Origin of the sequence: Nitratireductor sp. PBL-C9, from assembly GCF_050877045.1 — a bacterium.
GTDB lineage: Bacteria > Pseudomonadota > Alphaproteobacteria > Rhizobiales > Rhizobiaceae > Nitratireductor > Nitratireductor aquimarinus.
This window is the reverse complement of the sequence record NZ_JBPAXW010000007.1, coordinates 169,121-282,501: the sequence shown is the minus strand read 5'-3', so window position 1 is coordinate 282,501 and position 113,381 is coordinate 169,121. Positions and strand designations below refer to the sequence as shown.

General features: G+C 62.0%; 107 protein-coding genes and 1 tRNA gene (2 of these 108 running past the window's edge). 53 read left to right on the top strand and 55 right to left on the bottom strand.

Annotated features, from left to right (window positions below; translation table 11 throughout):
* Positions 1–740: the 3' portion of a methyltransferase domain-containing protein gene (locus ACRTG1_RS16430; RefSeq protein WP_432516591.1), read on the top strand. 55 nt of this gene lie to the left of the window's left edge; the window shows 740 of its 795 coding nt (coding positions 56–795); its start codon lies beyond the left edge, outside the window; the stop codon is at positions 738–740.
* Positions 741–760: 20 nt separating this feature from the next.
* On the opposite strand, the gene ACRTG1_RS16425 is transcribed toward ACRTG1_RS16430, so the two are convergent.
* The 5 genes from ACRTG1_RS16425 to ACRTG1_RS16405 all read right to left on the bottom strand — a co-directional run bounded on the left by ACRTG1_RS16425 (position 761) and on the right by ACRTG1_RS16405 (position 7,219).
* Positions 761–1,645 (bottom strand): DMT family transporter, encoded by an 885-nt coding sequence (locus tag ACRTG1_RS16425; protein ID WP_206549079.1) that lies wholly within the window; start codon positions 1,643–1,645, stop codon positions 761–763.
* A complete protein-coding gene (locus ACRTG1_RS16420; RefSeq protein ID WP_432516590.1) occupies positions 1,642–3,198 on the bottom strand; it encodes a VOC family protein in 1,557 nt (518 codons plus the stop codon). Before ACRTG1_RS16420 ends, ACRTG1_RS16425 begins: the two co-directional genes overlap by 4 nt.
* A gap of 168 nt (positions 3,199–3,366) precedes the next feature.
* Positions 3,367–5,127 carry a pilus assembly protein TadG-related protein gene (locus tag ACRTG1_RS16415; RefSeq protein ID WP_206554526.1) on the bottom strand — a complete coding sequence of 587 codons (1,761 nt, stop codon included), beginning with the start codon at positions 5,125–5,127 and terminating at the stop codon, positions 3,367–3,369.
* Position 5,128: 1 nt separating this feature from the next.
* The gene (locus ACRTG1_RS16410; protein ID WP_206545496.1) at positions 5,129–5,557 is read right to left on the bottom strand and encodes a TadE/TadG family type IV pilus assembly protein; all 429 of its coding nucleotides are present in this window, start codon (positions 5,555–5,557) and stop codon (positions 5,129–5,131) included.
* Between the two features lie 453 nt (positions 5,558–6,010).
* Positions 6,011–7,219 (bottom strand): winged helix-turn-helix domain-containing protein, encoded by a 1,209-nt coding sequence (locus tag ACRTG1_RS16405; protein WP_432516589.1) that lies wholly within the window; start codon positions 7,217–7,219, stop codon positions 6,011–6,013.
* A gap of 384 nt (positions 7,220–7,603) precedes the next feature.
* On the opposite strand from ACRTG1_RS16405, the gene ACRTG1_RS16400 reads away from it, so the two are divergent.
* The 21 genes from ACRTG1_RS16400 to ACRTG1_RS16300 all read left to right on the top strand — a co-directional run bounded on the left by ACRTG1_RS16400 (position 7,604) and on the right by ACRTG1_RS16300 (position 29,871).
* On the top strand, positions 7,604–7,969 hold the full coding sequence (locus ACRTG1_RS16400) for an NADH-quinone oxidoreductase subunit A (protein WP_113154949.1): 366 nt from the start codon (positions 7,604–7,606) through the stop codon (positions 7,967–7,969).
* A complete protein-coding gene (locus tag ACRTG1_RS16395; RefSeq protein ID WP_113154950.1) occupies positions 7,960–8,535 on the top strand; it encodes a NuoB/complex I 20 kDa subunit family protein in 576 nt (191 codons plus the stop codon). Before ACRTG1_RS16400 ends, ACRTG1_RS16395 begins: the two co-directional genes overlap by 10 nt.
* A gap of 8 nt (positions 8,536–8,543) precedes the next feature.
* Positions 8,544–9,146: an NADH-quinone oxidoreductase subunit C gene (locus ACRTG1_RS16390; RefSeq protein WP_206545493.1), complete on the top strand. Its 603-nt coding sequence runs from the start codon at positions 8,544–8,546 to the stop codon at positions 9,144–9,146.
* 17 nt (positions 9,147–9,163) lie between these two features.
* Positions 9,164–10,354, top strand: a complete 1,191-nt coding sequence (locus tag ACRTG1_RS16385) for an NADH-quinone oxidoreductase subunit D (protein ID WP_113154952.1) — start codon at positions 9,164–9,166, stop codon at positions 10,352–10,354.
* Complete coding sequence (locus ACRTG1_RS16380; RefSeq protein ID WP_206545492.1) at positions 10,355–11,452, top strand: NADH-quinone oxidoreductase subunit E; 1,098 nt, start codon at positions 10,355–10,357, stop codon at positions 11,450–11,452. It begins immediately after the preceding gene.
* Between the two features lie 11 nt (positions 11,453–11,463).
* Positions 11,464–12,768, top strand: a complete 1,305-nt coding sequence (gene nuoF / locus ACRTG1_RS16375; RefSeq protein ID WP_113156261.1) for an NADH-quinone oxidoreductase subunit NuoF — start codon at positions 11,464–11,466, stop codon at positions 12,766–12,768.
* A gap of 49 nt (positions 12,769–12,817) precedes the next feature.
* On the top strand, positions 12,818–14,899 hold the full coding sequence (gene nuoG, locus ACRTG1_RS16370; protein ID WP_432516588.1) for an NADH-quinone oxidoreductase subunit NuoG: 2,082 nt from the start codon (positions 12,818–12,820) through the stop codon (positions 14,897–14,899).
* A gap of 6 nt (positions 14,900–14,905) precedes the next feature.
* Positions 14,906–15,949 carry an NADH-quinone oxidoreductase subunit NuoH gene (gene nuoH / locus ACRTG1_RS16365; RefSeq protein WP_432516587.1) on the top strand — a complete coding sequence of 348 codons (1,044 nt, stop codon included), beginning with the start codon at positions 14,906–14,908 and terminating at the stop codon, positions 15,947–15,949.
* Positions 15,950–15,992: 43 nt separating this feature from the next.
* Complete coding sequence (nuoI, locus tag ACRTG1_RS16360; RefSeq protein WP_113154956.1) at positions 15,993–16,484, top strand: NADH-quinone oxidoreductase subunit NuoI; 492 nt, start codon at positions 15,993–15,995, stop codon at positions 16,482–16,484.
* A 223-nt stretch (positions 16,485–16,707) separates the two neighbouring features.
* The gene (locus tag ACRTG1_RS16355; RefSeq protein WP_113154957.1) at positions 16,708–17,328 is read left to right on the top strand and encodes an NADH-quinone oxidoreductase subunit J; all 621 of its coding nucleotides are present in this window, start codon (positions 16,708–16,710) and stop codon (positions 17,326–17,328) included.
* A gap of 5 nt (positions 17,329–17,333) precedes the next feature.
* Entirely contained in the window at positions 17,334–17,642 is a 309-nt protein-coding gene (gene nuoK / locus ACRTG1_RS16350) for an NADH-quinone oxidoreductase subunit NuoK (RefSeq protein ID WP_025030250.1), read from the top strand.
* Between the two features lie 10 nt (positions 17,643–17,652).
* Positions 17,653–19,638 (top strand): NADH-quinone oxidoreductase subunit L, encoded by a 1,986-nt coding sequence (nuoL, locus tag ACRTG1_RS16345; RefSeq protein ID WP_206554529.1) that lies wholly within the window; start codon positions 17,653–17,655, stop codon positions 19,636–19,638.
* A 3-nt stretch (positions 19,639–19,641) separates the two neighbouring features.
* Positions 19,642–21,156: an NADH-quinone oxidoreductase subunit M gene (locus ACRTG1_RS16340; protein WP_432516586.1), complete on the top strand. Its 1,515-nt coding sequence runs from the start codon at positions 19,642–19,644 to the stop codon at positions 21,154–21,156.
* A gap of 15 nt (positions 21,157–21,171) precedes the next feature.
* Entirely contained in the window at positions 21,172–22,608 is a 1,437-nt protein-coding gene (nuoN, locus tag ACRTG1_RS16335; RefSeq protein ID WP_113154960.1) for an NADH-quinone oxidoreductase subunit NuoN, read from the top strand.
* 3 nt (positions 22,609–22,611) lie between these two features.
* The gene (locus ACRTG1_RS16330) at positions 22,612–23,436 is read left to right on the top strand and encodes a biotin--[acetyl-CoA-carboxylase] ligase (protein WP_113154961.1); all 825 of its coding nucleotides are present in this window, start codon (positions 22,612–22,614) and stop codon (positions 23,434–23,436) included.
* A 13-nt stretch (positions 23,437–23,449) separates the two neighbouring features.
* Entirely contained in the window at positions 23,450–25,153 is a 1,704-nt protein-coding gene (locus tag ACRTG1_RS16325) for a ribonuclease J (RefSeq protein ID WP_317560901.1), read from the top strand.
* A 59-nt stretch (positions 25,154–25,212) separates the two neighbouring features.
* Positions 25,213–25,617 carry a methylmalonyl-CoA epimerase gene (gene mce, locus ACRTG1_RS16320; RefSeq protein WP_113154963.1) on the top strand — a complete coding sequence of 135 codons (405 nt, stop codon included), beginning with the start codon at positions 25,213–25,215 and terminating at the stop codon, positions 25,615–25,617.
* Between the two features lie 9 nt (positions 25,618–25,626).
* Entirely contained in the window at positions 25,627–25,896 is a 270-nt protein-coding gene (locus ACRTG1_RS16315; protein WP_206545485.1) for a DUF1467 family protein, read from the top strand.
* A gap of 569 nt (positions 25,897–26,465) precedes the next feature.
* Positions 26,466–27,800, top strand: coding sequence for a proline--tRNA ligase (gene proS, locus ACRTG1_RS16310; RefSeq protein WP_206545484.1), 1,335 nt, complete (start codon positions 26,466–26,468; stop codon positions 27,798–27,800).
* A gap of 71 nt (positions 27,801–27,871) precedes the next feature.
* On the top strand, positions 27,872–29,185 hold the full coding sequence (locus ACRTG1_RS16305) for a lipoprotein-releasing ABC transporter permease subunit (protein WP_206549089.1): 1,314 nt from the start codon (positions 27,872–27,874) through the stop codon (positions 29,183–29,185).
* Positions 29,185–29,871, top strand: coding sequence for an ABC transporter ATP-binding protein (locus ACRTG1_RS16300; RefSeq protein ID WP_113154967.1), 687 nt, complete (start codon positions 29,185–29,187; stop codon positions 29,869–29,871). The genes ACRTG1_RS16305 and ACRTG1_RS16300 overlap by 1 nt, the downstream gene beginning before the upstream one ends.
* 653 nt (positions 29,872–30,524) lie before the next feature.
* On the opposite strand, the gene ggt is transcribed toward ACRTG1_RS16300, so the two are convergent.
* The gene (gene ggt / locus ACRTG1_RS16295; RefSeq protein WP_432516585.1) at positions 30,525–32,318 is read right to left on the bottom strand and encodes a gamma-glutamyltransferase; all 1,794 of its coding nucleotides are present in this window, start codon (positions 32,316–32,318) and stop codon (positions 30,525–30,527) included.
* A gap of 226 nt (positions 32,319–32,544) precedes the next feature.
* A complete protein-coding gene (gene lipB / locus ACRTG1_RS16290) occupies positions 32,545–33,267 on the bottom strand; it encodes a lipoyl(octanoyl) transferase LipB (RefSeq protein ID WP_113154969.1) in 723 nt (240 codons plus the stop codon).
* Between the two features lie 185 nt (positions 33,268–33,452).
* Here lipB and ACRTG1_RS16285 point away from each other — a divergent pair.
* A tRNA-Leu gene (locus ACRTG1_RS16285) sits at positions 33,453–33,537 on the top strand.
* A 370-nt stretch (positions 33,538–33,907) separates the two neighbouring features.
* On the opposite strand, the gene ACRTG1_RS16280 is transcribed toward ACRTG1_RS16285, so the two are convergent.
* The 3 genes from ACRTG1_RS16280 to wecB form a co-directional block, all read right to left on the bottom strand.
* The gene (locus ACRTG1_RS16280) at positions 33,908–37,810 is read right to left on the bottom strand and encodes an autotransporter domain-containing protein (protein ID WP_432516584.1); all 3,903 of its coding nucleotides are present in this window, start codon (positions 37,808–37,810) and stop codon (positions 33,908–33,910) included.
* A gap of 766 nt (positions 37,811–38,576) precedes the next feature.
* Positions 38,577–38,972 carry a hypothetical protein gene (locus ACRTG1_RS16275; protein ID WP_432516583.1) on the bottom strand — a complete coding sequence of 132 codons (396 nt, stop codon included), beginning with the start codon at positions 38,970–38,972 and terminating at the stop codon, positions 38,577–38,579.
* 409 nt (positions 38,973–39,381) lie between these two features.
* On the bottom strand, positions 39,382–40,437 hold the full coding sequence (wecB, locus tag ACRTG1_RS16270) for a non-hydrolyzing UDP-N-acetylglucosamine 2-epimerase (RefSeq protein WP_432516582.1): 1,056 nt from the start codon (positions 40,435–40,437) through the stop codon (positions 39,382–39,384).
* Between the two features lie 120 nt (positions 40,438–40,557).
* Between wecB and ACRTG1_RS16265 the strand changes: the two genes are divergently transcribed.
* On the top strand, positions 40,558–42,039 hold the full coding sequence (locus tag ACRTG1_RS16265) for a glycosyltransferase (protein ID WP_432516581.1): 1,482 nt from the start codon (positions 40,558–40,560) through the stop codon (positions 42,037–42,039).
* A gap of 6 nt (positions 42,040–42,045) precedes the next feature.
* On the opposite strand, the gene ACRTG1_RS16260 is transcribed toward ACRTG1_RS16265, so the two are convergent.
* The 10 genes from ACRTG1_RS16260 to ACRTG1_RS16215 form a co-directional block, all read right to left on the bottom strand.
* A complete protein-coding gene (locus tag ACRTG1_RS16260; protein WP_432516580.1) occupies positions 42,046–42,930 on the bottom strand; it encodes a methyltransferase domain-containing protein in 885 nt (294 codons plus the stop codon).
* A 93-nt stretch (positions 42,931–43,023) separates the two neighbouring features.
* The gene (locus ACRTG1_RS16255) at positions 43,024–44,469 is read right to left on the bottom strand and encodes a hypothetical protein (RefSeq protein ID WP_432516579.1); all 1,446 of its coding nucleotides are present in this window, start codon (positions 44,467–44,469) and stop codon (positions 43,024–43,026) included.
* A 295-nt stretch (positions 44,470–44,764) separates the two neighbouring features.
* Positions 44,765–45,010 (bottom strand): DUF982 domain-containing protein, encoded by a 246-nt coding sequence (locus ACRTG1_RS16250; protein WP_113154976.1) that lies wholly within the window; start codon positions 45,008–45,010, stop codon positions 44,765–44,767.
* Between the two features lie 154 nt (positions 45,011–45,164).
* Positions 45,165–45,755 carry a hypothetical protein gene (locus tag ACRTG1_RS16245; RefSeq protein ID WP_113154977.1) on the bottom strand — a complete coding sequence of 197 codons (591 nt, stop codon included), beginning with the start codon at positions 45,753–45,755 and terminating at the stop codon, positions 45,165–45,167.
* Between the two features lie 227 nt (positions 45,756–45,982).
* Positions 45,983–46,990 (bottom strand): mechanosensitive ion channel family protein, encoded by a 1,008-nt coding sequence (locus ACRTG1_RS16240; RefSeq protein WP_113154978.1) that lies wholly within the window; start codon positions 46,988–46,990, stop codon positions 45,983–45,985.
* Positions 46,991–47,242: 252 nt separating this feature from the next.
* Entirely contained in the window at positions 47,243–48,382 is a 1,140-nt protein-coding gene (locus tag ACRTG1_RS16235) for a hypothetical protein (protein ID WP_432516578.1), read from the bottom strand.
* Positions 48,383–48,620: 238 nt separating this feature from the next.
* Positions 48,621–48,800, bottom strand: coding sequence for a hypothetical protein (locus ACRTG1_RS16230; RefSeq protein ID WP_206547706.1), 180 nt, complete (start codon positions 48,798–48,800; stop codon positions 48,621–48,623).
* Between the two features lie 140 nt (positions 48,801–48,940).
* The gene (locus ACRTG1_RS16225; protein WP_113156265.1) at positions 48,941–49,186 is read right to left on the bottom strand and encodes a GlsB/YeaQ/YmgE family stress response membrane protein; all 246 of its coding nucleotides are present in this window, start codon (positions 49,184–49,186) and stop codon (positions 48,941–48,943) included.
* 117 nt (positions 49,187–49,303) lie between these two features.
* Entirely contained in the window at positions 49,304–50,068 is a 765-nt protein-coding gene (locus ACRTG1_RS16220; protein WP_432516577.1) for a maleate cis-trans isomerase family protein, read from the bottom strand.
* Between the two features lie 174 nt (positions 50,069–50,242).
* Positions 50,243–50,503: a hypothetical protein gene (locus ACRTG1_RS16215; RefSeq protein WP_432516576.1), complete on the bottom strand. Its 261-nt coding sequence runs from the start codon at positions 50,501–50,503 to the stop codon at positions 50,243–50,245.
* A gap of 303 nt (positions 50,504–50,806) precedes the next feature.
* Here ACRTG1_RS16215 and ACRTG1_RS16210 point away from each other — a divergent pair, with 303 nt between their 5' ends.
* Positions 50,807–52,252 carry an alanine/glycine:cation symporter family protein gene (locus ACRTG1_RS16210; protein WP_432516575.1) on the top strand — a complete coding sequence of 482 codons (1,446 nt, stop codon included), beginning with the start codon at positions 50,807–50,809 and terminating at the stop codon, positions 52,250–52,252.
* Positions 52,253–52,365: 113 nt separating this feature from the next.
* On the opposite strand, the gene ACRTG1_RS16205 is transcribed toward ACRTG1_RS16210, so the two are convergent.
* Positions 52,366–52,614, bottom strand: a complete 249-nt coding sequence (locus ACRTG1_RS16205) for a hypothetical protein (protein ID WP_113154983.1) — start codon at positions 52,612–52,614, stop codon at positions 52,366–52,368.
* 336 nt (positions 52,615–52,950) lie between these two features.
* Here ACRTG1_RS16205 and ACRTG1_RS16200 point away from each other — a divergent pair, with 336 nt between their 5' ends.
* The 3 genes from ACRTG1_RS16200 to proX all read left to right on the top strand — a co-directional run bounded on the left by ACRTG1_RS16200 (position 52,951) and on the right by proX (position 56,245).
* Positions 52,951–54,204, top strand: a complete 1,254-nt coding sequence (locus ACRTG1_RS16200) for a quaternary amine ABC transporter ATP-binding protein (protein ID WP_317561155.1) — start codon at positions 52,951–52,953, stop codon at positions 54,202–54,204.
* On the top strand, positions 54,201–55,133 hold the full coding sequence (locus ACRTG1_RS16195) for an ABC transporter permease (RefSeq protein WP_113154985.1): 933 nt from the start codon (positions 54,201–54,203) through the stop codon (positions 55,131–55,133). Before ACRTG1_RS16200 ends, ACRTG1_RS16195 begins: the two co-directional genes overlap by 4 nt.
* Positions 55,134–55,234: 101 nt before the next feature.
* Positions 55,235–56,245 (top strand): glycine betaine/L-proline ABC transporter substrate-binding protein ProX, encoded by a 1,011-nt coding sequence (proX, locus tag ACRTG1_RS16190; RefSeq protein ID WP_206552718.1) that lies wholly within the window; start codon positions 55,235–55,237, stop codon positions 56,243–56,245.
* A 105-nt stretch (positions 56,246–56,350) separates the two neighbouring features.
* Here proX and ACRTG1_RS16185 read toward each other — a convergent pair whose 3' ends face one another.
* Positions 56,351–56,647, bottom strand: coding sequence for a hypothetical protein (locus ACRTG1_RS16185; protein ID WP_432516574.1), 297 nt, complete (start codon positions 56,645–56,647; stop codon positions 56,351–56,353).
* Positions 56,648–56,689: 42 nt separating this feature from the next.
* Entirely contained in the window at positions 56,690–57,142 is a 453-nt protein-coding gene (locus ACRTG1_RS16180) for a TspO/MBR family protein (RefSeq protein WP_432516573.1), read from the bottom strand.
* A 333-nt stretch (positions 57,143–57,475) separates the two neighbouring features.
* Between ACRTG1_RS16180 and mgtE the strand changes: the two genes are divergently transcribed.
* Positions 57,476–58,891, top strand: a complete 1,416-nt coding sequence (mgtE, locus tag ACRTG1_RS16175; RefSeq protein WP_113154989.1) for a magnesium transporter — start codon at positions 57,476–57,478, stop codon at positions 58,889–58,891.
* A gap of 48 nt (positions 58,892–58,939) precedes the next feature.
* Here mgtE and ACRTG1_RS16170 read toward each other — a convergent pair whose 3' ends face one another.
* Positions 58,940–60,124, bottom strand: coding sequence for an MFS transporter (locus ACRTG1_RS16170; RefSeq protein ID WP_206547734.1), 1,185 nt, complete (start codon positions 60,122–60,124; stop codon positions 58,940–58,942).
* A gap of 549 nt (positions 60,125–60,673) precedes the next feature.
* On the opposite strand from ACRTG1_RS16170, the gene ACRTG1_RS16165 reads away from it, so the two are divergent.
* Entirely contained in the window at positions 60,674–61,060 is a 387-nt protein-coding gene (locus tag ACRTG1_RS16165) for a MerR family transcriptional regulator (protein ID WP_113154990.1), read from the top strand.
* Positions 61,061–61,073: 13 nt separating this feature from the next.
* Here the strand turns inward: ACRTG1_RS16165 and ACRTG1_RS16160 are convergent, their stop codons facing one another.
* Together ACRTG1_RS16160 and ACRTG1_RS16155 are read right to left on the bottom strand one after the other, a co-directional pair.
* Positions 61,074–61,550, bottom strand: a complete 477-nt coding sequence (locus ACRTG1_RS16160) for a methyltransferase family protein (protein WP_206545471.1) — start codon at positions 61,548–61,550, stop codon at positions 61,074–61,076.
* Positions 61,537–62,535: a heparan-alpha-glucosaminide N-acetyltransferase gene (locus ACRTG1_RS16155; protein ID WP_206552715.1), complete on the bottom strand. Its 999-nt coding sequence runs from the start codon at positions 62,533–62,535 to the stop codon at positions 61,537–61,539. The genes ACRTG1_RS16160 and ACRTG1_RS16155 overlap by 14 nt, the downstream gene beginning before the upstream one ends.
* An 88-nt stretch (positions 62,536–62,623) precedes the next feature.
* Here ACRTG1_RS16155 and ACRTG1_RS16150 point away from each other — a divergent pair, with 88 nt between their 5' ends.
* From ACRTG1_RS16150 to ACRTG1_RS16140, 3 genes are all read left to right on the top strand, one after another.
* Positions 62,624–63,454 (top strand): aldo/keto reductase, encoded by an 831-nt coding sequence (locus tag ACRTG1_RS16150; RefSeq protein ID WP_432516572.1) that lies wholly within the window; start codon positions 62,624–62,626, stop codon positions 63,452–63,454.
* 190 nt (positions 63,455–63,644) lie between these two features.
* On the top strand, positions 63,645–64,652 hold the full coding sequence (locus ACRTG1_RS16145) for a GGDEF domain-containing protein (protein WP_315900285.1): 1,008 nt from the start codon (positions 63,645–63,647) through the stop codon (positions 64,650–64,652).
* 162 nt (positions 64,653–64,814) lie between these two features.
* On the top strand, positions 64,815–65,474 hold the full coding sequence (locus tag ACRTG1_RS16140; protein ID WP_113154995.1) for an OmpA family protein: 660 nt from the start codon (positions 64,815–64,817) through the stop codon (positions 65,472–65,474).
* Between the two features lie 86 nt (positions 65,475–65,560).
* Here ACRTG1_RS16140 and ACRTG1_RS16135 read toward each other — a convergent pair whose 3' ends face one another.
* Together ACRTG1_RS16135 and ACRTG1_RS16130 are read right to left on the bottom strand one after the other, a co-directional pair.
* On the bottom strand, positions 65,561–66,478 hold the full coding sequence (locus ACRTG1_RS16135; protein ID WP_113154996.1) for a pseudouridine-5'-phosphate glycosidase: 918 nt from the start codon (positions 66,476–66,478) through the stop codon (positions 65,561–65,563).
* A 13-nt stretch (positions 66,479–66,491) separates the two neighbouring features.
* Positions 66,492–67,442 (bottom strand): carbohydrate kinase family protein, encoded by a 951-nt coding sequence (locus ACRTG1_RS16130; protein WP_432516571.1) that lies wholly within the window; start codon positions 67,440–67,442, stop codon positions 66,492–66,494.
* A 235-nt stretch (positions 67,443–67,677) separates the two neighbouring features.
* Between ACRTG1_RS16130 and recA the strand changes: the two genes are divergently transcribed.
* Together recA and alaS are read left to right on the top strand one after the other, a co-directional pair.
* Entirely contained in the window at positions 67,678–68,757 is a 1,080-nt protein-coding gene (recA, locus tag ACRTG1_RS16125; RefSeq protein ID WP_113154997.1) for a recombinase RecA, read from the top strand.
* 206 nt (positions 68,758–68,963) lie between these two features.
* Positions 68,964–71,624 carry an alanine--tRNA ligase gene (gene alaS / locus ACRTG1_RS16120; RefSeq protein WP_113154998.1) on the top strand — a complete coding sequence of 887 codons (2,661 nt, stop codon included), beginning with the start codon at positions 68,964–68,966 and terminating at the stop codon, positions 71,622–71,624.
* A 77-nt stretch (positions 71,625–71,701) separates the two neighbouring features.
* Here the strand turns inward: alaS and ACRTG1_RS16115 are convergent, their stop codons facing one another.
* From ACRTG1_RS16115 to ACRTG1_RS16105, 3 genes are all read right to left on the bottom strand, one after another.
* On the bottom strand, positions 71,702–72,328 hold the full coding sequence (locus ACRTG1_RS16115) for a DedA family protein (RefSeq protein WP_297559228.1): 627 nt from the start codon (positions 72,326–72,328) through the stop codon (positions 71,702–71,704).
* Positions 72,325–72,681 (bottom strand): hypothetical protein, encoded by a 357-nt coding sequence (locus ACRTG1_RS16110; RefSeq protein ID WP_432516570.1) that lies wholly within the window; start codon positions 72,679–72,681, stop codon positions 72,325–72,327. Before ACRTG1_RS16110 ends, ACRTG1_RS16115 begins: the two co-directional genes overlap by 4 nt.
* Positions 72,682–73,101: 420 nt before the next feature.
* Positions 73,102–74,313: an NADP-dependent isocitrate dehydrogenase gene (locus ACRTG1_RS16105; RefSeq protein ID WP_206545464.1), complete on the bottom strand. Its 1,212-nt coding sequence runs from the start codon at positions 74,311–74,313 to the stop codon at positions 73,102–73,104.
* Positions 74,314–74,572: 259 nt separating this feature from the next.
* Here ACRTG1_RS16105 and ACRTG1_RS16100 point away from each other — a divergent pair, with 259 nt between their 5' ends.
* The 5 genes from ACRTG1_RS16100 to ACRTG1_RS16080 all read left to right on the top strand — a co-directional run bounded on the left by ACRTG1_RS16100 (position 74,573) and on the right by ACRTG1_RS16080 (position 80,869).
* Complete coding sequence (locus ACRTG1_RS16100) at positions 74,573–76,702, top strand: DUF294 nucleotidyltransferase-like domain-containing protein (RefSeq protein WP_432516569.1); 2,130 nt, start codon at positions 74,573–74,575, stop codon at positions 76,700–76,702.
* 47 nt (positions 76,703–76,749) lie between these two features.
* Positions 76,750–77,535 carry an RNA methyltransferase gene (locus tag ACRTG1_RS16095; RefSeq protein ID WP_206552708.1) on the top strand — a complete coding sequence of 262 codons (786 nt, stop codon included), beginning with the start codon at positions 76,750–76,752 and terminating at the stop codon, positions 77,533–77,535.
* A 39-nt stretch (positions 77,536–77,574) separates the two neighbouring features.
* Positions 77,575–78,390, top strand: a complete 816-nt coding sequence (gene murI / locus ACRTG1_RS16090) for a glutamate racemase (protein WP_113155006.1) — start codon at positions 77,575–77,577, stop codon at positions 78,388–78,390.
* Positions 78,391–78,669: 279 nt separating this feature from the next.
* Positions 78,670–79,287 carry a 30S ribosomal protein S4 gene (gene rpsD / locus ACRTG1_RS16085; protein WP_113155007.1) on the top strand — a complete coding sequence of 206 codons (618 nt, stop codon included), beginning with the start codon at positions 78,670–78,672 and terminating at the stop codon, positions 79,285–79,287.
* 91 nt (positions 79,288–79,378) lie between these two features.
* A complete protein-coding gene (locus ACRTG1_RS16080) occupies positions 79,379–80,869 on the top strand; it encodes a glycosyltransferase family 39 protein (protein ID WP_283800426.1) in 1,491 nt (496 codons plus the stop codon).
* Positions 80,870–80,941: 72 nt separating this feature from the next.
* Here ACRTG1_RS16080 and ACRTG1_RS16075 read toward each other — a convergent pair whose 3' ends face one another.
* Genes ACRTG1_RS16075 through ACRTG1_RS16065 form a run of 3 tightly spaced genes read right to left on the bottom strand, consistent with a single transcriptional unit; the run spans position 80,942 to position 83,140 of the window.
* Complete coding sequence (locus ACRTG1_RS16075) at positions 80,942–81,343, bottom strand: GtrA family protein (protein WP_206552706.1); 402 nt, start codon at positions 81,341–81,343, stop codon at positions 80,942–80,944.
* On the bottom strand, positions 81,340–82,152 hold the full coding sequence (locus tag ACRTG1_RS16070; RefSeq protein ID WP_432516568.1) for a ChbG/HpnK family deacetylase: 813 nt from the start codon (positions 82,150–82,152) through the stop codon (positions 81,340–81,342). The genes ACRTG1_RS16075 and ACRTG1_RS16070 overlap by 4 nt, the downstream gene beginning before the upstream one ends.
* Positions 82,145–83,140 carry a glycosyltransferase family 2 protein gene (locus ACRTG1_RS16065; protein WP_206545459.1) on the bottom strand — a complete coding sequence of 332 codons (996 nt, stop codon included), beginning with the start codon at positions 83,138–83,140 and terminating at the stop codon, positions 82,145–82,147. Before ACRTG1_RS16065 ends, ACRTG1_RS16070 begins: the two co-directional genes overlap by 8 nt.
* Positions 83,141–83,330: 190 nt before the next feature.
* On the opposite strand from ACRTG1_RS16065, the gene ttcA reads away from it, so the two are divergent.
* Entirely contained in the window at positions 83,331–84,161 is an 831-nt protein-coding gene (gene ttcA / locus ACRTG1_RS16060; RefSeq protein WP_222473946.1) for a tRNA 2-thiocytidine(32) synthetase TtcA, read from the top strand.
* Here the strand turns inward: ttcA and ACRTG1_RS16055 are convergent.
* From ACRTG1_RS16055 to ACRTG1_RS16035, 5 genes are all read right to left on the bottom strand, one after another.
* Positions 84,145–85,389: a multidrug effflux MFS transporter gene (locus tag ACRTG1_RS16055; protein ID WP_113155011.1), complete on the bottom strand. Its 1,245-nt coding sequence runs from the start codon at positions 85,387–85,389 to the stop codon at positions 84,145–84,147. The genes ttcA and ACRTG1_RS16055 overlap by 17 nt on opposite strands.
* 347 nt (positions 85,390–85,736) lie before the next feature.
* Complete coding sequence (gene grxD / locus ACRTG1_RS16050; protein WP_113156272.1) at positions 85,737–86,072, bottom strand: Grx4 family monothiol glutaredoxin; 336 nt, start codon at positions 86,070–86,072, stop codon at positions 85,737–85,739.
* Positions 86,073–86,182: 110 nt separating this feature from the next.
* Positions 86,183–86,416, bottom strand: coding sequence for a BolA family protein (locus ACRTG1_RS16045; protein ID WP_113155012.1), 234 nt, complete (start codon positions 86,414–86,416; stop codon positions 86,183–86,185).
* 142 nt (positions 86,417–86,558) lie between these two features.
* Positions 86,559–88,754 carry a phosphoribosylformylglycinamidine synthase subunit PurL gene (gene purL / locus ACRTG1_RS16040; protein ID WP_297560927.1) on the bottom strand — a complete coding sequence of 732 codons (2,196 nt, stop codon included), beginning with the start codon at positions 88,752–88,754 and terminating at the stop codon, positions 86,559–86,561.
* Between the two features lie 96 nt (positions 88,755–88,850).
* Positions 88,851–90,263 (bottom strand): PLP-dependent aminotransferase family protein, encoded by a 1,413-nt coding sequence (locus tag ACRTG1_RS16035; protein WP_420506592.1) that lies wholly within the window; start codon positions 90,261–90,263, stop codon positions 88,851–88,853.
* Between the two features lie 84 nt (positions 90,264–90,347).
* On the opposite strand from ACRTG1_RS16035, the gene ACRTG1_RS16030 reads away from it, so the two are divergent.
* Entirely contained in the window at positions 90,348–90,575 is a 228-nt protein-coding gene (locus tag ACRTG1_RS16030; RefSeq protein WP_432516567.1) for a DUF1127 domain-containing protein, read from the top strand.
* 99 nt (positions 90,576–90,674) lie between these two features.
* Here ACRTG1_RS16030 and ACRTG1_RS16025 read toward each other — a convergent pair whose 3' ends face one another.
* From ACRTG1_RS16025 to purC, 6 genes are all read right to left on the bottom strand, one after another.
* Positions 90,675–91,316 (bottom strand): Pr6Pr family membrane protein, encoded by a 642-nt coding sequence (locus ACRTG1_RS16025; protein ID WP_432516566.1) that lies wholly within the window; start codon positions 91,314–91,316, stop codon positions 90,675–90,677.
* Between the two features lie 183 nt (positions 91,317–91,499).
* The gene (locus tag ACRTG1_RS16020) at positions 91,500–91,940 is read right to left on the bottom strand and encodes a hypothetical protein (protein ID WP_206545452.1); all 441 of its coding nucleotides are present in this window, start codon (positions 91,938–91,940) and stop codon (positions 91,500–91,502) included.
* A complete protein-coding gene (purQ, locus tag ACRTG1_RS16015; protein WP_113155018.1) occupies positions 91,940–92,608 on the bottom strand; it encodes a phosphoribosylformylglycinamidine synthase subunit PurQ in 669 nt (222 codons plus the stop codon). Before purQ ends, ACRTG1_RS16020 begins: the two co-directional genes overlap by 1 nt.
* Positions 92,605–92,880 (bottom strand): hypothetical protein, encoded by a 276-nt coding sequence (locus ACRTG1_RS16010; RefSeq protein WP_206547686.1) that lies wholly within the window; start codon positions 92,878–92,880, stop codon positions 92,605–92,607. Before ACRTG1_RS16010 ends, purQ begins: the two co-directional genes overlap by 4 nt.
* A 20-nt stretch (positions 92,881–92,900) precedes the next feature.
* The gene (gene purS, locus ACRTG1_RS16005) at positions 92,901–93,143 is read right to left on the bottom strand and encodes a phosphoribosylformylglycinamidine synthase subunit PurS (protein WP_206545450.1); all 243 of its coding nucleotides are present in this window, start codon (positions 93,141–93,143) and stop codon (positions 92,901–92,903) included.
* 29 nt (positions 93,144–93,172) lie between these two features.
* Positions 93,173–93,961 (bottom strand): phosphoribosylaminoimidazolesuccinocarboxamide synthase, encoded by a 789-nt coding sequence (purC, locus tag ACRTG1_RS16000; protein ID WP_113155021.1) that lies wholly within the window; start codon positions 93,959–93,961, stop codon positions 93,173–93,175.
* 270 nt (positions 93,962–94,231) lie between these two features.
* On the opposite strand from purC, the gene ACRTG1_RS15995 reads away from it, so the two are divergent.
* Together ACRTG1_RS15995 and ACRTG1_RS15990 are read left to right on the top strand one after the other, a co-directional pair.
* Positions 94,232–94,555, top strand: coding sequence for a DUF1476 domain-containing protein (locus ACRTG1_RS15995; RefSeq protein WP_113155022.1), 324 nt, complete (start codon positions 94,232–94,234; stop codon positions 94,553–94,555).
* 14 nt (positions 94,556–94,569) lie between these two features.
* The gene (locus ACRTG1_RS15990; protein WP_113155023.1) at positions 94,570–95,343 is read left to right on the top strand and encodes an HpcH/HpaI aldolase family protein; all 774 of its coding nucleotides are present in this window, start codon (positions 94,570–94,572) and stop codon (positions 95,341–95,343) included.
* Between the two features lie 117 nt (positions 95,344–95,460).
* Here ACRTG1_RS15990 and ACRTG1_RS15985 read toward each other — a convergent pair whose 3' ends face one another.
* Positions 95,461–96,009, bottom strand: a complete 549-nt coding sequence (locus ACRTG1_RS15985; protein ID WP_113155024.1) for an RBBP9/YdeN family alpha/beta hydrolase — start codon at positions 96,007–96,009, stop codon at positions 95,461–95,463.
* Between the two features lie 222 nt (positions 96,010–96,231).
* Between ACRTG1_RS15985 and ACRTG1_RS15980 the strand changes: the two genes are divergently transcribed.
* Positions 96,232–97,041, top strand: coding sequence for a VOC family protein (locus ACRTG1_RS15980; RefSeq protein WP_297560907.1), 810 nt, complete (start codon positions 96,232–96,234; stop codon positions 97,039–97,041).
* 216 nt (positions 97,042–97,257) lie between these two features.
* Here the strand turns inward: ACRTG1_RS15980 and purB are convergent, their stop codons facing one another.
* The 5 genes from purB to ACRTG1_RS15955 form a co-directional block, all read right to left on the bottom strand.
* Positions 97,258–98,565 (bottom strand): adenylosuccinate lyase, encoded by a 1,308-nt coding sequence (gene purB / locus ACRTG1_RS15975; protein ID WP_113156273.1) that lies wholly within the window; start codon positions 98,563–98,565, stop codon positions 97,258–97,260.
* Between the two features lie 61 nt (positions 98,566–98,626).
* Complete coding sequence (locus tag ACRTG1_RS15970; RefSeq protein WP_432516565.1) at positions 98,627–99,124, bottom strand: hypothetical protein; 498 nt, start codon at positions 99,122–99,124, stop codon at positions 98,627–98,629.
* A gap of 38 nt (positions 99,125–99,162) precedes the next feature.
* Positions 99,163–99,888, bottom strand: coding sequence for a DUF2259 domain-containing protein (locus tag ACRTG1_RS15965; protein WP_432516564.1), 726 nt, complete (start codon positions 99,886–99,888; stop codon positions 99,163–99,165).
* Between the two features lie 24 nt (positions 99,889–99,912).
* Positions 99,913–100,932 carry a P1 family peptidase gene (locus ACRTG1_RS15960; RefSeq protein WP_432516643.1) on the bottom strand — a complete coding sequence of 340 codons (1,020 nt, stop codon included), beginning with the start codon at positions 100,930–100,932 and terminating at the stop codon, positions 99,913–99,915.
* The gene (locus tag ACRTG1_RS15955; RefSeq protein ID WP_432516563.1) at positions 100,932–101,999 is read right to left on the bottom strand and encodes a branched-chain amino acid ABC transporter substrate-binding protein; all 1,068 of its coding nucleotides are present in this window, start codon (positions 101,997–101,999) and stop codon (positions 100,932–100,934) included. The genes ACRTG1_RS15960 and ACRTG1_RS15955 overlap by 1 nt, the downstream gene beginning before the upstream one ends.
* 238 nt (positions 102,000–102,237) lie before the next feature.
* On the opposite strand from ACRTG1_RS15955, the gene ACRTG1_RS15950 reads away from it, so the two are divergent.
* The 7 genes from ACRTG1_RS15950 to ACRTG1_RS15920 all read left to right on the top strand — a co-directional run bounded on the left by ACRTG1_RS15950 (position 102,238) and on the right by ACRTG1_RS15920 (position 108,508).
* A complete protein-coding gene (locus tag ACRTG1_RS15950; RefSeq protein ID WP_206545444.1) occupies positions 102,238–102,732 on the top strand; it encodes a flavin reductase in 495 nt (164 codons plus the stop codon).
* Between the two features lie 62 nt (positions 102,733–102,794).
* Positions 102,795–103,709: an AAA family ATPase gene (locus tag ACRTG1_RS15945; RefSeq protein WP_113156275.1), complete on the top strand. Its 915-nt coding sequence runs from the start codon at positions 102,795–102,797 to the stop codon at positions 103,707–103,709.
* Between the two features lies 1 nt (position 103,710).
* On the top strand, positions 103,711–104,976 hold the full coding sequence (locus ACRTG1_RS15940; RefSeq protein ID WP_432516562.1) for a vWA domain-containing protein: 1,266 nt from the start codon (positions 103,711–103,713) through the stop codon (positions 104,974–104,976).
* The gene (locus tag ACRTG1_RS15935; protein WP_113155031.1) at positions 104,969–105,307 is read left to right on the top strand and encodes an XdhC family protein; all 339 of its coding nucleotides are present in this window, start codon (positions 104,969–104,971) and stop codon (positions 105,305–105,307) included. The genes ACRTG1_RS15940 and ACRTG1_RS15935 overlap by 8 nt, the downstream gene beginning before the upstream one ends.
* On the top strand, positions 105,307–106,011 hold the full coding sequence (locus ACRTG1_RS15930; RefSeq protein WP_206545441.1) for an XdhC family protein: 705 nt from the start codon (positions 105,307–105,309) through the stop codon (positions 106,009–106,011). The genes ACRTG1_RS15935 and ACRTG1_RS15930 overlap by 1 nt, the downstream gene beginning before the upstream one ends.
* On the top strand, positions 106,008–107,615 hold the full coding sequence (locus tag ACRTG1_RS15925; protein WP_432516561.1) for an NTP transferase domain-containing protein: 1,608 nt from the start codon (positions 106,008–106,010) through the stop codon (positions 107,613–107,615). The genes ACRTG1_RS15930 and ACRTG1_RS15925 overlap by 4 nt, the downstream gene beginning before the upstream one ends.
* A gap of 50 nt (positions 107,616–107,665) precedes the next feature.
* On the top strand, positions 107,666–108,508 hold the full coding sequence (locus ACRTG1_RS15920; protein ID WP_432516641.1) for an alpha/beta hydrolase: 843 nt from the start codon (positions 107,666–107,668) through the stop codon (positions 108,506–108,508).
* 16 nt (positions 108,509–108,524) lie between these two features.
* On the opposite strand, the gene ACRTG1_RS15915 is transcribed toward ACRTG1_RS15920, so the two are convergent.
* Positions 108,525–109,553, bottom strand: coding sequence for a DUF1176 domain-containing protein (locus ACRTG1_RS15915; protein ID WP_206545514.1), 1,029 nt, complete (start codon positions 109,551–109,553; stop codon positions 108,525–108,527).
* Between the two features lie 280 nt (positions 109,554–109,833).
* Here ACRTG1_RS15915 and ACRTG1_RS15910 point away from each other — a divergent pair, with 280 nt between their 5' ends.
* A complete protein-coding gene (locus tag ACRTG1_RS15910) occupies positions 109,834–110,334 on the top strand; it encodes a hypothetical protein (protein WP_206545438.1) in 501 nt (166 codons plus the stop codon).
* On the opposite strand, the gene ACRTG1_RS15905 is transcribed toward ACRTG1_RS15910, so the two are convergent.
* The 3 genes from ACRTG1_RS15905 to bmt form a co-directional block, all read right to left on the bottom strand.
* Positions 110,300–111,709, bottom strand: a complete 1,410-nt coding sequence (locus ACRTG1_RS15905) for an MATE family efflux transporter (RefSeq protein ID WP_206545437.1) — start codon at positions 111,707–111,709, stop codon at positions 110,300–110,302. The two genes, ACRTG1_RS15910 and ACRTG1_RS15905, sit on opposite strands and share 35 nt — an antisense overlap.
* Positions 111,710–111,914: 205 nt before the next feature.
* Entirely contained in the window at positions 111,915–112,685 is a 771-nt protein-coding gene (locus ACRTG1_RS15900; protein WP_206552687.1) for a polysaccharide pyruvyl transferase family protein, read from the bottom strand.
* A gap of 119 nt (positions 112,686–112,804) precedes the next feature.
* On the bottom strand, positions 112,805–113,381 hold the 3' portion of the coding sequence (bmt, locus tag ACRTG1_RS15895) for a betaine--homocysteine S-methyltransferase (protein ID WP_206545435.1). 461 nt of this gene lie beyond the right edge of the window; 577 of the gene's 1,038 nt are visible here — the last part of the coding sequence; its start codon lies off the right edge, out of view; it ends in the stop codon at positions 112,805–112,807.

Genomic DNA, 113,381 nt, shown 5'->3' with positions numbered 1-113,381 from the left:
TGCCGGCTCTGTTTGCCCAATGGGGGCCGATTGTCGCCGGAGAGTCAGGCATTCAGGGCGGAGACCGCGTTCTTGATGTCGCCTGCGGCACGGGCGCGCTGACGCTGGCTGCCGCGTCCCGCACGGGGCCTTCCGGTGCGGTGGTCGGGCTCGACGCCAATCCCGAAATGCTGGCGGTGGCCCGCAGCAAGAAGACGGCGATCGTCTGGGTGGAAGGCCGTGCCGAGGCGCTGCCATTCTCGGATGCCGACTTCGATGCGGTGGTGAGCCAGTTCGGTCTCATGTTCTTCGATGACAGGGTAGCGGCCCTGCGTGAAATGCGGCGTGTCCTCCGGCCCGGCGGGCGCATGGCTGTCGCCGTTTGCGATGCGCTGGCGCATTCGCCCGCTTACGACACATTCGCCGGCTTGCTCGACCGTCTGTTCGGAAAGGCGACGGGAGACGCTTTCCGCACACCATTCGCACTCGGAGACGCTTGCGCGCTCGAAACCCTGTGTCACGAGGCGGGTCTGCGTGACGCGTCCGTGGTTCGCCACAACGCACAGGCCCGGTTCAAATCCATCGGCGCGCTCGTTTCAACGGAACGCGCCTGTGTTTGGACGCTTGGCGGTCTGCTCGATGACCAGCAGTTCGAACGGCTTCTTGAAGAGAGCGAGGCAGCGCTCGCACCCTTCAGGCAGGCGGATGGTTCTGTGGTGTTCGACATGCCGGCGCTCATCCTGCGCGCCACGGCGACTTGATGGAGGCCCCGCCGGCGCGCCTATTTGCGCGCCATACGGGTTTCGCGAAGAACGATATAGACGCCGCTGGCAATGATGATGGCCGCGCCCACATAGGTCCAGCCGTCGGGCAGTTCGCCCCAGACCAGCCAGCCCAGCAGGCTTGCCCAAAGAAGCGCGGTGTAATCGAAGGGCGCGACGATGGCGGCAGGGGCGAGGCGGAACGCATGGCCGATCAGCGTTATGCCGATGGAGCCGAACACCGCCATGCCGAGGAAAAGCGGCAGGTGATCAAGCGCAAGCGGCTGCCAGTCCATCGCCACCACGGGCGTGGCGTAGATGAGCGGAAACAGCGCCACATAGAACATCATCGTCCAGACATTCTCCTCGCGTCCGACCCAGCGCGCGCTGATCATGAACAGCGCGTAGCAGAAGGCCGTGCCGACGATAAACAGCGAGGCTGGCTGGAAGGCTTCCGCCCCCGGTCGCACAATCACCAGAACACCGGCAAAGCCGACGCACACGGCCAGCCAGCGCCGCCAGCCCACATGCTCACGCAGAAGCGGCACCGAGAGCGCGGTGATGAAGATCGGGGCGGCAAAGACCAGCGATGTGGCTTCGGCCAGCGGCAGCGTGGCGAGGCCGCGAAAGAAAGCGTAGCTTCCAAGCACCATCACGAAGCCACGGGCCGCGTGGACGGCCAGATGCCGCGTGCGGATCGCCGGCAGGCCCTGCGTGGCGATGATGAAGGCGGCGATCATTGGCACGGCCAGAATGTTGCGCCAGAACACGATGTGCAGCGGGCCATAATGCGCGGTAAGCCATTTCGCCATGGCGTCGTTGAACACAAGGCAAAGCACGCCAAGGCAAATGGTGGCAATGGCCGGTCCGGGGCTGTTTCGGGCGTCTGCGGTCTCAACGGTCATGGGGTATGGGTCTCCAGCCAGGACTGCACCACCGGGTCGTCTGCCTCGGTCAGGAAGTGGCCTGCCGCCACCGTTTCCACGGTCACCGTCGCGCCGGCGGTGCTGAGCGTGTCGCACAGGGCCTGCGGCTGCCGGGTCAGGCGGTCTTCCGCACCGACGACCATCAACACCTCAACGCCCGTAAGATCGGCCTCTGGTGATTCCTCCAGCACATCCATCGGACGGATGAGCACCGCTTTGCGCACCCAGCCCGGGTGAAGCCGCATGAAGGCGGCCAGAAAATTCGCTCCGTTGGAATAGCCCATATGCACCGTGTTGGAGGCTTTGACCCCATAGGCGGCGGCAGCGCCTTCGCAGAAGGCTTCAAAGGCTTCCGCCTCGGAGCGAATGTCGGCCTGATCGAAGCGCATCTGCGGCAGGCGGCGGAACCAGCGCGCTGCACCTTCCTCGGTGGCCCGCCCGCGCACCCCCAGAAGCGTGGCGTGCGGCGCCGTGCGTGCGGCAAGCGGCATCAGGCTGGTCTCCGTGCCGCCGGACCCATGCAGAAGCACGATGTGCCCGCCATCAGCCGTTTCTGGCGTGTGGAAACGGTGCACGAATGGAAGCTCACGATAGATCACGCGCGGTTCGCCGGGCATCGCGAATTGCGGGAGCACCACGCGGAAGGCATCTTCATCCCCGGCCGGGGCCTGCGGAATGAAAAGCGTGCTTCCCAGCGTCTCCTGCGGCTCATCCACGCCCATTCCCGGCGCATCGGTTGCCATCTCGACGAGAACGCCGCCGGGCTCGCGGGCATAAAGCGAGGTGAAATATTTGCGATCATGGATCGTGGTGGGGGTCGCATTGCTGCGCCTGAGGCTCGCCCCGGTCGCTTCCAGCGCCTGTTCGGAAGTTGCGCGAAGGGCGATGTGGTCGACCGTGCCGGCGCCCGGCGCGCTTGACCAGAAACCCTGCACATTGCGCAGATCAAGCGCGTCGCCCGTGTCGGAGACAAGGCGTTCGATGGCACCGTCGCTCATTCCGGGGCGATAGCCGAAATGCGTGGTGAAGAAGGCGCGCGTCAGATCCTGCTCCTCGGTGAAGAGCGTCGCGCTGCGCAGATTGCCGACTGCATGTTCCGGCGGAATGCCGTCAGCCGCCCAGGGGGCTGCATGGCGCAGTCCGGCAACGCCCACGAGTTTGACGATGATCCCGTCTGGATCCTTCAGCCGCAGCACGGGTTCGCCCAGCTCGTTGCGCGGTCCCTCCGGCCTGAGGCCGGCGGCGAGCGCGCGCGTCAGCCAGAAGCCGATGCTCTTCGGTTGAATGGCGAGTGCGAACTCACCGATCTGGCCATAGCCTGCGCGGCCCGGCGCACCGTCTTCCCAGACAAGAAAGGTAACGAGCGAGCCCGGCGTGCCGGCCGCGTCGCCATAGAACAGGTGCAACTGCTCGGCATCCTCGAAACCCGCCGTCTGCTTGACCAGCCGCAGCCCCAGAAAACCGGCATAGAAATCCACATTGGCCTGCACCTTGCGGGTTATCAGCGTGATGTGATGGATGCCGCTGCTCATGGTCTGTTCTTTCCGCAATACTGCACTCGATTGTCTGGAAGGTGGCACCGGCGCCCGTCGGCGTCCAGATGGCATTGGTGCGGCACTTCCGCAAGCCAGCGTGAAGCTCAATAAAAAAAGCCCCGCAACGCTGGTTGCGGGGCAGTTTTGGACGGTCTGCTTGGGTAATTACTGAACTAGGACCGGCCGTTCGCAGCTGACACCGGTGACCCGAACATCGGCTTCGCCGATCTTCACGCCGGCAAGCGCCAGCACATTGTAGAGAAGTTCGTCGATGGGGGCTGTCAGGCCCGCCAGAAGCGTTTTCACGGTTCCCTGCACCAGAGGGCCGTTCAGGAGCGTGCCGCCCAGCAGCGAGCCACCCAGAACCTTCGCCTCCAGCTGAAGGTTTTCGAGCAGCGAGCCGGTCACCGAACCCAGAAGGTTGCGCGTGGACACACTCTTCACACGCGCCTGATGAATGTCGGAATCGGAAAACCGAAGCCGCGACGGGCGCAGGTTCTGTCCCTCGATATGGGCCATGCCTTCGAGCGAGATGGAGAGCAGCCCGTCGACATCGATCATCTTGGCCGGGGTCACGCGCGCTTCCTCCGAGAATGTCGACAGAACGCTGTCGTCCACCTCGCCAAGCGCCACTTCCAGAACGCCCGGCATGGCGTCGATGGTGACGCTGCCGCTGTTGGGTGAGGAGGGGCTGCACTGAATGTCGGCAAGCCGTGCCTCGGCATGGGCGACTTCCACATAGAGCGGCACGCGAAGCCTGGTGCGCAGGACGATCAGGTTGATGTCGAGTTCAAACGAGACCTTCAGCCGGGTCTGCGCCGTTCTTACGGCGGTTCCGATCGGGCCGAGCGCGTGGCTTGGCGTGCCGACCGGCGGTTCGCCGATCGCCAGGCTGACGGAAAGATTCGTCAGTGGCGGCAGGCTGAGCCCCGTGTCGACGGCAATCTGGTTTTCGCCATTGGCGAGTGCCGCTGCCGCCGTGATGATCTCCAGAACGCCGATCTTCATGTCCCAAGGCGCGTCTGTCGCCAGTGTCAGGGCATTCTTGGCGTCGAGATTGAGGATGCGGTCCAGCCGGATCGTTTCGGCGTTTTTGGATGTGGCTGTCTCAAGCGTCTTGAGCACGGTCTGCACCGTGGGCGGAACGCCGCTTGTCAGCCGGATCGTGGACAGAAGCTGCGGCAGCGTCAGATCCGTTGCCAGGATCTCGTCATAGGTGAGGGCGGTCAGGTCCAGCCTTGTCGCCAGTGTCTGCATGAAGGCGAGCACATCGACATCCGCGTCGAGCAGCGCCTCATAGTCCATCGCCTTGAGTGAGATCGTTGTGCCCAGAAGGCCGCCAAGAAGGCTGTTGAGAATGCCGCCGTTCAGGCTCGCGAGGCGGGAGCCGACCGAAAAGCCGGCCAGTTTCTCCGACGAGGCCGTTCCAACGGCGAAGAGCTCGGGCGCATCGGTGAAGAGAGACCCGAAATAGATGTTGCCTTCCTTCCGGATCGTCACCTTGGCGGCGTCCGGCGAGGTCTCCATCTCCACAAAGCGCAGATTTGCGGCGATTGACGGGTCGGGATAGTAGCGACCACGTACAAGCCTGGCGACGCCGCGCTTTTGCTGGTCGATATACTCTTCTTCCGTCAGATATCGCTCATCAAGCAGGAGGCCGTCTTCGGTCTCGACTGCAATGTTGTGGTTGTTGAGCGCGAAGAACTTCGCCACCGCTTCTTCCGCGTTGACGATGTCTGCCGCCGCCACGATGGAGGCAAGGTCCGCCGCCTTTTGCAGCTTGCGGTCCTGAAGCGTGAGATTACCATAATCCACTGCAAGCGCCAGGCAGCCGATCATGATCGGCAGGAAGAGCGCGAACAGCGTCGCGACATTGGCCCTGGTGTCTCTCACAAAGCGGCGGGCGAGGGGAAGCAGCGCCCGCATCTCAGAGGCCTCCGAGCCGGATGGTCGAGAAACCGACAATCTCCTTGTCCGGCATCGCATATGAATAGAGCGACCAGATCGGCAGATCGCTGGCGTCGTATTTGACGGTTACCGTAAACTGGTTTGGATTACCGGCATCGTCAGCGACATCGATGTTGAACTTCTCGGCATTGATGAACGGGTGGTCCATCATCGACTGCTCAATGAAGTCGCGTGCGATTGTCTGCCGCTCGGTCTGGGAAAGACCGGCAACCGCCGCTCGCGCCGCGTCGGCGCTCACCTGTTGCACGGAGTGCGATGCGCTCAGATAGATCCCATAGGCGATCATCGAGAAGACCGTCAGGAAAAACACAGGTGCGATGATTGCGAATTCGAGAGCTGCCGTGCCGTCCGATCGGTCCAGAAATTTTCTGATAATTCTTTTTGTCATTCCAATACTCCCAAGCCCGGCATCAGGATTCAGGAGCAAAATTAAACAAAGAATAAAGCGAGCTATAAACTTGTAGTATAGGTCTATGCAATCTGGGGTTTAATTTGAAATTGAAAGCAACCCCAGATAAATATATTTCAACAATCTACAGGACAACTCAAGGTTATGCAAGTAATGATTGCGGGAGAATGCTCTGCGCCTCGATGCCCGGTTTTGCCCGGTTTTGCGCGGGTTTGTGCAGGGCGCATGTATCCGTCGGCTTCATCCAAAGATTGAAAAAAGACACCAATTTCCGGATTTGAACAAATGTCGCGTAAAGAGCGGCTTTTTGCTTTTCTCGCGTATAAAGCGTTGTGAAAAGGGCCAAAAAAAGAGCGTGGATTTGACAGTAAGATAGCCGGAGGTTGCATTTTCTGTTTCCTGAAACCGTTCCGGCTAAGCAAATTCCGTGGCTCAGGCCGCCTTTTTGTACGCGATGAGAGCAGAGGCAAGATCACCTCGCTCCATGATGGAAACGCTCTCCAGTTCCAGCCAGTTGGCGAACCGCCTTAGTTCACAAGACAAGACCTCCGCCGTTTCTGCCGGCGCATGCGGTTCGGCATGGGCCGCCTGGACCAGAAGCGTGCGTCTGGCGCGGTCGGCCTTCAGGTCGACGCGGGCGACGATACGGTCGCCCATGAGAAACGGCAGCACGTAATATCCATGCACGCGCTTGTGGGCCGGTGTGTAGATCTCGATGCGGTAGCGGAAGCCGAAGATGCGTTCGGCGCGGTCGCGCTCCCAGACCACGGGATCGAAGGGCGAGAGCAGGGCGGGCCTGTCGATGCGACGCGGGAGCTTTGCGTCCCGGTGCAGATAGGCCGTGTTGCGCCAGCCCGTAATCTCGACCGGCAGCAGCGCGCCGGCCTCCACCAGTTCTGCAACGCGGGCCTGCGAGTCGGCCGGCTTCAGGCGAAAATAGTCGCGCAGGTCCGGTTCGGTGGCGACACCCAGTGCACGTGCGGCAATCTCCACCAGCGCGCGCTGCGCATCGTCTTCGCGTGGTGTGGGCGTGTCGAGCACGCTCTGCGGCAGCACGCGCCCGGGCAGATCGTAGAGCCTCTCGAAGCTCGGGCGGCGTGAATGCGTGGTGATGCGACCGCACCAGAACAGCCATTCCAGCGCCTTCTTGGTCTTGCTCCAGCCCCACCAGCCGCCATCGCCCCGGTCGCCGCCAAAAGCCGAGGCGGCAATCGGGCCTTCGTCTGCGACGCGCTCATATACATGCTCAATGAAGGCGTGTTCTTCACGGGCGAAACGCACGAGCCCCTTGTAGACACCCTGGCCGCGCGCCGCCCGCTCCATGCGCCAGCGCATCAGGGGCTGTGTCTCCACAGGGAGGAGGGAAGCTTCATGCGCCCAGTATTCAAAGAGCATGCGCGGCTTTCTGGACTGGGCGCGCTCCAGAAGTTCGACGGGGTAGGGGCCGAGTCGCGCATAAAGCGGCATCAGATGGGCGCGCGCGACGACATTCACCGAGTCGATCTGCAGAAGGCCGGTTCGTGCAAGCGTGCGCCTTAGATGCTGCCTCTCCACACCGTTTGCCGGCGCAGCAGTGGAAAACCCCTGGGCTCCGAGGGCAATTCGCCGCACCTCGGCGGGCGTGAGTCGCTGCTTTCTCATGGGCTTTGCCGAATTCGCGTGTCCAATATACACAAGACGTAGCGTTTCGTTTCCGGCCGCGCCACCCGACAGGCTTCGCAGCCGCAACCTCTCCTGACAGGACGATGACAGGGCGGAGGTAACTCTTTACACACCGATTTTATGCGTTAAGTCCGCTCATGAAACGCGGCGAAACCGTGTGGGGCAGGCGAAAAACGGCGGAAATGCTTTAGACAATGCCGCATTCTCGCCAATGTTTGACTTGCTTCGCCAAGCGCCCTGCGCTAACCCTCGCCGCGTTGCAACATGAGCCTAGCCTTGCTGCCTCGGCTAGCGGCGCACAAACCCCGGTTACGGGCCTTTGATACGCAGCCTCGCCCGCGGCGGGCAACGGAAAGTCGGACCATGAATGAGCTTCTGAGTTCATACCTACCTATCGTTATTTTCATCGGCGTCGCCCTCGTCGTCGCAATTGCGCTTGTGGTTGCCCCGTTTCTGGTGGCCTACCGCAACCCGGATCCGGAGAAGCTGTCGGCCTATGAGTGCGGCTTCAACGCATTCGACGACGCGCGCATGAAATTCGACGTGCGCTTCTATCTGGTGGCGATTCTGTTCATCATCTTCGATCTGGAAGTCGCGTTCCTCTTCCCGTGGGCGGTGGCGTTCGGCGAAATCGGCTGGCTTGGCTTCTGGTCTATGATGGTGTTCCTCGGTGTTCTGACCATCGGCTTCATCTACGAATGGAAGAAGGGAGCGCTGGAATGGGATTGAACAACGGCACGCTCGTGGCGCCCCAGCCCAAGGGGCTGATCGACCCCCGCACCGGTAATCCGGTCGGCGCGGACGATCCGTTTTACACGGGCCTCAACAACGAGCTTTCCGACAAGGGCTTCATCGTCACGTCGTCGGAAGCGCTGATCACCTGGGCGCGCACCGGCTCGCTCATGTGGATGACCTTCGGTCTGGCCTGCTGCGCCGTCGAGATGATGCACATCTCCATGCCGCGCTACGATGCAGAGCGTTTCGGCATCGCGCCGCGCGCTTCACCGCGCCAGTCCGACGTGATGATCGTCGCCGGCACGCTGACCAACAAGATGGCGCCTGCGCTCCGCAAGGTCTACGACCAGATGCCGGAGCCGCGTTACGTCATCTCCATGGGCTCGTGCGCCAATGGCGGCGGCTACTATCACTATTCCTATTCGGTGGTGCGCGGCTGCGATCGCGTCGTGCCTGTCGATATCTATGTGCCCGGCTGCCCGCCCACCGCGGAAGCGCTGCTTTACGGCATTCTTCTTCTCCAGAAGAAGATCCGTCGCACCGGCACGATCGAACGTTAGAGGCGAGCATGAGCGAAGCGCTGAAGGACCTGGCGGCATACGTCACGGAAAAGCTCGACGCCCAGATTCAGGATGCGGTCGTCGCCTATGGCGAGCTGACCTTCCTGGTCGAGCCGGGTGACATCGTCGATGTGCTCAACTTTCTGAAGAACGACGTGCAGTGCCAGTTCTTCGCCTTCATCGACATTGCAGGCGCGGATTATCCGGCGCGCGAGAAGCGGTTCGAGGTGGTCTACCACCTCCTGTCGCCGCGCCAGAACCAGCGCGTTCGCGTCAAGGTGTCGACGGATGAAGACACGCCGGTGCCGTCGGTCGTGGAAGTGTTTCCCGCCGCTGACTGGTATGAGCGTGAAACCTACGACATGTACGGCGTGCTGTTTACCGGCCATCCGGACCTGCGCCGCCTTCTGACCGATTACGGTTTCGAAGGACATCCGCTCCGCAAGGACTTCCCGCTGACCGGCTTTGTCGAGGTCCGCTATGATGACGAGCTGAAGCGCGTCGTCTACGAGCCCGTCAATCTGAGGCAGGAATTCCGCAATTTCGATTTCCTCTCGCCGTGGGAAGGGACGGATTACGTCCTGCCCGGTGATGAGAAGGCGAAAGACTAGAGGTTGGGCAGCGCCAGATGACTGAGCACTCCGTCCGCAATTTCAACATCAACTTCGGCCCGCAGCATCCGGCGGCCCACGGCGTTCTGCGTCTGGTGCTGGAACTCGACGGCGAGGTGGTGGAACGAGTCGATCCGCATATCGGTCTGCTGCACCGCGGCACCGAAAAGCTGATGGAGCACAAGACCTATCTGCAGGCAGTGCCCTATCTGGACCGTCTCGATTACGTCGCGCCGATGAACCAGGAGCATGCCTATGCCCTGGCGATCGAGCGTCTGCTCGACATTCAGGTGCCGATCCGCGGACAGCTTATCCGCGTTCTCTATTCCGAGATCGGCCGTATTCTGAACCACCTCCTGAACGTCACCACGCAGGCGATGGACGTGGGCGCGCTCACCCCGCCGCTGTGGGGCTTCGAGGAACGCGAAAAGCTGATGGTGTTCTATGAGCGGGCCTGTGGCGCGCGCATGCACGCAGCCTATTTCCGTCCCGGCGGCGTTCATCAGGACATTCCCGACCAGCTGGTCGAGGACATCGGCAAGTGGATCGATCCGTTCCACAAGACGCTGGACGATCTCGACAGCCTTCTGACCGGCAACCGCATCTTCAAGCAGCGTAACGTCGACATCGGCGTCGTGACGCTGGAAGAAGCATGGGCCTGGGGCTTCTCGGGCGTCATGGTGCGTGGTTCGGGCGCTGCATGGGATCTGCGCAAGAGCCAGCCCTATGAGTGCTATCCGGAGATGGAATTCGACATTCCGATCGGCAAGAACGGCGACTGCTACGACCGCTATCTCATCCGTATGGAAGAGATGCGCCAGTCGGCGAAGATCATGCGCCAGTGCGTTGATCGTCTTCTTGGCAAGGAGCGTGTCGGCCCGGTTTCCAACACCGACGGCAAGGTCGTCCCGCCCAAGCGTGGCGAGATGAAGCGGTCGATGGAAGCGCTGATCCATCACTTCAAGCTCTACACCGAAGGCTACCACGTCCCCGCGGGCGAGGTTTACGCGGCTGTGGAAGCGCCCAAGGGCGAGTTCGGCGTCTATCTGGTCTCCGACGGCTCCAACAAGCCCTATCGCTGCAAGCTGCGCGCACCGGGCTTTGCTCATCTCCAGGCCATGGATTTCCTGTGCCGCGGCCATCTTCTGGCCGACGTCGCCGCCGTTCTTGGCTCCCTCGACATCGTGTTTGGTGAGGTAGACAGATAAATGTCAGTCCGCCGTCTCGCAGACGAAGCCGTCCAGCCCGAAAGCTTCGCATTCTCCTCGGCCATGAGCGGGGAGGTGAAGCGCTGGCTGGGCAAATACCCGCAGGACCGCAAGCAGTCGGCGGTGATCCCGCTGCTCATGCTGGCGCAGGAGCAGGAAGGCTGGGTCACGCGCGCAGCCATCGAGCATGTGGCAGAAATGCTGGACATGCCGCTGATCCGTGTTCTGGAAGTGGCGACCTTCTACACCCAGTTCCAGCTCGCGCCGGTCGGCACGCGCGCCCACATTCAGGTCTGCGGCACCACGCCGTGCATGCTGCGTGGTTCGGGCGAGCTCATCGAGCTGTGCAAGAAGAAGATCAACCCCGAGCCGTTCCACCTCAATGAGGAAGGCACGCTGTCGTGGGAAGAAGTCGAGTGCCAGGGCGCATGCGTCAATGCACCGATGGTCATGATCTTCAAGGACACCTATGAGGATCTGACGCCGCAGCGTCTCGAAGAGATCATCGATGCATTCGAGGCAGGCAAGGGCGACACGATCGAACCGGGTCCGCAGATCGACCGCATCTTCTCCGGTGCGGCTGGCGGTCTGACCGCGCTGACCGACGAGAAGGCCGTCACCGGCAAGGCGAAGGCTTCCTCTTCCAGGGCAGCCGCCACCGGGACGAAGGTTCCGCCGTCTCAGGCAGCCAAGCCCGACACGTCTGCAACCGTGACCGATCCGGCCATCAAATCGCCGTCGCCGGTCAAGGCCGACAATGGTGCGACCTCTGCAACCGCCAAGAGCGCGCCGCAGAAGGCCGCGAAGCCGAGCCTTGAAGACAAGAACCGCCCCGAAGGCATTGAGCGTCCGGCTGAAACGGACGATCTGAAGCTGATTTCCGGCGTCGGTCCGAAGATCGAAGGCATTCTGCACGAGATCGGCATTTTCACCTTTGCGCAGGTCGCAAAGTGGAAGAAGGCCGAGCGCGAGTGGGTTGACGGATATCTGAGTTTCCATGGCCGCATTGAGCGCGACGACTGGGTCAAGCAGGCCAAGGCGCTCGCCAAGGGCGGCGAAGCCGAATACATCAAGGTCTTCGGCAAGAAGCCGAGGTGAGGGACGAAGCCATGCTCGCTGACAAGGACCGCATCTTTACCAATATCTACGGCCAGTTCGACCGTTCGCTGAAGGGCGCGCAGTCGCGCGGCCTCTGGGACAACACGAAGGGACTGGTCGACAAGGGCCGCGACTGGATCATCAACGAGATGAAGGCTTCGGGCCTGCGCGGGCGCGGTGGCGCCGGCTTCCCGACCGGTCTCAAATGGTCGTTCATGCCGAAAGAGCCGGGCGACCGTCCGCATTACCTCGTCGTCAATGCCGACGAGTCGGAGCCGGGCACCTGTAAAGACCGCGACATCATGCGCCACGATCCGCACACGCTGATCGAGGGCTGCCTGATCGCCGGCTTCGCCATGGGCGCGCACACCGCATACATCTATGTGCGTGGCGAATTCGTGCGTGAGCGCGAGGCGCTCGAGCGCGCCATCGCCGAGTGCTACGACGCGGGCCTTCTGGGCAAGAACAACAAGTGCGGCTGGGACATGGACGTCTTCGTTCATCACGGCGCCGGCGCTTATATCTGCGGTGAGGAAACCGCGCTGCTCGAAAGCCTTGAAGGCAAGAAGGGCCAGCCGCGTCTCAAGCCGCCATTCCCGGCCAATGTCGGTCTCTATGGCTGCCCGACGACCGTGAACAACGTCGAATCCATCGCCGTTGCGCCGACCATTCTGCGCCGCGGCGCGTCCTGGTTCTCCTCCTTCGGGCGCGAGAACAACAAGGGCACGAAGCTCTTCTGCATCTCCGGCCATGTGAACACGCCGTGCACGGTGGAAGAAGAGATGTCGATCCCGTTCCGCGAGCTGATCGAACGCCATTGCGGCGGCATTCGCGGCGGCTGGGACAATCTCCTCGCAGTCATTCCGGGCGGTTCTTCGGTGCCGCTGGTGCCGGCGCACGAGATCATCGACACGCCGATGGACTTCGACAGCCTGCGCGAGCTGAAGTCAGGTCTGGGCACCGCCGCCGTGATCGTCATGGACAAGTCCACTGACATCGTGAAGGCGATTGCGCGGCTCTCCTACTTCTACAAGCACGAGAGCTGCGGCCAGTGCACGCCGTGCCGTGAAGGCACCGGCTGGATGTGGCGCGTGATGGAGCGTCTGGTCGTTGGCCAGGCCCAGAAACACGAAATCGACATGCTGCTCGACGTGACGAAGCAGGTGGAAGGACACACGATCTGCGCCCTTGGCGATGCGGCTGCATGGCCGATCCAGGGTCTCGTGCGTCATTTCCGCCCGGAAATCGAGCGGCGTATCGACGAATTCACCCGCAATGGTCATCAGGTGCAGCCGGCACTGGTGGCAGCGGAATAAGAGTGAAGATTTTGCTCCGGAAGGGGCGAGAGGCAAGCGGACAGCGACCATGGCAAAATTGAAAGTCGACGGCACGGAGATCGAGGTTCCCGATCACTACACGCTGCTGCAGGCCGCCGAAGAGGCGGGCGCGGAGGTGCCGCGTTTCTGTTTTCATGAGCGTCTGTCGATCGCCGGCAACTGCCGTATGTGTCTGGTGGAAGTGAAGGGCGGACCGCCCAAGCCGGCGGCATCCTGCGCCATGGGCGTGCGCGATCTGCGTCCCGGCCCGAATGGCGAGCCGCCGGAAGTGTTCACCAACACGCCGATGGTCAAGAAGGCCCGCGAAGGCGTGATGGAGTTCCTGCTCATCAACCATCCGCTCGATTGCCCGATCTGTGACCAGGGCGGCGAGTGCGATCTGCAGGACCAGGCGATGGCCTTCGGCGTGGATTCTTCGCGCTACAAGGAAAACAAGCGCGCCGTCGAAGACAAATATATCGGACCGCTCGTGAAGACGATCATGACGCGCTGCATTCACTGCACGCGCTGCGTTCGCTTCACCACCGAAGTGGCCGGCATTTCCGAGCTTGGCCTGATCGGCCGCGGCGAGGATGCCGAGATCACCACCTATCTCGAGCACGCGATGACGTCCGAGCTGCAGGGCAACGTGATCGACCTTTGCCCGGTCGGCGCGCTGACCTCCAAGCCCTACGCCTTCCAGGCGCGTCCGTGGGAGCTGAACAAGACCCAGTCCATCGACGTGATGGATGCGGTCGGCTCGGCCATCCGCGTCGACACGCGTGGCCGTGAAGTCATGCGCGTCATGCCGCGCATCAATGAGGCGGTGAACGAGGAGTGGATCTCCGACAAGTCGCGCTTCATCTGGGACGGCCTGCGCACGCAGCGCCTCGACCGCCCCTATGTGCGCAAGGACAACCGTCTGCAGCCGGCCTCCTGGGGCGAGGCGTTCGACGCCATCGCCAGGGCCGTTTCCGCAACGACGTCCGACAGGATCGGCGCGATTGCCGGCGATCTGGCAGCCGTAGAGGAAATGTACGCGCTCAAGGCGCTGATGCAGTCGCTCGGTTCCCCGAACTACGATTGCCGTCAGGATGGCGCTGCACTCGATCCGGCGCTTGGCCGTGCAGGCTATGTGTTCAACCCGACCATCGAAGGCATCGAGGATGCCGACGCGCTTCTGATCGTCGGCGCCAATCCGCGCTTCGAGGCTTCGGTTCTCAATGCCCGCATCCGCAAGCGCTGGCGCATGGGCGATTTCCCGGTCGGCGTGATCGGCGAGATGGGCGACCTGCGTTACGATTACGACATGCTCGGCACTGGAGCGGACACGCTGCAGGAACTGGTGGACGGCAAGGGCAAGTTCGCTTCCGTTCTGAAGAAGGCAAAGCGGCCGATGATCGTGGTCGGGCAGGGGGCTCTGGCCCGCACCGACGGCACAGCCATTCTCGGTCTCGCAGCCAAGCTCGCCGGTTCCGTCAATGCCGTGTCCGACGCGTGGAACGGTTTTGCCGTTCTGCACACGGCGGCAGCCCGCGTCGGCGGTCTCGACCTCGGCTTCGTGCCGGGGCAGGGCGGCAAGGACGCGAATGGCATGATGGGCGCGCTGGACGTGCTCTTCCTGCTCGGCGCAGACGAAATCGACATGAACGCCATCGGCGACGCCTTCACCGTTTACATCGGCACCCATGGTGACGCCGGCGCACACCGCGCCGATGTCATCCTGCCGGCAGCCACCTATACGGAGAAGTCCGGCACCTATGTGAACACCGAGGGCCGGGTGCAGATGGGCAACCGCGCCGGTTTCGCACCGGGCGAGGCAAAGGAAGACTGGGCCATTCTTCGGGCGTTGTCCGATGTGCTTGGCCACAGGCTTCCGTTCGACTCGCTGGCTGCCCTGCGCGCCGCGCTTTATGCCGAATTCCCGCATTTCGCAGCCATCGACACGGTCGCTCCGGCCGATCCGGCTGCTATCGAGAAGCTCGCCAGGCTTGGCGGGCGTCTCACCAAGGCTCCCTTCACCTCGCCGGTGAAGGACTTCTATCTGACCAATCCGATTGCCCGCGCGTCGGCCGTCATGGCCGAATGTTCGGCGCTGGCGCGTGGCGAACTGAAACAGGCGGCCGAGTAGAGACGAATGGATACCTTCTTTTCAACCTACGTCCTTCCGGGGCTTCTGATCCTTCTGCAGTCGGTGGCGATGATCGTCATCCTGCTGGTTTTCGTCGCCTATATCCTCTACGCCGACCGTAAGATCTGGGCGGCCGTTCAGCGTCGTCGCGGTCCGAACGTGGTCGGTCCGTGGGGCCTGTTCCAGGCGTTCGCCGACCTCTTCAAGTTCGTCTTCAAGGAGCCGGTCATTCCATCCGGCGCCAACAAGGGCGTCTTCCTGCTCGCGCCGATGGTGGCTTCCGTGCTCGCCATCTCGGCCTGGGCGGTGATCCCGGTCGCGGAAGGCTGGGCCATTGCCGACGTCAACATCGGCATTCTCTATGTCTTCGCCATCGCCTCGCTCGAGGTTTACGGCGTGATCATGGGCGGCTGGGCCTCGAACTCGAAATATCCGTTCCTCGGCGCGCTGCGCTCGGCGGCTCAGATGGTCTCCTACGAAGTCTCCATCGGCTTCGTGATGGTCACGGTTCTGCTCACGGTCGGCTCGCTCAACCTGACGGACATCGTCCTGTCGCAGGGCACCGGTCTTGGCACCATGGTCGGCCTGCCGAACTCGTTCCTCGACTGGAACTGGCTCGTGCTGTTCCCGATGTTCATCGTGTTCTTCATCTCCGCTCTTGCCGAGACGAACCGTCCGCCCTTCGATCTGGTCGAAGCGGAATCGGAGCTCGTGGCCGGTCACATGATCGAGTACTCCTCGACGCCGTTCCTGCTCTTCTTCCTTGGCGAGTATGTGGCCATCGTCCTGATGTGCGCGCTCACCACCATCCTGTTCCTGGGTGGCTGGCTGCCGCCGTTCGACTTCGCTCCCTTCACCTGGGTGCCGGGCGTCATCTGGTTCATCCTCAAGGTCTGCCTCGTGTTCTTCATGTTCTCGCTGGTGAAGGCCTTTGTCCCGCGCTACCGCTACGACCAGCTCATGCGTCTTGGCTGGAAAGTGTTCCTGCCGCTGTCGCTGTTCATGGTTGTCGCAACCGCGGCCTTCCTGAAATTCACGGGGATGGCATGATCATGGCCATCACCCATTCTGAAACGCGTTTCGGAGAAAAACGATGACTGCGCTTGCTCAGGCCGCGAAATCGCTGCTTCTCAAAGAGTTCGTCGGGGCTGTCATCCTGTCCATGCGCCAGTTCTTCGCGCCCAAATACACGTTGAACTACCCGCATGAAAAAGGTCCGGTGAGCCCGCGCTTCCGCGGCGAACATGCGCTGCGCCGCTATCCCAATGGCGAAGAGCGCTGCATCGCGTGCAAGCTGTGCGAGGCTATCTGCCCGGCTCAGGCCATCACCATCGAGGCCGGCCCGCGCCGCAATGACGGCACCCGCCGTACGGTGCGCTATGACATCGACATGGTGAAGTGCATCTATTGCGGCTTCTGTCAGGAGGCCTGCCCGGTCGACGCCATCGTCGAGGGGCCGAACTTCGAATTCGCGACGGAAACGCGCGAAGAGCTTTACTACGACAAGGACAAGCTGCTCGCCAATGGCGACCGGTGGGAGCGAGAGCTGGCGCGCAACATCGCGCTGGACGCACCATACCGGTGACGGTTTGACCCGTGGACGGGGGCAGGGCGCCCGTCTACAGCTGCCCCGCTCGAGGCGATCCGCATTCGGATCGGGGCATCGAGACTAATTCGCAGGCGGCAGCCGGCTTCACGCAAGCCGGCTTGCAGTCTAGGAACACGCTAATTTGACGCTCGGCCTGGCCGGGCGGATCGCAGAAGCCGGGCGTTATGCTTCGGCAGGCTAGCTAGGTACCGAGGGAACCATGCTGACAGGACTTGAGGCGATTTTCTTTTATCTGTTCGCCTTCCTAACCGTGGCGGCGGCCTTTATGGTCATTTCCGCGCGCAATCCCGTGCATTCGGTGCTCTATCTGATCGTCGCGTTCTTCAACTCGGCCGGTCTCTTCCTTCTTACGGGCGCTGAGTTTCTGGCCTTCATCATGCTGGTCGTCTATGTCGGCGCGGTTGCCGTGCTGTTCCTGTTCGTCGTCATGATGCTGGATGTGGACTTCGCGGAGCTGAAGCGCGGTGCGCTGCAATATGCTCCGGTCGGCGCGCTGGTGGGCATCATCCTGGCTGCGGAGCTGATCGTCGTTCTCGGCGGTTATGCATTCGCGCCGGAGATCGCAGGCGAGGTCGCCCAGCCGACGCCGCCGATCGATGTGCGCCACAACACGGCAGCGCTCGGCGATATCCTCTACACGGATTACATCCACTACTTCCAGATCGCCGGCATGGTGCTGCTGGTCGCCATGATCGGCGCCATCGTGCTCACGCTGCGCCACAAGGAAAACGTCAAGCGGCAGGACATCACTGCCCAGGTGGCGCGCACCCCTGAGACGGCGATCGAGATCAAGAAAGTCGAAACGGGCGAGGGAATCTGATCATGCTGGAAATCGGCATTGCACACTATCTGACCGTCTCGGCGATCCTGTTCACGCTCGGCGTGTTCGGCATCTTCCTCAACCGGAAGAACGTCATCATCATCCTGATGTCGGTCGAGCTCATCCTGCTTGCGGTCAACCTGAACTTCGTCGCCTTCTCCTCGGTTCTTGGAGATCTGGTCGGCCAGGTTTTCGCGCTTTTCGTTCTCACCGTCGCGGCGGCGGAAGCCGCGATCGGCCTTGCCATTCTCGTCGTCTTCTTCCGCAACCGCGGCACCATTGCCGTCGAAGACATCAACATGATGAAGGGCTGAGCATACGGCCATGTATCAAGCGATCGTATTTCTCCCGCTTATCGGCTTTCTGATCGCCGGGCTGTTCGGCCGCTCCATCGGCGCGAAGGCTTCCGAGCTGATCACAAGCGGCCTGATGGTAATCACCGCGCTTCTGTCCTGGGTGGCCTTCTTCTCGGTGGCTCTGGGCAGCGGCGAGGCGTTCACCGTTCCGCTTCTTTCCTTCATCACCTCGGGCAATCTGGATGTGTCCTGGGCGATCCGCGTGGACACGCTCACCGCCGTCATGCTCATCGTGGTCAACACGGTGTCGGCGCTGGTGCACATCTACTCGATCGGCTACATGCATCACGACCCGCATCGGCCGCGCTTCTTCGCCTATCTGTCGCTGTTCACCTTCGCCATGCTCATGCTGGTGACCTCCGACAATCTGGTGCAGATGTTCTTCGGCTGGGAAGGCGTTGGTCTTGCCTCGTATCTGCTGATCGGTTTCTGGTTCAAGAAGCCCTCGGCCAATGCCGCCGCCATGAAGGCCTTCGTCGTCAACCGCGTTGGTGACTTCGGCTTCCTGCTCGGCATCTTCGGCATCTACATGCTGTTCGGCTCGGTCAATTTCAGCACCATCTTCGCCAACGCCGCGACCTATCTGCCGGCTGAAGGCGCAGAAGCGGGCGAACCTGTCCTGACCTTCCTCGGCTACGCGCTCGACAAGGGCGGGGCGCTGACGGCCGTGTGTCTTCTTCTGTTCATGGGCGCCATGGGCAAGTCGGCGCAGGTGCCGCTGCACACCTGGCTGCCGGACGCCATGGAAGGCCCGACGCCGGTTTCCGCACTCATTCACGCCGCCACCATGGTCACCGCCGGTGTCTTCATGGTTGCGCGCCTGTCGCCGGTCTTCGAACTGTCGCACACCGCGCTCACCGTGGTCACCTTCGTCGGCGCGTTCACGGCCTTCTTCGCCGCGACCGTCGGTCTGGTGCAGAACGACATCAAGCGCGTGATCGCCTATTCTACCTGTTCGCAGCTCGGCTACATGTTCGTGGCGCTGGGCACGGGCTTCTACAGCGCGGCCATCTTCCACCTGTTCACGCACGCCTTCTTCAAGGCTCTGCTGTTCCTTGGTTCCGGTTCGGTCATCCACGCCGTTTCCGACGAGCAGGACATGCGCAAGATGGGCGGTCTTCGCAAGCTGATCCCGCAGACCTACTGGATGATGATCATCGGCACGATCGCGCTGACCGGCGTGGGCATCCCGATGACGGTCATCGGCACGGCAGGCTTCTTCTCCAAGGACGCCATCATCGAAGGTGCGTTCGCGGGCCAGAACTACTTCGCCATGTTCGCCTTCGTCATGCTCACCATCGCAGCCGTGTTCACCAGCTTCTATTCCTGGCGTCTGATCTTCATGACCTTCCATGGCAAGCCGCGGGCTTCCGCCGATGTCATGAGCCATGTTCATGAATCGCCGCTGGTCATGCTGGTGCCGCTGTTCATCCTCGCCGTTGGCGCACTGTTCGCAGGCGTTGCCTTCAAGGGCTTCTTCATCGGCGATGCCTATGACCAGTTCTGGAAGGGCGCCCTGTTCACGCTGCCGGGCAACCATATGCTGGAAGAGTTCCACCATGTTCCGGTCTGGGTGAAGCTTGCTCCTTTCGTCGCCATGCTTCTTGGCCTCTACGTCGCCTGGGTCTACTACATCCGTTCGCCCGAGCGTCCGAAGCGGCTCGCCAAGCAGTTCAGCGGTCTCTACGCATTCCTGCTGAACAAGTGGTACTTCGACGAGCTCTATGACTTCCTGTTCGTTCGCCCGGCGATGCGCCTTGGCCGCTTCCTCTGGAAGAAGGGCGACGGCGCCGTCATCGACGGCCTCGGCCCGGACGGAATTTCGGCCCGGGTGGTCGATGTGACCAACCGGATCGTCAAGCTGCAGAGCGGCTATCTCTATCACTACGCCTTCGCCATGCTCATCGGCGTTGCGGCCCTCGTTACCTGGATGATGCTCGGAGGCACGTTCTAAGCCATGACCGACTGGCCAATTCTTTCCACGGTCACCTTCCTGCCGCTGGTGGGTGCGCTTTTGATCCTCCTTATCCGGGAGGATGGCGCAGGTGCGCGCCGGAACATTCGCAATGTTGCGCTTTTGACGACGGTCTTCACCTTCGTCCTGTCGCTCTTCATCTGGGCTGGCTTCGATCCGTCGACGCCCAGCTTCCAGATGGTCGAGAAGCGCGAGTGGATCGGTTCCGGCATTGCCTATCACATGGGTGTCGACGGCATCTCGATGCTGTTCGTCATCCTCACGACCTTCCTCATGCCGCTGTGTATCCTGGCGAGCTGGAATTCGGTCGAGCACCGCGTCAAGGAATACATGATCGCGTTCCTGATCCTGGAAACGCTCATGATCGGCGTTTTCTGCGCCCTCGACATCGTGCTCTTCTACGTCTTCTTCGAGGCGGGCCTCATTCCGATGTTCATCATCATCGGCGTGTGGGGCGGCAAGCGTCGCGTTTATGCCAGCTTCAAATTCTTCCTCTACACGCTTCTGGGATCGGTTCTGATGCTGATCGCCATGATGGCGATTTACTGGGAAGCCGGCACGACCGACATTCCGACGCTGCTCACGCACGTCTTCCCGTCGGGGATGCAATATTGGCTATGGTTCGCCTTCTTCGCATCCTTCGCGGTGAAGATGCCGATGTGGCCGGTCCACACCTGGTTGCCCGACGCGCACGTTGAAGCGCCGACGGCGGGCTCGGTCATTCTGGCGGGCATTCTCCTGAAAATGGGCGGCTACGGCTTCCTGCGTTTCTCGCTGCCCATGTTCCCGGTCGCCTCCATCGATCTTGCGCCTCTGGTGTTCGCGCTGTCCGTCATCGCCATCGTCTACACGTCGCTGGTGGCGCTGATGCAGGAGGACATCAAGAAGCTGATCGCCTACTCGTCGGTCGCCCATATGGGCTTCGTCACCATGGGTATCTTCGCCATGAACGAGCAGGGCGTGCAGGGTGCGATCTTCCAGATGCTCTCGCATGGTCTGGTCTCGGGCGCGCTCTTCCTGTGTGTCGGCGTCATTTATGACCGCATGCACACCCGCGAGATCGCGGCCTATGGCGGCCTCGTGAACAACATGCCCAAATACGCCACGGTATTCATGATCTTCACCATGGCCAATGTGGGCCTGCCGGGCACCAGCGGGTTTGTCGGCGAGTTCCTGACGCTTCTGTCGGTGTTCAAGGTCAACACCTGGGTGGCTTTCTTCGCCACGACCGGCGTGATCCTGTCGGCAGCCTATGCACTGTGGCTCTATCGCCGCGTGGTCTTCGGCTCGCTCACCAAGGAAAGCCTGAAGGGCATGCTCGACCTCTCCGCGCGTGAGAAGCTCATCCTCTACCCGCTTGTGGTTCTGGTGATCTTCTTCGGTGTCTACCCGGCACCGCTCCTCGATGCGACGGCGGTTTCGGTCGAAGCGCTTGTGAATAATGTCTCCCTGTCGGCCGACATGGCACGGGAAGCGGCAGCAGCTGCCGCGCAGTAAACGGAACGAAAGCGAATGACGCCTGATCTGACGATAAGCCTGATCCTTGCAACGCCGGAGCTGATTCTGGCGGTGGGCGCTATGGCGCTCCTGATGGTCGGTGTCTTTTCCGGCCCCCGTGCCAACTCCACCGTGACCGGTCTTGCGGTCGCGCTTCTGGTCGCCGTGATCGCGCTGATGGTCGTGTTCCCGGCCGATGGCCGCGCCTTTGGCGGGGCCTTCGTGAGCGATGGCTTTGCCCGCTTCATGAAGATCCTGACGCTGGTCGGCTCGGTCGTGACGCTGGTCATGTCGGTCGGTTTCGCCAAGGCCGAGAAGTTCGACAAGTTCGAGTTCCCGGTTCTCATCATGCTGGCCACGCTCGGCATGATGCTGATGATCTCGGCCAATGACATGATTGCGCTCTACATGGGCCTCGAGCTTCAGTCGCTCGCACTCTATGTGGTCGCCGCCATCAACCGCGACAGTGCCCGTTCCACCGAGGCCGGCCTCAAGTACTTCGTGCTTGGCGCGCTTTCCTCGGGCATGATGCTGTACGGTATCTCGCTGGTCTACGGCTTCACCGGCAACACCGGCTTTGACGTCATCGCGGCAACGCTGACGGGTGCGGAGCGCGAGCTTGGCCTCGTCTTCGGTCTGGTGTTCGTGCTTGCCGGTCTCGCCTTCAAAATTTCGGCCGTGCCGTTCCACATGTGGACGCCGGACGTCTATGAAGGTGCGCCGACGCCGGTCACCGCCTTCTTCGCGGCTGCGCCCAAGATGGCCGCCATGGCGCTTCTGGTGCGCGTCACCATGAGCGCGTTCGAGCCGATTGCCAGCGACTGGCAGCAGATCATCATCTTCGTGTCGATCGCTTCCATGGTTCTGGGCGCGTTCGCCGCCATCGGTCAGCGCAACATCAAGCGTCTGATGGCCTATTCGTCCATCGGTCACGTCGGTTACGCGCTGGTCGGCCTTGCCGCCAATTCGGAAGCAGGCGTCGCCGGTGTTGCGATCTACATGCTGATCTATCTGGCCATGACGCTCGGCACCTTTGCCGTCATCCTGGCGATGCGCCGCAACGACGCCAATGTCGAGCAGATCGACGATCTGGCAGGTCTGTCGACCACCAATCCGATGATGGCGACGGTCATGACCATCCTCATGTTCTCGCTGGCCGGCATTCCGCCGCTCGCGGGCTTCTGGGGCAAGTGGTTCGTGTTCCTTCCCGCCATTCAGGCCGGGCTCTATCCGCTCGCCGTGATCGGTCTCGTCGCTTCCGTGGTCAGCGCGTTCTACTATCTGCGCGTCATCAAGATCATGTGGTTCGACGAGAGCTCGGGTGCGTTCCAGCCGATGGCAGGCGAGCTGCGCTTCGTCATGCTCCTGTCGGGCGCATTCGTCCTGCTCTATGCCGTGATCGCTGGCCCCGTCGGCCGCATTGCCGAGGCTGCCGCAAAGACCTTCTTCTAGGTCATGGCCTTTCGTCTGGCGCCTTCGGCTGCAGCAGCCGGCTATCGGCTGGAGGCCCATGAGAGCGTCAGCTCCACCAATGCGCTGGCGCTCGAACATGCGCGCGCCGGCGATGGAGGCGACCTCTGGGTCGTCTCATCCCGTCAGGAGAGCGGGCGAGGGCGTCGCGGCCGCGAATGGTCCACACCGCCCGGCAATCTTGCAGCAACGCTCCTGACGGTCGGCCATTTCGAGCCGGCCACCGCCGCCACGCTTGGTTTCGTGGCAGGCCTTGCACTTTCAGACGCACTTTTCGCTGTCGTTCCCGAACAGCGCATTGCGGTCGCTGCCGATGGCGGCGATCTTCCGGGCGGGCGCTTTGCGCTCAAATGGCCAAACGATGTTCTGGCCGAAGGGGCGAAGCTCTCGGGCATCCTGCTCGAATCGTCCATCCTCCCGGATGGGCGCTTCGCCATCGCCGTGGGCATTGGCGTCAACGTCGTCGCCCACCCGGAAAACACACCCTATCCGGCGACCTCGCTCAAAGCGCTTGGTTTCAAAGGGGATGCGGGCGATCTCTTCCTTGCGCTTTCCGACGCCTGGGTCGATAACGTTCGTCTTTGGAATGCCGGGCGCGGGCTTGAAGCCATTCGCAAGCGCTGGCTCACCCGGGCCGCCGGGCTTGGCGCGCAGGTGTCCATCCGTGTCGATGGACGTGTGGCGCGCGGTACATTCGAAACCATCGACGAAGCCTGTCGCTTCGTCATCCGCGAGGCGGACGGTTCATTATTGAGAATTGCAGCGGGCGACGTGCATTTCGGCGCGGTCGCCTCGGCACAGGCAGATTAACAGAAAGGGACCCATGGCGCGTTCCAGCAAGAAAGAGACGACCGTGAGCGAAGATCTGAAGAAGGCCGAACTGGTCTTCTGTCCGCTCGGCGGCGTCGGCGAGATCGGCATGAATTTCGGCCTTTACGGCTTCGGCCCGGCCGCCAAGCGCGAATGGATCATTGTCGATTGCGGCGTGACCTTCCCGGGGCCGGAGCTTCCGGGCGTCGATCTCGTTCTCCCCGATATCAGCTTCATCGAAGGCGAGATCGACCGTCTGCGCGGCATGATCATCACCCATGCCCATGAAGACCATTACGGCGCGATCCTTGATCTGTGGCCGCGCCTGAAGACCGATGTGTGGATGACGCCGTTCGCCGCGGGCCTTCTGGAGGCCAAGCGCCAGTCGGAATCCTGGGCGCCCGACGTGCCGGTGAAGATTTTCAAGGCCGGTGAAAAGTTCGAGGTCGGACCGTTCGCCATCGAGGCGATTGCGGTCGCGCACTCCATTCCCGAGCCGGTTTCGCTGGTGATCACCACGCCGCTTGGCACGCTCGTTCACACGGGCGACTGGAAGATCGATCCCGCACCCGCCATCGGCCCCAAGACGGACGAGGCGCGCTTCCGGGCCGTCGGCGACGAAGGCGTTCTGGCGCTGATGTGCGATTCCACCAACGCCATGCGTGAGGGCGAATCCCCCACCGAGCAGGCGGTGGGCGAGGGGCTGAAGGAAGTGATCGAAGCGGCTGCCGGTCGTGTCGTCGTCACCACCTTCTCCTCGAATGTGGGGCGCATCCGCTCCATCGCCGAGGCCGCGCGCGACGCCGGTCGCCAGCTTCTGGTGCTTGGCCGCTCCATGAAGCGGGTCATCGATGTGGCAACCGATCTGGGGTATCTCGACGGCCTGCCGGAATATCTGGACGAGGATGAGTTCCAGCACGTGCCGCGCGACAAGGTCGTGGTCCTGTGCACCGGCAGCCAGGGCGAAAACCGCGCAGCACTCGCCAAGCTCGCCCGGGACGAGATGCGCAATGTCGCGCTCGCAGCCGGCGATACGGTCGTTTATTCCTCGCGCCTCATTCCCGGCAACGAAAAAGCGGTTCTGGAAACCAAGAACCGTCTCATCGAGATGGGCATCAAGATCATCGAGGATGATGACGCGCTGGTGCATGTTTCCGGCCATCCGCGCCGCAGCGAACTGAAGCGCATGTATTCGTGGGTCCGCCCGCAGATCCTCGTGCCGGTTCACGGCGAAGCCGCGCATCTCGTGGCGCAGGGCTCGCTCGGCTCCATGGAGGGCATCCCCGAGGTCGCTCAGGTGCGCAATGGCGACATCGTGCGGCTTGCGCCCGGACCCGCCGAGATCATCGGCGAAGCCCGGCATGGCCGCTTCTTCAAGGATGGCCGCCTTCTCGGTGACGAGGAGGAGATGGGCATTCGTGATCGCCGCAAGCTCTCCTATGCGGGCCATGTGGCCATCAACATCGTGCTCGATGACCGGCTCAATCTGGATGGCGATCCGGACATTGTCGCCATCGGCGTGGCCGAGCGTGACGCCAGGGGCGAAACGCTTGAGGACATCATGCTGGACGCCGCCATTGGCGCCGTGCGCAGCATTCCGCGCAACCGCCGCAAGGATCTCGACATGGTGTCGGAATCCGCGCGCCGCGCGGTACGCAACGCCGCAAACGCCGCATGGGGCAAAAAGCCCATGGTGACGGTGTTCGTCACGCAGTAACTTAAGGGACAAGGGGCAGGGCGACTGCCCCTTTTGCCCGGATGGAAAGAACGAAGCCGATGCTCGGAAAGCTCAATCACGTCGCAATCGCCGTGCCCGATCTTGCCAGGGCAACCGCGCTTTACCGTGATACGCTTGGCGCAAGGGTGTCCGCCCCGCAGGCATTGCCCGGGCACGGCGTCACCGTGGTTTTCGTCGAGCTGGACAACACCAAGGTCGAGCTTCTGGAGCCTCTGGGCGCAGATTCCCCGATTGCCGCTTTCCTGGCCAGAAACCCGGATGGCGGCATGCATCACCTCTGCTATGAGGTGGAAGATATCATCGTCGCGCGCGATCGCCTGAAGGCGGATGGCGCGCGCATTCTCGGCGACGGCGAACCGAAGATCGGCGCCCATGGCAAGCCGGTGCTTTTCCTGCACCCGAAGGATTTCGCCGGCACGCTCGTCGAGCTCGAACAGGTTTGAGGTTTTCAGATGGGCTGGGTTTCTCTTCTCGCCGTATTCTTCATCGTCTGGTGGACGGTGCTCTTCATCGCGCTGCCATTCGGCTTGCGCACGCAGGATGAGGATGGCGAGGTCACGCTCGGCACCACGGCCAGCGCCCCGCGCGGGCCGCACATGCTGCGCGCCCTGATCCGCACCACCATCATCGCGATTGTCATCTGCGGCGTGCTGGTCTTCATCACGCGCGGGCTTGGCTATTCGTTCGACGATATTCCGCGCCTCGTCCCCACCTTCGACTGATCGCGTACAGGTCCGGTCGTTTCTCTGCCAGACCAGCACGCTCTTCCGGTTTGCCCGGAGGAGGGGTTCCGCACGGCCTGATGCGCCATCATTGCCGCGCCTGAAACGCTGCCGAGAACGGTAGGGCACGCGTATCGATTTTTCGGGAACATGTCGGGAAACGGGCCTTTACGCCGCGTAAGGCCAAAAAAAAAGCAAGGCCAAAGGCCTTGCAAACTCAACGCGTCCGATCCTTTTGCCGTATCATCGTCGGCGGCTGCGTGTAACCGCGCCTGGACCGCATCCTCCCAAGACTTTGACCGCGTAATGAGGTTGAATTTGCGCTTCAACCTCTTGTTATGGGAGCGCACCATAGAGCAAGTTGAGACGAAATGTCACGAGGAAAATTGCGTTTGAAATGCATTGTTATCATTTCGCTGTCTTGAACATGTGAGCCTGCGACCCCAACGCGTGAGCGGTTGTGTCGGCGGCTTTTCAATTCATTATGAAATCGTTAAGACAGCGGCCTTGAGCCACTTCTCTCTTTGATTCCGAACAGGCTCCCCAGAGCCGCCTGAATGGATGCGTTTATGCGACTGTCGCGCTACTTCCTGCCTATCTTGAAAGAAACCCCTCGCGAGGCCGAGATCGTCTCGCACCGTCTGATGCTGCGTGCCGGCATGATCCGCCAGCAGGGTGCTGGCAGCTTTTCCTGGTTGCCGCTGGGCAAGCGCGTCCTCGACAAGGTGAACCAGATCATCCGTGAGGAGCAGAACCGCGCCGGTGCGCAGGAAATCCTCATGCCGACCATCCAGTCGGCCGATCTGTGGATGGAAAGCGGTCGCTACGACGATTACGGCAAGGAGATGCTGCGCATCACCGACCGGCATGAGCGCAAGATGCTCTATGGCCCCACCAATGAAGAGATGGTGACGGACATTTTCCGGTCCTATGTGAAGTCCTACAAGGATCTGCCCCTCAACCTCTACCACATCCAGTGGAAGTTCCGCGACGAGGTGCGTCCGCGCTTCGGCGTCATGCGCTCGCGCGAGTTCCTGATGAAGGACGCCTATTCCTTCGATCTGGATTACGAGGGGGCGAGGGCCGCCTATAACCGCATGTTCGTTGCCTATCTGCGCACCTTCGGGCGCATGGGCCTGCAGGCGATTCCGATGCGCGCCGACACCGGCCCCATCGGCGGTGATCTGAGCCACGAATTCATCATTCTCGCTTCCACCGGCGAGAGCGAGGTGTTCTGCCGCAAGGAGTTCCTTGAGCTTCAGGTGCCCGGCGCGGACGTCGACTTCGCAAACGATGCCGAAATCGCCGACATCGTCACCACCTGGACGACGCCTTATGCAGCCACCGACGAGATGCATGACGAGGCCGCCTGGGACGCGATTGCCGAGGACGAGAAAGTTTCTGCCCGTGGTATCGAGGTTGGCCATATTTTCCACTTCGGGACCAAGTATTCCGAGCCCATGAACGCGACCGTCACCGGTCCGGATGGCAAGGAGCACTGCGTTTCCATGGGGTCCTACGGCATTGGCCCGAGCCGCCTTCTTGCGGCGATCATCGAGGCGAGCCACGACGAGAACGGCATCATCTGGCCGGAGAGCGTCGCGCCGTTCGATGTCGGCCTGATCAACATGAAGGCGGGCGACGAGGCCTGCGACCGCGTCTGCGAGGAGCTCTATGAAAAGCTCCAGGCGGCTGGCAAGGACGTGCTCTACGACGATACCGACCAGCGCGCCGGCGGCAAGTTCGCCACCGCCGATCTGATCGGTCTGCCCTGGCAGGTGATCGTCGGACCGCGCGGCGTCGCCAGTGGCGAGGTGGAAATCAAGAACCGCGCCACCGGCGAGCGTGAATCGCTCACGCTTGAGGCCGTGGTGAACCGCCTGAGCCAGCAGGGCGCTGCATGACGCAGCAGCGCAATTCCGGTCCGGGCGTGCAGCCGCGCGCCCGCCAGCGTAAATGCCTTTGAGGTCAAGACATGAGTGAAGCCGCCACCAGCGAGGCAGCCGCACAGAGCGCGCCGGCAAAGCCGAAGGGGGCAGGACCGTTCTCCCGCTTCGAGCGCATGATTGCCTGGCGCTATCTGCGTTCGCGCCGCAAGGAGACCGTGATTTCGGTGATCGCGTCCATCTCCTTTGTCGGCATCATGCTGGGGGTGGCCACGCTGATCGTGGTCATGGCCGTCATGAACGGCTTCCGCGCCGAACTCCTGACCCGCATTCTGGGCGTCAACGGTCATCTGATCGTGCAGCCCGTCGACATGCCCATGACGGATTATGAGGCTGTCGCAAAGCGCATCGAGGGCGTGGAGGGCGTTCAGATCGCCCTGCCCATGGTGCAGGGGCAGGTGCTCGTTTCAGGCCGCAGCGGCGCTGGAACCGGCGCCGTGGTGCGCGGTGTGCGCGCAGACGACCTGTCGCGGCTTGATCTGGTGTCGAGCAATATCAAGGACGGCTCTCTGGTGGGCTTCGCCACGGGCGAAGGGCTCGCCATGGGCTCGCGCATGGCGGAAAATCTGGGCCTGACGGTGGGTGATTCCGTCACCCTTGTCGCGCCCGAGGGCGATGTCACACCCTTTGGCACGACCCCGCGCGTCAAGACCTATCCGATTGCCGCCACCTTCGAGGTGGGCATGTCGGAATATGACGCCTCGATCATCTATATGCCGCTGCAGGAAGCGCAGCTCTATTTCAACGCCGAGGGGCTGGTGCAGTCCATCGAGCTGTTCGTCGACGATCCCGACGCGGTTGCGACCATGCGCCCGCAGGTGGAGGAGGCCGCCCAGCGGCCCGTTCTCCTGTCCGACTGGCGGCAGCGCAACAGCACCTTCTTCTCCGCGCTCGAGGTGGAGCGCAACGTCATGTTCATGATCCTGACCATGATCGTTCTCGTCGCGGCGCTGAACATCATTTCCGGCCTCGTCATGCTGGTGAAGGACAAGGGGCACGACATTGCCATCCTGCGCACCATGGGCGCGACCAGTGGTTCCGTCATGCGCATCTTCCTGATGACGGGCGCAGCCATCGGCGTGGCCGGCACTGCTGCGGGTGTGGTTCTGGGCGTCGTCATCTGCTGGAACGTGGAATCGATCCGCCAGTTCTTCTCCTGGCTCTCCGGCACTACGATCTTCGATCCGGAACTCTATTTCCTGAGCCAGTTGCCGGCAAAGATGGAAGCCGGCGAGACGGTTTCCGTCATCGTCATGGCGCTCGCCCTGTCTTTCGTGGCAACGCTCTTCCCGGCCTGGCGCGCCTCGCGGCTCGATCCGGTCGAAGCACTGAGGTATGACTGATGGCCGCGCCTATTCTCGAACTCAAGGGCATTGAGCGCAGTTACAGCGAGGGTGAGGGCCGTCTCACCATTCTCAAGGATGCGGGCTTTACCCTGCGGCCGGGCGAGATGGTGGCGCTTGTCGCTCCCTCCGGCGCCGGCAAGTCCACGCTTCTTCATCTGGCGGGCCTTCTGGAAGCGCCGGATGCGGGCGAGGTGATTGTCGCCGGCCAGGCCTGCGGCCGTCTTTCCGACGATGCGCGCACCGCCATCCGCCGCAACGAGATCGGCTTTGTCTACCAGTTTCATCATCTCCTGCCGGAATTCACCGCTGAGGAGAATGTGATGATCCCGCAGATGGTGGCGGGCATGGACCCGGCCGAGGCCAAAACGCGCGCCAGCCAGTTGCTCGACTATCTGCGCGTCGGCCATCGCGGCAGCCACCGTCCGGCCGAGCTTTCGGGCGGCGAGCAGCAGCGCGTCGCCATTGCGCGCGCCGTCGCCAATGCGCCGCGCGTGCTTCTGGCGGATGAGCCGACCGGCAATCTGGATCCCAAGACGGCTGGCTATGTGTTCGATGCGCTTGAGGCGCTTGTGCGCCAGTCGGGACTGGCCGCGCTGATTGCCACCCACAATCACGAACTCGCCGCCCGCATGGACCGTGTGGTCACGCTGGAGGGCGGCAAGGTCACCGCCTGGAAGCGCTAGAGCAATTCCAGGAAAAGTGGGAACCGGTTTTCCGTCCGGAATTGCGTAAAACAATGAGTTGGGGGGATTTTCGCGATTCACGAAAAGCGGAAATGCTCCAGACGATCGATCTGAATATGGATGCGCCGCGATCTGACGGCGTTTCCCGAAATGACGAACAGGCTACAAACCGCGCTGCCCGTGCAGTGCGGTTTTCTTTTGCCCTTGAAGCGCCCAGGACCGCCCCTAAACGCCGCGCCTTCTCGCGGGCGCACCAGGTGCTACCCGGCTAAGCGATTAACGCCACGTCAACCTTAACGCCCGGGCGCTCCGTGTGAGCTGTTCTGCACGCTTGACGATGGAACATAAATAGAACATAAAGGGATTATAAAGTGATCAGGAGAGATAAATGACCGATCTTTTTCAGGATGTCGTCTCGCTCGTTGCAGTCAGCTCCTTCATCATGATGGCCGCCGTCTTCATCGGCGCGATCTGATATCCCTTTGCGGATGCGCGCTGAGCGCACCGCCGTGTTCGCCGATTCCTGCCATCGTGGCAGTTGCGTTCGGCCCAAATGAAAAGAGGCGGGAAGGCCCGCCTCTCTGATAGGCTTCCCGTCAGAAAATGCCTCATGGCTTCCCGGCGGTGACGCGCCTTTCCCGGAACTTCCGGGCTCAATCCCCCATCGCAACGCCTTCGCGGCGCGGGTCGGCTCCGCCTTCCAGCCCCTGTGGCGTGATGGTGATGCCGTGCAGGCCCGAGTTCAGGTCGCCGATGGATGTCTTGAAGCCAAGCGCATCGAGGTCAGCCTTGAATTCCTCGGCTGGCGTTCCCGCTTCGAGCGTATAGGTGCCGAACCGGTTCGTCAGATGCGGCAGGTCGATCGCCTGTTGCATGTTCATCTTCCAGTCCACCAGCGCGATGATCGTGTTGGTCACATAGGGAATGATGTTGCTGCCGCCGGGCGAGCCCAGCGCATAAAGCGGCTTGCCGTCCTGAAGCACGATGGTCGGCGACATGGACGAGCGCGGCCGCTTGCCGGGCTGCACACGGTTGGCCACGGCCTCGCCATCGGCTTCCGGTCTGAACGAGAAATCGGTGAGCTGGTTGTTGAGAATGAAGCCGGCCGCCATCTGGCGCGAACCGAAGGCGCTCTCTACCGAGGTCGTCATGGAGGCGATATTGCCATCCTTGTCGACGATCACGAAATGCGAGGTCGAGGGCTGTTCGAAGCTCATCCCGTCAATGCGCAGCTCCGCCTTGTCCCATGGCGGGTCGCCGGCCTTCACGTCATCTGCGCCAAGCGCCGTCGGGCGGCGAAGCAGCGCGGCGCGGTCTTTTAGATAATTCGGATCGAGCAGGCCCTTCGGCATCTTCACGAAGTCGCTGTCCGCCATGTAGCGGCCGCGGTCGGCGAAGGCGAGGCGCGTTGCATCGCCGATGATGCGCCAGGTCTCCGGATCGTCCGGGCCGAGCGTTTCCAGATCGAACTCCGACACCATGCCGAGTATCTGCCCGACGGTCAGCGCGCCGGAGGAGGGCGGTCCCATGCCGCAGACGTCGAGCCCGCGATAGGGCGCGCACACGGCCTCGCGCTCCTTCACCTCATAGGCGGCCAGATCCTCGAGCGAGAGCAGGCCGGGATTGCCGTCATGCGCCTTCACCGCAGCGATGATCTTTTCGGCGATTTTGCCCTTGTAGAAGCCGTCCGCGCCCTCCTTGCCGATGGTCTTCAGCGTCTCCGCATAGTCCGGGTTCTTGAGAACCGAGCCGACAGCCAGCGCATTGCCGTCCTTGTCATAGAAATAAGCGCGGGCAGTCGCCTGCGTGTCGAGCCGGCCCTTGTCACCCTCGATCAGCGTGTGAAGCCTTGGCGAGACGGTGAAACCCTCTGAAGCAAGCCGGATTGCCGGCTGGAGCAGCGCATCCCATTCGAGCTTGCCCGCGCGGGTGTGGATGGTTTCCATCAGGCGCACCACGCCCGGCGCTCCAACCGAGCGTCCACCCACCACGGCGTCAAAGAAGGGAAGCGGCTCGCCCTTGTCGTCCAGAAAGAGCTCCGGGGTTGCGGCCGCAGGCGCGGTTTCGCGCCCGTCAAAGGTCGTCACCTTTCCGCTGGCCGCATCGTACCAGACCAGAAACGCACCGCCGCCAATGCCGGAGGATTGCGGTTCCACGAGGCCGAGCACGGTCTGCACCGCCACCAGCGCGTCAGCGGCAGTGCCGCCTTTGCGCAGCGCGTCGAGACCCGCCTGCGCGGCCAGTGGATTGGCCGCCGCGACCATCTGTTCCTTCGCGTGAACGGTTTTCTTTTCGCTAAGCCCGCTGGCTATCTCAGGGGCCTGGGCATCGGCCGCCTGTTTGGTTGTCTGCTGGGCCATCGCACTGCCTGCGGCAAGTCCGGCGGTGAGCCCGGCGGTGAGCGATGACAAAAGGGCAACGGCCCCGAAGGCATGTGATAATCGCATCTTGGCGCTCCTCCATGAGAGCGCCATGGGCCCGGCCAGCCGGAGCCCTGAGTGAAAACGCTCTCGATCCCTCAACGGCCGTTTGCGCGGGCGCACAAGCCCGGCAGACGAACCAGTTGCTTTGACCGGTGAACGCTAGAGCATTTTTCCGTGCGGTGGAAATGGCCCAGATAGCAAAACACGCAGACCAAACGCATCCCGACCAAGGCGCGCGCGCTGCAAGTGCTCAGTCGGTGGATTTCTCGGCCGGACCGAACACGTCCTCGAAAGCGGCTTTCAACGCCAGGTCCACATCGTCCATGGTCACCGGCAGGCCGAGGTCGACCAGGCTGGTGACGCCATAGCCGCTGATGCCGCAGGGCACGATGCCGCCGAAATGCGCCAGTTCCGGCTCAACGTTGATCGAGATGCCGTGAAAGCTCACCCAGCGCCTCAGGCGGATGCCTATGGCGGCGATCTTGTCTTCTGCGGGCAGGCCGCCGGGCAGGGGCGGCTTGTCGGGGCGCGCGACCCACACGCCAACCCGGTCCTCGCGCCGCTCGCCGGTCACGTTGAAGCGCGTCAGCGCGCCGATGATCCAGGCTTCCAGCGCGGCGATGAAGGCGCGGATGTCTTCGCGGCGCGTCTTCAGATCAAGCATCACATAGACCACACGCTGGCCGGGGCCATGATAGGTGTATTCGCCGCCGCGCCCGGTCTTGTAGACGGGGAAGCGATGGGCCTCGAGCAGGTCTTCGCTGTTGGCACTGGTGCCGGCGGTGTAGAGCGGCGGGTGCTCGACCAGCCAGACAAGCTCTCTGGCCTTGCCGTCACGAATCAGCCCGGCGCGCTCTTCCATGAAGGAAACGGCGGTTTCGTAGTCGGTGAGACCCGGTTCGATTCGCCATTCCACCGGCGGGGCATCCTCGCGCGGCAGGAATACGGTGTCGATCTGGCCGCGTTCGCTCATTTTCTCATCCCATCAGGTACTGAAATCACCCGTTTCATATGGCGATAATGGGCGCTCGGGTCCAGTCTCGGCTTGAAGATGTGCATGAGCATCTTTTTTTGCGTCTTTTTCGAGAAGTCGCTTGTCTCCCGAAAACCGATTTGCTACATGCCCGTTGCCGGTGACGAACCGGCCTCCAGCTACGTGCGGTCGTGGCGGAATTGGTAGACGCGCAGCGTTGAGGTCGCTGTGGGGCAACCCGTGGAAGTTCGAGTCTTCTCGACCGCACCAAGCTCTCTTCCGAGAAAGCTGTTCCTCCCGGTCATCTTCGGAATGTATCGCGCACAAAGCCGCGCTCCCCTCAAATCTCCTCTGAGAATGAGAAGTCTTAAGAGCAAATCGCTCGGCTTTCTGGCGTTCAGTGCCGAAACCCTGACGCCTTCTGATTTCTTCTTCGAATCTTCCAGATCATACCCCGGCGCCTTGCCATTCGATCCGCGCAGTCGACCATCGCGATGAAAGCACGCACGTTGCGTCGCGGCCGTCATCGGTGCTGCGTCATTGATGTGGATGAAGGGCAGGGCTGCAGCATTGTTGCCACAAAAAAAGCCCCGCCAACGTTCTCAGCTAGCGGGGCTTCTCCGGCTTGTGGCTCCCGTGATCAGAAGCGGATGCTGAGCATGCCGTTGATCTCATGCTGCCGTGCATTCTCGGCAATCTGGCCACGGTAGGAGAGGCCAAGCGTGGATTTTGGAGTAAGGTCGACGTCGACCCCGGCCTCGATCAGCGCCGCATTGCGCGCGATTGGCACGCCGGCAATGAGGAAATCCGAACTGCCCGCAAAAGAGTGAACCGATGTGGGCTTGGTATCCCCGAACGCCATCTGCCAGCCAAGCGTCGCTTTTGCCTCCGCCTTCATCGTATCGAGCTGGAATGCATGCTCCATGCGCGCACCGATCGTCGCGTATCCCGTGTCCATCGGCTGACCTTTCACTGTCAGCGCGGCCGCGCCGCCCAGTTCGCTGAAACCGTCCGAGCGCTGGTGCACATAGGCCAGATTGACGAAGGGCTCCAGGCGCGCAGCCTGAAGGTCAGACCGGTAGCTCATCTCGCCGAATGCCTGGAAAGTGCTGGCGTCGTAACGGGCGCTCAGACCGTCGGTGAAAGCGCCTGCGTGCACGTTCCTTGCCGTGTCGATGCCGTGCCAGCTATAGCCGGCGCCCGTCCGGATGCCGAGCCTTCCCAGTTCCGTTCCGGCATAAAGCCCCAGATGGTAGTCCTTGCTCTCGGCCGAGGACGCAATCTTCGCGACATCGAGCTTCGATTGTCCGTAGCCGCCCAGCAGGCCGAAGCGCCAGTTGCCGGCCAGCGCGTCAGCGCCGACGAACAAGCCGCCGGACGACAGGTCCATGGCTGCCGCATTGCCGTCGCTGTCGAAGCCGGCCCATGCGCCATAGGCCTCGCTCCAGAAGGCGAGCCCATGCGAAAGCTCCTGTGAAGTGTTGCCGGATGCGGCGAAGGCGGCGCGAATGCGGTCATTCGCAGCGTTGCGCAGGAAGGCGCTTCCTCTGTTCAGCGCGCCCTGGAATGAGGGGTGCACCTCGCCCGAAAGTGAAGCGAGGCTTGCGCGCACCACGTCCTCGTCGGTCATGGTGGCGAAGGCCTGCCAGATGGGTGTGGTCATGGAAAGCGTGTCTGCGCTCGAACCCGTCTGCCGCTGGTTCGGTGTGCGGCCAATATCGGCGAATGACGTGTCATTGCGTGTGAGTTCCAGCGAGATGTCATTGCCATCTCCGCCGGCGTAATCGACCGTTTCGTCAAGAAACAGAAGATTGTTGGTGACGCTGGCGAACGTGCCGGCCACCGCGCCTGCGCCCTGATTGTCGAGAATGATGTAGGGGCCGTTGAGGATCGGCCAGTCCGCCGCGGTGAGCGGCGTTCCTGTCAACGCAAGCGTTGCGCCGGAAATGTCCACCGTGCCCTGCACGATCACCTTGTCCGCTGCTGTCGGAGTCACCTCAATGGCCAGCATCCCGTGATTGACATAGTTGCCGGCAATGGTCTGTACACCGATGGAGTTGCCGGGCGCATGCGTTCCGCCAGAGTTGATCGCCACCGTCGATCCAGCCGAACCAACGGTGCCCGTTCCACCGAGCTGGCTGTCCGGACCAAGCATGATCGAGCCGCCGAGCGCACCGCCTGCAGCGGTGCCGACGATCAGCGTTCCGTTGGAGAACGACGTCGATCCGGTGAAGCCCGAGCTGTCGCCGGTCAGCGTCACTGTGCCGGACCCGCTGATGCTGAAACTGCCCGTGCCTGACAGAGCGCCGGCATAGCCAGCCGACTCGCTCTGCGCAAAAGCCAGCGATGCGCCGCTCGCAATATCGACGTCTCCTGCAAAGCGGCTGGCATCCGTCACCAGCCCGCCAGTCTCGACAGACCAGCCGAGCGTGGAAGCGCCGGACAGCGTCAGAACACCCGCGCCACGCTTGATCATCGCGCCCTCTGTGCCGTTCAGGCTGCCGATGTTCCCCGAAAAGCTTGCATCGCCTGCCTGGTCGAACACCACGGTCGCGCCGTTGCCGATATCGCCGGAGATCGAGCCCGCGTTTCCGACCAGCGTTCCGGCCTCGACCAGCGTGTCGCGGTAGCCATTGGTTCCACCCAAAACCAGAGTGCCGTCGCCCTTTTTGAGAAGGTCGCCTGTACCGGTGATGCCCTGCGTCAGGCTGAACGTGTTGTCTGCATCCGCGATGTCGAAACCGCCGCCATCACCGCCAATCAGGATGTCGCGCGCGGTTCCGGTGTAGCCCGTGCCCGTCACTTTCAGCACGCCGCCGTCAAACCTCAGCCCGCCCGGGGCAGCGCCAAGGTTCTGGTCGGACGCCACCGAAAGGACACCGCCCAGAAGATCGACACCACCCGAATGGGTGTTGGCGCCACTCAGAACCAGCGTGCCGCCCCCGGCCTTGCGAACAACCTTGCCCGCTCCGTCCTCAATGATCGAAGCAACCGTCGTCGTCACACCACCATCGATGTTGAATGTGCCGCCACCGGCAGCGCCGATGGAGAGCGCATCGCCCTGGATGCGGTAGTCATCCGTGGAGAACTGCAACGTATCGAAAACCTGCGCCCCCTGGACGGTGACCGTCCCGGCTGAGCCGGCAAAAACGCCGACTGAACCGCCCCAGCCGGCATTGGCGCTGCCCGTGGCATCGGTCCAGTCGGTCGCGAAGGATTGCCAGACGCCGCTGCCGCCATTCCAGAACTGCATGGTCTGCTCGGAGTTCAGAACCGACAGATTGACCTGACCGGGAATGTCGTAACGGATGTCGGGATTGTTTGGGTTGGCCGGTTTGAAACCACCTGTACCCGTCACCGTTCCATCGGCGAAAGCGCCCGATTGCGCGCCACCATACTCGAACAGGCGATAATAGCCTGCCGCAGCCACGCGGGCATCCAGAGTTCCGTTAAGCGCAAGAGCGCCATTTACCCTGACCAGGTCATTGCCTGCGCCGCCGGCAACGCCCGGACTGTTGAGCTCGAACACCGAAGTCGAGCCTGCATTGAGGGTCAGATCGTTGTTGAAGGTCAGGGTGCCGGGGCTGTTGCCGGCTGCCAGCGTACCGTCAATGGTGACGGCTCCATTCAACGTGCCCGAGCCGCCCAGCGCCCCATTCATCCCGACATTGACGACACCGCCGAGCGTGCCATTGCCGGCGGCGTCACCGATCAGCAGCGTGCCGCCGGAGACTGTCGTTGTGCCCGTGAAGGCAGAAGAATCGCCGGTCAGCATGGTCGTGCCGGCAGCATGGTTCACGGTGTGCGTGCCCGCACCAGAGCTTTCCAGTGCGGCAGAAAAGGTGGTTGCACCGGTATGCTTGAAGTTGAGCGTCCCGCTGCCATCCCCGAAAATGATGTCATCCGTCTGCAGAGTGCCGGCGGCCTCCGCCTGACTGCCCAAAGCAGCGCCGACATTGATGACACCGTCAGCAGACAGATCAGAACCCAGGTAAACCACACCTGGTCCACTTCCACCTGATCCAGTGTTGGCCGAAACAGTGCCGCCGTCGGCAATGGACAGCGTGCCTTTGCTGTTTTCGCCAACAATGAGACTGCCGCTGTTTATCCATGTGGCGTTCTCTCCGGAAACGCTGACGGTACCCTCAGTATTAGGGATGTTGCCGATAAATCCCTGCGCGCTCTCGACAGACCCGCCGTCGGCAATGGTCAGCTGGCCTGAATTCATATTCAGGTCGGTGTTCTTCCAAATTGCGCCAGTTCCTTTCACGGTGACCGTGCCTTCAGCGCCGGGAACGCCCCCGATTCTGACGCGTGTGCTGTCGACGGCCCCTCCGTCCTCAATGATCAGCGTGCCTTTGCCGTTGTCGCCAACAATGAGACTGCCGCTGTTCTTCCATGTGGAGCCCGGTCCCGATACGCTGACAGTGCCCTCAGAGCCAGAAGCGAAGCCGATATAGCCAGTTGCGTTGTCGACCCAACCGCCATCCTTGATGGTCAGCCTGCCCTTGTCCGAGTTGCCAACAAAAAGGTCGCCGTTCACGGGCCACGTTTGCTGTGGGTTCTGCGAGGGAAAGGGAGAAACATCGTTCTCTATAGCGTCTACCTCGACTGACTGTGCATTGGCTGGCTGCGGCGTTGTGCATAGGAAAATTGCCAGTGCGGTTGTGCTTAATAGGTGCGTCTTTATCTTTAAAGTTGTAAATATTCGCATGTACAATTTCCCCCAAGAGTGCAAATATTCAATATAGAATTGGATTGCATAATCTGTTTGATTTTTAAAGAATCAATCTATTAATTGCTATTATTAAGAACTAATATCCCTTGATGAGGGTTGAATTTTCACCGGGAAAGGCTTGGTCCACGTTTAATCAGCTTCATGTGACATGGTGATGTAGTGCCCGCTGTTGCGCGGGCTGCGCCTGAATGTATCGAGCCGGCGTATGTGCGAAGCGCTTGAGCGGCCTTTTGCTCAGCTGGGATCTGTCGATTAGCCGACCATACGTTCCGTGACGGCGGCTTGATGACCATTGCCATTCTTCATCGCTGGGCTGGAACTGCATTTATGGGAGACTTCCCCAGCCTCGGGACATATGTCGCGAGAGGAGAAGCCGGGCTGGCATTTGTTCGCGGCTTCGATGCTCGGCTGGCCAGGTTCATGGCTTCCACAGCCGACGGCTGGTCAGTCATCTGGACTGTCACGTTTCGACTTGACTGGGGTGTCCCGGGATTGGGCTGGTAGCGCGCGGCAAGGGGTGCCAGCGATGGGTCGGATGGTTGTCTGGACGAACTCTCGAACTTCAGTTCGTCTAGATTCCAGCGAGGATGTAAATCGAGAGTGCGGCTGGAATCAGCCCGATGAGAATACGGGCGCCCCAATTGGCTGCAACGTCACCATAAAACTTCATGAAGAGCGAAATGACGCCGAGAGCGACGACGCCGCCGATGGTTGCGTAGGACCGCCACGTCGCCTGATCAAGCTCCACTGTGGATGACTTCACCATCTCGCCGTTCACGCCGTTCGCGAATTCAGTGACAGTGATATCGTCGAGGAGATGGACAAACAGCGCGACCTGAAGAAGCGCGAAAACGACGGCGCCCGTCGTCCCGGATGCGAACCTGCCCAGCGCGGGAGCAAAGGGCATGTCCCCAAACGAAGGCACGTCCTTGAGAAAGAAGCGGCGGCGGTCATTGATCGGCTCCACGAGCGAATTCCTCAATTCATCAGCTGGCCATGGTGAAGATAGACGGCCATCCAGCCAGCGTGAAGTCTGGTTGCGCCCAGCGGGCCAAGACGCCCTCGATGGCGTTCTGACCATTTTAGACAGGGCCGATGGAGGGGACGTGGCCTGCTACCTTCAATGTGTCATTCACAGGCTGGCCCCGCTCATGTTGTGCTGCAATATGGACCCGCTTGCAAACTCGGTCGGCGTGATGCTGTCGAGGTTTGCGTGTGGCCGGTCCAGGTTGTAGTCATTCTTCATTATTCGACGGTCTCGCAGGCATGGCGATGGCTGCGGAACAGTGGCAACCTGATTTTGAGTGAGGCGCAGGGCGGATTGATTTCTGCATCATCCCGCCACAACGCGATCCGTATGGGAGAGGGCGAATGAATTACGCTGACCAGTCCTTGATGATGTTGACGATTGTTTTTGCCGAGCTCCCATCGCCATACTCTGCGATGTCTGTCCTGGGGGCGTAAGAGCCTTCGCTCCAGAGACGGTTCCAGCCGGAGGTCACTGTTTCTATCCATTCGGTTTCGCTTCGCAGCGTGACACAGGGTACGCCATGAAAATAGGCTTCCTTCTGCAGGCCGCCTGAATCGGTGAAGATCAGGGCTGCGTTCTTTGCCAGCTTGATCATGTCGATATAGCCCAGCGGCTCGACAACGCGAATCCCGTCCCGTTCCACCGAGATGTTGAAGCGTTCCGCAGCGTGTCTGGTTCTCGGGTGAAGCGGGATAACCACTTCCTTTCCGTCGGAGTGCTGAACCATGTAGCGCAGCGCCTTCTCGATTGCTTCTGGCGAGGCAGTATTGTCCGCGCGGTGCAGGGTGGCGGCGCAGTAGCCGGATGGACTCAGGTCTAGTTCCTCAAGCAGCTTTGACTGCTCCTCGGCGATCGGTGTGAGCGTCAATGTGGCATCGAACATCAGGTCTCCAACCTGATGGACTCCTTTTGTGATCCCCTCACGGGCCAGATTTTCGACAGATGTCGAAGTGGGGCAAAAGAGCAGTGCGCTGACGTGATCGACCATGACGCGATTGATCTCTTCCGGCATCTTACGATTGAACGATCGCAAGCCGGCCTCGACATGGATCACCGGAATGTTGAGTTTTGCAGCAGCCAGGCCGCCAGCGAGTGTGGAATTGGTGTCGCCATACACAAGAACAGCATCGGGTGCCTGTTCGGTCAGTATGGTCTCGATCGCTGCCAGCATCTCTCCGGTCATCTTGCCATGAGAGCCACCACTGATGCCGAGATTATACGCAGGTCTGGGCAATGCGAGATCAGAGAAAAACACATCTGACATATTGGCATCGTAATGCTGTCCGGTGTGGATCGAGATTTCCTCGATGCCAGCTGTATTCGCGATCTCCAGAGACAGAGGGGCTGCTTTCACGAACTGCGGTCTGGCGCCAATGATGGTCGCGATGCGAAGATTGGACAAGGAAATACTCCAGGTTGTAATCTGGCCGGTGCGATTCTTACATAATGTGATGAATACCGACTTGGCCGGACAGTCTCTTAATTGTAGGTACGCTGCGACTCTTGAAGTGTGAGGGACGGAATGCTGCGCTCAAACCCACATGTGGTTTCTATGGTGTATAATCGGATTGCCGGCGACAGCCGTGTGATCAAGACTGCTCAATCGGCTCTGAATGCTGGGTATAGGGCAACAATTGTTGGTGTGACAAGCAGCAGAAGTGTAGAAAAATCCGAGGTTGAAGGGGTGCCCGTCGTGTTTATCCCTAACCCCTCTGGCTATTTGAGTAAGCTGGGGCTGTGGGGTGATGAGCACAGTGATGATCTGCGCCTTCTTCTGGGGCTGTATAATCGTCGCGCGCTGCCACACATCTTGGAACTGGAGCCAGATCTTATTCATTCGCACGACATGATCGGATTGAAGATCGGCGTAGCCACAAAAATGGCGCTTCTAGCGAGTGGGCACGACATTCCCTGGGTTCATGATCTGCACGAGTTGGTGGCCGGGCTGGAGGGGTTTGCGCGTTCAGAAAACTACAAGCCAGTCTGCCTTGGGTGGGAGCGCGAGTATCTGGATGCTCCAGACCGATTAACGACTGTTAGCGATCTGCTCGCAGAGAAACTTGAGCGCAGATACGGCCTCAGGGAGCAACCGCAAATCACCTATAATGTGCCTGTGGCCGGCGCGTTTTCCGAGGGCGGTCCGGATGTCAGAACTGCCCTTGGTCTTGCGCCGGATGTCCCTTTGGCGGTGTTTGTGGGGGGGGGCACACCTCTCCGTGGGTGCGATGTCATCGTTGATGCCTGCGCTCGTATCGAAGGCCTTCATCTGGTTTTCGTCAGCCAGGGCAAGTACGTCGATGAAATGAAGCAGAGGGCAAAGAACCTGGGGTTCGCAGATCGCTTCCACACGCATCCTTTCGTTGCGAGCGACCAGGTCACTTCATTCATCCGCACTGCGGATTTCGGAATTCACGGCCTTGTGCACTATGGAAACGCCGAGGTCGCGTTACCCAACAAAATGTTTGAATACCTGCATGCGAACCTGCCCATGGTTCTTAGCGATGTCGCGAGCATGAAGTCATTCATGGAGACACATCGTGTCGGAGCCACTTTCGAGGCCGGCAATGTCGAATCCTGCGAAAGTGCGATTAGAGATGTCCTTGCAAATCGTGTGGAGCTGCGCTCAAGGATCGCGCCTGAGTTGAAGAGTGCCTTCAGCTGGGAGCAGCAGGAGAAAAAGATCCAGAAGATTTATGCAGAGCTTCTTGAGGGGGATCGAACTTCGGTCAAGAAGGAGCGCAGGGCGGAAGCCGCGCGCTGGGAGGCAGGTGAAAGCACTGCATTCGAGAGCATCTTTGCATCCCGTCTGGCAGAAGTGACGCGAAGGTCTCAGATCAAGCAGGAGGCCGAAACACGGACAATTCTAGCACGGCTCTCTGCGCTCGATTCATTGCCTGCGGCCAAGCTGAAGCCAAAGTCAAAGTTTGGCAGATTTATGGAGATTGCCGAGCAAGACGGGCTTCTTGAAGCGGTAAAAAGGGGGGCTGCCCGCGCTTTCGGTTAGTGTGGATCAGTCACCGCACCGTCTGCCAGAGATCAGGAATATCTTCGCCCCGGATGGGAGGGGAAATTCCTCGATCTCGATACTCGTGAAGAGCGGTGAGTAACGGTCAACAACCTCGCCTGCTTCAGTGAAGTAGCGTACATGGCCAAAAGCGTGGAAGCTTGGTACCGAACACAGGCAATATACGTTTGAGCGTATTCGCTTCAGCAGTTCAATATCTTCATCGATATGTTCAAGAACCTCCGTGCAAATGACCGTATCATAGGTGCTGAAGCTCAGCGCGTCGGAGGTAAGCGCGTTGCCATAGTAAAATTTGTAAGGGAGGCTGAGTGAGTTTGCTTGGTCTATGGCGACCTTGCTGAAGTCCAGCCCTTCATAGTCGCCGTTCCAGTTCTCGTTCAGGAACGTTGCGAATTGACCTGGCCCGCAACCGATGTCCAATATGTGGGTAGTCCTTGCTGCTTGCAGAAGTTGAAGAATACGAGACCACATCGCCGCATAGGGGGTCTCGCCAGCAGCTTGGCGGTAGGCCTCAGATTGTCGATAGACTTCGTCATAGTAGTCAGCCGAAGCTTCGGCAGAGGCCACTCTTGAACCGGACCATTTGTCGAGTTCTTTCGCTGCGGCCACCCATCCTGAATGTGTTGGCTCAATGGCCGTTGCGCAGCGATAAGCTTCAACAGCGGCTTGCCTGTTGCCCAACCGAATATGTGCGTGAGCCAAGCGTACGTACCACCAAGCTGGTGAAGTGGCGCCTTTAAGGTCTATTGCTTGTGAAAAAAGGGATGCAGCCAACTCATCATTCTGTGCCGCTTCAGCTTCCTTGGCCTGTTTGATGACTTCACTAGGACTCAATTTCTTGGCTGTTCGCTCTTCCACCGTGATGGCCATCCTCTGGCTTGATAACTACAATTTCCCTGTCCTTAGCATATCACTTTGGTCAGAAGGAGACATCCAAGTGGCCAAGCGACACTGACTTAAAGGTCAGTGCAACAAAATGGTTGCATCTGTGATCTGGACGATTGCCTTGCCTCGGTTGATTGAGTCTAGAACCTTTTGCGGCCCTTCGAACTCAAGGCCTTCTCCCTGGAACTTTTCATTGTTGGCAAGCCATGCCATTGCGATCTCCGATATCCGGCCATCCAGTTCATCGTTCTGGTACGCAGATGTCTCGGCGAGATAGCGAAGAGCAACGATATGTTGCATGTGGTAGAAGTTCTTCCCGTTCGCTTTTGAGAAGTTGGTTGGGTATCCGCAAATCAGCTCTTTGTCGTCCAGTGAGATTTGGGCAACTTCACGCCCGTCAATCTCGCCGGACACAATGGTCTGCCACTCTCCTGATGCATCGGGGGATGCTCGGGATGGTGAATAGCCTCCGTCACGGATCATCACAGAGAACGCAGCGTCTGAAGTCAGGTAAGTGTCGAAAAGCGAACTGCATGTCAGCGACATGGTAATCTTGCCATTGTCAGCGTTGACTGCATTGACCCTTACGTCAAAGCCGGAATAACGATTCTCGAGATCGAGAACAGGCTCGATTTCATAGCTTTTCAGCCTGGCATCTTTGGGTTTGTAGACCGCTGTGAATTCCTGCCCGGCTTCTTCCGGTGTGACAACGAGTCGGTGAGGGGATGTATCTGAGTAGCGCGTTATGAAGCGCTCGTGATCGTACCAGGCGTCGTGATTGTCCGCGAAGAACTCCAGGTTCTGTTCGACATAGCTGGCGACCTGCGCATCGTTCATCAAGATTGCGTAATCATTGAGATGGAGCAGTGAATGGAGCCATCCATTCAGGATGATCTCCGGGTTGGAGCGAAAGAGCGGAAGCTCCAACTGGGCTACGCCCAGATCAACCCCGCCTTGGTCATGTGGGAAAAAGAGGGCATCTCGAACCTTGCCTAGCATTTCGGCAGTTTCGTCCGACTGCAGCTCTTGGTGAAGGCGCAGGAAACCCGCGAGTACTTCGCTCTGGCTGATCGCGCTGTAGACAAGATCAGGCCCACGCATTCGGTTCAGGGGGTAATGGTTCGGATAATAGAATGCCAAGCCCCCATTGGGGAGTTCAATGCCGACCTTGCTGACAAGTTCTTTCCAGTTCTGTTGGAAGACCTTGTCGTCAGCGGAGTTGAACACGTACCGGCCGAACACGATCGGGTGAAAGACGTATTTTTTGTCGTCTTCAAGTTGCCAGTATTGCGCGAATGGAACGCCCTCGACGAGGATCGTCTTTTGTCCATTCCCGTACATCTCGAAGTCGAAGCCGCGCTCGCCTAGATCGAATACCTTGCTTGCAAAAAGTATTTGCTCCGTCGTGGGCTGGAATGGCGCTAAAGGTTCGCAATGTACGGTATCATTCACTGCTCCGCACACTTCCGTGGCGGACAAGTTTGAGGGCAACAATGTAGCAGCCAGAAAAAGCAAATGTTTCATCGGTGATCTTGAACCTGTGTCGGCGAGGAAGCATGCAAATTGAATGCTTTAGCAGCAGCCTTCAATGAAACATAGCAGAGAATTGAAGAGGGCGTGGCGGAGAGCGTCAACCGGGGAGGTTGTCATTTCAACTCAAACTGAAGACGTGAAGGGGGAGTGTCTGCCCCCACGGTCTTAGAGACCCTCTGGCACTGTCATGCATTGGAGTGCGACTGAGGGCGTGTTGCCAGCTGATGCTCCTCTCGCCTAGTGGAGCGGCCCGTAATCCGGGTCTACCGACCCCCGCAGTCCACCATCACGATGTCAGCACGCGTGCTTCCGTCGCGGCGGTGAGAAATGCCTGCATTGCCGCATCGCCGGTCGCTCTGCCATCCATGGCCCGCTGGCAGACGATCAGCGCTTCCCGGTGCGCTTCGCTGCCCGGTTGCCGCCAGTGGCCGTCCAGCAGTTCCAGAGCCTGTCTGGCGCTCGAAATGTATCGAATATCGCCCGTGATGCATTCTGCAATCGGTACGGGTTTGGAAAACCATCCTTCATTCATTGTCGGCTCTCCCAGCCTGTTGAGGCGGAGATTTTACCACATGGAGAAGGGAACACGCGCCTGCATCACCGAGATGTGAAGTGGGCGAAAAGTCAGGTGGAAGGCCCATGTTCATCGCCGCAGGCGTTTGTAAAAGCACTGCGCTTTTAAGGTTTTAGGCAAGAACCTGGAAATACTGGATGATCCAGAGGACCTGGATTGCCAGCGCTGCCGTCACGAAACTGAGGTGGAAGCGGCGGCTTTTGACGAAGATGGCCACGATGGAGAGGGTGATCATCACCGCCTGCCGCAGGGGATATTCAGGCCCGAGGTTTTTGAAATGCTCAACGCCCTTGGCCAGCGTGTCGATGATGTCCACCGCATAAAGCGCAGCCAAAAGCGCAAAAAACCACGTCTGCCGCGAATGGAAGTAGTCGGCGAACCCCGAATACTCCTTCATGTCGTCGGGAAAAAGCAGCGCGCAGATGAAGAAGAACAGCGCGGCATACATGATGACGAAGATGTAGTGCTCGAAGGTCCAGTGCGAGATGTAGATCAGGCTGAACTGAAACCACCAGAAGTGCACGACGGCCAGAAACAGGAACAGAACCCAGCCGATATGCACCGAATAGATGCGGATCTTGCCCGGATGCTGAACGAAATGGGCCAGGCCGTTGAGGAGCCGCGCGAGGCTCAACCCCATCACAACACCCAGCACAACGCGAATATGGATGAGCTGATCGGTGTTGGGGATCGACTGCTCCATTGCGCGCGCCTGCTCCTTCCATCAGCCGAATCGTCAGGCCGGATTGCTTTAACTCATAAGCATTGCACTATCGGTGAAACGATTTGGCAAGCCGCGCGCCGGATTCCGGCCGGGGCAGGGCGCATCGAGAGCACATCAAGGGAGCATCAACGACGTATGGAAGGGGGCGCGCCGCAGGCGGCGGTCAGCCGGAAACGGGCGCCCTTTAGAGGTCGATGCTCCTCGCGTCACCCTGCGGCCTCGGCCTTCTCTATCGAGATGACCTGCTTCGGATCAGCAAAGTCAGCACCATTGTTGTGCACGATCTCGATGATCTTCAGATACACGTCCTGCTGGACGTCCAGCCACTCCGCCCAGTTGGTGGTCTTGGTGAAGCAGTAGACCATGATGTTCAGCGAATACTCGCCAAACTCGTTGAAGTAGATGAGCAGGTCCTGTTTCAGGTCGATGCTCGGATTCCCCCGCAACATCGCCCGTATGTCCGTGATGATGGCATTGATCTTCGCCGCATCCTCGTAGCGCACATTGATGGACGTGCTGATCCGCCGGTTACGCATCTGGCCGGGATTCTCGACGCTGATCGATGAGAAGAGCGAATTGGGCACGTAAAGCGGGCGGTTGTCGAACGTCGTTATGCGGGTCATGCGCCAGCCGATCTCCTCGACGGAGCCCTCGATCTGGCGGTCGGGCGAGCGGATCCAGTCGCCCAGGTTGAACGGGCGGTCGAAATAAAGCATCACGCCCGAGAAGACATTGCTCAGAACATCCTTGCCGGCAATGCCGATGGCGATGCCGCCAAATCCGCCAAAGGCGAGCAGGCCGGACAGGCTCAGCCCCAGATGCTCGCCAAAGAGCAGGACGAGCGACAGGACAATCGCCATTTTGAGAACGCGTGCAACACTGGTCGCCGACGTTCGGTCGCTGCCTTTCTGTACCTGGGCATAGGTCAGTCGGTTGATGAGGTGAAACATCTCCTCAATCACGGCCAGGCCGATCGCCACATAGGTCAAATCGTCAATAAAATCAGGCTGTATCAGTGTCACCTTGTAGTGCACCAGCAACTGATCGATGACCGTGTTAACGGTCAGCAACAGGCCTGTGACCGACAGCAGGTAGATCGCATGGACGACGATGCTGTGCGACCATTTTCCATTCCTGCGCATGCCATAGAGGCAGCCGAGCACAACGGCCGAAAAGGCCACGATCAGACCCAGATCGATCCAGTAGAATGTCATGCGATCACCTCGCTGTTGTCCGCAATGTGCAGGCAATGGGCGCCGCATGCAGATAAGATCGTCATATTGCCCGTGAACACGGCCCGGCGCGCAGAACGCGCCGGCTCAGGTGAGTCAGGCGCTTTCCAGAAATCACGCATCTGCCCTGCCGTCCATCGGGATTCTTGAAGCGGGGCCGCAGTTGCCGGCCCCGTTTCCTGTCTCGCCCGCATATGATCGCTTTCTTGGCGAGGCTGCAGGCCGGGTGGCCCGTCAGGGGCAGAACACCGCATTGGTGAAGGCCTGCCAGCCATCACTGTTGGTGACCTCGGCGCGCACATAGAGGTCGTCGGTCTTGCAGCTATACTCGGGTGAATAGCTGTCATCCATGGCGAGAACCTCGCCATCGCGGCCGATGAAGCGTGTGCGGTAGCTGGTCGGGTTGAAGTCGCCTTCCTTCAGGTAAAAGCCATGCCAGCCAATGTCGCTGGAGGCCGGGTCCAGCGTGATGGAGAGCCTGCCTTCGCCCATCTGAAGGTCCGTGAAGGTCACGCCTGTGGAGGCATAGAAATGCCCCTTGTCGAGTGCGGCCCGAATGGCGTCGTCGCTCAATTCATTCGCGAACACATACATCCAGACCCGGTCGGCAAGGGCCTGCTTGCGGGGATTGTGATGGTTCGGGGCGCTTTGCTGCGGGAAGTGGTGGCTGTCATCCGTCCCCCAGCCGAAAATCTGGCGGCCGGTGGACAGAACCTCGTCCCAGATCTCGAAGGTCGAGGCGTGCCCGTTTCCGCCAAAGTCGTTCATGCCCGGTTCGCCATTGCGGATTTCGACATGGCGGCTGGCCATCGGGTCGGTTTCAAGAATGTCCTTGGCGGTGATGCTGTAAAACATGTTGGGGTGCGAGATGACGGGAATGCCGCCCGCGGCGCGGCCGGTTTCGGCCTGCGCCTTCAGCACCGCCGCCGTGCTCCACGACGTGTCGCAGGGAACCTCCAGCTGGTCGTCGCTCGGCAGGCCAACGACAATCGTGTCGATCACCCCATAGGGCGGTTCGCCCACGGGTTCGCAGTTGAGTTCGTTGCCGGCCATTACAAGCGTGCGTCCCGGGCGGTCCCAGTAAGGTTTCACGCCTTCGAAGACGGGAGTGGTGTAGTTCAGGTCGGTGAAGGAAACGATGTTGTAGTCCCGGCTGAAATAGTAATTGAGCGGGACATCCGGCGGCGTGGTGGGGATGAGGTCGGGCAGGCCCCAATTTGCGTGAATATGAAACTGCGCCTTGAACCATGAGCCATCCTCTGGGAAGGCTTCAAGAAACTTGTTTGGATCTGTTTTTTCTTGCGCGAGGGATAGCGCGCTCCCGCCAGCCAATAATGCGGCGGAGAGAATCGTAAATCCGAATAGTTTTTTCACGTTGAATTGCCCCGGTATATTCAATTTCTAGTTTTTATATGGCGTTTCATTTTCAGATTGAGCGAAACGCCAAATGAATTGCTAGCATCCGATCCAAAAGATCATCAACGGGGTTGATATAATTGTCCCGGTATAAATGCTTGATGACAGAAGGATTGGTCACCCGGTTGCGCACTGGATTGGAGCCGGGCGAGGGGCGGGCGATCTTGTTTCTGTTGGTGGGGGCTGAGGCGGAGGCTCAGCCGTGCGGCGAAAGCCGGCTCGCCGGGTGCCGGTTGGCTGCCCGGTCATCGATATGGCGGCCATCAATGTATCTGCGGCTGATCGCGCGTGACAGCAGCTCCACCGTCGCGGTCGAAACGACGATAACGGAGATGGCCAGCGCCAGCGCATTCATGATTTCGGTCAGGGTATCCATGGTCTTCGACCTTGCAGGGCAACAATGACGATAAGTCGTTGTCCGGCAAAGCGATGCATCACGAATTCTTCCGCCCATTAAGAAACCGGCAGGGCGCAGGGCCCTGCCGGTTTCAATTGTCTGGCCCTGTGCGCTCACCGCTATTTCGCGACGGCGCGCACAATGGCTATGAGAATACATGCGCCGATGAAACCGGCGATCAGGTTGCCGAGCCAGCCGGCAAACGAAATTCCCACCACGCCCAGAAGCGCGTTTGCGACAGCCGCGCCGACGATGCCCAGAACGATGTTCATGAGAAGGCCGGTGTTGGTGTCCATGAACTGTTTTGCCAGCCACCCGGCAATGCCGCCGATGATGATGGCGGCGATCCAGCCAATGCCCTGCATCAGAATCACTCCTTGAAAAGAAAGGCGGCAAATGATCGACCGGTTTCGCCCTCCGTTTCAAGCCGACCGGCGAAAGAATGTTTCAAAATAGAGGTGTGAAGCCGGTATTGATCTGCTTCACAGGTCGCGCAGCAGGGCTCCGTAGCCTTCGATCCGGTCTTCGATGCCGGCCAGTCTGAGGCAGTTCCACATCATTGCCTGGTTGCTCACGACCACCGGCTTGCCGATCTTCTGTTCCAGCGCGTCGACGATCTCCAGCGAACGCAAAGCGCTGCAGCTGATCAGCACGGCATCGGCGTCGGCCGTGTCGATCGACGCGCCGAATTCGAGAAGGAATTCCGGCGTCACCCGCACCATCTCGCTGTCATAGTCCAGATTGAGCCCCGCATAGGCGGTGATGTCGAAGCCCGCGTCATGCAGATAGCGGACGACGTTCTCCGTCAGTTCTTCCGCATAGGGCGTGGCAACGGCCAGTTTCCGGACATTCAGCGCCTCAAGCGCCCTGTGGACGCTGCCCATGAGCGAGGTTGCGCGCGCATTGGGTGCGCCCCGGTTCAATTCTTCACGCACCCGCGCTTCGCCGACGGCGACCGTTCCCGATGTGCAGGCGAGGCACACCACATCCAGCGCATCGTCGGGAAGGATGCGCCCGGCCGTCTCCGCGAGGCTGTCGGCGAGCTGCGCGAGTGAGCCGGTGGAGATTTCATGCGGCATGCGGGCGCGCGAGAAATAGGTGCTGACACCGGGCGGGGCCATGCGCACCATGTCTTCCTCGACCAGCTGGTCATTGGGCACGAGCACGAAACCGAGCTTGGCGCGGGCATTGCGCCCGTCATCGAAGCGGACTGGCCCCGGCGCCTCCCGTTTGCGGTCTTTTGGCAATGGGGTTTTGGGCCGCGGGGTTTTTGGCCCTGGGGTTTTGGGCTGCGGGGTCTGCAGCATTGCGGTCATCTTGGCTGTGCTCGTCTGTGCGTGTGTGCGATGCGCCAATCATCGTCTCTCGCCCGGCGCGATGCAATCGAGCGCTTGCCAATTCCCGAAATTCTTCACGCGGGTCTACTGGTTCTTCCGTCCGGCAACGAAGTCGCCGCGCCAGGCCGCGCGCCGCATTTTGGCGAGCGTGGTGATGTCGAGGCCGTCGGTCTTTATGGATGCGATGGCGATTTCCATCATGGCCAGATGGACCTGCTGGCTGCTCCAGCCGCGCTCCCGTGCCGAAACCAGCACCTGCCTTAACGCCGGCTCAATGGCGTCACGACATGTCTGCGCCTCGCTCACGAAATCTGCGGGCACACAGTTTTCATATGCAAACGACATGCTTTCCCCCCGGGAAGCGTGAAAACGGACTTGTTTTTGTTTGGCATGCTGAATTTTGGCGGTTCACTACCACAACCACAGCGTTCCGACGAGTCGTCCAATCGGGGTAGTGCCCAACTCACGCGTGCAAGCGTTATGAAAGTGTTAATTCAGGCGGGTAGGGGGCGAAGCAATGCCTGACGCGCGCGTGCGCTCATTGCGTTTGCGCGCTATCATGTCGCGTCTGCACTGGCCTCCCGGAGGAAGCGTGGCTACGCACGGGCCGGTCGGCAGCAGTCTATTTCTGAAAGTGAGGATACGGAAATGACATTCATACGAGACTTATTTGGCATCATAGGCGACTTAACCTGGGGGTGGGCGCTTATTCCGATCCTCATCGTTCTTGGCATTTTCATCACCGCGCTGACCGGTTTTGTGCAGTTCCAGTTCTTCAAGCGCATGTTCCGTGTGCTTTCCTCCAAAAACCAGAGCGGGGATCCAAATGCGATCTCCGCGCGCGCAGCGCTCCTCGTTTCCGTTGGCGGTCGCGTCGGCGGCGGCAATATTGCCGGCGTTGCGGTGGCGATCACGCTTGGCGGGCCGGGCGCGGTGTTCTGGATGTGGGCCGTGGCGCTGGTCGGCATGGCCACCAGCCTGGTCGAATGCTCGCTCGCCCAGCTTTACAAGCGGCGCGAGCCCGATGGCACGTTTCGCGGCGGACCGGCCCGCTCGATCATCCATGGTCTTGGCCATGAGCACAAATGGCTCGCCGTTCTTTATGCGGTCTGTCTGATCGCGGCCTTCGCCATCGGCTTCAACGCGTTTCAGGGCAACACGGTCGCCGGCGCAGCGCAGGAGAGCCTTGGCATCGACCGGATGTGGTCCGGCATTCTGCTCACCGTCATTGCGGGTTTCATCGTCTTCGGCGGCATCCGCCGCATCGCGCTTGCAGCCGATGTTGTGGTGCCGGTCATGGCGCTGGCCTATCTGCTGATGGCCATCTTCATCATCGTCATCAACATCACCGAGTTACCGGGTGTCCTTTACTCCATCGTCATGAACGCCTTTGGCTTCGAGCAGGCGGTTGGCGGCGGCATGGGCGCGGCGCTGGCGCAGGGGTTACGACGCGGCCTGTTCTCCAATGAAGCGGGGCTCGGCTCCGCCCCCAATGTGGCGGCCACGGCCGATGTGCGTCACCCCATCAGCCAGGGCATCACCCAGTCCTTCTCCGTGTTCATCGACACGATCATGATCTGCAGCTGCACGGCCTTCGTGATCCTTCTGGGCGATGTCTATACGCCGGGTGCGGAAGGCATTGATGGCGTGGTGCTGACCCAGCAGTCTCTGGTCTCGCATCTGGGTGAATGGACCCAGTATTTCCTGACCTTCATTCTGCTGCTCTTCGCGTTCAGCTCGATCATCTACAATTACTATCTGGGTGAAAACGCCCTGACCATCATTACCGAAAGCAATGTCGCGGTGAACATATTGCGCCTGACCGTCATGGGCATGGTGTTTCTCGGGGCGGTGGCGCCCGGCGCTACGGCCGTGTTCTTCTTCTCGGATCCGCTGATGGGCGTTCTGGCGCTGGTCAATCTGATCGCCATCATGATGCTCTTACCCATCTGCCTGCGCATTCTGAAGGACTTCCGCGAGCAGCTGAAGGCAGGGGTGGACCGCCCGGTTCTCAACCCCGACAATTTCCCGGATCTCGATATCGACCGCACGGCATGGACCGGCAAGGTGCGCATATTCCGCGAGGCGGCGTAGCGCGCGGTCGTTTCAGGCGCCGGCATATGGAAAAGGGCAGGGGAAACCTGCCCTTTCTCTGTTCTGGAAGATCCCCGGAATGCTGGAGGAGCCTCTGACCGGGGGAGGGCTCGCTAAAAGCCCAGAAGAACAGCCGCGGCAATGGACATGGCCACCGCCAGCGCAGTCAGCGCCACAAACACACGTGCCTTGTCGAGAAACATCGCATAGCCGGCACACCACGCAGAAGTGGCCGCGCCGAGTGCGAAGAAAAACGCATCCCGCTCACCAAATGACAGCGATGCAGCCATCAGGCCGCCAATCACGATTGCGCCGAAAATCACGATGGTGGCAGCGGCATAAGCGTCGTAGCGGTCGTTCATTCTTCATCCCTTCACTGGTGCGTTTGCTGCGTCGCAGGCGCCCCCCGCGTGTCTATCCCTAACAGTTCATCTGGCCGAAAGGAACGCCCGCCAGTCCGCCGCGGTCAGGCTTTCTGGGCATGGTTCAGGATAATTCGATGCTGAATTAATTTTCACTCACTGTTGCGATTCGTAATATCGCACGTTATGTCTTTAGCCATGTATGGTATTTTCACATCATGCGCGAGGAAGACTTAAGTCTCTCAGCGCTCCGCCTGAGTGCAGGGATATGTGAAATATTGAGCAGGTGTTCTACCTGTATTTCATTTTCCATAAAATAATCAATCAAGAGGAACCATGAAACCCAAGCTAAGGGTCGAGAATGTTTATAAGATATTTGGAGATCATCCAGAACAGGCGCTCGAAGGTCTGAAAGAGGGCAAGTCGAAAATCGAGATTTTCGAAGCAACGGGACAAACCGTTGGTGTCCAGGATGTCAGTTTCGATGTTGGTGAGGGCGAAATTTTTGTGGTTATGGGCCTGTCCGGCTCGGGCAAGTCGACACTTGTCCGCACGCTGAACGGTCTGATTGCCCCCACATACGGCAAAATCCTCATCGATGATGATGACGTCGCCAGCTGCTCGGCAGACCGGCTGCGCAAGGTGCGCCGCGAAAAGATCACCATGGTCTTCCAGCATTTCGCGCTTTTCCCGCACAAGACCGTTGCCGACAATGTCGCCTACGGCCTCAAGATCAAGGGCGAGGGCGCTGCCGAACGGCGCAAGAAGGCGCTGGCGGCGCTGGAGCAGGTCGGGCTTGCCGCCTATGCGGACAGCTTCCCCAGCGAACTGTCGGGCGGCATGCAGCAGCGCGTCGGCCTGGCGCGCGGTCTCGCCACCGATCCTCAGATCCTGCTCATGGACGAGCCTTTCGGCGCGCTTGATCCGCTCATTCGCCGCGAGATGCAGGAAGAGCTCCTGCACCTGCAGAAGAAGCTCAAGAAGACCATCATCTTCATCACCCACGATCTCAACGAGGCGCTGCTCCTCGGTGACAAGATCGCCATCATGAAGGATGGCGAGTTCGTCCAGGTGGGCACCGCACAGGAAATCGTCGACAACCCGGCTGACGAGTACGTCGCCGCCTTTGTCGCCGACATTGATCGCGGCCGCGTGTTCGACGCCGCCCATGTGGCAGAACGCCCGATCACGGTCGAGCTTGGTGAAAAGGGCGCGGCGGAAAAGGCGCTTGAGCTCATGGAAGAGCACAATCGCAATGCGCTCTACGTGGTCGACAAGGACCGCATCGCCGGCCTCGTCACCTATCAGGAGCTGGCGGTTGCCGCACGCGAGGAGGGCCGGACCGATCTTTCCGAAGTGATGGTCACCGAGGTTCCGACCGTCGAGCGCGAAACCCCGCTCAACGAACTTTATGGCGCAGCGAGCGCCGGCTACCCGATCGCCGTTGCCGACAAGCGCGGCAGGCTGGCCGGCGTCATCGAGGCGCAGGCGGTGTTCTCGCAGCTTTCGGGCGATGAGAACGACGACACGGCGGTTCCGGCGGAAGACGCCGAAGCCCGGCAGTCCGCCAGCGAAGGAGACCGCCCATGATTAGCCCCGCTGACCTCGTTCAGATCCCGCTCGACGACTGGGTAAACAGCTTCGTGCGCGATTTCCTCGTGCCGAATTTCCGCCCCTTCTTCAGAAGCCTGCAGGTGCCGGTCACCGTTGTTCTGGGCTGGCTCGACGCCTTCTTCCACTGGCTGCCCATGCTGGTCTTCACGGCCATACTGACCGTGATCGCCGACCGCACGGCCGGTCGTGGCGTGGCAATCTTCACGCTCATCGCGCTGGTCTTCATCGACATGATCGGCCTGTGGGCGGAAACGATGACCACGCTGTCCATGATCATCACCTCGGTGTTCTTCTGCGCCGTGATCGGCATTCCCATCGGCATCTGGGCGGCGCGCAGCGATCGTGTCCTGCTTGTCGTGCGTCCGATCCTCGACATCATGCAGACGATTCCGTCCTTCGTGTATCTGGTGCCGATCGTGATGCTGTTCGGTGTGGGCATGGTGCCGGGCATCATCGCCACCATCATCTTTGCGCTGCCGCCCATCATCCGTCTCACCAATCTCGGCATCCGCAATGTGCGCGCCGACCTGATCGAGGCGGCCGAGGCGTTCGGTTCCACCCGTTCGCAGATGCTGTGGGAGGTCCAGTTCCCGCTGGCGCTTCGCACCATCATGGCGGGCCTCAACCAGACCCTGATGCTGGCGCTTTCCATGGTCGTCATTGCCGCGCTCATCGGCGCGGGCGGTCTCGGTCTCACGGTCTACACCGGCCTTGGACGCCTCAATGTGGGCGCGGCAACGGCCGGCGGCATCGGCATCGTGCTTCTCGCGATCATTCTCGATCGCATCACTCAGTCGCTCGGCGAAAAGAAAGCCGTGCAGACGCCTTCGCTCTGGCAGACGCTGCGCTCGATGTTCGGGCTCGGTAAGCCGGTCAAGGAAGAGCAAGCGGGCAAAGCCGCCTGAGGCGAGACCCGCTCTGCGGAACGCAATTGCGCGTTCCGCTCTTGCGGCAGCGGCTCCATTCGCTGCCACCACTGAAAATCACATAAAGGAGACTGCTTGTTATGACTGGTCTTAAGAAAAGCATTCCCGCAATTGCAGCCCTGGCGCTGCTCGGCTCCGTCGCCATGCCGGCGATGGCCGCAGAAGCCCCGGGCGAGGGCAAGACGATCAAGATGGCCCAGGCCACCTGGGACACCGGCTGGTTCCACTCCGAGATCTACAAGCAGCTGTTCGAGGAGCTCGGCTATACTGTCGATGGCCCGACCACGCTCGACAACCCGCCCTTCTACCAGGCCGTCGGCTATGGCGACGTCGATCTCTGGGTGAATGGCTGGTTCCCGATCCACGACACCTATCGTCCGGCCTTCGAGGGCTCGGCCGAGATCATCGGCGCCGTTGCCGCTGGCGGCGCGCTTCAGGGCTATCTGGTGGACAAGGCGTCCGCCGAGAAGTTCGACATCAAGACGCTTGACGATTTCAAGCGCGACGAGGTCAAGGAAGCGTTCGACCGTGATGGCGATGGCAAGGCCGATCTGGTCGCCTGCCCGCCCGGCTGGGGCTGTGAGGTTGCCATTGAAGGTCACCTGACCGAGTACGGTCTCAAGGATCACATCAACGAGATCAAGGCGAGCTATTCGGCTTCCATGGCCGATGCGGTTGCCGCCCATGACAGCGGCGAGCCGATCCTGTTCTACACCTGGACGCCGAACTGGACCGTCAACGAGCTGAAGCTCGGTGAAGACGTTGTCTGGATTCAGGTTCCCGAGGAAGCCACCGAAGAGAACGCCGCTGCCGGCATCGCGTCCTGTGTGGCCGACCCCTGCGTGATGGGCTTTGAGGCGAACGACATCGTGCCGGTCGCAAACTCCAAGTTCCTTGAGGAAAACCCGGCAGTTGCCGCAGTTCTCAAGACGGCTTCGATCCCGCTTGAAGACATCTTCGCCCAGAACTCTGCGATGAATGACGGTGCGGACAGCCCCGAAGACATCAAGAAGCAGGCTTCGGACTGGATCGAGAAGAACCGCGAAATGGTTGATGGCTGGCTCGAAGAAGCCCGCAAGGCTGTCGACTAAGAAATTGGTGCTGTCAGGCGCGCTTGCCTGACACGGCACAATTCGAGACCACGCGCTGGAAACGGCGCGTGGTTTTTTCGTGGGTCCGGAAGAAGGCGCGGCGATCTAGTAAAGCCGCGGCGGGGCTGTGTAGATCGGAACATCCAGATCCGGCTGCACCGGCTGGATGCGGTATTTGAGGTCCTGCTGCTGGCGCAGCCAGTCCCGATGCTGGTCGTCCATCGCATCGCGGGTCCGTTCGGCCTCGCTTTCGGCGCGCTCCTGCCGGGCGCGTTCCGCTTCGGTCAGCGTCTTCGTGTCTTCTGCCGCATGAACCGGCATTGCAGCCTGTATGGCCGCCGCCGCCGCAAGGGCGAAGGCCATGCCGGCAATGCGTAACCCGTCTTTCAGAACTGTGCTCATGGCCCTTATGTAGTGTGCCAGGCTGCGTTTCGACAGGGAGGCTCAGTTGAGCGAGAGAATGGCCCCGTTCAGAAGGGCCGCGAAGAACACCCATGCCGCATAGGGCAGGAACATCAGCGCCGATGCACGGTCCGAGCGCCAGCTTGCTACAATGAAAGCGGTGATCGTTGCCGCCAGAAGCAGGATGATCAGCAGGGCGAGCCCCACCTGATGCAGCAGGAAGAAGGCCGGCGACCAGGCGAAGTTCAAAACGAGCTGAAGCCACCAGAGCCGCATCGCCATGCCATGCCGTGCGCGCTGCCATGTCCGTGCGCCAGCCACCGTGATCAGCACATAGAGAATGGTCCAGACCGGCGCGAACACCCAGTTTGGCGGGTTGAAGGCCGGCTTTGCCAGCGCCGCATACCAGGGGCCGGGCGCGGTGATGTATCCGATGGCGAGACCCGCGCCGACAACGAGAAGCAGAAAGACCGGCAGGACGCGAATGATGGGCATGGTTTGATCCGTATTGATGTTCTTGAGGGGAGGTGGCTGCGTGCTTCCGTGCAGATCACATGTCCGTTTCGCTGCGGATTTCAAGGCGAGGTGATGCAAAAGAAGAGTGTTTTGCCCCGTACCCGGTGGCAACCCCAGCGGGAACAATGCCAATTCACCGGCATTATTGTTCTGGCAGATGTGTGACCGCTCCTCAGGCAGGGGCGGGGCCCGGGCGGAATTTCTCTGGCGGAAAGCGCCCTGTCGCGGTTGCCGTGCGGCGCGCGCCTCTGTATTGCCGGATGAGGGCCGTGCCCGTTCACAAAGCCGCAATTCCCAGCCAGGGAGGACCATTTGAGCGAGCCTGAAGGACTGGACGAGAAAACCGGGGCGGAAGCCGCCGACGGTCTGGGCATTTATGACGAGGATGGCGTCGTCTCCGCGCCGTTCCTGGCCCATATCGGCGCAGCCATAGCCGACCGGGACACGATCACCCTCAGACAAGAGGTGAGTTCGCTCCACCAGTCCGAAATCGGCGATCTGCTCGAAGCCCTCCTGCCGGATCAGCGCCTCGCGCTGGTCGTGCTGATGGGCGACGATTTCGACTATACGGCGCTGACCGAGGTCGATGAGGCGATCCGTCTCGAAATTCTCGAAAACCTGCCCAATGCGCAGGTCGCGCGCGCCGTCGAACAGCTCGATTCGGATGACGCCGTCTATATCCTGGAAGATCTGGAACAGTCCGATCAGGACGAGATTCTCGCCCAGCTTCCGTTCACCGAGCGGGTGCGGTTGCGCCGGTCGCTTGGCTACCCGGATGAAACCGCCGGCCGGCGCATGCAGACGGAATTCGTCGCCGTGCCGCCGTTCTGGACCGTCGGCCAGACCATCGACTACATGCGCGAGGAGCAGAACCTTCCGGAGAGCTTTTCGCAGATCTTCGTCATCGATCCGACCTTCCGCCTCGTGGGCGCCGTCGATCTCGACCGCATCCTGCGCACCGGGCGGGGCACCAAGATCGAAGACATCATGCGGGAGACGCGACACGCCATTCCGGCCACGATGGATCAGGAAGAGGCGGCGCAGATCTTTGAAAAATACGATCTTCTGTCCGCCGCCGTCGTGGACGACAATGAGCGCCTCGTGGGTGTCCTGACCATTGATGACGTGGTCGACGTCATCCAGCAGGAGGCCGAAGAGGATCTTCTGCGCCTTGGCGGCGTGGGTGATGAAGAACTCTCCGACCGCGTGTGGACGGCTGCGCGCTCGCGCGTGCCATGGCTGATGGTGAACCTCATCACCGCCTTCCTTGCTGCGTCGGTGATCGGCCTGTTCGACGACACAATCGAAAAAGTGGTGGCGCTCGCCATCCTGATGCCCATCGTCGCCGGCATGGGCGGCAATGCCGGCTCGCAGACCATGACGGTCACCGTGCGCGCGCTCGCCACCCGCGACATCGATATCTACAATGCCGGCCGCATCATCCGTCGTGAGATGGGCGTCGGCGTGTTCAACGGCATCGTTTTCGCGATTTTGATCGGCGCTGTCGCCGCCGCCTGGTTCCAGGATTACAATCTGGGCGGCATCATCGCCGCCGCCATGATCATCAACATGTTCGTGGCGGCGCTTGGCGGCATTCTCATCCCGCTTCTGCTCGACCGGGTGGGCGCCGATCCGGCCGTCGCCTCGGCCGTCTTCGTGACGGCCGTGACGGATGTGGTGGGCTTCTTCGCCTTCCTTGGTCTGGCGACCTGGTGGTTCGGCGTCTAATAGAGCAGTTCCAGGAAAAATGGGAACCGCTTTTCCGCCCGGTATTGCTCAGGCCGGAACGGCTGCCATGGCCGAGCGGCGCGCGCGATAGAGAATGAAGAACGCGATGGCCACATTGCCCAGGTTCCATGCGATCCCGTTGAGGAACGCCGCCTGGTAGGAGCCGGTCAGATCGTAGATCCAGCCCGACATCCAGCCGCCCAGCGCCATGCCGATAATGGTCGCCATGATCACCACGCCCATGCGCTGGCCCGCTTCGCGCGCCGGCAGATATTCGCGCACGATGATCGCGTAGCTCGGAATGATGCCGCCCTGCGACAGGCCGAAGATGAACGACACCATGTAGAGCGAAGCGAGCCCGTTGAACGGAATGTAGAGAAGCAGCGAAAGGCCCTGTAGCACGGAGCCGAGCAGCAGTGTCGGCACGCCGCCGATTTTGTCTGCGAGCACGCCGGAGATCAGGCGGCTTGCAATGCCCGCGCCCAGCATCAGCGACAGCATTTCCGCGCCACGCGCAATGTCGTAGCCCAGATCGATGCAGTAGGCGACGATGTGCACCTGTGGCATCGACATGGCGACACAGCAGCCGAGACCGGCCAAAACGAGCAGGCTCTGAAGCGCGCGGGGCGACAGGTCGATGGGGCGTCGTCCGCCCGGCCGCCGCGCCTGTGCGCCCGGCATTTCATCCGCCTCCTGCACGACAGGCTTTGCGCGCATCAGGAGCGCCAGCGGCACGATGCTGACAATGCAGAAAATGCCGATGCCCAGAAAGGTCACGCGCCAGCTCGTGTGTTCCAGCGCAAGCTTGATGACGGTCGGCCACAGGACACCGGACAGGTAATTGCCGCAGGCCACAGCCGCCACCGCGATGCCGCGGCGCTTTTCGAACCAGTGCGAAATGTCCGCCAGAAGCGGCCCGAAACAGGCCGCGCCGCCCAGTCCGATCAGAACCTGAAGGATGACAAACTGCCAGAGCGCGGTCGTGAAACTGGAGAGGATGAAGCCTGCGCCCAGCGCCGCACCGGCAATCGCCACCGGCATCGCCACGCCGGTCCGGTCGGCAAAGCGCCCAAGAAGCACATTGCCCAGCGCAAATCCGACCATCGCGCTTGTATAGGGCAGGGATGCCGCCGCGCGGTCAACGCCGAACTCCGCCTGAATGGGCGGCAGAACCACGACAAAGGCCCAGAGCCCCACAGTGCCGAAGGTGCCGATCAGGATCGCGATCGTCATCCGGAACCAGGCATAGGGTCCGTCGATCGCGTTGTCGCCGGCGCTGTAGAAGCTGCGCAAATGCACGTCTTGTCATCCTTGCTCGTGAGAGGCGTTCATGCGCGCCTGCCGAAACAGGCTCGATCCTGAACAGTTATTCTCATAGCGCGTGGCGATGCGCCACCGTAGGGCCAGTCGCCCTGTCATGCCTGTCCATGCCCGCGCGCCCCGCCATGGCATACTGGCCGTATGTCCCGCCAGCACAAAGCCTGGAGCAGGACAGCATTGCGGTCATATTAATGGGTCCTGACCCTGAGCTCCGCACAAGTGTCTCTCCTGTCTAAAGAGTAATGGTGCACAACGAAAAATTGACTTTTACGTAAGGGCCGTGGCAGTTTACGCGCCCGCTGCATGCTTTAAGGGAATCGACCGAAATGGATGGCGGGTCTTGATGGTTTGCCGGTCCGGTGTGATCGGCTTTCTGTCGAACACGATAAATGGCGGCATATTCCTGGGGGCGCCGGTTGATGAACGACCGGGCAGGGGGCCGGAAGCAAAGGGCGAAAAGCCATGCGCGACTATTATTCCATCACCGAGCTGACGCGTGAGTTCGGCATATCCACCAGAACGCTTCGCTTCTATGAGGATGAAGGGCTGATCAAGCCCGTGCGTCGTGGGCGCACCCGTCTTTACCGCCCGTCCGACCGGCATCTGGTGCGCCAGATCCTGCGCGGGCGCAGCATCGGTTTTTCCATCGCCGAAATCCGCGAGATCATCGATGTCTACAAGGCGCCGCCCGGCGAGATTGGCCAGCTCAAGCTCATGCTGGCGCGCATTTCGGAAAAGCAGCAGGATCTGCGCCAGAAGCGCCGTGATCTGGAAGACACGCTCGATGAGTTAAGCCGCGCGGAAGAGTCCTGCGTGGAGCGCCTTGCCGAGCTCGGCGTCAACACCTGACGCCCAACCCGCCTCAGAACCAGCGGCGCACCCGCTTCTGATAATCCCGGTATTTCTTGCCGAACCGCAGGCCGAGGTGCTTTTCCTCGGGCTCGATGGCCAGTTTCTGCGTCAGGAAGCAGGCGACGATGAGGCTCGCGAAAAACCACGCATTTCCGGCCACAAGCCCGATGCCCGCCGTCAGCATGGAATTGCCGAGATAGATCGGGTTGCGGCTGAATGAGAAGGGGCCGCTCGTCACCAGCGTGTCTGCGCCGCGGGTCGGCAGGATCGCCGTGCCCGCCCTGTGCAGCGTGCGCATGGCCTGCAGGTCGATGAACACGAAGCCTGCGATCAGCAGCCAGCCGATGGCGAACAGAAGATCGGAAAGCGGCGGCCCGATCCACGGCAGGGGATAGAAAATGCCAAGCACCGCCGCGATCACGATGGCCGAGAGATAAATCACCGGTGGCCAGGGAAAGCGCGCCGGTCGCTGTTCATGGTCGTTCATTCGAAGTGTCCCGCTCCGTAAAATCGCTCCCCGTTTCAGCGGTCATAGTGCATTCGGCAGCGATTTCACTCAAGCGGCTTTGCGTTTCCATTCCCGGCGTTGATGTCATCAGTGCATCCAGCCGGCCTTCCACCTTCAGCGTATCGGTAAAGCAGGCGCAATATGCGGTGCAGAAAGCCTCGTCGCGGCTCTCAAGGCACTGGCTCGCACAGGCCTTGGTGAAGCGGATTTCGGCGGGCTCCACTGCCGGCGGCCAGATCTGCGCCAGCACCCACACGCAGCCGATCAGCACCGGCTGATGCAGCAGATAGAAGGCGAGGCTGTGCCGGCCCGCAAAGGTGAATGGCGCATGCCAGCGCGCCGGCTTCATCAGCGAGAGCCAGCTGAGGAAGCCGCTGTCACGGGCGATGCGCGCCGCCGCGATCCCGGCGAGCGTGGCCGCAAACCACGGGAACAGCGGCACGTAATCGTTGGAGGGCGGGCGGAACGTCGAAAGGCCAACCCACCAAAGCGCCGGCGTGTCGAAAAAAGCCGAGCGCAGGAAATGGGGTGCCGCCGCTACAAGTGCTGCCAGAACAAAAAGGCTCCATGCCGGAAAGCGCAGAAACGCCAGGCCGAGCAGGCTCGCAAGCGCGATGTGATGGAGAATGCCGAAGAAGATGAAGCCCGAGGGGAAGGCGAACCAAGTGGCAAGCGAAATGGCAGCCGCCGCACTGACGATCATCAAAAGCCGCTTTGCGAAACTCCTCCAGCGAATCCCCTTCTCATGGGCGAGAAAAAGACCCACGCCGACCAGAAAGATGAACGATGTGGCGATGCTGCGGGCAAAGAGCTTCCAGCCGCCGGTCACGGTGGTACCCGGCTCCATATAGCCGAAGAATTCGAGGTCCCACCCGAAATGGTAGACCGCCATGGCGAAGAGGGCGACACCGCGCGCAATGTCGATGGCTTCGATGCGCGTCTTCCCTGCCGCCCGATGCCGCATGTATGCTCCGCCCCCTGGAAAATGACTGTTATGTGTTGTGCTTATATTAGTCGGCGCTAAAAGTGGCCGAAAGACGGAGAGGTTTTCTATGCACATGGTTGAAGCAAACGGCGCGTCCATTCCTGCTCTGGGAATGGGAACCTGGACCTTGAAGGGGCAGACCTGCGCCGATCTCGTCACCCATGCGCTGAAGTCCGGATACCGGCACATCGACACCGCAGCGGCTTATGAAAACGAGGAAGCCGTGGGCGCCGGCCTGCGCGCATCGGGGCTCGCGCGCGACGAAATCTTCGTCACCACCAAGGTCTGGTGGACCAATATCGGCGCTGGCGACCTCCAACGGTCTGCAGAAGAGAGCTGTGCGCGGCTCGGTCTCGACCATGTCGACCTCTTGCTCATTCACTGGCCGAACCCGGATGTCGCTCTGTCCGAAAGCATTGCGGCGCTCAATCGTGTGCGTGAGAGCGGGCTTGCCCGCCATATCGGCGTTTCCAATTTCCCGACCGCGCTTCTTGCCGAAGCCGTGCGCCTGTCGGATGCGCCGCTGGTGGCCAATCAGGTGGAGTATCACCCCTATCTCGACCAGGAGAAGGTGTATCAGGCATGCCGCGCGGCTGGCATGGCCATGGTCTCCTATTGTCCGTTGTCGCGTGGTGGCGATCTTTTCGCACAGCCTGCAATTGCCGATGCAGCCGCGCGTCATGGCAAGACCCCGGCGCAGATCGTGCTTCGCTGGCATGTCCAGCAGGAAGGCGTCGTCGCCATTCCCCGCACCACCAATCCGGATCGCCTGATCGAGAATGCAGGCATTTTCGACTTCGCGTTGAGCGGTGAAGAAATGGTTGCCGTTTCCGCACTGCGTAAACGCGGCTATCGCATATGCGATTATGACTTCTCACCGGTCTGGGATATGGCCTGAATACGGCCTTGCGCAACGGGTTAACCCTGCGTTAGCTGGTCTTGAATAGTTTACTTGCGGTTGTCGTCGGTCACGCGTCCGCGCGGCGAGAGACAACATGCCTTTGGGGGAAGGTGGACGGCGTATGTTGCAGGTGTCAGACGTCCCGGGAAAGGGGCCCACCGATATTGCCAGCACGATCGCAAGTTCCATGCGTCGCATGGGGGTTAGCGGTCTGCCGCGCAACTACGAGATTTTCTATGAGGTGTTCACCGGTTCGAACCGCGATCTCGTGCGCGAGTTCGAGGCGCTGAACGGTCGTCCCACGCAGGAAGCGCTGGACAAGCTTTCCCTGAAATATTTCACCCAGAACAAGCGACAGGCCGTTGTCGAGAGCGCACAGGAGCAGATCGCAGCCCGTGCGCAGGACATTCTCTCGCTTCTGGGGCGCGAGCGCAGTTCGCTGGAAAAGTTCGGCGTCATTCTCGATCAGACCTCGAATGGCCTGAGCGGGCGCGATCTCTCCCACGACATTCTGCGTAAGATCGTCGGCATCATGGCGGCCGCCACCGAGACCACGATCCAGCAGGGGCGGCAGATCAGCCAGGCGATGGAGGAGAAGTCCAACGAGCTGGAAGAGATGCGCACCAAGCTCGCCCAGTACAAGAAGCTCGCCGACACCGATCCGCTGACCAGGATCTGGAACCGGCGCGCCTTCGACAAGCGCATGGCGGATGTCTATGACGACCAGCGCTCGGTCATGTTCCACGCGCTGATCCTTGCAGACATTGATGGCTTCAAGGCGTTCAACGATCACTATGGTCATCCGGTGGGCGACCGGATCCTTCAGGGCGTTGCACAGATCCTCAAGACACAGTCGACCACAGACTGCTTCGTTGCGCGCACCGGCGGCGAGGAATTCGCCATTATTGTCGAGGGGTTATCGGAAGAAGCGACCATGAAGGTTGCAGAAGCCATACGTCTTGCCGTGGAAAAGGCGGAGTTCGTCATCGGGGCCGGCGTTCGCAATTACGGCCCCATCCACATCTCGCTCGGCGTGTGCATGGCGGCAGACGCCGGCGATGCCGAAGAGCTCTACGCAAAGGCCGATCAGGCGCTTTACGCGTCGAAAGTCGACGGTCGAAACCGGGCAACGCTCTTCTCGCGGATCCCCAAGGGGAAGTTCACGAAGAACTGGCTTCTCTACAGGCAGGACTGAGGGTTAAGTCCGGGCATTCCGCCGCACGCATTTTGTTAAATTTTGCCTACACTTTGACGGGTAAGACGTCGAATTCCAACCGATCTGTGCTAAACGGAGAGGCAAGGGGCGATTTGCGCGCGATTCATGTCGCTGCTTTCCATTCAAGTGAGGATACTGACCATGTTGAAGAAATCCATCGCTGTTGCGCTCGTGGCGGGCTTTGCCGCCGGCTGCGTGACCAGCACAGACCCGTATACCGGTCAGCAGAAGATCTCCAACACGGCCGGCGGCGCAGGGCTCGGCGCGCTGGCGGGTGCGGGCATTGGACTTCTGGCTGGTGGCGATGATCGCCGCAACGCGCTGATCGGCGCCGGCATCGGTGCGCTCGCCGGCGGCGCCATTGGCTCCTATATGGACCAGCAGGAAGCGCAGCTTCGCGGCCAGCTTCAGGGCACGGGCGTGAGCGTCACCCGTCAGGGCGACTACATCATCCTCAACATGCCGTCGAACATCACCTTCGCAACCGATTCGTCGACCATCCAGCCGGCGTTCTACTCCACGCTGAATTCGGTGGCGCTGGTGCTCAACAAGTACAACCGCACCCTCGTCGACGTGTTCGGCTTCACCGATTCCACCGGCAGCCCGAGCTACAACATGGACCTGTCGCAGCGTCGCGCCAGCTCAGTTGCCAGCTACCTGATCTCGCAGGGCGCGGCCAGCCAGCGCTTCGCGGTCATCGGTCGTGGCGAGAGCCAGCCGATTGCGTCCAACGCAACGCCGGAAGGCCGCGCACAGAACCGTCGCGTGGAAATCCGTCTGTCGCCGCTCACCGGCGCCTGATCGAGCACACAGCGGTCATACGCAAAAAGAAAAGCCGCCGGCGCATCGCCGGCGGCTTTTTTCGTGTCCGTTATAAGGTCGCGCGGTCAGCCGGCGGCGATGGCGGCAGCGATCCGCGCGGCAAGGCGGGCATTGTTCTTCACCAGCGCAATGTTGGTGGTGAGGCTTGCGCCATCGGTCAGCTCCAGAATGCGGGCCAGCAGGAACGGCGTCACATCCTTGCCCGAGATGCCCTTTTCGGTCGCCTCCTTCTGGGCGGTGGCGATGTATCCGGCCATCACGTCGGCAGCGATTTCCTCATCCGCCGGAACCGGGTTGGCGATCAGCATGCCGCCGTCGATGCCAAGCGCCCGGCGCGTTGCCTGGAAACGGGCAATCGCCTCGGCCGTGTCAAGCCGCAGCGGCGCGGTGTAGGGCGATTGGCGCGACCAGAAAGCCGGCATCGTGTCGGTGCCATACGCCACGACCGGCACGCCGCGCGTTTCCAGAACCTCGAGCGTCTTTTCCGTGTCGAGAATGGCCTTGGGGCCAGCCGAAACGACGATCACCGGCGTCTGCGCCAGCTCGTCCAGATCGGCGGAAATGTCGAAGCTCGTCTCCGCGCCCTTGTGAACGCCGCCAATGCCGCCGGTGGCGAAAACCGGGATGCCGGCCATCTGTGCGGCAATCATGGTCGCGGCCACCGTGGTGCCGCCGCTCTTGCCTTCGGCAATGGCGAAGGCGAGGTCGGCGCGCGACAGCTTCATCGGATCCTTGGCCTGCGCCAGCGCCTCGCGCTCATGGTCGGAAAGGCCGACCTTCAGCCGCCCGTCGATCACGGCGATGGTGGCGGGAACCGCACCTTCTTCGCGGATCAGAGCCTCCACGTCGCTCGCCATCTCATTGTTGCGCGGCCACGGCATGCCATGGGTGATGATAGTGCTTTCCAGGGCCACCACCGGCTTGCCGGCGGCAAGGGCTTCGGCGACGGGCGCGTGGATGTCGATAATGTTCTTGGACTGCACGGGGGAGGCTCCTTTATGAAACTGGTTGCGGCGCGGGCACCCGCTCAAGCGCCGCATGGAAGGCGTTATCGTCGAATTCTGGCGCTGCCGAGGCGCTGGCGATCACAAGTCCGGACGCCGCGACGCCCTCGCGCACGGCCTGCGGCAAGGGCGTTCCGCGCATCAGCGCCGTCAGCGTCGCGCCGGTCAGCGCATCGCCGGCACCCGTCACGTCCACGATCTCATCGATGCGCGGCGGCGTTATCTGCCACAGCCCTTCGGGGGTGAAAATCATGACCGATCCGCCACCCCCGGTGATCACGCCGGCGCTTAGACCAAGCGCGCGCAGTGCCTCGATGGCGCGGGGAAGGGCGGCCTCGTCATCAAGGCCTGCAAGGCTGCGCGCCTCGCGCACATTCATGAAGAGAACGGCGATCTGCGGAAAACTGGCGGTCAGCCGCCCCGCCTTTGCGGGCGAGACCGCGATGGCGTAGAGCGGCGCGCCGGCCCGGATCTCCGCAAGTCTGACCACCGCATCTTCAGGCATGTTGGCGTCGCACAGGATCGCATCGGCCTGTTCGGCGGCATGCCGCGCCTTCGAGCGGCGCATCTGTTTGGGAAAGGCCGTATCGTAAAGCGCCATGTCCGCGAACCCGGTGATCAGCTCGCCATCATGGTCGAGGATCGCCGTATAGCTGGGCGTCGCGCGGTCGAGAAACGTGGCGGAGAGGTCCTCAAAGCCCGCATCCTCGATGGCGCGCGCCACGGCGCTGCCGGCTGCATCGCCGCCGCGCAGAGACATGAGCGACACCGCGGCGCCGCGTCGGCTCGCGATGCGCGCCGCATTGAATATGCCGCCGCCCACTTCTTCGCTCATCCGTCCGGGGTTGGATGTGGCGGGAATGTGCGGCGCATTAAGGCGTCCGCGCCGGTCCGGATGCGCGCCGCCAATGGCCAGCAGGCGAGGGGCTTTATCCGCGTTCATGGCGCTCTCCCGCGAATCGAAATGCACCCCCGCAATCCCCTTCGCCGCCACGGCCTTCCTGAGCGGCAGAGAGGCTGTCCGGCATGTCGTTGCGCGTACAAAAATAGAACAAATCTGGTTTGTCTATGTTTTTCAATATTTTGGTGCCTATTGCAAAAATAGAACAAAAGAGGTACAGATAATCATCGCGGATTTGGCGGAACCGCCTCCATTGACCTCGAAGGGGTGTTGTATCATGGCTCAGAATTCATTGCGGCTTGTAGAGGATAATTCGGTGGACAAAACCAAGGCTCTGGACGCGGCGCTATCGCAGATTGAACGGTCCTTCGGCAAGGGCTCGATCATGCGGCTCGGCGCCAACGATCAGGTGGTCGAGATCGAGACCATCTCCACCGGGTCTCTGGGCCTCGATATTGCTCTGGGCGTGGGCGGTCTGCCGCGCGGCCGTATTATCGAGATTTATGGCCCGGAAAGCTCCGGTAAGACGACACTCGCGCTGCACACGGTGGCCGAGGCGCAGAAGAAGGGCGGCATTTGCGGCTTCATCGACGCCGAGCATGCGCTCGATCCGGTTTATGCCCGCAAACTGGGCGTCGATCTGGAAAACCTTCTCATTTCGCAGCCCGACACGGGCGAGCAGGCGCTTGAGATCTGTGACACGCTGGTACGCTCCGGCGCGCTCGACGTGATCGTGGTCGACTCGGTCGCCGCGCTGACGCCGCGGGCCGAAATCGAAGGCGAGATGGGCGATTCCCTGCCGGGCATGCAGGCCCGCCTGATGAGCCAGGCGCTCCGGAAGCTCACCGCTTCCATTTCGCGCTCCAAGACCATGGTCATCTTCATCAACCAGATCCGCATGAAGATCGGTGTGATGTTCGGCTCGCCCGAGACGACGACGGGCGGTAACGCGCTGAAATTCTACTCCTCGGTCCGTCTCGACATTCGCCGCATCGGCTCCGTCAAGGACCGTGACGAAGTGGTCGGCAACCAGACCCGCATCAAGGTGGTGAAGAACAAGATGGCTCCGCCCTTCAAGCAGGTCGAGTTCGACATCATGTATGGAGAGGGCGTGTCGAAGACCGGCGAGCTGGTCGACCTTGGCGTGAAGGCCGGGATCGTCGAGAAGTCGGGCGCATGGTTCTCCTACAATTCCCAGCGTCTGGGGCAGGGGCGTGAAAACGCCAAGCAGTTCCTGCGCGACAATCCCGAGGCGGCGCAGGAGATCGAGCTGGCGCTGCGCCAGAATGCCGGTCTCATCGCCGAAAAATTCCTCGAGGATGGCGGCCCCGGCGACCAGGATGGCGCTGACGATTGATCATTTGAGTGACGCCGACTGTCGGATGTGACCGTTGGCTGACTGTGAAAGACAAGACACCGCCGCTCGCCGGCGGTGTTTTTTTGTGTAAAGCCCGCATGATGTGCGCTGGCGCACGGGATTTCTGGACACGTCCCGGTGCTGGCGTTAAAAGGCGGACTTCTATTCCCCGCACCCTTGGACGGGCTTCTCGCAAAGGCTGAAACATGAGTGGCGTCAACGACATCCGGTCGACCTTTCTCGACTATTTCAAGAAAAACGGTCATGAGATCGTGGCCTCCGGCCCGCTCGTGCCGCGCAACGATCCCACCCTCATGTTCACCAATGCGGGCATGGTGCCGTTCAAGAACGTGTTCACCGGTCTGGAAACGCGGCCCTATGATCGCGCGGTAACGGCGCAGAAATGCGTGCGCGCCGGCGGCAAGCACAACGATCTCGACAATGTCGGCTACACGGCACGCCATCACACCTTCTTCGAGATGATGGGCAATTTCTCCTTCGGCGACTATTTCAAGGACCGCGCCATCGAATTGGCCTGGAACCTGGTCACCAGGGAATTCGGCCTCGATGCAAAGCGCCTTCTGGTCACCGTCTACCACACGGATGACGAGGCAGCCGAGTTCTGGAAGAAGATCGCCGGCCTGCCGGATGAGCGCATCATCCGCATCGCCACCAACGACAATTTCTGGGCCATGGGCGATACCGGCCCGTGCGGTCCGTGCTCGGAAATTTTTTACGATCACGGCGAGGACATCCCCGGCGGTCCGCCCGGAAGCCCGGATGAGGATGGCGACCGCTTCATCGAGATCTGGAATCTCGTCTTCATGCAGTTCGAGCAGCTGACGCCGGAAGAGCGGGTCAACCTGCCGCGTCCCTCCATCGACACGGGCATGGGGCTTGAGCGCGTCGCAGCCGTTCTGCAGGGCGTGCATGACAATTACGACATCGACCTGTTCCGCGCGCTGATCCACGCTTCCGAAGAGGCCACCGGCGTCAAGGCGCAGGGTGCGCAGCATGCCAGCCACAAGGTCATCGCCGACCATCTGCGCGCCGCGAGCTTCCTCATTGCCGATGGCGTTCTGCCGTCCAATGAAGGGCGCGGCTATGTGCTGCGCCGCATCATGCGCCGCGCCATGCGTCACGCCCAGCTTCTCGGGTCGAAGGAGCCGCTCATGTGGCGTCTCGTGCCGGCGCTGGTGCGCGAGATGGGCCGCGCCTATCCCGAGCTGGTGCGCGGCGAGCCGCTCATCACCGAAACGCTCAAGCTCGAGGAAACCCGTTTCCGCAAGACGCTGGCGCGCGGTCTCACGCTTCTCTCCGACGCCACCAGCGACATGGATGAAGGCGACCGGCTCGATGGCGAGACCGCCTTCAAACTCTATGACACCTATGGCTTCCCGCTCGATCTGACGCAGGATGCGCTGCGCCAGCGCGGCATCCATGTGGACCTCACCGGCTTCAATGACGCGATGGAGCGTCAGAAGGCCGAGGCGCGGGCCAACTGGGCCGGCTCCGGCGAGGCCGCAACCGAGGCCGTCTGGTTCGCCGTCAAGGACAAGACCGGCGGCAGCGACTTCCTTGGCTATGAAACCGAAGAGGCCGAGGGCGTGGTTTCGGCTCTGGTGCGCGATGGCGCGATGGTCGAGCACGCCAGCGATGGCGACGAGGTGATCGTCGTCACCAACCAGACGCCGTTCTACGGTGAGTCCGGTGGTCAGGTGGGCGACACCGGCGTGATCGCGGGAGAGGGCTTCTCCATCGCCATTGGCGACACCCAGAAGAAGGGTGACGGCCTGCTGGTTCACATGGGCCGTGTCGAGGGTGGTCAGGTCAAGGTCGGCGATGTCGTCGCGCTGAAGGTCGATCACGTGCGCCGTCGCCGCGTGCGGGCCAACCATTCGGCAACGCATCTCCTGCACGAGGCGCTGCGCGAGGTTCTGGGTTCGCATGTGGCGCAGAAGGGCTCGCTGGTCGCGCCCGAGCGTCTGCGCTTCGACTTCTCGCACCCCAAGCCCATCACCGAGGCCGAGCTTGCCCGCGTCGAAGACATCGCAAACCGCATCGTTCTCCAGAACGCGCCCGTCGAAACGCACCTCATGGCCGTCGATGACGCCATCGAGGCTGGCGCAATGGCGCTGTTCGGCGAAAAATATGGCGACGAGGTTCGCGTCGTCTCCATGGGCACCGCGCAGGATGGCGAGAAGGAAGGCAAGACCTACTCGCTTGAACTGTGTGGCGGCACCCATGTGACGGCGACCGGCGATATCGGCCTGATCCGCATCGTCTCCGAAGGCGCGGTCGCCGCCGGCGTTCGTCGTCTCGAGGCGCTCACGGGCGAAGCTGCCCGCCATTATCTTGGTGAGCAGGAGCAGCAGCTGAAGCGCGCCGCCGGCGCGCTGAAGGTCGCGCCCGCCGATGTGCCCGCCCGTCTGGAAGCCGTGCTTGAAGAGCGCCGCAAGCTGGAGCGCGAGTTGAGCGAAGCCCGCCGCAAACTCGCCCTTGGCGGCGGTGGTTCGGCATCGGATGGCGGCGCGGAGACGGTTGCCGGCGTTGGCTTCATGGGCCGCGTGGTCGATGGCATTTCGCCCAAGGATCTGAAGCCGCTCGCCGATGATGGCAAGGCGTCGCTGGGGTCGGGCGTCACCGTGTTCGTCGGCACGTCGGATGAAGGCAAGGCCAGCGTCGTGGTGGGCGTCACCAAGGATCTGGTCGACCGCTTCAGCGCTGTCGATCTCGTGCGCGTTGCGTCTGCCGCCATTGGCGGCAAGGGCGGCGGCGGTCGTCCCGACATGGCGCAGGCCGGTGGTCCCGATGGCTCGAAGGCCGCCGAAGCCATTGCCGCAGTCAAGGCGGCGATGGAAGGCTGACCGGCCGCCAGCTCTGAAATCACGTGAACATCAAGCGCCGCGCGTCCCGACGGATGCGCGGCGTTTTCGTATCCGGCTCAGGCGTTGCGTGTGCCGCTGGCGCTGCGCGCGCGGTGCCTTTTCACCGCCCGCCACATCAGCACGCCCAGGAGCAGCGTCACGGCGGCCGCGCCGATCAGCCAGCCCAGATTGGCCAGAAGTTCGGCAATTCCGGCGATGGAGCGGCTGAAGGCATAGCCGATCGACAGATAGCCGATGATCCACACGCTTTCGCCCGCAACATCCCAGAACAGGAACTTGCCCCAGTGGTAGCGCGCCAGCCCGCTGGTCAGGTTGATCCATGGCCCGAGTGGGCTCACAAGCCAGCGGCTGAAGAAAACGCCGAACCCGCCCCATCTGGCCGAAAAACGCTCCGCCCGGGCGAAGCTTCCGGTTTCGGACGTTCCGCCTTTGAACACGCGGTCCAGCAGGCTGCGTCCGCCAAAGCGCGCAACTGCATAGCTCAACTGGTCGCCGAACACTGCGCCCGCAAGCGCCCAGGCGAAAACCTGGGTCGGCGTCAGGTCGCCATCGGCAATCAGCGCGCCCGCTGTCATCAGAAGGATCGAGGTGGGAAGCGGAACACCAAACTGGCCAGCCGCAAGGATCACGCAGATGCCGGGCAGGCCGTAAAGCGCGAAAAGAGCAAGGATCTCCTCTGTCACTGCGCCGTTTCCCCGCCCTCGGCACGCAGTGTCTCCACGGCCTGCTCCACCTCGCGGACAAGGGCAGTGGCCGAAACCTCACGCTCCCTCGCGATCTGCGCGATGCTGCGCCGGTCATGGTTCTCCACCGAAAGGTCGAGCAGACCGCGCAGCTCCTGCGGCGGCACCTCCCATGAGCGGGCGACATAGCCAATCGTCATCCACTCCTCGACGGGCACCGAACGATGGCTCGACCAGTAGGCGTAGAAGGCGACGGTGCGCACGGCCAGAAACAGCGTGACGAGCAGGGCGACGCAGAAGGCGATGAAGAGCAGCCTGTTGTGCTGCCACAGGGATTTTATCGCGCCGCGCATTCATCGCCCCAGAGTGTTTGCCGTTGACCTTATCTCGCAGGGATGGGGCATGTTTGTCGAGCGTAAAGAGGCCCCGCACCTGGCTTTCGATGTCATGCCTTTCCGCGCTTCGCCGGGGCCGCCTTACCGGCATGGCCGCTGTTTACGCTGGGTGTGCGGACGTCCCCGGCGAATGCGCTGGGCACGGAGATCGACCTCACGGTCAGGTTCCACGCGTTCACATCCGAAAACCCCTGTTGGCACGAGAGCCGCGACGAGGCTCCGCCCTTCGACGGGCATCCTCCCTCATGACCTGTTGAACCATTTCGGGGTCGTCGGCCCGTCCCATTGTTCGTTTGTCGATGCGCAAAAAGAAACGGCCGGAACGCGAGGTTCCGGCCGTTTTGAACTTCAAGCTGCGCAGAATGCGCGAAGAGCTGCCTAGCTCATTGCCTTCTGCAGGTTCTCGTCGATCTTGTCGAGGAAGCCGGTGGTCGAGAGCCACGGCTGGTCCGGACCGATCAGCAGCGCCAGATCCTTGGTCATGAAACCCGATTCGACGGTGTCGATGCAGACCTGCTCAAGCGTCTGTGCAAACTGCGCCAGCTCTGCATTGTCGTCCAGCTTGGCGCGGTGGGCGAGGCCACGCGTCCAGGCAAAGATCGAAGCGATGGAGTTGGTCGAGGTTTCCTCGCCCTTCTGGTGCTGGCGGTAGTGGCGGGTCACCGTGCCGTGTGCGGCTTCGGCTTCAACCGTGTTGCCATCCGGCGTCATCAGAACCGAGGTCATCAGGCCGAGCGAGCCGAAGCCCTGCGCAACCGTGTCGGACTGCACGTCGCCATCGTAGTTCTTACAGGCCCAGACATAACCGCCCGACCACTTGAGAGCGGAAGCGACCATGTCGTCGATCAGGCGATGCTCGTACCAGATCTTGGCTTCCTTGAACTTCGCCTCGAACTCGGCCTCGTAGATCTCCTGGAACAGATCCTTGAAGCGGCCGTCATAGGCCTTGAGGATCGTGTTCTTCGTGGAGAGGTAGCAGGGAACCTTGCGCATCAGCGCGTAGTTCATCGAGGCGCGTGCGAAGTCGCGGATCGAATCGTCCAGGTTGTACATGGCCATGGCGATGCCGGAGGAGGGGGCGTCGAACACTTCGTGCTCGATTTCCTGGCCGTCGTCACCAACGAACTTGATCGTCAGCTTGCCCTTGCCGGGGAACTTGAAGTCGGTGGCGCGGTACTGGTCGCCGAATGCGTGACGGCCAACGATGATCGGCTGCGTCCAGCCCGGAACCAGACGGGGAACGTTCTTCATGATGATCGGCTCGCGGAAGATCACGCCGCCGAGAATGTTGCGGATCGTGCCGTTCGGCGAACGGTACATGCGCTTCAGGCCGAATTCCTCGACGCGCGCCTCGTCCGGGGTGATCGTCGCGCATTTCACGCCGACGCCATGTTCCTTGATCGCATTGGCTGCATCGACGGTGATCTGATCGTCCGTGGCGTCACGGGATTCGATGCCCAGATCGTAATATTTCAGGTCGATGTCGAGGTAGGGATGGATCAGCTTTTCCTTGATGAACTGCCAGATGATCCGGGTCATCTCATCGCCGTCGAGCTCGACGACTGGATTGTCCACCTTGATCTTACCCATGAAAAAGCTCCCAACTATAGAGTGTGAAACGACGCGGCGAAGACCGGCCGCGCAAAGGTCGGCTGCCCTATAGCACTCCTTGCAGAAAGCGCAAAGCGGGGAGGAATGTTTTGCGCCAGCCGTCCCGCTCCCGTACGGCGCGCGCGTATCATCCATCAGACTTTGGTCCAGAATGGCGCATTCTGGCGTGAAATCGGGTTTGGTTTGAGGCAAAATTCGCCAAAACCGGCCATTCCGGCGCAAAAGAGGGGGATCTGTCGTGAAAGCCGTAACCGACGCCACGCCCCTTATCGCGGCCAATGCTGTGGCGTTCGACACCGAGACCACCGGCCTTGATGTCAAGGAAGCGCGCATTCTGCAGCTTGGCGGCATGGCGCTGGTGGAAGGGCGGTTGCGCGCTGACGATGCGTTCGAAACGCTGGTCGATCCGGGCGTTCCGATCCCGCCGCGCTCCACCGCCATTCACGGTATCACCGGTCAGATGCTGCGCACTGCGCCGGATTTCACCGATGCCTGGCAGCGTTTCGAAGAGTATCGCGGCGGCCGGCTTCTGGTCGGCTATGCGCTGGGCTTTGATCTGGCGGTTCTGGAGCGCGAGGCGCACCGCGCCGGCCTTTTATGGCAGGCCCCGCGAACGCTTTGCGTGCGCATGCTGGCCGGCATCGTCAATCCCGACCTGCCGGACGCCTCGCTCGACGCCATTGCCGCCTGGCTCGAGGTGGAGACTTCGGGCCGCCATTCGGCGCTTGCCGATGCGCGCATTGCCGGGGAGGTCTTCACCGCACTCGCCCCGCATCTTGCCGGGCGCGGCATCCGCACCGTGGCGGAGGCGGAGCGCGCGTCGAGCCTGCGCTCACAGGCGCTGCGCCAGCAGGCCGAGGCGGGCTGGAGCGAGCCCTTTCTGCGCCGCAATGGCGCGTCCCGCCACGCGCTTGAGGCCATCGACCCTTACGCGTTCAGCCATCGCGTGGCCGAGGCGGCCAGCGCCGAGCCAGTGATCGCGCGTGACGACATTTCGGTGCAGGAAGCCGCCTGCATCATGGCCGAGCGTCGCATCAGCTCGCTGCTTCTCTCATCCGATGGCGCGCCGGGCGGCCCGGCCGAGCGATACGCCATCGTGACGGAGCGCGATGTTCTGCGCGCGGTGGCTTCGTCCGGCGGCACGGCGCTTGCCGGCCCGGTCTCGGGCATTGCAGCAGCCCCGCTGATCGCCATTGAGGGCAGTGCTTTCTTCTACCGGGCGCTCGGGCTTATGAACCGCAGAAAGATCCGCCATCTGGGCGTCAGCGATGCCGATGGCCGGCTGGCGGGCGTCATCTCCGCGCGCGACTTTCTGAAATTTCGCGCCGGTGCTGCGGTCGATCTTCAGGCGCGCATCGAAAACGCCGACACCCCGGCTGATCTTGCGGGCGCGTGGTCGCGTGTCGCCGTGGTGGCGTCGGCGCTGCTTGACGAGGAGATCGACACACGCAGCATCACGGAAATCATCTCCGGCGTCCTGTGCGCGATGACCGCGCGGGCCTGCGAGATGGCGCTTCACGACATGGAGGCGGCGGGCGATGGCAAGCCGCCCTGTGCCTTTGCGGTCATGGTTCTGGGCTCCGGCGGGCGCGGCGAAAGCCTGCTGGCCCCCGATCAGGACAATGCGCTGATCTTCGCCGAAGGCGAACCGGATGGCCCGCAGGACCTCTGGTTTGCGGAACTGGGAGCCCGTTTCGCCGACCATCTTCACGCCGCCGCAATCCCCCTTTGCAAGGGCGGGGTCATGGCGCGCAATGCGGTGTGGCGCGGCTCGGCGGAAACCTGGCGGCAGCGCGTGGATGAATGGGTGACGAAGGCGCGCCCGCAGGATCTTCTGAACGTCGATATCTTTTACGACCTGCGCGCCGTCCATGGCGACGAACGCCTCGTAAGCGCGCTCAGCGCCCATGCATGGAAACGCGGATCGGAGCAGATCGAGTTTGCCAAGCTTCTGGGCGAGAGCGTGCGCGACATGAACAACCCTTTCACCCTGTTCGGCGGGTTCAGGCTGGAGGAGGGGCGGGTCGATCTCAAAATGCATGGTCTCTTTCCCATTGCGGCGATGGCGCGCGCGCTGGCGATCCGGCACCACTTGCCGCGCGCCTCCACCCGTGCGCGGCTTGAGGCGCTGGCCGAACATCCGGGCATGCCGCGCAACGATCTTCTGGCGCTGCGTGATGCGCACCGCTTTTTCCTCACACTCGTTCTGGAGCAGCAGGTGGACGACATCGCGCTCGGCATTCCTCTTTCCAACAATGTCGCGCCCGAGCGTCTCACTGCGCGTCAGCAGAAGACGCTGAAAGATGCGCTGAAGAGCGTGGCCATCATTCCGCAGCTCGTGCGCAACGCCATGTTCGTGAATGGATGAACTGCGCGCTTTACCGCAGCGCGTGAAGCGGGTAACAGCACCGCATTATGGCAGGAACAGACAAACAGCAGGACATGCTCGCGGAAGGCCCGGCGATCATTCTGGTGGAGCCGCAACTGGGCGAGAACATCGGCATGGTGGCGCGCGCCATGGCCAATTTTGGTCTGGCGGAGCTGCGGCTCGTCGCCCCGCGCGATGGCTGGCCGAATGAAAAGGCGCGCGCTTCTGCAAGCCGCGCAGACCACGTCATTGATGCGGCGACCGTCTATGAGACGCCGGCCGAAGCGGTGACCGATCTCAATTTCGTCCTGGCGACGACGGCGCGTCCGCGTGACAATTTCAAGCCCGTGCGCGGGCCGGTCGAGGCGGCAAGCGATCTGCGCAGCCGTTTTGCCGGCGGCCAGAAGACCGGCATCATGTTCGGGCGCGAGCGCTGGGGCCTCACCAATGAGGAAGTGGCGCTCGCCGACGAGATCGTCACGTTCCCGGTCAATCCGGCCTTCGCCTCGCTCAACATCGCGCAGGCCGTGCTTCTCATGTCCTATGAGTGGATCAAGACCGGCGATCAGGCCGTGACGCCGCCGGAGCAGGCGCTTGCGCCCGCACAGAAGCTGCATATCGAGAGCCTGATGGGCTATCTCGACAATGTGCTCGACGAGCGCGGTTATTTCCGCACGGAAGACAAGAAGCCCAAGATGATGGAGAACCTGCGCGCCCTGTTCACGCGGCCGGGTTTCACCGTCGAGGAGCTTGCCGTTCTGCGCGGCGTGTTGACGTCGCTTGAGAAATTTTCGCCCAGGAACCCGCGCGGTTCTGGCGCGCCTGAGCGTTGACCGCAAAGTGGTGGCGATAGAGATGGATCGGAGATGAAGATGGAAACGCGGCCGATCCTTTTCTTCGATTCGGGCATTGGCGGCCTGTCGGTCGTCAAGGAAGCGCGCATTCTTCTGCCGGGGCGGCCTTACGTCTATGTGGCGGACGATGCCGCCTTTCCCTATGGCGCGTGGGAAGAAGAGGCGCTTTTGGAGCGCATGGTCGGCCTCTTTGCCGATCTCCTCGACACCTACAGGCCGGTCATGTCGGTCATCGCCTGCAACACGGCATCCACGCTCGCCATTCATCGTCTGCGCGAGGCGTTTCCAAACGAGGTCTTTGTCGGCACGGTTCCGGCCATCAAGCCGGCTGCGGAGCGCACCCGCTCAGGCCTCGTTTCCGTTCTTGCCACGCCGGGCACGGTGAAGCGGCAATACACCCGCGACCTCATCCGCGATTATGCTGCGAAGTGCCATGTGCGGCTCGTGGGCAGCGAAAATCTCGCAGCCCTTGCCGAGCAATATATGCGCGAAGGCTTCGTGGACGAGGCTGCCGTCGAGGCCGAAATCGCGCCCTGTTTCGTCGATCAGGATGGCGGGCGCACCGATATCGTGGTTCTGGCCTGCACGCATTATCCCTTCCTGGTCAACCGCATGCGCAAGACCGCGCCATGGCCGGTCGACTGGATCGACACGTCAGAGGCGATTGCCCGCCGCGCGCTGGCACTGTCGGCAAATCTGACCGCGCCATCATCCGCGGCTCATGGCGGTGGCGATGGAAACGGCAATGGCGCAGACATCGCCCATTTCACCTCCGGCGCACCCGCAGAAGGCTATCGCCGGCTGCTGTCCGGATTCGGCTTCAGGATGCGCTGAGCATCCGCACTTTCTTCAGGGCCGGGACTTTGCGGAACCGGCCCGGCCCCGTCTTTCGCCAAGATATCGCGTTTCGGTTGACATTCGGGGCGCGCTGGCATAATCACCCGCTCAAGCGCGATGGCTTCCGGCTGCCGCGCTTTTTAACGTGTCCCGTGGACAAGCCGCATTAGCGTGCGTGGCATGTCCTGTCAGGTCTCGAAAACGGAGGCCAGAGGAGGGCGCGTTTCCTTCGTCCGGAGCTTCGGCTTCGGTGTTTTTGATATGAAAGGGAATGCGATGAGCAAGCGCCATTCTGCAAAGTACAAGCTTGATCGCCGTCTTGGCGAAAACATCTGGGGCCGTCCGAAGTCCCCGGTCAACCGTCGTGAATATGGCCCCGGCCAGCACGGTCAGCGCCGCAAGGGCAAGCTCTCGGACTTCGGTCTGCAGCTGCGCGCCAAGCAGAAGCTGAAAGGTCACTACGGCGACATTTCGGAAAAGCAGTTCCGCAAGACCTACGACGAGGCGAACCGTCGCAAGGGCGACACCAACGAGAACCTGATCGGTCTCCTGGAGTCCCGTCTCGACGCCGTGGTCTACCGCGCCAAATTCGTTCCGACGATCTTCGCTGCGCGCCAGTTCGTGAACCATGGTCACATCCTGGTCAACGGCCGCCGCGTCAACATCCCGTCCTACCGCTGTAAGGCTGGCGACGTGATCGAGGTCAAGGAAAAGTCGAAGCAGCTCGCCATCGTCATGGAAGCAACGCAGCTCGCAGAGCGCGATGTTCCGGACTATGTCGAAGTCGACCACAACAAGATGGTTGCCACCTATCTGCGCGTTCCGGCCATCTCCGATGTGCCGTATGCCGTGCATATGGAGCCGAACCTGGTTGTCGAGTATTACTCGCGCTGATACCTTTCGGCAGGTAATTTTTGGGGGGCGTCCTGCCAGTGGCCGGGCGCCTTCTTTTTTGTCTTTTTTCGGGAAGAGGCGAGGTGCTTGCATGACGGGACTGGCGAAGGCGTCCGGGTTGCGGATGGGCTTGTTGCTGGCCTTTTTCGTGGGCTTATGGACGGTCTATGCGAGCCTGACGCAGCTCAATCTCGACGGTTTCGGCGACATGCTGGAAAACTACTCCTGGGGCATCGCCTGGGAGCAGGGCTACTACAAGCATCCGCCGCTTTTCGCCTGGATCACGGCCGCCTGGTTCTCCGTCTTCCCCAATGTGGACTGGGCCTACTATCTCCTGTCGGCCGTCAACAGCGCCGCGCTCATGTTTGCAAGCTGGCGCATCGCCGTGCGGTTTCTCGATCCGTGGCGCGCGTTCTTGAGCACCGCGCTCTTCTTCTTCCTGCCGCCGGTCACCTTTTTAGCCATCAAGTACAACGCCAATTCGGCGATGCTGCCTTTCTGGGCGGCGACGGTCTGGTTCTATCTGCGCTTTCTTGAAAAGCAGCGGCTTTCCGACGCCATCATTCTGGGCGCGCTGGCTGCGGCTTCGGTGCTGATCAAATATTTCTCCGGCGCGCTTCTGGGCGCGATTGTCCTTCATGTCCTGATCGACCGGGAAGCGCGCGGGCTGCTGCTGCGCCCGGGCGTCTGGGTCGCCAGCCTCGTCTTTGTCGCGCTGGTCACGCCGCATCTGATCTGGCTTGTTGGCAACGATTTCCTGCCGCTCACCTATGTGTCGGAGCAGGGCGATGGTTCCGCGCTGATCGGCATCACCTCCGCCCCCCGTTTCCTTGGCGCGCTTCTGGCTTACATGCTGCCGGTGGTGCTGGTGCTTCTGATCGCCATACTGCGCAACGGGCGCGGGCCGTGGTTTGATGCAACGCCCTTCTTGGCGCTGCGCAAGACGCTGGCCGGCAGGGCGCTTCTGTGGACCGGTTTCGGCTCGCTGGCGCTGACATTGCTTCTGGGCATTGCATTCACGGTGCAGTTCAGCTCCGTCTGGGCGCTGCCGCTCTATTTCGCCGCGCCCATCTTCCTGATGCTGCTCATCAAGCCGGGGCGGCTTGAGGCGCAGAAACTGGCAATTCCCGCTGCCGTGGTGATCTACGGCGCGTCCCTTCTTGCGCTGTCGCCCTTCATCTATGCGGAAGAGGCGAAGAACACCTCGCACTACAACAATGTGCCGGTTCGCGCGATTGCAACGGAGATCGAGGCGGCCTGGAACGAACGGTTCGATACGCCGCTCACCCATGTGGCGGGTGACAAGATCCTGGCGAGCGGCACCACGTTCTACACCGCCTCGCGGCCCTTCTCCATGCAGGGCAATTCCTATGCGCTGACACCCTGGGTTTCGCCGCAGGCGGTGGCCGAGAAGGGCATGGCGATTGCCTGTTTTGACGGTCAGTCGGGATGTCTTGCAAAGGCTGAAGAACTGGCGGGCGCAGGGGCGGAGACGCAGGTTCTGACCGTGCCCGGTTTCGGCGGCGAACGAAGCTGGACGGTGCAGCTGTTCTTCATGCCGCCGGCGGCTCAGGGCTCTTGATTCCTTTTTCGGAAAAACGCGCTGTTTTTGGGAAATTCGGGACGAAATTTCTTCGTTTTACCCGAAATTCCCTCAAACGATGCGGTCTTCTATGGACCAGCGCGCGGCGAAGAAATTCAGGATCGCGCCGATCACGATGCCGATCAGCTTGGCCGCGAAAAGGCCGGTGAGCGGGGGCAGGAGATAGACGGCGAGCGTCGACGAGCCAAGCGAGATGATGCTGCCGCTGACGGCGAATTTCGCAAACGCCCTGTGCAGGCTGAAACGCTCCGCCCGCTCGAATGTCCAGCGTGAGTTGACGGCAAAGGAAAAGATCACCGCCACCGCCCAGCCGAGAAAATTGGCGAGCAGCGGCGCAAAAGACAGGGCGATCAGCGCCGTGAAGGTGGCGAAGTCGATCACCGTGTTCAAAACGCCGACCACCGCGAAGCGGCCCAGCTTTGCGGAAAGCGTGCGGTTCTCGCCTTCGCTCATGAACGGGCCTGTCTCAGGGAAAGCCCGGCGGCGACAAGGCGGGCGGGAAAGGCGTCTGCGGCGAGCGTATCGCGCTCTTCCTCGCGGGCATCGGTGAAGACGTCGCGGCTGCGCAGCACATCATCCACCGTGCCGGGATGGCACATGATGACGCTGCCATGGGGCGCCCTGTCAATGAAGAGATCGAGCGCGCGGGAGAATGCGCCCTTGCGCCGCCAGTCATAGAAGCCGCAGAGCGGGCCTTCGACGGCGAAGCCGTGCCGGCGCATTTCGGCATCGAAACCGCGTGCGAGCAGGCGGGCAACCACGATCTTGGCCTTGATGAGCGCCGGGGCGGCGCGCAGCGTCGGTGCGCCGCGAAGCCAGGGGCGCTCGGCTGCGGGAGCATCGGCAAAGCGCGCCGCCAGCCAGCGCCGGACCGGCGGCAGGAAATGCACGTGCTGGTGCCCGTCGATGAAATCGGGATTGCGGCCGAACGCCTCGCGGAAACGGTCAAGCTGCGCATCGGCCTCGGCGGCGATGGCGGCATCATCGTCATGACTGGCCAGAAGCCGTTTCAGCTCCGGCATTTTCCGAGCGCTGGAAAGGGCCGGAAAATCGGTGAGGGTGAGGTGCATGCCGGTCGCAAAGCTGCCGCTGGTGGCTGTCAGCGCGGCGGCGTGGTCGCGCCAGTCATCGAACAGCGTCATGCAGCCCGTGCCGCTCAGGCGGCCATTGGCGAGAAGCATGCGGATGCTTTCGCTGACGGCAGGGGAGAAACCGTAATCGTCGGCGATCAACCAGACCGAGCGGGCGGCGGGTTCAGTCATCGTGAGACGCTCTGCCGGTCTTGCGCGTCTCGGCCAGCGGGACGGCGCTCGGACCGGACATGGATTTGATGATGTAGTTCGGCCGGTTCTTGGCCTCGCTCAGCGCCGACCAGACATATTCTCCGACAAGGCCGGTCAGGGCGAGGTTGAGGCCGCCAAGCACGAGCACGGCGACGATGAGGCTCGGATAGCCGGGAACGGCGACGCCGGTGAACAGAACCTCCAGAAGGATCTTGATGCCGTAGATGAAGCCGAGTGCTGCAACACCGCCGCCGAACAGCGACACCATGCGCAGCGGAACGACGGAGAAGGAGGTGAAGCCTTCAAGCGAAAAGGCGATCAGCTTGCGGCGCGACCACTTGCTTTCACCGCCCTGGCGATCTGCGGGCTTGTAGAGAATGCGTTCTTGCCGGAAGCCGGTCCACGCATAGAGGCCCTTGTTGAAACGGCGCTGGTCGCGCAGCTGGCGGAGCGCCATGGCGAAGCGCCGGGTCATGATGCGGAAGTCGCCGGCATTGGCCGGGATTTCGTAGCGCTGCCCCATATTGATGAGCCAGTAGAAGCCGTTGGCCAGATAACGCCCGAGCGTGCGGCTTTCGGCGCGGTCGGCGCGAATGGCATAGACCATGTCGAGATCGGGATCGGCGATGATGCGGCCGATCATGTCGAGCGCGACATCGGCGGTGTGCTGGAGGTCTGCATCCATGAGCAGGACGTAATCGCCCTCGCTCTGGTCGAGACCGGCGAGGATCGCCGTTTCCTTGCCGAAATTGCGCGCGAGCGTGATGAGCGACCAGTCGCCGGTCATGTGCTCGCCATAGAGCGCGCCACCGCCATCGGTGCTGCCGTCATCGATGAAGATGAAATTGGCGTCGAGGCCGAAGCGTTCTTTTGCCTGCGCAGCCAGATCGCCGGCCAGGGCGCAAAAGCCGGCTACACTTTCCCGCTCGTTGAGGAACGGGACCAGAATGTCGAGCCGTTTGGCCACGCGCGCAATCTCCATCAAAAGGTGACACGATCAAAAGGTGATTTGCCAACAGAAAGTCGAAAATGCCTATTCGTTAAGTCGCCTTGCCGCAAGGCTTCTGATAGGAAGGCGCGAAATCACACGATCCGACAAAGGCCCGCCCATGCATAGCACCTTGGCGCAACCGAAAGAACCGGCGGAAACCGTTGAAATGGCAACGCCGACCGGCGAGGACACACCACCTTTCATGAAGGGTATGCCGTCTTCGGTGGAGTTCAACAAGCTGCGCAAACGCCTGCTGCGCAACACGCGTCAGGCGATCGAGGATTTCGCCATGGTGAAGCCCGGCGAGCGCTGGCTTGTGGCGCTTTCGGGCGGCAAGGATTCCTACGGGCTTCTGGCGGTGCTTATGGATCTTCAGTGGCGCGGCCTTTTGCCGGTGGAGATTCTCGCCTGCAATCTGGATCAGGGGCAGCCGAACTTTCCAAAGCATATTTTGCCGGATTATCTGGACAGTCTCGGGGTCGCGCACCGGATCGAGTATCAGGACACCTATTCGGTGGTGACCGAGAAACTGCCCGAATCGAGCACCTATTGTTCGCTCTGCTCCCGGCTGCGGCGCGGGCACCTCTACCGGATCGCGCGCGAAGAGGGCTGCTCCTCGCTTGTTCTCGGTCATCACCGGGAAGACATTCTCGAAACCTTCTTCATGAACCTGTTCCACGGCGGCAGGCTGGCGGCGATGCCGCCCAAGCTTTTGAACGATGAAGGTGACGTGATGGTGCTGCGCCCGCTCAGCTATTGTGCGGAAAGCGACATGGCGAAGTTTGCCGACGCCATGAATTTTCCGATCATTCCGTGCGATCTGTGCGGCAGTCAGGACGGGCTGCAGCGCAATGCAATGAAGTCTATGCTGACCGACATCGAAGCCCGCATGCCCGGCCGCAAGGACACGATGATCCGGGCGCTGACCAATGCGCGCCCGTCCCATCTTCTGGATCGCAAACTGTTCGACTTTGCGGGTCTTACACGGGCTGATTGACCGCGTGGAACATGCGTCCGCGCTCGGCGACCAACACCAGAACGATGCCGACTGCCCCGGTTATGAAATAGCCGGTGGCGAGCGGGGCGGTTGAACCGTCGAACATCTGGCCGATGAAGGCGCCGATCAGGCCGCCGCCCAGCGTGGTGAGAAAGCCCTGCGTGGCGGCTGCCGTGCCCGCCACGTGGCCCAGCGGCTCCATGGCGATGGAGTTGAAGTTCGCGCCGACCCAGCCGAACTGGAACATGGCGACCGAGAACAGCAGGAAGAACAGCCAGAACGGCATGAAGCCGATGCTTGCCAGAACGAGCCAGAGCAGGCTGACCGTGGTGAAGCCGACCAGTGCGCCGTGGGAGAGACGGCGCATGCCGATGCGGCCCACGAGGCGCGAATTGGTGAAGGACGAGACGGCCATCAGACCGGCGCCGACGGCAAACAGGATCGGGAACCAGTCCGCCAGATCGAAAGCGTCGGTGTAGATCTGCTGCGCGGAGCTGATGAAGCCGAACAGCGCGCCGAAGACGCTGGTGGTGGCCAGCGTGTAGCAGAGCGAGATGCGGTTCGTCAGAACGATGCCGAACCCCTTCGTGATCGATGAGACGGTGAGGGGGCGGCGATTCTCCGGCGCAAGCGTTTCGGGTAGGCGGAAAGCCGCCCACGTGCCGAAGATGATGGCGAGAACGGCCATCGCCACGAAGATCTCCGACCAGTCGCCGAAGATCATGATGATCTGGCCGATGCTGGGAGCGATCACGGGGATGACCATGAAGACCATCATGACCATGGAGAGGACTTCTGCCATCTGGCGACCGCCAAACACATCGCGGATGACGGAGACGGCGACAACGCGCGTCGCGGCAGCGGCAACGCCCTGCAGGAAGCGCAGGACCAGAATGAAGGCGAAGCTGGGCGAGATGGCCGCAATCAGCGACGTCGCCACGTAAAGCGTGAGACCGAAGAAGAGCGGCGCGCGGCGACCGAAACGGTCTGAAACGGGGCCGAAGAAGAGCTGTCCCGCACCGAGGCCTGCGAGATAGGCGGTCACGATATACTGGCGCGAATTCTCGTCATCGACGCCCAGTTCTGCGCCAATCTGCTGAAGGGCGGGCAGCATGATGTCGATGGCGAGCGCGTTGATGGACATGAGCGCTGCCGTCAGCGCGACGAATTCGACACGACCGAGGGATCTTTGCGGTTTAAGGGCGGTTTCTGAAACGGGTTTCTGCATATATCTCTCCAGCGGTCGTCAATGCGTGCAATCAAATGGCCGGTCGCGCCCCCTCGCAGTAAAAAGGCAGGTGGGCCGGTCAACAGGGGCAGGCGTCCGCGCCGTCAGGGCGCGCGTCTGCAAAAGGTTTCAGCGCGTCCGCCCGAACAGTACCGCCCAGGAGAATCCCCCGAAATATCCATGAGGGTTCTCGCATGGCGAGGCGCGCTTATCTCCTGCGTCAAAACACCAGTTGCCCTGCGGGCGAAAAAGCATGTTCAGACGCGAAAAAATGCGCTGGCGAAAACCAGCGCATTTCCAAAGAGGAGAGCGCCAGCGTGAAAGCAGGCGCGGTCCTGAAAAGCTTTTTAGGCGGCGCCTTTGGCTGCCACGCCTTTTTCGTTCAGGAAAGCCTGAAGCTCGCTGGCCTGGAACATCTCACGAATGATGTCGCAACCGCCAACGAATTCACCCTTCACATAAAGCTGCGGGATGGTCGGCCAGTTGGAATAATCCTTGATGCCCTGACGAAGCTCGTCGGAGGTGAGGACGTTGATGCCTTTGTACTCGACGCCGAGATAGTCGAGGATCTGGACGACCTGACCGGAGAAACCGCACTGCGGAAAGCCGGGCGTGCCCTTCATGAACAGCACAACGTCGCTGCTCTTGACCTCATTATCGATGAATTCGTTGATGCCGCTCATCGCAAGTCCTTTCATGTCCGGGTTCAAGGCCCGGCATTTTCATCATCAAACGTTATGTATTGCACCATTTTCCATGGCGCAACGCCACGCGTCAAACTTTCCGGATGAAATCAGTCCGGAGCGCTGGTCTGCAGGGCGAGTGCATGGAGCGCACCGCCCATATTGCCCTTGAGCGCATTGTAGACCATCTGGTGCTGCTGCACGCGCGACTTGCCACGGAAGCTCTCCGCCACAACCTCTGCGGCGTAATGATCGCCGTCGCCGGCAAGGTCGCGGATGGTGACCTGGGCGTCCGGGATGCCTTCCTTGATGAGGCGCTCGATATCAGAAGCATTCATAGCCATGGGTAGGCGAGTCTCCAAAACAGTCTGTCTTAACGAGATATGGCTGTTCCGGCAGGCAAGGTCAATCGCAGTGAGCCCGCGAAGGCAGCGGCCGAATGTCCGCCCCGGTTTTAAAAACGAGCCGGGGCGGGACAGTGCGATATCAGTCCATGAAGCCCGGGAACCAGGCCTCGTGCGCCGTCTTCAGCACTTCGACGGAGACAGCACCGGCGTCGCCGAGCTCAAGCGTGTCGCCACGGGTCTCGCCAATCTCGAAGGCCGACACACCGGCCTTTTCGGCTGCGGCGAGCACGGCTTCAACATCGCTGGTGGTGACGATGTAGCGGCCCTGATCCTCGCCAAAGAAGGCGGGGATGGCGTCTTCAGGCGCATCGATGGTCGCGCCAATGCCCGAAGCAATGGCCATTTCGGCGAGTGCAACGGCGAGTCCGCCATCGGAACAGTCGTGAACGGCGGAGACCTGACCGGCGCGGATCAGCCCGCGCACCATGTCGCCGGTGCGCTTTTCATGCGCGAGATCGACCGGCGGGGGCGGACCTTCGGCGCGGCCATGAATGTCGCGCAGATAGACGGACTGGCCGAGATGCGTGCCCCAGCCTTCCGGTGCGCCGATGAGGACGATGGCTTCGCCTTCGGCGGCAAAGGCGGCGCGGGCTGCCTTCTGCCAGTCGGGGATGAGGCCAACGCCGGCCATGGTCGGTGTCGGCGGGATCGCTTCGCCCAGCGTCTCGTTGTAGAGCGAGACATTGCCGGAAACGATGGGGAAGCCGAGCGCGGTGCAGGCCTCGCCGATGCCCTTGATGGCATGGACGAGCTGACCCATGATTTCGGGCTTCTCCGGATTGCCGAAGTTCAGATTGTCGGTGGCCGCCAGCGGCTCGGCGCCGGTTGCGGTGATGTTGCGCCAGCACTCGGCAACCGCCTGCTTGCCGCCCTCATAGGGATCGGCCTCGCAATAGCGCGGCGTGACATCGGAGGAGAAGGCAAGCGCCTTTTTGTCCTGTCCGTCGACGCGCACCACGCCGGCGTCGCCGCCGGGAAGATGAAGCGAATTGCCCTGAATCAGCGTGTCATACTGCTCCCAGACCCAGCGGCGGGACGAGAGATCGGGCGAATCGAGCAGCTTGACGAGGCTGTCGGCGATGTCGGCCTCGGGAGCCGGGCCTTCGAGCGGGGCCTGAAGCTTCGGCTCCACCCAGGGGCGGTCATATTCCGGCGCTTCGTCGCCAAGTTCCTTGATGGGAAGATTTGCGACTTCCTCGCCCTGATGGAAGATGCGGAAGCGCAGATCGTCCGTGGTCTTGCCGACGATGGCGAAGTCGAGACCCCATTTGCGGAAGATGGCCTCGGCCTCGTCGCGCTTTTCGGGGCGGAGCACCATGAGCATGCGCTCCTGGCTTTCCGACAGCATCATCTCATAGGCGCTCATGCGCTCTTCGCGCACGGGCACGCAGTCGAGATCGAGCTCGATGCCCAGATCGCCCTTTGCGCCCATCTCGACCGCCGAGCAGGTGAGGCCGGCAGCGCCCATGTCCTGAATGGCGATCACGGCGCCGGTGGCCATCAGCTCAAGGCAGGCTTCGAGCAGGCATTTTTCGGTGAACGGATCGCCGACCTGAACGGTGGGGCGCTTCTCGTCGATGCCTTCGTCGAACTCGGCAGACGCCATGGTCGCGCCGCCGACGCCATCGCGGCCGGTCTTTGCGCCCAGATAGACGACGGGCAGGCCGACGCCTTCGGCCTTGGAATAGAAGATCGCGTTGGTCTCGGCGATGCCGGCTGCAAAGGCATTTACCAGAATGTTACCGTTATAGCGGGCGTCGAAGTTGACTTCGCCGCCGACGGTGGGAACGCCGAAGGAATTGCCGTAGCCGCCAATGCCGGAAACGACGCCGGCAACCAGATGCTTCGTCTTGGGATGATCGGGCGCGCCAAAGCGCAGCGCGTTCATGGCGGCGACGGGGCGTGCGCCCATGGTGAAGACGTCACGCAGGATGCCGCCGACGCCGGTGGCTGCGCCCTGATAGGGCTCGATGAAGGAGGGGTGGTTGTGGCTCTCCATCTTGAAGACCACGCACTGGCCATCGCCAATGTCGACCACGCCGGCATTCTCGCCGGGGCCCTGGATGACCTGCGGCCCCTTTGTGGGGAGCGTGCGCAGCCATTTCTTGGAGCTCTTGTAGGAACAGTGCTCGTTCCACATGGCCGAGAAAATGCCCAGCTCCGTAAAGCTCGGCTCGCGGCCGATCAGCTCCAGGATGCGCTGATACTCATCGGGCTTCAGGCCGTGAGCCGCAATGAGGTCTTCGGTGATCGGGATGTGATTGGGGATGGTCATGGGGTCGGCGTTCCCTGCAAAAGGGTGGCAACGGGTGTCTCGAGGCTGCGTTACAGTATTGCGGCCCGATAATCCACTTCCCAATGCCGGTTTTCATCAGCCGTAATTGTCAAATCCGCTGATCGGGTTGTCCAGAAGGCCTGCGAGCGTGGCAAATCCCCGCCGGATCAGGTCGCGGTTTTGGGGAACGGTGAAGGCGATGCGCACCCGGTGGAGGGGCGCGCCGGAGCGCCCGACGCGGAACTCGTCCTCGTCGTCGATCAGCACGCCTTCCTCGAAGGCCGCCTGTTTGAACGTGCTGGAAAGCCAGGGTTCGGGCAGTTTGAGCCAGAGAAACGGCGCGCGGGGATGGCTGGTGAACTCGGCCCCGGCGAACGCTTCGGCTGCAATGGCGTGACGTGCGGCGATCTCTTCAAGCACCTGATTGCGCAGGGTTTGCGCCTCGCCGGACAGGACGAGCTGCGCCGCCAGTTCGCCCAGCAGGAACGGCATGCCACCGGTGATCATCTTGTGGGCGGTGAGAATGCGGGAGGCATAGGCGGGCGGGCTCGCCACCCAGCCGCCGCGAACGCCGGCGGCCACGGATTTGGAAAGGCCGCCCACATGAAAGGTGCGCTCCGGCGCAAGCGAGGCGAAGAGAGGCGGGGTTTCCTCAAGCAGCGCGCCATAGATGTTGTCCTCGATCAGCCAGACATTGTGAAGCCGGGCGATATCCACAATTGCGCGCCGGCGCGCCTCGGGCATGGTGGCGAGTGTGGGATTGTGGAGCGAGGCCACCAGAAACACCATGCGGGGATGCTGCTGGGCGCAGACGCGTTCGAAATCCTCCGGGATCATGCCGTCTTCATCGATGGCGATGGGAAGCGGGCGGCGGCCGATGACCGTGGCGCTGCGCGCGACATGGGAATAGGTGAGTTCTTCAAAGGCGATGCGGTCGCCCGGCGTGGTCATCGCGGCGATGGTGGCGAGAATGCCGGCATGGCCGCCAAGCGTGGGGACAATGCCTTCGGGCGGCGGGCTCCAGCCCTCGCGCGCCAGCCACTGGCGGCCTGCGTCAAACCAGTGAGCGGGCAGGCTGCGCGTGTAGCTGGCGATGCTGTGCGGGTGCTCGCAAACGATGCGCGTGGTGATGCGCTCAAGCGCCGCGGCCTGGCCGATATCGGGGGCAGCGGAGGAATCCATGCGCGTCTTGCCGGACGCAACCACCATGTCGCGCGTGCCGCCGAACGCCTGTGCGGCAGAGGGGCCGGTGCGCGGCGTGCCGACGCGTTCGAGCACATAGGTGCCGCGACCGACTTCGCCGGAAACGAGCCCGCGCTGACGCAGGAGTGCATAGGCGCGGCTGACCGTGCCGATGGTCACGCCGATGTCGTAGGCGAGATTGCGCTGGGGCGGCAGCTTGGTTCCGGACGCAAGACGTCCGCTCTCAATGTCCCGCTCGATCTGGTCTGCGAGGCGCACATAGAGCGGGCCGGTGCCGCGCGCGAGGTTTGGAAGCCAATTTGTCATGGTGACAATTGTGTATATTGCACCTGTTTTTAAGTCAATGCATAGGTTCAATCGTTCAAATGAAGACGAATTGAGGGTATTGCAATGGGTGCAAGTAAGACAATGCGTGGTGCATGCAGTCCCGCTGCGCCGCGTCTGAAGGACGAGCGCGCGGGGTTCAGCCTCGCTTATGTGATGGGAAAGCTTGCGGCATGGCTGAGCAAGCGCCGCAGCAGGCTGGATCTTCTGGAGCTGACCGACGAGCAGTTGTGCGACATTGGCGTGTCGCGCAGTGAGGCGCGGCGTGAAGGGCTGCGCCCCTTCTGGGATTAGAGCGTTTCCGGTGAAAACAGGATCACCGGAAACGCTCTGTCTTTATGATTTGACGCAATTGCGAACGCAAAACCGGTCTCCACTTTTGCTGGAATTGCTCTAGCTGCCGCCGCCCGTTTCGCGGGTGGCGCTGCCTTCGGTTGTGAGGCGGTCTGCGAGGATCGCGAGGCGGCCAAGAAAGGCGAAGAGCAGGAGAATGGCGGCGGATGTGACGAGAACGCTCGGCCAGCCGTTCAGCGCGACATCGAGAAACGGGTAGGGCACCTCGCCGGTGATCTGTGCGCGGGCGAGCACGTAGACCATGTAGGCGAACGGATAGGCGAGCCAGAGCGGAACGTGCCGCCAGCCGAGACTTCCATCCGTGCCGGCCGAAAGCCACCAGGCGAGGTAGATCGCGGGCGCGACGTAGTGGAGCACGATGTCACAGACGAGGAACAGGCCTTCCGGCTCCCAGAGCGCTGAAAGCAGTAGCCAGTAGATGGTGCCGACCACGGTGATCGCAACGGCGATGCCGGCGCGCACCCATGCCTGCGTGAAAAAGCCCTGTCGACCAAACAGGGCCGCCCCATGAACCAGCACGGCCAGTATGTTGGTCAGAATGGTGAAGAAGGAAAAATAGAAGACAATCGAGCCCGCAAGGCCGCGCCCGGCTTCCATGGCGTCGGGGATGGTCAGGCCGAACTGAAGGATGAGCGCGAACAGACCTATGGTCAGGCCTGCGACGTTCAATAATCTGGCCATGCAATCCCCCCAGGATCGCCGTGCGTCCGTCTGGATGCACAAAGGACGATCTAAACCAGTGATGGAGCATCGGAATAGCCGGAATTCACATTTCGGCCCGATGCTCTTGAGTTCCCAGGGAGATGCAATAAAGCCCGGAATCTAAATTCCAGGTTTAAATTTAAAGCGATTGAAACCGCAAAATCAGCACGAAGAGCCGCCGCTGGACCAGCGCATGATGTCGGTGTTTATGCGTGCGCCGGTGCGTGTGGAGGCCAGAGGGCCATAGGTGCTGATCGTCGCTGGCGACCCTGACGCTTCGATGACAAGCAGCGGGAGACCCTGCTGCTTGTTGCTGCGCACGATCAGAAGGCGTGGCCGCCCGACGCGCGTGTCGAGTTCGGGAACCATGCGCAGATCGCGGAAGCGGCGGTCACCGGAGCGTATCCAGCATTTGAGGCCTGCGCTGTTGATGGTCTGAAGCGCCTTTACCGCGCTCGATTCCTCGACTTCGAGGGTGAGCGGCCCGCCCGCCGGCTCTGTCTGGCAGGCGGCGAGGGAAAATGTCAGCGCTGCAAGGGCTGCGCCGGCGGCAAGCCGGGAGCGTAATTGAAAATGTGAACCGGCGTGACCGGCGCGGCCCATCAGGCGGCCTTTCCAAGCACGCCGGCGAAGAGCGCGCGACCGTCATCGCCGCCATGGGCGGCTTCGATCAGGTTTTCGGGGTGAGGCATCATGCCAAGCACATTGCCGCTGTCGCTAACAATGCCGGCAATGTCATTCACCGAGCCGTTGGGATTGGTGCCCTCGGCGTAACGGAAAGCAACCTGGCCTTCGCCCTCGATCCGCTTCAGCGTCTCGGCGTCCGCGAAATAGTTGCCGTCGTGGTGGGCAACCGGGCAGCGGATGATCTGGCCCTGCTGATAACCACGCGTGAAGGGCGTGTTGGCGTTGGTGACTTCAAGCTTCACCTCGCGGCACACGAATTTCAGCGAGGCGTTGCGCATCAGCGCGCCGGGCAGGAGGCCCATTTCGAGCAGAACCTGGAAACCGTTGCAGACGCCCATGACGAGAACGCCCTTGCGGGCCTTTTCGGCCACGGCCTGCATCACCGGCATGCGGGCGGCGATTGCGCCACAGCGCAGATAGTCGCCATAGGAGAAGCCGCCGGGAATGACCACCAGGTCGACATCGGGAAGCTCGGTCTCCGTCTGCCAGACAGTGATCGGCGCTTTTCCGGAAATCTTGGTAAGCGCGGCGATCATGTCGCGGTCGCGATTGAGGCCGGGAAGCTGGATGATGGCTGATTTCATGGGTTCTGATCGTTCGGGCTGGGATCGTACGGTTTCTGAGGGCCTTCGGCCAATTCGCGGAGCTCGAGGCGGGGTTCTATGCGTTCAAGGCGGTCGTCATGGCGTCCGAGCATACCGTAGATATTGTGGGTGTCCTGCTGGATCGCAATCATATGCCCCCGGATGGAGATCAGCTCCTGACGGATCTCCGATTGTCCGGCTTCAAGTTTGTCCAGGCGACCCTGCATGCTTTTGAGAACCTCATAAAGCAGCTCATTGGTGACGTCGCCCATGACAGTCTTTCTCCACAACCTCAGGTAACGGAGACAGTGTAGTCCTCAATCACGGTATTCGCCAGAAGCTTTTCGCACATGGCGTTGAGGTCGCTCTCGGCCCTGGCCCTGTCGGAGCCCTCGAGCTCCAGGTCGAAGACCTTGCCCTGACGCACCGAACCGACGCCGGAGAAACCGAGCGCGCCGAGCGCGCCTTCAATGGCTTTTCCCTGCGGGTCCAGAACGCCGTTCTTCAACGTCACGGTGACGCGCGCCTTGATCACGGTAGTGCTCCCTGATTTCCCGACGCGCCCTAGTGGCGCGTCTTGTTGTCTTTGGAGGATACGAGGACGGGACCGCCACCGCGCGGCGGTTCGTTCTCGTTCATGATGCCGAGACGGCGTGCGACTTCCTGATAGGCCTCGACCAGCCCGCCCATGTCGCGGCGGAAACGGTCCTTGTCCATCTTGTCCTGCGTGGTGGTGTCCCACAGGCGGCAGGAATCAGGCGAAATCTCATCCGCCACGATGACGCGCATCATGTCGTTTTCCCAAAGGCGGCCGCACTCCATCTTGAAATCGACGAGCTGGATGCCGACGCCAAGGAAGAGGCCGGTCAGGAAGTCGTTGACGCGGATGGCGAGCGCCATCATGTCGTCGATCTCCTGCGGGCTTGCCCAGCCGAACGCGGTGATGTGCTCTTCGGAGACCATCGGGTCGTCCAGCGCATCCGCCTTGTAGTAGAATTCGATGATCGAGCGGGGCAGCACGGTGCCTTCCTCGATGCCCAGACGCTTGGCGAGCGAGCCGGCGGCAACATTGCGCACCACGATCTCGAGCGGAATGATCTCCACTTCCTTGATCAGCTGCTCACGCATGTTGAGGCGTCGAATGAAGTGGGTCGGGATGCCGATCCGGTTCAGATGCTCGAAAATGTATTCCGAGATCCGGTTGTTGAGCACGCCCTTGCCATCGACAATCTCATGCTTCTTCTTGTTGAAGGCGGTGGCGTCGTCCTTGAAGAACTGAATCAAGGTGCCGGGCTCCGGGCCTTCATAAAGAATCTTGGCCTTGCCCTCATAAATGCGGCGACGACGGTTCATGGCTTTTCCTGGTCCGTTGCCTTGACAGGGAAACTTCGCGCGGAAGTTCCGCAACGCGGCAGTTTCAAAGATGCATCGTTTCACGGGGTCTCTAGCGCAAACCCGTCCATACCACAATTGCCATTTCTCAAAGCCAACCGGTTTATGGCCGCAGCCAAAGGGCAAATGCGCCCATAGAGCGTATTGACCCGGAGCGGGGGTTCTGGTTTTTGCTTGCCAACCCAGTTGTATCCGCATCGTTCGCGATGCCCGAGCCGGAGGACATTCAGTATGGCCAGCATGAAAGACCGCGAAGACGCTTTTGAGAACAAGTTCGTCCACGACGAAACCCAGAAGTTCAAGGCGATGGCGCGTCGCAACAAGCTTCTGGGCCTGTGGGCCGCAGAAAAGCTTGGCAAAAGCGGCGACGAGGCCGAGGCCTATGCGCGCGAAGTGATGAACTCGGACTTCGAGGAAGCCGGTGACGAGGACGTGTTCCGCAAGGTGCGCAAGGACTTCGACGCCGCCAATGTCGAGCAGTCCGATCACCAGATTCGCCGCACCATGGAAGAGCTGCTCTCCACGGCGCTCGAGCAGATCAAGAACGGCGAGTAAGCGTCTTGGCGTCCTTGTCGCTGGCAGCACGCCTCAGGGCGGGGGAGAGCGTTTTCTCCGCCTGGTCGCTGATTCCCGATTCGCAGACCGTCGAACTGGTTGCCGGACTGGATTTCGGCGCCGTCACGCTCGACATGCAGCATGGCGGTCATCACGAGGACAGCGTGCTGCGCGGCGTGGGCGCCGTTCGGCTGAAGGGAAAGCACCCGGTGGTGCGCATTCCCGTCGGCCGTTTTGACATGGCGAGCCGCGCGCTGGACATGGGAGCGGAAACCGTGATCGCGCCCATGGTCAACTCGGTAGAGGATGCGCGCGCCTTTGCCGCCGCCATGAAATATCCGCCCGTCGGGCTGCGTTCATGGGGACCAAGCTTCGCCATGCCGCGCGCCGGGGCCTCCGATGCGCAGAGCTGGCTGGCGAACGAGAACGCCAACACGGTCGCCTTCGCGATGATCGAAACGCGGCAGGCGCTGGCGGCACTTGATGACATTCTCGCCGTGGACGGGATCGACGGTGTTCTGGTCGGTCCTTCGGACTTCTCCATTGCGTGGTCGAATGGCGCGACAATGGATCCGGCGCTTGAAGACATGATGCCGGCAATCGCCTCCATCGCGCAAAAGGCGCGCGCGGCGGGCAAACATGCGGCCATCTATGTGGTCGATCCGCTGCTTGTCGGCCGTTTCCATGCAATGGGATACCGGTTTTTCGCGCTCGGGTCCGAGGGCGCTTACATGACCGATGGTGCACCGGCCATGCTTGCGGCTGCGCGCGGTTCGATCAAGGGCTGATCCGGCCACAGCCGGTCTGGCAAATGATTGAGGGCGGTTCTTCGTTTTTCAGGAACGATGAGCCGCCCTTTGCTTTTCAGGCGCACCGGCAGAAGACGCGGTCTGCAGACAGGCTGTTCAGAGCTGCTGCAGGAATTTGGCGAAGGTCATGGAGCCTTCCGGCCAGGGGCCGAAGCCCGATTCGGCATTGATGTGCCCGGCGTCGCCCGCATCCATAAACAGCGAACCCCACGCGGCTGCAATGTCTTCAGCCACTTCGTAAGAGCAGAAGTGATCGTTGCGGCTGGCGATGGTGATCGACGGAAAGGGCAGCGGATCGCGCGGGTACGGCCCGAAGGTCATCAGGTGTTTGGGCCTGATCTTGCTGTTTGCGACATCGGGCGGGGCGACGAAGAACGCGCCCGCAACCGGCTTCCTGAACTCGGGAATGGCCTGAACGGCGGTGGCGACGCCCAGCGAATGGGCGACCAGCACAACGGGCTTTTCCGCTTCGTTGACGGCCGTCACCACATTGGCGATCCAGTCCTCGCGAACCGGCTTCGACCAGGCTTCCTGTTCGACGCGACGCGCCGTCGACAGCCGCGACTGCCAGCGCGTCTGCCAGTGATCGGGCCCGGAATTGGTGTAACCGGGAATGATGAGAATATCGGCGTCTGAAGCTTTCATGGCCGGGCATGTAGCCATCGTGTCGGAGGCATGCAAGCGCTGGGATGATCTGCGGCGCGAATTGCGCGCGTTTTCGAACGATTTTTGAAGATTGTATTTTATTTGGTGAACAGCGTGTTCGCCGGGCAGGTGCTTGTGCGGAGGGGGATGGCGCGCCAGTTTCAGGGGGACATGAGGCGGCCCGCCAAAGGGGCTGGCTGCCGCTTCGCAGGAGATAAAGCGATGAGTGGGTTTCCCTTTGCCGCAACCACGCCGGTCAGCATTGGCCGTGTCGGCCTGAAAGCGCGCGACGCGCAGAAGCTGGCGGCGTTCTATTCGGATATTCTGGGCCTTCAGGAGATGGACGGCGACAATGGCGCGATTGCGCTGGGTGTCGGTGGTCGTACGCTTCTGGAGATTGCCGAGGACCGGTCTGCCGAGCCGGACGATCCGCGCGAGGCCGGTCTCTTTCACACGGCGTTCCTGTTGCCGGAGCGGGCCGATCTGGCGCGCTGGTCGCTCTTTGCCCGCGACCGCAACATGCGGCTTGAGGGCGCGTCGGACCATCTGGTCAGCGAGGCGGTCTATCTGTCCGATCCGGAAGGGAACGGCATCGAGATCTATGCCGACCGTGCGCCCGAAAGCTGGACCAAAACCGCGGACGGGATCGCCATGGCGACCGAGCGTCTCGATTTCGGCAGCCTGCTTTCCACGGTTCCCGATGGCGATGCGGGCTGGCAGGGCGCGCCGGAGAACATGGTGATCGGCCATGTGCATCTGCGCGTCGGCGATCCGGTGACGGCGGAAGCCTGGTGGCATGAGGCGCAGGGCTTCGACACGATGACGCGCTATGGATCGCAGGCGGTGTTTCTGGCGACGGGCGGTTACCACCACCATATCGGCGCAAACAGCTGGCGCAGCGCCGGGGCGGGCAAACGCAACCCGAACCGCACGGGGCTCTCCTGGCTTGAACTGAAGAGCAGGAATGCGACGGCGGAGACCGAGTTCGCCGATCCGTGGGGCACGGTCGTGCGGGTCGCACCGTCGAACTGATGCGTCAGGTTCCGCGAACCCACAATGCGGCGGGATTTTCATACGCCGCGTCAGCCCCTCATCCCCCTGCGGGGACCTTCTCCCTGCTGGCGGGGAGAAGGAAGCCGTCATTCGGCCAGAGCGTTTCCGCTTCTTGTGGAATTGCTCCAGCCAACAAAGAAAAACGCCGGCGCATCGGGTGATGCGCCGGCGTTTTCACGTTTCAGGGCGTCAAGATCAGCTTTCGCCGAAAACGCGCTCGAAGATCGTGTCCACATGCTTGGTGTGGTAGCCGAGGTCGAACTTGTCGCGGATGACCTCTTCGGAGAGGGCGGCGCGCACCTCGTCGTCACCGAGCAGTTCGGTGAGGAAGTCGGCGCCCTGTTCCCACACCTTCATGGCGTTGCGCTGCACGAGGCGGTAGGCGTCCTCGCGGGACACGCCAGCCTGGGTGAGGGCAAGCAGAACGCGCTGCGAGTGAACGAGGCCGCGGAAGCGGTCCATGTTCTTCTGCATGGCGTCGGGGTAGACGACCAGCTTTTCCATCATGCCGGTGAGGCGGGCGAGCGCGAAGTCGAGCGTGACGGTCGCGTCGGGGCCGATCATGCGCTCGACGGAGGAGTGCGAAATGTCGCGCTCGTGCCAGAGCGCCACGTTTTCCATGGCGGGCGTCGCATAGGCGCGAACCATGCGGGCAAGACCGGTCAGGTTTTCCGACAGGACCGGGTTGCGCTTGTGCGGCATGGCCGACGAGCCCTTCTGGCCCGGCGAGAAATACTCTTCGGCTTCCAGAACCTCGGTGCGCTGCAGGTGACGCACCTCGACCGAGAGCCGCTCGATGGAGGAGGCGATCACGGCGAGCGTGGCGAAATACATGGCGTGGCGGTCGCGCGGGATGACCTGCGTGGAGACGGGCTCCGGCTTCAGGCCCATCTTCTCGGCCACATGCTCCTCGACGCTCGGGTCGATGTTGGCGAAGGTGCCGACAGCGCCGGAAATGGCGCAGGTGGCGATTTCTTCGCGCGCATTGACGAGGCGCTGGCGGCAGCGCTCGAACTCGGCATAGGCCTGGGCGAGCTTGACGCCGAACGTGGTCGGCTCGGCATGGATGCCATGGCTGCGGCCGATGGTGACGGTGTCCTTGTGCTCGAAGGCGCGCTTCTTGAGGGCGGCGAGCAGCTTGTCGAGGTCGTCAAGCAGGATGTCGGTGGCGCGCACGAGCTGGACGCTGAGGCAGGTGTCGAGCACGTCGGAAGAGGTCATGCCCTGATGCACGAAGCGGGCTTCGGGGCCGACAATCTCTGCCAGATGCGTCAGGAAGGCGATGACGTCGTGCTTCGTTTCGCGCTCGATCTCGTCGATGCGGTCAATGTCGAACGTGGCTTCGCCGGCCTTGTCCCAGATGGTCTTCGCGGCGTCCTTGGGCACGATGCCGAGCTCGGCCATCGCGTCTGCGGCATGCGCCTCGATTTCGAACCAGATACGGAACTTGGTCTCAGGCGACCAGATTGCGGCCATTTCAGGCCGCGAATAGCGCGGGATCATGCGTGCCTTGCCTTCCATAGGTGTGAGGTTGGCGCTTCACTAGCAGAGGTGCGCGTTTTGCTCAACGCGGCTTGACGGCATAGGCGAGCGAGAGCGCGAAAAGTGCGGCCAATCCCCAGGGAAAATAGACGCGCAGGCCGAGAACGGCGAACTGGTATAGTGCGCCGGCTATCGTGAAGGCGAACTCAAACGCCCATCGAAGCGACAGGATCGGGCCGTGCCACTGGGCGTAATAGGCGCGGTATTCGAGCGCGTAGAGGGCGGCGGTGATGCACAGGGTGCACAGCGCGAAGGCGAGGAAGGCTGCGGCAAAGCGCTGTTCGGGCCGGCCATGGCGCGCGATGAGCGCCTGAAGCGTGTGGCCGAGCGGAAAGGCGAGCACGCCGCCCAGCGCGAAGATTACGGTGAGGGCGGTTACGCGCGGCGCGGTCTGCCATTCGAGCTGCCAGAAGAAGGCGAAGGCGTTGAGCCCCATCAGCGCGCCCCAGAGGAGCGCGCCCAGAAGAGCCGTGGCGGGGGCGGGCAGTGCGCGCCTGATGGCGGCGAGAGCCGGTCTCATGAGATCCCGATGCTTTCACCGCCCCCGGACATGACAGGTCAGTGCTGGCCGGTGACGGCGATGAAACGGTGGTCCGGCCCTTCAAAGCCGATACCGCGCACGGCGATCATGACGGCGAAGACCGGCGAGCCGCCCTGAGGGTAGAAGGTCTGGACGCCGGCGATGCGGTAGCCGAGCGGGCAGCCGCGGCTTTTCGGAATGGAATTGTCCTCATGCACGAGCGTGGTTTCCGCACCCGGTTCGGTGGCGATGCGGGTGAGGCGGAAACCTGCCGCTTCACCGAAGCCATAGCATTCCGCGCCATCGGGCATGGGCAGTTCGGCGAGGCGGAAATCAAGGGTGCCGTCGATCGACGGGAAGACCGGGCGCGGATTGACCTCGATGCGATAGGGATCGGCCGAAATTTCCGTGACCGCGTTCCAGCCGGCGGTGAAACCGGGATTTTCGGCGAGCACTGCGTCGCTGATGACGGACTGGGACTGGCTTTTGGCCTGTGCGCGGGCGTCGGTGAGGCTTGCGCCATCCTGATCGATGCGCACACGGACCGGTGTGCCGGGCAGGAAACTGTCATTGGCGGTGTTGATGTAATAGCGGTTTGCGTAGGGAAAGCCGGAACCGTCCTGAATGCCATACTCCTCAAAGGCGAAGGTGGAGCCATCGGCGGAAAAGCCGAGAATGTTGACGGAGGCGGTGTCGCCCGCCTGCGCCATGGTGCAGGTGGCGGCGAGGGCGATGGCGCAAAACCCTGAATGAAGAGATTTCATGCTGAAAATCCTTTTAAACTGAAACTAGTCACGCCTGCTGGTGGCTTTGAGCTCTTCCCAAACCGGGAATATATCACGACTGGTCTTTTTTGCGGCAAAGACGCCGCGTGCGATGGCGCGGGCCATGGTTGCGGTGGCTGCGGCGTTCAGGTCGATCACGCCTTCCATGTCGAGGACCGTGTCGTTGCGGCCCGTTGCAAGGCCGAACACGAGATCGCCGTCGACCGGCGTGTGGGTCGGCCAGATGGCGCGGGCAAAACCGTCATGGGCGGCGATGGCGAGGCGCTTGGCAGCTGCCTTGTCGAGCTTTGCGTCGGTGGCGATGACGGCGATGGTGGTGTTGCCGCGCGCGGTGGCGCGCAGCTTGGTCAACACTTTCGACGCGTCGTCGGGCATCGGGTGAGGCAGGCCGAGACCGCCGAACTCGTCACCGATCTCGAAGGGCGCTGCCCAGAAATGCGGCGTGCCGCCGACGGTGACGGAGCCCACGGCATTGACGGCGACGAGCGCGCCGACGGTGATGCCGTTTTCAAGCACGGTCGAGGCCGAACCGAGCCCGCCCTTGAGCGCGGCGGTGGTTGCGCCTGCGCCTGCGCCGACGCTGCCGATCTCGAACTCCTGCGAGGCGGCCATGGCGGCCTCGAAGCCGAAATCGCGATAGGGGGAGAAGCGGCCCCAGTTCTTGTCGCCGCCATTGGGCAGGTCGAACAGGATAGCCCCCGGCACAATCGGCACACGGAAACCGAGGATCTCGAACCCGCGATCCATCTCGCGCAAAGCCGCCTGCACGCCGGCTGCGGCGTCGATGCCGAAGGCCGAGCCGCCCGACAGCGAGATGGCGTCGACGCCATCGACCAGATTGTGCGGCTCCAGAGCGTCCGTTTCGCAGGTGCCCGGCGCGCCGCCCAGCACCTGAACGCCGGCGGCGGCAGGCTCATCGCACAGAATGGCGGTAACGCCGGATTTGACGGTCTCGTCCGTGTGGTTTCCCACAGTGATGCCCGCCACATCGGTGAGCAGATTACGCGGGCCGGTGCGCCACATCATTCAACCTCCTGGAATGTCTGGTCTTCGAAGCGGAAGAGGCGATAGAAACCCTGGTTCAGATCGCCTTTGGCGTCGAAGGAAAGAGAGCCGAGCGCGGTGCCGAACGTGCCGGAAGAAAGGGCGTCGAAGACCGATCCTGCTTCCGCGTCCGCCTGACGGGCGGCGGCAATGGCAAGTTCCGTTGCGGCATAGCCCGGAATGACATAGCCGTCCGGCACGATGCCGGCGACTTCAAGCGTCTGCCTGACGTCATCCGAGACGATGTCCGCCCAGTGCGGCTGGCCGACCATGAGCGTGCCTGTGGCAAGGGGGACGCTGCTGTTTTCCGCGCGCAGCGCCTCGCCACCGGCAATGGTGAGCTCGTAATCCATGCCGCGCGCATCGCGCGCCAGAATGGCGATGTCGCTGCGGTCGCCGCCGACGAAGACATGGGTGGCTCCGGCGCGGCGCAGGCGCCCGGCGAGGCCGATCTGGTTGTCGAGCTGGGGGCGGAACGTGTCGATGAAGACGGGGTTCAGTTCCTGAAGCTCGGCGGCGGCGCGCATGTTTTCGGCCAGTTCACGCCCGTAGATCGTGCCGTCATCGACGATGGCGAAGAAATTCTCGCGCCAGCGCGGAACGAGAATGTCGGCCACGGCGTCGCGTTCTGCGTCGGCGCGGGGCGCGGTGCGGAAAACAGGCCAGCCGGTGCGCTCGCGCTGGTCGGTGAGCGTGGCGGTGCGCACGCCGGGCGTTACGACGGGAATGCCGGCCTCGGCAAAGAGCGGCAGCGCGGCCTCGATGGCGTCGGTGCACAGGAAGCCGACCACGATGGCGACATTCTGCGCGATCAGCGCGCGGGCTGCCGCCTCGCCACCTTCGGTGGTGCAGCGTGTGTCAGCCTCGATGGCGGTGGCGCCGCCGGCTTCAGCGGCAAGGCGGGCACCGTCGCGCAACTGATTGCCAAGAATGGAGAAATTGCCGCTGAGTGGCGCGGCGATGCCAATGGAGGTTTCCTGCGCATGCGCGGAAGGCGCGGTCAACGCGGCAAAACTGGAGACGAGAAGGCAAGCGAGGCAACGCATATCTGGAGATCAATCACCCATTTCACGGTCACGCACTAGCATGAGAATCAGGCCGCCCGCATCCGAAGTTAACCGCAAAGCTGCGGAACTGGTAAATAACTGTGCCATAAAGTGCTTCCGTCGATGGAGACTTTCTGGCGCAGTCCTTTTTCCTTTTTTGGACTGTCGGGCGATGGTGCGCCTTGGTAAGGCTCTGCAGCAATCCTATATCGCACATGTGAGTTGAAAAGAGTTGACTGTGCTGAAGACCAACGAGATCGAACCGCGTCATTATCGCGATGCCATGGCCCGCTTTGCAGGGGCCGTTCATGTGGTCACGACCGACGGGCCGGCTGGCCTGCGCGGCGTGACGGCGATTGCGGCGTGTTCCGTCTCGGACGATCCGCCGACGGTGTTGGTGTGCCTCAACCGCGAAAACCCGCACAATGAGGCCTTCGTGAAGAATGGCATCTTCGCGCTCAACACGCTGACGGCGGACCATCAGGCGCTTTCCAACGCCTTTTCCGGCCTGACGGGGCTTTCGCCCGAAGAGCGTTTTGCGCTGACCGAGTGGGAGACCATCGCCACGGGCGCGCCGACGCTGCCGGATGCGCTGGCCGTGTTTGACTGCCATGTGGTGCAGACCGTGGAAATCGGCACGCACCGGGTCTATTTCGGCCGCGTGGCCGGCCTGAGCATCGGCGACAAAAGCAATCCGCTCCTCTACCATGAGCGGGGCTACCGGGTATTGTAGCCTCTCGACCCGGGAGTATTTCGGGAAACCCGGGGAGCCCTTTGGGAAGCAATGGGGGAATGATGTCCGAAACGACAGCCCGCGGCCTGCCGCAATCTATCGACGAGACGCTTACGCTTCTGACGGAAGGCGGCTATGTGGCCGACCGGGCGCTGGCGACCGTGCTGTTTCTGAGCCTGACCATGCAGCGCCCGCTGTTTCTGGAAGGCGAGGCAGGTGTCGGCAAGACGGAGATTGCCAAGGTTCTGGCGGCGGGGCTCGGGCGCAGGCTGATCCGGCTGCAATGCTATGAAGGGCTTGATGTTTCGTCTGCCGTCTATGAGTGGAACTATGCCGCGCAGATGATCGAGATCCGCATGGCCGAGGCTGCGGGCATTCACGACCGCTCCGAGATGGAGAGCGGCGTCTTTTCCGAAAAATATCTGATCCGCCGCCCGGTGCTGGAAGCGCTGGAAAGCGGCATTGACGGGCCGCCGATCTTCCTGATCGATGAACTCGACCGGGCGGATGAGGCCTTCGAAGCCTATCTTCTGGAAGTGCTCTCCGACTATCAGGTGAGCGTGCCGGAGCTGGGAACGATCAAGGCGGATGAACCGCCCATCGTCGTGATCACCACCAACCGGACCCGCGAAATCCACGATGCGCTGAAGCGGCGCTGCCTTTATCACTGGGTCGATTACCCGGATGCGCAGCGCGAGCTGGAAATTCTCGCCCGCAAGGTGCCGAACGCCAACGCCACGCTGGCGAAACAGGTGGTGACATTCGTGCAGAAACTGCGCGAGCTCGATCTCTTCAAAGCGCCGGGCGTGGCCGAAACCATCGACTGGGCAACGGCGCTGACGGCGCTGGGCAAGGACAGCCTCGATGCGGATGCGGTGTCGGACACGATGGGCGTGTTGCTGAAATACCAGGACGACATTGCGCGGCTGGAAGACGGCGAGGGCGCGCGCGTTCTCGAAGAGGTCAAGGCCAGCTGACATGCCGGCTGCTCCAGACGCGGACAAACGAGCACCGGAACGCGAAGAGGGCGCGCGGCTGGCCGACAGGATCGTCGGCTTTGCCCGCATGCTCCGGCGCGCGGGGCTGCGCGTGGGACCGGCCGCCGTTATGGACGCCATTCAGGCGGTGGTGACGGTCGGCGTCGAGCGGCGCGACGACTTTTACTGGACGCTGCACGCCACCCTGATTTCCAGACATGAGGATCATGCGCTGTTCGATGCGGCGTTCCGGCTCTACTGGGCGCGGCGCGACGAGCGCGATGAAGGGCGGACCGAAGACGAGGGCGACGAGGCGGAAGTGCTGCGCGAGAAGAAACGCGCCGGCGACCGCCGCGCCGAGGATGCGCTGGACGAGGAGCGCCGCGCGATCATCAAGAAGCGGCCGGAGTTTGAACTGGACGCACGGCTTTCCTTCACGGCGATGGAGGTTCTGCGCCAGAAGGATTTCGCGCAGATGTCGGCTGAGGAAGTGGCCGAGGCCCGCCGCGCCATGCGCGATCTCGTTCTGCCGTTCGACCGGGTGGCGACGCGCCGGTTCAGGCCGGACCCGCATGGGGCGCGGATCGATCCGCATGCGATGCTGCGGGCGAGCCTGCGCACCGGCGGAGACCTGATCCTGCCGAAATTCCGCTCGCCGCGCCAGATCGCGCCGCCGCTGGTGGCGCTGGTCGATATCTCCGGTTCGATGAGCCAGTATTCGCGGGTTTTCCTGCATTTTCTGCATGCACTGACGGAAAAGCGGCGGCGGGTCTTCAGCTTCACCTTCGGCACACGGCTGACCAACATCACGCGCCCGCTCAGCCGGCGTGACCCCGACGAGGCGCTGGAAGAAGCGTCTGAAGCGGTGCGCGACTGGTCCGGCGGCACGCGGATCGGCACGGCGCTTGGCGATTTCAACCGGCTGTGGTCGCGCCGGGTTCTGGGACAGGGCGCAATCGTGCTCCTGATCACCGACGGGCTGGAGCGCGATCATATCGAGGTTCTGTCGCGGGAGATGGAGCGGCTTTCGAAATCATGCCGCCGGCTGATCTGGCTTAACCCGCTGCTCGGTTTCGAGGGGTTCGAGCCACGCGCACGCGGCATGCGGGCGATGCTGCCTCATGTGGACGAGCTGCGGCCGGTGCACAATCTCGATGCGCTTGGCGATCTGTGCGCCGCGCTGACGGATGCGCCCGCACAGGGCGGGGACTTGGCACGGCACTTTCAGCGTGCCCATATGAAGGGCGGGAGAAACGCCAATGTCTGAGCTGAAACAATCCGATGAGACACGCGATCCGCTGATGATCGCCGAGGACTGGATGCAGGCAGGCCGCGATGTGGCGATTGCCACGGTGGTGGAGACCTGGGGGTCTGCACCGCGCCCGGTGGGAAGCCATCTGGTGATCGATGCGGATGGCAATTTCGAGGGCTCGGTGTCGGGCGGCTGCGTAGAGGGCGCGGTGGTGGCGGAGGCCGCCGATGTGCTGACCGAGGGCAGGCCGCGCATGCTGGAATTCGGCGTCGCCGACGAGACGGCCTGGGAAGTGGGCCTGTCATGCGGCGGGCGCATCAGGGTTTATGTGGAGAGGCTCGGCTAGTGGATCCGCTGTCGCTGAAGAAACTGAACGCGCTGCGGCGCGAACGCAGGGCCGCGATCCTGCTCACCGATCTGGAAGACGGGCGCGACCGGGTGATCCGCGAGGGCGACACGGTGGCCGGTGCGCTTGGCGAGGCGGTGGCGCGCGCCTTCCGCTCCGGCAAGTCCGGTGTGGTGGAGATCGACGGGCGCACTTTCTTTTTGAACGTGCACCTGCCCGAACCGCGCCTCGTGGTGATCGGGGCGGTGCATATCAGCCAGGCGCTGGCGCCGATGGCGAAGATTGCGGGTTTCGATCTGACGATCATCGATCCGCGCACGGCGTTTGCCACGCCGGAGCGTTTTCCCGGAGTTGCGCTGCATGCCGAATGGCCTGACGAGGCGCTGGCGCGCCAGCCGCTCGACGCCTACACGGCGCTTGCCGCGCTGACGCATGATCCGAAGATCGATGATCCCGCGCTGCGGGCGGCGTTTGAAGCGGAATGCTTCTATATCGGCGCGCTGGGCAGCCGGAAGACCCACGCAAAGCGCATCGACCGGCTGACGGAGGCTGGCGTTTCGCCGGCAGCGCTTGAGCGGATCGATGCGCCCATCGGGCTCGACATTGGGGCGGCGACGCCGGCGGAGATCGCGGTTGCCGTGCTGGGCGCGGTGATTGCGGCGTTGCGCTCGCGCGGGCCGGGGGACAGGAGCGTATCGGCGTGAAGTTCGGACCGCTATCCATTGACGAGGCCGAAGGGGCGGTGCTGGCGCATGCCACGATGGCCGGCAAGACGCGGCTGCGCAAGGCGCACCGGCTTGGCGCTGCCGACATCGCGCTTTTGAGGGCGGAAGGCGTCAGGACGGTGATCGCGGCGCGGCTGGAGCCTGGCGATCTGGACGAGGATCAGGCGGCAGAGCGCCTTGCGGCAACGCTTGCGGTGGAGGGAATTTCTGCGCGCGCGCCCACGACCGGGCGGGTCAATCTGCATGCGCAGAAGGCGGGGCTCTTTATTGTGGACCGGCAGGCGGTCGATGCGGTGAACGCCGTCGATCCGGCGATCACCATGGCCACACTGCCCGATTACAGCGCGGTGAGCGAAGGACAGATGGTGGCGACGGTGAAGATCATCCCGTTTGCCGTTTCCGCCGCGCAGGTGGACAGGGCGGCTTCTGCCGCGCACGGGCCGGTGTTTTCGTTGCGGCCCTTCAGGGCCATGCGCGTCGGCGTGGTGCAGACCGCGCTGCCGAGCCTGAAGGACAGCGTGCTCGACAAGACGGCGCGCATCACGGTGGAGCGGTTGCAGCGCTCCGGCAGTCATGTGACGCGCGAACTGCGGCCTGCCCATGAGCCGGATGCGGTGGCGCGCGCCGTTACGGCGCTCAAGGATGAGAGTGACATGCTGCTCGTCTTTGGCGCTTCGGCCGTGTGCGACGCCGACGACGTGATCCCCGCCGCCATCCGCAAGGCGGGTGGAACGGTGGAGCGGGTCGGCATGCCGGTCGATCCGGGCAATCTGCTGGTGCTGGGGGCCATCGACGGGCGGCCGGTGATCGGCGCGCCGGGATGTGCGCGCAGCCCCAAAACGAATGGCTTCGACTGGGTGCTCGACCGGCTGATGGCGGGGCTCGACCTTTCCTCGGCGGACATTGCCGGGATGGGCGTTGGCGGGCTATTGGCCGAAATTCCGACCCGGCCGCAGCCGCGTGAAGGCAGGATTGCGGAGCGTGCACCCTCTGTCTGGGGCGTGCTTCTGGCGGCGGGACAGTCGCGGCGCATGGGTGAGCACAACAAGCTTATGGCGTCGTTCGACGGCGTGCCGCTGGTGCGGCGCATGGGAGCGGCGCTGGCGCAAAGCCGTGTCGACGGGGCTGTCGCCGTGCTCGGGCATGAGGCGGAGCGCGTGCAGGGCGCGCTGGACGGGCTTGGCATGGCGGTGGCGGTCAATGATGCTTATGCGGAAGGACTGTCGACCTCACTGAAAGCCGGCATTGCGGCGCTGCCGGAGGAGGCGGCGGGCGCGCTGGTGATGCTGGCCGACATGCCGGAAATCAGCACTGCGGATCTCGACCGTCTGGTGGAGGCGTTTGTGAAGGCGGGCGGCAATGCAGTGGTCAGGGCGACGCATAACGGCAAGCGGGGCAATCCGGTGATCCTGCCGCGCGCGCTGTTTGCCGAAGTGGCGCGGCTTGAGGGCGACACCGGCGCGCGGCATGTGGTGGAGCAGGAGCTGGTCGGCATTGTCGATGTGGAGACGGGCGCTGCCGCACATCTGGATGTGGACACGCCGGAGGCGCTGGAAAAGGCTGGCGGCGTGTTGAATCGATGAGTGCGATGTCTCTTGCAAGAATCTGTATTCGCTTGGCTTTTGCCGGATTTATGGTGGCGGCCTCTGGCAGCGGCGCACAGGCGCTGGAACTTGCCTCGCAAAAGGACCGGCTGTTTGCCTATCCGGCGGTTCTGTCATCGAGCGATGGCGGTGCTTACCGGGTGGTCGACTATCGGGAGATGCGGGACATCAACGGGCGCGACGCGGTGCCGGAGCGCCGCGTGGACGGGCGCTACATCTCCACCGGTGTACGGCGGGCGCAGCAGGATCTGGCGCTGCAGACCAATGCGGGCACGGTGCGCCATGTCGCGGTCGGCAAGACCGAGGGTGCGAGCGCCATCGTGCTTTATCTGCATGGTCAGGGCGGCAACCGTCGGCAGGGGGTGGACGACTTCACCTTCGGGGGCAATTTCAACCGCATCAAGAACCTTATGGCAAAGAGCGGCGGGCTCTACCTGTCGCCCGATTTCTCGGATTTCGAGGCGCGGGGCGCTCAGGAAATCGCGGCGCTGATCGCGTATTATGCGGAACGTTCACCCGGCGCGCGGGTGTTCGTGGCCTGTGGTTCGATGGGCGGCGCGCTGTGCTGGCGGCTGGCGCAGGACCGGGTAACAGCCGACCGGCTGGGCGGGCTTTTGCTGCTCGGTTCGATGTGGAACGATGCGTTTCTGCAAAGCCCGGCCTTTGCTGAACGGGTGCCGGTGTTCTTCGGGCATGGCAGCGAAGACCGGGTTTTCCCGGTTGGAAATCAGGAAGCGTTTTTCAGGAAAATCCGTTCGTCGGCAAAGGGTTACCCGGCGCGCTTCGTGCGTTTTGAGAGCGGGACGCACGGCACGCCGATCCGTATGAGCGACTGGCGCGAGACCCTGAACTGGATGCTCGCGCAGCCGTGATGCGTGAGGCCCTGGCTTACGGGCCGGTGTGATAGTCGAGGATCGTGACCGGGTTCTGCTCGCCGTCATAGGACGCATCCACATCGTAGCGCACCAGAGTGAACGCGCCCTCGCGGAAGATCCATGTACCGGCAGAGAAGGCGTCTCCGACGCCGCGCCACTTGTTGTAGCTGGTAAGTGTCTGCGTTCCCGGATCATAGTCCGAGTTCACCAGCGTGCTCTCGGCGGTGTAGCCGACGATGCGGATGTCTTCGACCTTGCCGTCGCTGTCGCCATTCTCGTACTGAACGCTGGTTTCCGGCATGGCGAACTGGACCGGCGACACGCCGCCCTGCGGGCTGGCCAGAATATAGGCGTGGATCTCGTTATAGGCGCCGGTGCCGCAATAGAAGCGGAAGAGCCGGGCTTCATGCTTGGGCGTGTCCAGGGTCTCGTAGGAATAGTTGAAGGGGATGGTGTAGCTGTCCACCAGATCGAAATTTTCCGGCGGTGGCGGGCAGGTTTCGGCGTAGACCGCAGCAAACATCGCCTTGGCCTCGGCCAGAACCCTGTCGGTCTCGTCGGGGGGACCATCGCCGCAGCTTGCCGGCAGAACATCCGTCAACTCGCCGCTTGCGGGCTTGAGCGATGCCTTCTCGATGTGGAGCGGGTTGTAGGGCGTGCCCTGGATTGTCGGGTTGGAGAGGCGAAGCGTGTAGCAACCGGCGAAAACCTGCTCCTTGCCGTCATTGTCGGTGGCGCGGATGGCGACGGGAAGCGAATAGATGATGCTGCCGGCTGCGCCTTCGGAGCTGACCGCGCCGGTGGCGAGCTCGACATTGGCGGTGTTGGCGTAGCCTTCCTGATAGGCATCGAGGCTCTTTGCCGGGGGCGTCGAGAAATAGTCGTAGGCGCGCGCATATTCCTTGCGGTTGACCGCGTTGTAGAGCGAGCGCAGCAGCGTTTCAGGGCTAGAACGGTCGTCCAGATAGGCGTCCTGCTGCTGGGCAAAGGCCGGAGCCTGAAGCGCGGCAAGGATTGCGGCGGTCGTTAGAACGGGTCTCATCATGGCCTCCTCGGCTTTGAAACTGGCGGGAGAGTAACGCGGCGTGCGTCGATTCGGACAGATGTTACTGTTCCAAGATTGCCCGGATTGTGTCCGGGGCGATGGGGAGGCAGCTGCGTCGCGCAGCTCTCGCGCAGGGTGCGTTGCGCCGCTCGTTCAAATAGTGTGTTTTCGCTGGGGGATTTCTTAACCGCAGCCGGCTAAGGCTGAAGCTGGCAGGCTTTGCGCAAACGGGAGGCGTTTGTGCGCTTCGGGCCTGAAGGTGGCCGGAAAGAGAGACATGGCGATCGGAGGAAACCGCAATTTTGCGGCCTTACTGGACGAACTGATCAGCGAGGAGGCAGAGCGCACCGGCGGTGCGGCCACGAGCCTCAACTCGCTCGATTATCTGTCGGTCGCCGAAGAGCTGCATTCGGGCCGGATCAACTTCACCGACAAGCGGGCGCAGGACGCCTATGACGCAGAGGAAGCATTTGCGTCGGATGAGACGCCCGACGCGGTTGATGAGGTCAAGGCCGCCGCGGAAGACGAGCCACCGGCAGCGCTGCCGCTTTCCACCGATCCCGACGAGATTGCCCGGGAGCTCGGCTTGTATGCGGACATTGATGCGGGCCTGCTTGGCCGGATTCGCCGCGACTTCGCCTTCAACAATCACCCCGACCGTGTGCCGTCACATCTGCGCGCCAATGCGATGGAGCGCATGCAGGTGGCGAACATGCTGATCGATGAGGCCAAACGCGGCAAATTCAGGTTGCCGCGTTCGGTCGAAGCCAGGGGATGAGCCGGTCACGCCGGAGCCAGCGCACGTAGAGCAGCACCGAGACGATGGCGAGGCCGCTGACGAGGCCGATCCAGATGCCGGGGCCGCCCATGCCGAGCGTGAAGGCGAGGACGACACTCGATGTCATGCCGAGCCCCCAATAGCCCAGAAGCGAATAGACCATCGGCACCTTGGTGTCGTGCAGGCCGCGCAGCATGCCCGCCGCAACCGCCTGTGCGCCGTCAAAGATCTGGAACAGGCCGGCAAAGGCCAGGAAGGTGATGGCCAGACCGATCACCTCTGCGTTTTCAGGCAGGTCGAGATCGAGGAACGCACCGATGAGCAGTTCGGGTATCGTGACCATCAAAAGCGCCATCAGCGCCATGAAAGCGATGCACATGACAAAGGCGGTCCAGCCGGCGCGGGTGATGCCGTCGAGATTCTGTGCGCCAAAGGCGCGACCGACGCGGACCGTCGCGGTCTGGCTGAGGCCAAGCGGCACCATGAAGCTGATCGACGCGATCTGGATGGCGATGGCGTGCGCGGCAAGTGCGGGCGCGCTGATGAGGCCCATCAAGAGGGCTGCGGCGTTGAAGATCGTGACTTCGAAGGTCATGGAGCCGGCAATCGGTAGGCCAAGCCGGATCAGCTCGAAGAAGCGCGGCCAGTCGGCGCGCCAGAAACGGCCGAAAAGCTGATAGCGGCGAAAATTGCGCTCGACCGAAACGACGAGGGCAAGGCCGAGGAACATGAGCGTGCTCGAAATCGTGGTGGCGATGCCGGAGCCTGGAACGCCAAGGGCCGGAAAGCCGAGATTGCCGAACATCAGCGCCCAGTTGGCCAGCACGTTGAAAGCCACCATGACGAACATGATGCCAAGCGCCCAGCCGGGGCGCTCCAGCGCCGAGATGAAGGAACGCAGGATGATGTAGCCGAAGAAGGGCAGGGCCGCCCATTGCAGCGTGCGCACATAGCTGCCGGCGATGCGGGCGAGTTCCGGGTCCTGCCCCATCCACAGGAGGATGCTCTCGGACTGCCAGAGAAGCAGCCAGATGGGAAGGGACACGGCAATGGCGAGCCACAGGCCCTGACGCACGGTGCGGCGCACATCGCGCACCGCATGCAGCTTGCGGCCAAGCGCGGTCGCCATCATGGGTGAGGTGGCAAGAAGCAGGCCAAGGCCGAAGATGAGCGGTGCGAAATAGAGGTTGTAGCCGAGCGTGCCGGCAGCCAGCGCATCCGGTCCCAGACGGCCCATCATCATGACGTCGGTGGTGGTCATGGCGTTCTGCGCCAGATTGGTGAGCACCATCGGCCAGGCGAGCGAGAGTGTCGCCCGCGCTTCCGCGATCCACGGATTGACCGGCGCGCGTGCGCCGGAAGCAAAAACCGTCATGTCGTCTACCCCTTGCGGCGGGCGGAATGTTCAACGCCTGCCGGAATCAATCGCGGAAGGAGGATGCCTTCGGCGAAGCATCGCTTTTAACGCGCCCAGCCTGACAGGCAAGGCGGTTTCGTTTGGTCCAGCAAGCTTTGCGTGTAACGGGGGCGTGTAACGGGGGCGTGTGACGGGGAGACGACGGAGGCGGCAGCGGACGCTTTCAATAGGGGAAGGATCGCTCCAGACCGTCTGCCAGTCGTGAGACGATTCCCGGATCGGCTGCCGTTGCGGTTTGTTCAAGGGAAACGAGGTCCACGGGTTGCGTGATGGGAGAGGCCGTGCGGCCGACGCTCTGGAAGTAATCTTCGAATTTCCAGTTTCCCATCGACGCGCCAACCTGGAGCCAGACATTGGGCACACCGAAGGAATCGGCAGCGATGAGGCCGTGAAGACTTGAGGAGAGCACGAAGTCGCAGCGGGCGATGTCACGGGCGATTTCGAGTGTGTCTTTGCTGGTGAGGTCGATCAGGTGGACGCCGGGAGCCCTGGCCAGTTCCCGAATGAGCGGGCTTTCCTGATGGTGAATGTGGGGGATGAGGCCCCAGCGGTGTTTTCTGGCGGGTCGGTCAAGAATTCTGGGTAACAAAAGGGCCGGGTCGCCCAAAGGCGTTTCTGCCGGGAGGTTCATCATCCTGCGGGTGAGCGGACCGCGCACGCCGCTGACGCTTGCATGATGGTAGCGACCGGAAATGTCGCCGAAGCAGCCGGTGCCCCAGATGTGTGTTCTGCGCAGTGGCTTGCGGATTGCGCGTTGCCAGCGTCGCTTGGTTGCCTGCCCCAGAAGACTGCCGATTGCGATCATGTCGCAGGACTTGATGCTTGCGTGCCGAACGGGGCGCTGTGCGTAGTGTTCAACGATGAGCGGCGACAGATCATCGCCGAAATTGCCTTTTGGAGCCTGCCACCAATAGAGGCCAATGGGTTTGCTCATGGCGCCCTCCGGATCTTGTCTGAGAGGTGCGATGTGGTTTGAGCCGATCAGTATACACCAATCAATGCCCGCTGATGGCGGCGGACATATCGTCCAAAAGGCGTAGGGTCTGGCGGCGCTCAGCTCTCGCCGGAGCGTGCGCGGCGGGAGCGGCGCGTGCCTGTGGCGGAACCGCTTTCGGAGGCGGACTTGTTGCGCAGCGGGCCGACGCGGGCGACGACATCTTCGATGGTCGGGCGTTGTTCGGGATGTTTGTGGCCGTCGAGCGCCGTGCGCATGGCCGCCAGATGCTCGAAGGAGGTGCCGCAGCAGCCGCCGATGATCTTCGCGCCGCCATCGACGGCAAGCCGCACATACTCGCTCATCAATTCAGGCGTGCCGGAATAATGGACTTCCGTGCCGCGAAATTCGGGAATGCCGCAATTGCCCTTCACCACGATTGTGGCGTCTGGCCGGGCTTCGGTCATGTCGAGAAGGGTGGCGAGTATATCGGGTGCACCGACGCCGCAATTGGCCCCGACGGCGACAGGCGGCTGGCCGAGATCGTCGACAACGCCGTGAATGTCCTTCGGCGCAAGGCCCATCATGGTGCGACCGGCGGTGTCGAAGGAGCCGGTGTAGGTGTAGGGCAGGCCAACGCGGATCGCGGCTTCGGCAGCCGCGTGGATTTCTTCAGGCGCAGACATGGTCTCGATC

Coding starts and splice junctions, on each gene's coding strand:
- ACRTG1_RS16300 (WP_113154967.1), top strand. CDS start 29,185: ATGGCCGCGCCTATTCTCGAACTCAAGGGCATTGAGCGCAGTTACAGC.
- ACRTG1_RS16080 (WP_283800426.1), top strand. CDS start 79,379: ATGACGGGACTGGCGAAGGCGTCCGGGTTGCGGATGGGCTTGTTGCTG.
- ACRTG1_RS16155 (WP_206552715.1), bottom strand. CDS start 62,535: ATGCGGCATCGGGCGGCAGGGAAGACGCGCATCGAAGCCATCGACATT.
- ACRTG1_RS16130 (WP_432516571.1), bottom strand. CDS start 67,442: ATGAACGCGGATAAAGCCCCTCGCCTGCTGGCCATTGGCGGCGCGCAT.
- ACRTG1_RS16180 (WP_432516573.1), bottom strand. CDS start 57,142: ATGCCCATCATTCGCGTCCTGCCGGTCTTTCTGCTTCTCGTTGTCGGC.
- purB (WP_113156273.1), bottom strand. CDS start 98,565: ATGATCCCGCGCTATTCGCGGCCTGAAATGGCCGCAATCTGGTCGCCT.
- ACRTG1_RS16340 (WP_432516586.1), top strand. CDS start 19,642: ATGACCGACTGGCCAATTCTTTCCACGGTCACCTTCCTGCCGCTGGTG.
- ACRTG1_RS15960 (WP_432516643.1), bottom strand. CDS start 100,932: ATGTGGCGCACCGGCCCGCGTAATCTGCTCACCGATGTGGCGGGCATC.
- ACRTG1_RS16195 (WP_113154985.1), top strand. CDS start 54,201: ATGATTAGCCCCGCTGACCTCGTTCAGATCCCGCTCGACGACTGGGTA.
- nuoI (WP_113154956.1), top strand. CDS start 15,993: ATGACTGCGCTTGCTCAGGCCGCGAAATCGCTGCTTCTCAAAGAGTTC.
- nuoH (WP_432516587.1), top strand. CDS start 14,906: ATGGATACCTTCTTTTCAACCTACGTCCTTCCGGGGCTTCTGATCCTT.
- ACRTG1_RS16315 (WP_206545485.1), top strand. CDS start 25,627: ATGGGCTGGGTTTCTCTTCTCGCCGTATTCTTCATCGTCTGGTGGACG.
- ACRTG1_RS16160 (WP_206545471.1), bottom strand. CDS start 61,550: ATGAACGACCATGAACAGCGACCGGCGCGCTTTCCCTGGCCACCGGTG.
- purQ (WP_113155018.1), bottom strand. CDS start 92,608: ATGAAATCAGCCATCATCCAGCTTCCCGGCCTCAATCGCGACCGCGAC.
- ACRTG1_RS16400 (WP_113154949.1), top strand. CDS start 7,604: ATGAATGAGCTTCTGAGTTCATACCTACCTATCGTTATTTTCATCGGC.
- ACRTG1_RS16095 (WP_206552708.1), top strand. CDS start 76,750: ATGGCAGGAACAGACAAACAGCAGGACATGCTCGCGGAAGGCCCGGCG.
- ACRTG1_RS16205 (WP_113154983.1), bottom strand. CDS start 52,614: ATGAACGACCGCTACGACGCTTATGCCGCTGCCACCATCGTGATTTTC.
- ACRTG1_RS16170 (WP_206547734.1), bottom strand. CDS start 60,124: ATGACGATCGCGATCCTGATCGGCACCTTCGGCACTGTGGGGCTCTGG.
- ggt (WP_432516585.1), bottom strand. CDS start 32,318: ATGCGATTATCACATGCCTTCGGGGCCGTTGCCCTTTTGTCATCGCTC.
- ACRTG1_RS16055 (WP_113155011.1), bottom strand. CDS start 85,389: ATGCAGAAACCCGTTTCAGAAACCGCCCTTAAACCGCAAAGATCCCTC.
- ACRTG1_RS16075 (WP_206552706.1), bottom strand. CDS start 81,343: ATGAGCGAAGGCGAGAACCGCACGCTTTCCGCAAAGCTGGGCCGCTTC.
- ACRTG1_RS16330 (WP_113154961.1), top strand. CDS start 22,612: ATGGCCTTTCGTCTGGCGCCTTCGGCTGCAGCAGCCGGCTATCGGCTG.
- rpsD (WP_113155007.1), top strand. CDS start 78,670: ATGAGCAAGCGCCATTCTGCAAAGTACAAGCTTGATCGCCGTCTTGGC.
- ACRTG1_RS16405 (WP_432516589.1), bottom strand. CDS start 7,219: ATGAGAAAGCAGCGACTCACGCCCGCCGAGGTGCGGCGAATTGCCCTC.
- ACRTG1_RS15905 (WP_206545437.1), bottom strand. CDS start 111,709: ATGACGGTTTTTGCTTCCGGCGCACGCGCGCCGGTCAATCCGTGGATC.
- ACRTG1_RS15965 (WP_432516564.1), bottom strand. CDS start 99,888: ATGAAATCTCTTCATTCAGGGTTTTGCGCCATCGCCCTCGCCGCCACC.
- ACRTG1_RS16355 (WP_113154957.1), top strand. CDS start 16,708: ATGCTGACAGGACTTGAGGCGATTTTCTTTTATCTGTTCGCCTTCCTA.
- ACRTG1_RS15970 (WP_432516565.1), bottom strand. CDS start 99,124: ATGAGACCGGCTCTCGCCGCCATCAGGCGCGCACTGCCCGCCCCCGCC.
- ACRTG1_RS16025 (WP_432516566.1), bottom strand. CDS start 91,316: ATGGCCAGATTATTGAACGTCGCAGGCCTGACCATAGGTCTGTTCGCG.
- ACRTG1_RS16240 (WP_113154978.1), bottom strand. CDS start 46,990: ATGACATTCTACTGGATCGATCTGGGTCTGATCGTGGCCTTTTCGGCC.
- mce (WP_113154963.1), top strand. CDS start 25,213: ATGCTCGGAAAGCTCAATCACGTCGCAATCGCCGTGCCCGATCTTGCC.
- ACRTG1_RS15955 (WP_432516563.1), bottom strand. CDS start 101,999: ATGCGTTGCCTCGCTTGCCTTCTCGTCTCCAGTTTTGCCGCGTTGACC.
- ACRTG1_RS16045 (WP_113155012.1), bottom strand. CDS start 86,416: ATGGCTATGAATGCTTCTGATATCGAGCGCCTCATCAAGGAAGGCATC.
- ACRTG1_RS16390 (WP_206545493.1), top strand. CDS start 8,544: ATGAGCGAAGCGCTGAAGGACCTGGCGGCATACGTCACGGAAAAGCTC.
- ACRTG1_RS15935 (WP_113155031.1), top strand. CDS start 104,969: ATGTCTGAGCTGAAACAATCCGATGAGACACGCGATCCGCTGATGATC.
- ACRTG1_RS16250 (WP_113154976.1), bottom strand. CDS start 45,010: ATGAATGAAGGATGGTTTTCCAAACCCGTACCGATTGCAGAATGCATC.
- ACRTG1_RS15920 (WP_432516641.1), top strand. CDS start 107,666: ATGGTGGCGGCCTCTGGCAGCGGCGCACAGGCGCTGGAACTTGCCTCG.
- ACRTG1_RS16140 (WP_113154995.1), top strand. CDS start 64,815: ATGTTGAAGAAATCCATCGCTGTTGCGCTCGTGGCGGGCTTTGCCGCC.
- ACRTG1_RS16020 (WP_206545452.1), bottom strand. CDS start 91,940: ATGGGCCGCGCCGGTCACGCCGGTTCACATTTTCAATTACGCTCCCGG.
- ACRTG1_RS16165 (WP_113154990.1), top strand. CDS start 60,674: ATGCGCGACTATTATTCCATCACCGAGCTGACGCGTGAGTTCGGCATA.
- ACRTG1_RS16420 (WP_432516590.1), bottom strand. CDS start 3,198: ATGAGCAGCGGCATCCATCACATCACGCTGATAACCCGCAAGGTGCAG.
- ACRTG1_RS16070 (WP_432516568.1), bottom strand. CDS start 82,152: ATGACTGAACCCGCCGCCCGCTCGGTCTGGTTGATCGCCGACGATTAC.
- ACRTG1_RS16010 (WP_206547686.1), bottom strand. CDS start 92,880: ATGGGCGACGTCACCAATGAGCTGCTTTATGAGGTTCTCAAAAGCATG.
- ACRTG1_RS15945 (WP_113156275.1), top strand. CDS start 102,795: ATGTCCGAAACGACAGCCCGCGGCCTGCCGCAATCTATCGACGAGACG.
- purL (WP_297560927.1), bottom strand. CDS start 88,754: ATGACCATCCCCAATCACATCCCGATCACCGAAGACCTCATTGCGGCT.
- ACRTG1_RS16255 (WP_432516579.1), bottom strand. CDS start 44,469: ATGAAACATTTGCTTTTTCTGGCTGCTACATTGTTGCCCTCAAACTTG.
- ACRTG1_RS16415 (WP_206554526.1), bottom strand. CDS start 5,127: ATGCGGGCGCTGCTTCCCCTCGCCCGCCGCTTTGTGAGAGACACCAGG.
- grxD (WP_113156272.1), bottom strand. CDS start 86,072: ATGAGCGGCATCAACGAATTCATCGATAATGAGGTCAAGAGCAGCGAC.
- ACRTG1_RS15980 (WP_297560907.1), top strand. CDS start 96,232: ATGAGTGGGTTTCCCTTTGCCGCAACCACGCCGGTCAGCATTGGCCGT.
- proX (WP_206552718.1), top strand. CDS start 55,235: ATGACTGGTCTTAAGAAAAGCATTCCCGCAATTGCAGCCCTGGCGCTG.
- ACRTG1_RS16265 (WP_432516581.1), top strand. CDS start 40,558: ATGCTGCGCTCAAACCCACATGTGGTTTCTATGGTGTATAATCGGATT.
- ttcA (WP_222473946.1), top strand. CDS start 83,331: ATGGCAACGCCGACCGGCGAGGACACACCACCTTTCATGAAGGGTATG.
- ACRTG1_RS15985 (WP_113155024.1), bottom strand. CDS start 96,009: ATGAAAGCTTCAGACGCCGATATTCTCATCATTCCCGGTTACACCAAT.
- ACRTG1_RS16200 (WP_317561155.1), top strand. CDS start 52,951: ATGAAACCCAAGCTAAGGGTCGAGAATGTTTATAAGATATTTGGAGAT.
- recA (WP_113154997.1), top strand. CDS start 67,678: ATGGCTCAGAATTCATTGCGGCTTGTAGAGGATAATTCGGTGGACAAA.
- ACRTG1_RS16145 (WP_315900285.1), top strand. CDS start 63,645: ATGCGTCGCATGGGGGTTAGCGGTCTGCCGCGCAACTACGAGATTTTC.
- ACRTG1_RS16185 (WP_432516574.1), bottom strand. CDS start 56,647: ATGAGCACAGTTCTGAAAGACGGGTTACGCATTGCCGGCATGGCCTTC.
- ACRTG1_RS15995 (WP_113155022.1), top strand. CDS start 94,232: ATGGCCAGCATGAAAGACCGCGAAGACGCTTTTGAGAACAAGTTCGTC.
- purC (WP_113155021.1), bottom strand. CDS start 93,961: ATGAACCGTCGTCGCCGCATTTATGAGGGCAAGGCCAAGATTCTTTAT.
- lipB (WP_113154969.1), bottom strand. CDS start 33,267: ATGAGCGAACGCGGCCAGATCGACACCGTATTCCTGCCGCGCGAGGAT.
- ACRTG1_RS15940 (WP_432516562.1), top strand. CDS start 103,711: ATGCCGGCTGCTCCAGACGCGGACAAACGAGCACCGGAACGCGAAGAG.
- ACRTG1_RS16150 (WP_432516572.1), top strand. CDS start 62,624: ATGCACATGGTTGAAGCAAACGGCGCGTCCATTCCTGCTCTGGGAATG.
- ACRTG1_RS16380 (WP_206545492.1), top strand. CDS start 10,355: ATGTCAGTCCGCCGTCTCGCAGACGAAGCCGTCCAGCCCGAAAGCTTC.
- murI (WP_113155006.1), top strand. CDS start 77,575: ATGGAAACGCGGCCGATCCTTTTCTTCGATTCGGGCATTGGCGGCCTG.
- alaS (WP_113154998.1), top strand. CDS start 68,964: ATGAGTGGCGTCAACGACATCCGGTCGACCTTTCTCGACTATTTCAAG.
- nuoN (WP_113154960.1), top strand. CDS start 21,172: ATGACGCCTGATCTGACGATAAGCCTGATCCTTGCAACGCCGGAGCTG.
- ACRTG1_RS16260 (WP_432516580.1), bottom strand. CDS start 42,930: ATGGCCATCACGGTGGAAGAGCGAACAGCCAAGAAATTGAGTCCTAGT.
- ACRTG1_RS16385 (WP_113154952.1), top strand. CDS start 9,164: ATGACTGAGCACTCCGTCCGCAATTTCAACATCAACTTCGGCCCGCAG.
- ACRTG1_RS16425 (WP_206549079.1), bottom strand. CDS start 1,645: ATGACCGTTGAGACCGCAGACGCCCGAAACAGCCCCGGACCGGCCATT.
- ACRTG1_RS16305 (WP_206549089.1), top strand. CDS start 27,872: ATGAGTGAAGCCGCCACCAGCGAGGCAGCCGCACAGAGCGCGCCGGCA.
- ACRTG1_RS16325 (WP_317560901.1), top strand. CDS start 23,450: ATGGCGCGTTCCAGCAAGAAAGAGACGACCGTGAGCGAAGATCTGAAG.
- nuoF (WP_113156261.1), top strand. CDS start 11,464: ATGCTCGCTGACAAGGACCGCATCTTTACCAATATCTACGGCCAGTTC.
- ACRTG1_RS16395 (WP_113154950.1), top strand. CDS start 7,960: ATGGGATTGAACAACGGCACGCTCGTGGCGCCCCAGCCCAAGGGGCTG.
- nuoL (WP_206554529.1), top strand. CDS start 17,653: ATGTATCAAGCGATCGTATTTCTCCCGCTTATCGGCTTTCTGATCGCC.
- nuoG (WP_432516588.1), top strand. CDS start 12,818: ATGGCAAAATTGAAAGTCGACGGCACGGAGATCGAGGTTCCCGATCAC.
- ACRTG1_RS16030 (WP_432516567.1), top strand. CDS start 90,348: ATGGGTGCAAGTAAGACAATGCGTGGTGCATGCAGTCCCGCTGCGCCG.
- ACRTG1_RS16225 (WP_113156265.1), bottom strand. CDS start 49,186: ATGCAGGGCATTGGCTGGATCGCCGCCATCATCATCGGCGGCATTGCC.
- ACRTG1_RS16245 (WP_113154977.1), bottom strand. CDS start 45,755: ATGGAGCAGTCGATCCCCAACACCGATCAGCTCATCCATATTCGCGTT.
- ACRTG1_RS15900 (WP_206552687.1), bottom strand. CDS start 112,685: ATGAGCAAACCCATTGGCCTCTATTGGTGGCAGGCTCCAAAAGGCAAT.
- ACRTG1_RS16215 (WP_432516576.1), bottom strand. CDS start 50,503: ATGTCGTTTGCATATGAAAACTGTGTGCCCGCAGATTTCGTGAGCGAG.
- ACRTG1_RS16035 (WP_420506592.1), bottom strand. CDS start 90,263: ATGACAAATTGGCTTCCAAACCTCGCGCGCGGCACCGGCCCGCTCTAT.
- ACRTG1_RS15915 (WP_206545514.1), bottom strand. CDS start 109,553: ATGAGACCCGTTCTAACGACCGCCGCAATCCTTGCCGCGCTTCAGGCT.
- proS (WP_206545484.1), top strand. CDS start 26,466: ATGCGACTGTCGCGCTACTTCCTGCCTATCTTGAAAGAAACCCCTCGC.
- ACRTG1_RS16110 (WP_432516570.1), bottom strand. CDS start 72,681: ATGCGCGGCGCGATAAAATCCCTGTGGCAGCACAACAGGCTGCTCTTC.
- ACRTG1_RS16105 (WP_206545464.1), bottom strand. CDS start 74,313: ATGGGTAAGATCAAGGTGGACAATCCAGTCGTCGAGCTCGACGGCGAT.
- ACRTG1_RS15910 (WP_206545438.1), top strand. CDS start 109,834: ATGGCGATCGGAGGAAACCGCAATTTTGCGGCCTTACTGGACGAACTG.
- ACRTG1_RS16230 (WP_206547706.1), bottom strand. CDS start 48,800: ATGGATACCCTGACCGAAATCATGAATGCGCTGGCGCTGGCCATCTCC.
- ACRTG1_RS16210 (WP_432516575.1), top strand. CDS start 50,807: ATGACATTCATACGAGACTTATTTGGCATCATAGGCGACTTAACCTGG.
- ACRTG1_RS16410 (WP_206545496.1), bottom strand. CDS start 5,557: ATGACAAAAAGAATTATCAGAAAATTTCTGGACCGATCGGACGGCACG.